At 38.2% G+C, this 115,343-nt stretch carries 98 protein-coding genes (2 of these 98 cut by a window edge); 44 read left to right on the forward strand and 54 right to left on the reverse strand.

What is annotated here, in order from left to right:
• The 3 genes from BMW39_RS12000 to BMW39_RS12010 form a co-directional block, all read left to right on the forward strand.
• A protein-coding gene (locus BMW39_RS12000) for a DUF808 family protein (protein WP_034975714.1) crosses the window boundary here: on the forward strand, nucleotides 1–208 show its 3' end. 695 nt of this gene lie to the left of the window's left edge; 208 of the gene's 903 nt are visible here — the last part of the coding sequence; the start codon falls outside the window, past its left edge; the stop codon is at nucleotides 206–208.
• 93 nt (nucleotides 209–301) lie between these two features.
• Complete coding sequence (locus BMW39_RS12005; protein WP_034975717.1) at nucleotides 302–1,051, forward strand: RsmE family RNA methyltransferase; 750 nt, start codon at nucleotides 302–304, stop codon at nucleotides 1,049–1,051.
• Between the two features lie 86 nt (nucleotides 1,052–1,137).
• The gene (locus tag BMW39_RS12010) at nucleotides 1,138–1,719 is read left to right on the forward strand and encodes a DUF1572 family protein (protein ID WP_034975719.1); all 582 of its coding nucleotides are present in this window, start codon (nucleotides 1,138–1,140) and stop codon (nucleotides 1,717–1,719) included.
• Nucleotides 1,720–1,797: 78 nt separating this feature from the next.
• On the opposite strand, the gene BMW39_RS12015 is transcribed toward BMW39_RS12010, so the two are convergent.
• Complete coding sequence (locus BMW39_RS12015) at nucleotides 1,798–2,457, reverse strand: TrmH family RNA methyltransferase (protein WP_034976185.1); 660 nt, start codon at nucleotides 2,455–2,457, stop codon at nucleotides 1,798–1,800.
• A gap of 713 nt (nucleotides 2,458–3,170) precedes the next feature.
• A complete protein-coding gene (yidC, locus tag BMW39_RS12020; RefSeq protein WP_034975720.1) occupies nucleotides 3,171–4,949 on the reverse strand; it encodes a membrane protein insertase YidC in 1,779 nt (592 codons plus the stop codon).
• A gap of 253 nt (nucleotides 4,950–5,202) precedes the next feature.
• Between yidC and BMW39_RS12025 the strand changes: the two genes are divergently transcribed.
• Nucleotides 5,203–6,657: a tetratricopeptide repeat protein gene (locus BMW39_RS12025; RefSeq protein WP_034975722.1), complete on the forward strand. Its 1,455-nt coding sequence runs from the start codon at nucleotides 5,203–5,205 to the stop codon at nucleotides 6,655–6,657.
• Between the two features lie 70 nt (nucleotides 6,658–6,727).
• Here the strand turns inward: BMW39_RS12025 and BMW39_RS12030 are convergent, their stop codons facing one another.
• Complete coding sequence (locus BMW39_RS12030; protein WP_034975724.1) at nucleotides 6,728–8,338, reverse strand: CTP synthase; 1,611 nt, start codon at nucleotides 8,336–8,338, stop codon at nucleotides 6,728–6,730.
• A 122-nt stretch (nucleotides 8,339–8,460) separates the two neighbouring features.
• Complete coding sequence (locus BMW39_RS12035) at nucleotides 8,461–10,458, reverse strand: GEVED domain-containing protein (protein ID WP_034975727.1); 1,998 nt, start codon at nucleotides 10,456–10,458, stop codon at nucleotides 8,461–8,463.
• Between the two features lie 233 nt (nucleotides 10,459–10,691).
• Here BMW39_RS12035 and BMW39_RS12040 point away from each other — a divergent pair, with 233 nt between their 5' ends.
• The 5 genes from BMW39_RS12040 (at nucleotide 10,692) to namA (ending at nucleotide 15,564) form a co-directional block, all read left to right on the forward strand.
• Entirely contained in the window at nucleotides 10,692–12,254 is a 1,563-nt protein-coding gene (locus BMW39_RS12040) for a helix-turn-helix domain-containing protein (protein WP_051879923.1), read from the forward strand.
• Nucleotides 12,251–13,372, forward strand: coding sequence for a tetratricopeptide repeat protein (locus tag BMW39_RS12045; RefSeq protein ID WP_051879924.1), 1,122 nt, complete (start codon nucleotides 12,251–12,253; stop codon nucleotides 13,370–13,372). Before BMW39_RS12040 ends, BMW39_RS12045 begins: the two co-directional genes overlap by 4 nt.
• Nucleotides 13,373–13,375: 3 nt before the next feature.
• Entirely contained in the window at nucleotides 13,376–13,831 is a 456-nt protein-coding gene (locus tag BMW39_RS12050; RefSeq protein ID WP_034975729.1) for a DUF1569 domain-containing protein, read from the forward strand.
• 177 nt (nucleotides 13,832–14,008) lie between these two features.
• Nucleotides 14,009–14,455 (forward strand): hypothetical protein, encoded by a 447-nt coding sequence (locus tag BMW39_RS12055; protein WP_034975730.1) that lies wholly within the window; start codon nucleotides 14,009–14,011, stop codon nucleotides 14,453–14,455.
• Nucleotides 14,456–14,502: 47 nt separating this feature from the next.
• Nucleotides 14,503–15,564 carry an NADPH dehydrogenase NamA gene (gene namA, locus BMW39_RS12060; RefSeq protein ID WP_034975732.1) on the forward strand — a complete coding sequence of 354 codons (1,062 nt, stop codon included), beginning with the start codon at nucleotides 14,503–14,505 and terminating at the stop codon, nucleotides 15,562–15,564.
• 448 nt (nucleotides 15,565–16,012) lie between these two features.
• On the opposite strand, the gene hemL is transcribed toward namA, so the two are convergent.
• The 8 genes from hemL to BMW39_RS12105 form a co-directional block, all read right to left on the reverse strand.
• Nucleotides 16,013–17,293, reverse strand: coding sequence for a glutamate-1-semialdehyde 2,1-aminomutase (gene hemL / locus BMW39_RS12070; RefSeq protein ID WP_034975736.1), 1,281 nt, complete (start codon nucleotides 17,291–17,293; stop codon nucleotides 16,013–16,015).
• Between the two features lie 69 nt (nucleotides 17,294–17,362).
• On the reverse strand, nucleotides 17,363–18,427 hold the full coding sequence (locus tag BMW39_RS12075; RefSeq protein ID WP_034975738.1) for a glucosaminidase domain-containing protein: 1,065 nt from the start codon (nucleotides 18,425–18,427) through the stop codon (nucleotides 17,363–17,365).
• Nucleotides 18,428–18,697: 270 nt separating this feature from the next.
• Nucleotides 18,698–19,612, reverse strand: a complete 915-nt coding sequence (locus BMW39_RS12080; protein WP_034975740.1) for a 1-aminocyclopropane-1-carboxylate deaminase/D-cysteine desulfhydrase — start codon at nucleotides 19,610–19,612, stop codon at nucleotides 18,698–18,700.
• 308 nt (nucleotides 19,613–19,920) lie between these two features.
• Nucleotides 19,921–20,874 carry a transketolase family protein gene (locus BMW39_RS12085; RefSeq protein WP_034975743.1) on the reverse strand — a complete coding sequence of 318 codons (954 nt, stop codon included), beginning with the start codon at nucleotides 20,872–20,874 and terminating at the stop codon, nucleotides 19,921–19,923.
• 122 nt (nucleotides 20,875–20,996) lie between these two features.
• Entirely contained in the window at nucleotides 20,997–21,848 is an 852-nt protein-coding gene (locus BMW39_RS12090; RefSeq protein WP_034975746.1) for a transketolase, read from the reverse strand.
• A gap of 172 nt (nucleotides 21,849–22,020) precedes the next feature.
• On the reverse strand, nucleotides 22,021–22,593 hold the full coding sequence (locus tag BMW39_RS12095) for a porin family protein (protein ID WP_034975749.1): 573 nt from the start codon (nucleotides 22,591–22,593) through the stop codon (nucleotides 22,021–22,023).
• Between the two features lie 204 nt (nucleotides 22,594–22,797).
• Nucleotides 22,798–23,322, reverse strand: coding sequence for a hypothetical protein (locus BMW39_RS12100; protein WP_034975751.1), 525 nt, complete (start codon nucleotides 23,320–23,322; stop codon nucleotides 22,798–22,800).
• Between the two features lie 57 nt (nucleotides 23,323–23,379).
• A complete protein-coding gene (locus tag BMW39_RS12105) occupies nucleotides 23,380–24,327 on the reverse strand; it encodes a PhoH family protein (protein ID WP_034975753.1) in 948 nt (315 codons plus the stop codon).
• Between the two features lie 102 nt (nucleotides 24,328–24,429).
• Here BMW39_RS12105 and BMW39_RS12110 point away from each other — a divergent pair, with 102 nt between their 5' ends.
• Nucleotides 24,430–25,257, forward strand: a complete 828-nt coding sequence (locus tag BMW39_RS12110) for an SAM hydrolase/SAM-dependent halogenase family protein (RefSeq protein ID WP_034975755.1) — start codon at nucleotides 24,430–24,432, stop codon at nucleotides 25,255–25,257.
• A 52-nt stretch (nucleotides 25,258–25,309) separates the two neighbouring features.
• Here the strand turns inward: BMW39_RS12110 and BMW39_RS12115 are convergent, their stop codons facing one another.
• Both BMW39_RS12115 and BMW39_RS12120 read right to left on the reverse strand, forming a co-directional pair.
• A complete protein-coding gene (locus BMW39_RS12115; protein WP_051879925.1) occupies nucleotides 25,310–27,454 on the reverse strand; it encodes a M12 family metallo-peptidase in 2,145 nt (714 codons plus the stop codon).
• Between the two features lie 225 nt (nucleotides 27,455–27,679).
• Nucleotides 27,680–29,830: a M12 family metallo-peptidase gene (locus BMW39_RS12120; protein ID WP_034975756.1), complete on the reverse strand. Its 2,151-nt coding sequence runs from the start codon at nucleotides 29,828–29,830 to the stop codon at nucleotides 27,680–27,682.
• Nucleotides 29,831–29,983: 153 nt separating this feature from the next.
• Here BMW39_RS12120 and BMW39_RS12125 point away from each other — a divergent pair, with 153 nt between their 5' ends.
• From BMW39_RS12125 to lnt, 5 genes are all read left to right on the forward strand, one after another.
• Complete coding sequence (locus BMW39_RS12125; RefSeq protein WP_034975759.1) at nucleotides 29,984–30,553, forward strand: CopD family protein; 570 nt, start codon at nucleotides 29,984–29,986, stop codon at nucleotides 30,551–30,553.
• Between the two features lie 41 nt (nucleotides 30,554–30,594).
• The gene (locus BMW39_RS12130; RefSeq protein ID WP_034975761.1) at nucleotides 30,595–31,323 is read left to right on the forward strand and encodes an ABC transporter permease subunit; all 729 of its coding nucleotides are present in this window, start codon (nucleotides 30,595–30,597) and stop codon (nucleotides 31,321–31,323) included.
• 196 nt (nucleotides 31,324–31,519) lie between these two features.
• Nucleotides 31,520–33,178: a gliding motility-associated ABC transporter substrate-binding protein GldG gene (gene gldG / locus BMW39_RS12135; RefSeq protein WP_034975763.1), complete on the forward strand. Its 1,659-nt coding sequence runs from the start codon at nucleotides 31,520–31,522 to the stop codon at nucleotides 33,176–33,178.
• A 53-nt stretch (nucleotides 33,179–33,231) separates the two neighbouring features.
• Nucleotides 33,232–33,954 (forward strand): DUF2071 domain-containing protein, encoded by a 723-nt coding sequence (locus tag BMW39_RS12140; protein WP_034975764.1) that lies wholly within the window; start codon nucleotides 33,232–33,234, stop codon nucleotides 33,952–33,954.
• A gap of 68 nt (nucleotides 33,955–34,022) precedes the next feature.
• Entirely contained in the window at nucleotides 34,023–35,696 is a 1,674-nt protein-coding gene (lnt, locus tag BMW39_RS12145; RefSeq protein ID WP_034975765.1) for an apolipoprotein N-acyltransferase, read from the forward strand.
• 12 nt (nucleotides 35,697–35,708) lie between these two features.
• Here the strand turns inward: lnt and BMW39_RS12150 are convergent, their stop codons facing one another.
• The 5 genes from BMW39_RS12150 to BMW39_RS12170 form a co-directional block, all read right to left on the reverse strand.
• The gene (locus BMW39_RS12150; protein WP_034975767.1) at nucleotides 35,709–36,035 is read right to left on the reverse strand and encodes a hypothetical protein; all 327 of its coding nucleotides are present in this window, start codon (nucleotides 36,033–36,035) and stop codon (nucleotides 35,709–35,711) included.
• Complete coding sequence (locus BMW39_RS12155; protein WP_034975769.1) at nucleotides 36,035–36,538, reverse strand: DinB family protein; 504 nt, start codon at nucleotides 36,536–36,538, stop codon at nucleotides 36,035–36,037. Before BMW39_RS12155 ends, BMW39_RS12150 begins: the two co-directional genes overlap by 1 nt.
• An 85-nt stretch (nucleotides 36,539–36,623) precedes the next feature.
• A complete protein-coding gene (locus BMW39_RS12160) occupies nucleotides 36,624–37,076 on the reverse strand; it encodes a GNAT family N-acetyltransferase (RefSeq protein ID WP_034975771.1) in 453 nt (150 codons plus the stop codon).
• Nucleotides 37,066–37,377: a barstar family protein gene (locus tag BMW39_RS12165; RefSeq protein WP_034975773.1), complete on the reverse strand. Its 312-nt coding sequence runs from the start codon at nucleotides 37,375–37,377 to the stop codon at nucleotides 37,066–37,068. The genes BMW39_RS12160 and BMW39_RS12165 overlap by 11 nt, the downstream gene beginning before the upstream one ends.
• Nucleotides 37,378–37,523: 146 nt before the next feature.
• On the reverse strand, nucleotides 37,524–38,036 hold the full coding sequence (locus tag BMW39_RS12170; protein ID WP_034975775.1) for a ribonuclease domain-containing protein: 513 nt from the start codon (nucleotides 38,034–38,036) through the stop codon (nucleotides 37,524–37,526).
• A gap of 119 nt (nucleotides 38,037–38,155) precedes the next feature.
• Here BMW39_RS12170 and BMW39_RS19795 point away from each other — a divergent pair, with 119 nt between their 5' ends.
• From BMW39_RS19795 to BMW39_RS12215, 9 genes are all read left to right on the forward strand, one after another.
• On the forward strand, nucleotides 38,156–39,295 hold the full coding sequence (locus BMW39_RS19795) for an acyl-CoA dehydrogenase family protein (protein ID WP_446184388.1): 1,140 nt from the start codon (nucleotides 38,156–38,158) through the stop codon (nucleotides 39,293–39,295).
• A gap of 78 nt (nucleotides 39,296–39,373) precedes the next feature.
• Nucleotides 39,374–39,871 (forward strand): DinB family protein, encoded by a 498-nt coding sequence (locus BMW39_RS12180; RefSeq protein ID WP_034975778.1) that lies wholly within the window; start codon nucleotides 39,374–39,376, stop codon nucleotides 39,869–39,871.
• Between the two features lie 12 nt (nucleotides 39,872–39,883).
• Nucleotides 39,884–40,276 carry a DUF1801 domain-containing protein gene (locus BMW39_RS12185; RefSeq protein WP_034975781.1) on the forward strand — a complete coding sequence of 131 codons (393 nt, stop codon included), beginning with the start codon at nucleotides 39,884–39,886 and terminating at the stop codon, nucleotides 40,274–40,276.
• Between the two features lie 235 nt (nucleotides 40,277–40,511).
• Nucleotides 40,512–40,979 (forward strand): pyrophosphohydrolase domain-containing protein, encoded by a 468-nt coding sequence (locus BMW39_RS12190; RefSeq protein ID WP_034975784.1) that lies wholly within the window; start codon nucleotides 40,512–40,514, stop codon nucleotides 40,977–40,979.
• 96 nt (nucleotides 40,980–41,075) lie between these two features.
• Nucleotides 41,076–41,621, forward strand: a complete 546-nt coding sequence (locus BMW39_RS12195) for a TlpA family protein disulfide reductase (RefSeq protein WP_034975787.1) — start codon at nucleotides 41,076–41,078, stop codon at nucleotides 41,619–41,621.
• A gap of 48 nt (nucleotides 41,622–41,669) precedes the next feature.
• Entirely contained in the window at nucleotides 41,670–42,281 is a 612-nt protein-coding gene (locus BMW39_RS12200; protein ID WP_034975789.1) for a DUF4230 domain-containing protein, read from the forward strand.
• A gap of 11 nt (nucleotides 42,282–42,292) precedes the next feature.
• Nucleotides 42,293–42,472, forward strand: coding sequence for a hypothetical protein (locus BMW39_RS12205; RefSeq protein ID WP_034975794.1), 180 nt, complete (start codon nucleotides 42,293–42,295; stop codon nucleotides 42,470–42,472).
• Between the two features lie 155 nt (nucleotides 42,473–42,627).
• Nucleotides 42,628–43,125: a hypothetical protein gene (locus tag BMW39_RS12210; protein WP_034975797.1), complete on the forward strand. Its 498-nt coding sequence runs from the start codon at nucleotides 42,628–42,630 to the stop codon at nucleotides 43,123–43,125.
• A gap of 436 nt (nucleotides 43,126–43,561) precedes the next feature.
• A complete protein-coding gene (locus BMW39_RS12215; RefSeq protein ID WP_034975803.1) occupies nucleotides 43,562–44,068 on the forward strand; it encodes a hypothetical protein in 507 nt (168 codons plus the stop codon).
• 65 nt (nucleotides 44,069–44,133) lie between these two features.
• On the opposite strand, the gene leuB is transcribed toward BMW39_RS12215, so the two are convergent.
• The 4 genes from leuB to BMW39_RS12235 are packed head-to-tail and all read right to left on the reverse strand — an operon-like array spanning nucleotide 44,134 to nucleotide 48,453.
• Nucleotides 44,134–45,255 carry a 3-isopropylmalate dehydrogenase gene (gene leuB, locus BMW39_RS12220; RefSeq protein ID WP_034975806.1) on the reverse strand — a complete coding sequence of 374 codons (1,122 nt, stop codon included), beginning with the start codon at nucleotides 45,253–45,255 and terminating at the stop codon, nucleotides 44,134–44,136.
• Entirely contained in the window at nucleotides 45,239–45,844 is a 606-nt protein-coding gene (gene leuD / locus BMW39_RS12225; RefSeq protein ID WP_034975809.1) for a 3-isopropylmalate dehydratase small subunit, read from the reverse strand. Before leuD ends, leuB begins: the two co-directional genes overlap by 17 nt.
• A gap of 56 nt (nucleotides 45,845–45,900) precedes the next feature.
• Nucleotides 45,901–47,286, reverse strand: a complete 1,386-nt coding sequence (leuC, locus tag BMW39_RS12230; protein WP_034975812.1) for a 3-isopropylmalate dehydratase large subunit — start codon at nucleotides 47,284–47,286, stop codon at nucleotides 45,901–45,903.
• A gap of 3 nt (nucleotides 47,287–47,289) precedes the next feature.
• Nucleotides 47,290–48,453 carry a 2-isopropylmalate synthase gene (locus tag BMW39_RS12235; RefSeq protein ID WP_074719338.1) on the reverse strand — a complete coding sequence of 388 codons (1,164 nt, stop codon included), beginning with the start codon at nucleotides 48,451–48,453 and terminating at the stop codon, nucleotides 47,290–47,292.
• 149 nt (nucleotides 48,454–48,602) lie between these two features.
• Here BMW39_RS12235 and BMW39_RS12240 point away from each other — a divergent pair, with 149 nt between their 5' ends.
• The 7 genes from BMW39_RS12240 to BMW39_RS12270 all read left to right on the forward strand — a co-directional run bounded on the left by BMW39_RS12240 (nucleotide 48,603) and on the right by BMW39_RS12270 (nucleotide 56,197).
• Nucleotides 48,603–50,138 carry a hypothetical protein gene (locus BMW39_RS12240; protein ID WP_034975815.1) on the forward strand — a complete coding sequence of 512 codons (1,536 nt, stop codon included), beginning with the start codon at nucleotides 48,603–48,605 and terminating at the stop codon, nucleotides 50,136–50,138.
• Nucleotides 50,139–50,194: 56 nt separating this feature from the next.
• Nucleotides 50,195–52,138, forward strand: a complete 1,944-nt coding sequence (gene thrS / locus BMW39_RS12245) for a threonine--tRNA ligase (protein WP_034975817.1) — start codon at nucleotides 50,195–50,197, stop codon at nucleotides 52,136–52,138.
• 69 nt (nucleotides 52,139–52,207) lie between these two features.
• Complete coding sequence (gene infC / locus BMW39_RS12250; protein WP_051878375.1) at nucleotides 52,208–52,738, forward strand: translation initiation factor IF-3; 531 nt, start codon at nucleotides 52,208–52,210, stop codon at nucleotides 52,736–52,738.
• 195 nt (nucleotides 52,739–52,933) lie between these two features.
• Nucleotides 52,934–53,131, forward strand: coding sequence for a 50S ribosomal protein L35 (gene rpmI, locus BMW39_RS12255; protein ID WP_034965196.1), 198 nt, complete (start codon nucleotides 52,934–52,936; stop codon nucleotides 53,129–53,131).
• Between the two features lie 118 nt (nucleotides 53,132–53,249).
• On the forward strand, nucleotides 53,250–53,594 hold the full coding sequence (gene rplT, locus BMW39_RS12260) for a 50S ribosomal protein L20 (RefSeq protein WP_034965198.1): 345 nt from the start codon (nucleotides 53,250–53,252) through the stop codon (nucleotides 53,592–53,594).
• 79 nt (nucleotides 53,595–53,673) lie between these two features.
• Nucleotides 53,674–54,858 (forward strand): M28 family peptidase, encoded by a 1,185-nt coding sequence (locus tag BMW39_RS12265; RefSeq protein WP_034975819.1) that lies wholly within the window; start codon nucleotides 53,674–53,676, stop codon nucleotides 54,856–54,858.
• A gap of 76 nt (nucleotides 54,859–54,934) precedes the next feature.
• Nucleotides 54,935–56,197: a M20/M25/M40 family metallo-hydrolase gene (locus tag BMW39_RS12270; protein WP_051879926.1), complete on the forward strand. Its 1,263-nt coding sequence runs from the start codon at nucleotides 54,935–54,937 to the stop codon at nucleotides 56,195–56,197.
• A gap of 56 nt (nucleotides 56,198–56,253) precedes the next feature.
• Here the strand turns inward: BMW39_RS12270 and BMW39_RS12275 are convergent, their stop codons facing one another.
• The 3 genes from BMW39_RS12275 to BMW39_RS12285 form a co-directional block, all read right to left on the reverse strand.
• The gene (locus tag BMW39_RS12275; RefSeq protein ID WP_051879927.1) at nucleotides 56,254–58,092 is read right to left on the reverse strand and encodes a T9SS type A sorting domain-containing protein; all 1,839 of its coding nucleotides are present in this window, start codon (nucleotides 58,090–58,092) and stop codon (nucleotides 56,254–56,256) included.
• Nucleotides 58,093–58,238: 146 nt separating this feature from the next.
• The gene (locus BMW39_RS12280) at nucleotides 58,239–58,862 is read right to left on the reverse strand and encodes an alpha-ketoglutarate-dependent dioxygenase AlkB family protein (RefSeq protein ID WP_245750483.1); all 624 of its coding nucleotides are present in this window, start codon (nucleotides 58,860–58,862) and stop codon (nucleotides 58,239–58,241) included.
• A 9-nt stretch (nucleotides 58,863–58,871) separates the two neighbouring features.
• Nucleotides 58,872–59,648, reverse strand: coding sequence for an XRE family transcriptional regulator (locus tag BMW39_RS12285; RefSeq protein ID WP_034975822.1), 777 nt, complete (start codon nucleotides 59,646–59,648; stop codon nucleotides 58,872–58,874).
• A 61-nt stretch (nucleotides 59,649–59,709) separates the two neighbouring features.
• Between BMW39_RS12285 and dinB the strand changes: the two genes are divergently transcribed.
• Together dinB and BMW39_RS12295 are read left to right on the forward strand one after the other, a co-directional pair.
• Nucleotides 59,710–60,858 (forward strand): DNA polymerase IV, encoded by a 1,149-nt coding sequence (dinB, locus tag BMW39_RS12290; RefSeq protein WP_034975823.1) that lies wholly within the window; start codon nucleotides 59,710–59,712, stop codon nucleotides 60,856–60,858.
• A 20-nt stretch (nucleotides 60,859–60,878) separates the two neighbouring features.
• The gene (locus BMW39_RS12295; protein WP_034975825.1) at nucleotides 60,879–63,932 is read left to right on the forward strand and encodes a DNA polymerase III subunit alpha; all 3,054 of its coding nucleotides are present in this window, start codon (nucleotides 60,879–60,881) and stop codon (nucleotides 63,930–63,932) included.
• 153 nt (nucleotides 63,933–64,085) lie between these two features.
• Here BMW39_RS12295 and BMW39_RS12300 read toward each other — a convergent pair whose 3' ends face one another.
• The 12 genes from BMW39_RS12300 to BMW39_RS12355 form a co-directional block, all read right to left on the reverse strand.
• Nucleotides 64,086–64,640: a hypothetical protein gene (locus BMW39_RS12300; protein WP_034975827.1), complete on the reverse strand. Its 555-nt coding sequence runs from the start codon at nucleotides 64,638–64,640 to the stop codon at nucleotides 64,086–64,088.
• Nucleotides 64,625–64,852, reverse strand: coding sequence for a hypothetical protein (locus BMW39_RS12305; RefSeq protein WP_034975829.1), 228 nt, complete (start codon nucleotides 64,850–64,852; stop codon nucleotides 64,625–64,627). The genes BMW39_RS12300 and BMW39_RS12305 overlap by 16 nt, the downstream gene beginning before the upstream one ends.
• Nucleotides 64,853–65,006: 154 nt before the next feature.
• Nucleotides 65,007–65,309, reverse strand: a complete 303-nt coding sequence (locus BMW39_RS12310) for an ATP-dependent Clp protease adaptor ClpS (protein ID WP_034975831.1) — start codon at nucleotides 65,307–65,309, stop codon at nucleotides 65,007–65,009.
• Between the two features lie 13 nt (nucleotides 65,310–65,322).
• Nucleotides 65,323–66,678 carry a hemolysin family protein gene (locus BMW39_RS12315; protein ID WP_034975833.1) on the reverse strand — a complete coding sequence of 452 codons (1,356 nt, stop codon included), beginning with the start codon at nucleotides 66,676–66,678 and terminating at the stop codon, nucleotides 65,323–65,325.
• Between the two features lie 415 nt (nucleotides 66,679–67,093).
• Entirely contained in the window at nucleotides 67,094–67,966 is an 873-nt protein-coding gene (atpG, locus tag BMW39_RS12320) for an ATP synthase F1 subunit gamma (RefSeq protein ID WP_034975835.1), read from the reverse strand.
• Between the two features lie 70 nt (nucleotides 67,967–68,036).
• Nucleotides 68,037–69,614, reverse strand: a complete 1,578-nt coding sequence (gene atpA, locus BMW39_RS12325) for a F0F1 ATP synthase subunit alpha (RefSeq protein ID WP_034965218.1) — start codon at nucleotides 69,612–69,614, stop codon at nucleotides 68,037–68,039.
• Nucleotides 69,615–69,631: 17 nt separating this feature from the next.
• Entirely contained in the window at nucleotides 69,632–70,168 is a 537-nt protein-coding gene (gene atpH, locus BMW39_RS12330; protein WP_034975837.1) for an ATP synthase F1 subunit delta, read from the reverse strand.
• A gap of 5 nt (nucleotides 70,169–70,173) precedes the next feature.
• Nucleotides 70,174–70,674 carry a F0F1 ATP synthase subunit B gene (locus BMW39_RS12335; RefSeq protein WP_221406039.1) on the reverse strand — a complete coding sequence of 167 codons (501 nt, stop codon included), beginning with the start codon at nucleotides 70,672–70,674 and terminating at the stop codon, nucleotides 70,174–70,176.
• A gap of 85 nt (nucleotides 70,675–70,759) precedes the next feature.
• Nucleotides 70,760–70,951, reverse strand: a complete 192-nt coding sequence (atpE, locus tag BMW39_RS12340) for an ATP synthase F0 subunit C (RefSeq protein ID WP_034975839.1) — start codon at nucleotides 70,949–70,951, stop codon at nucleotides 70,760–70,762.
• Between the two features lie 36 nt (nucleotides 70,952–70,987).
• The gene (gene atpB, locus BMW39_RS12345; RefSeq protein ID WP_034975840.1) at nucleotides 70,988–72,103 is read right to left on the reverse strand and encodes a F0F1 ATP synthase subunit A; all 1,116 of its coding nucleotides are present in this window, start codon (nucleotides 72,101–72,103) and stop codon (nucleotides 70,988–70,990) included.
• Nucleotides 72,104–72,163: 60 nt separating this feature from the next.
• The gene (locus BMW39_RS12350; RefSeq protein ID WP_034975841.1) at nucleotides 72,164–72,535 is read right to left on the reverse strand and encodes a hypothetical protein; all 372 of its coding nucleotides are present in this window, start codon (nucleotides 72,533–72,535) and stop codon (nucleotides 72,164–72,166) included.
• Entirely contained in the window at nucleotides 72,519–73,070 is a 552-nt protein-coding gene (locus BMW39_RS12355) for an AtpZ/AtpI family protein (RefSeq protein ID WP_034975842.1), read from the reverse strand. The genes BMW39_RS12350 and BMW39_RS12355 overlap by 17 nt, the downstream gene beginning before the upstream one ends.
• 165 nt (nucleotides 73,071–73,235) lie before the next feature.
• On the opposite strand from BMW39_RS12355, the gene ffh reads away from it, so the two are divergent.
• Nucleotides 73,236–74,600, forward strand: a complete 1,365-nt coding sequence (ffh, locus tag BMW39_RS12360; RefSeq protein ID WP_034975844.1) for a signal recognition particle protein — start codon at nucleotides 73,236–73,238, stop codon at nucleotides 74,598–74,600.
• A gap of 52 nt (nucleotides 74,601–74,652) precedes the next feature.
• Here ffh and BMW39_RS12365 read toward each other — a convergent pair whose 3' ends face one another.
• The 3 genes from BMW39_RS12365 to BMW39_RS12375 form a co-directional block, all read right to left on the reverse strand.
• Nucleotides 74,653–77,148, reverse strand: coding sequence for a T9SS type B sorting domain-containing protein (locus BMW39_RS12365; protein WP_034975846.1), 2,496 nt, complete (start codon nucleotides 77,146–77,148; stop codon nucleotides 74,653–74,655).
• Between the two features lie 65 nt (nucleotides 77,149–77,213).
• Nucleotides 77,214–78,641, reverse strand: coding sequence for a SusD/RagB family nutrient-binding outer membrane lipoprotein (locus BMW39_RS12370; RefSeq protein ID WP_034975848.1), 1,428 nt, complete (start codon nucleotides 78,639–78,641; stop codon nucleotides 77,214–77,216).
• A 10-nt stretch (nucleotides 78,642–78,651) separates the two neighbouring features.
• Nucleotides 78,652–81,642, reverse strand: a complete 2,991-nt coding sequence (locus BMW39_RS12375; protein ID WP_034975850.1) for a SusC/RagA family TonB-linked outer membrane protein — start codon at nucleotides 81,640–81,642, stop codon at nucleotides 78,652–78,654.
• Between the two features lie 130 nt (nucleotides 81,643–81,772).
• Here BMW39_RS12375 and BMW39_RS12380 point away from each other — a divergent pair, with 130 nt between their 5' ends.
• Nucleotides 81,773–82,369, forward strand: coding sequence for a ribonuclease HII (locus BMW39_RS12380; protein ID WP_034975852.1), 597 nt, complete (start codon nucleotides 81,773–81,775; stop codon nucleotides 82,367–82,369).
• A 49-nt stretch (nucleotides 82,370–82,418) separates the two neighbouring features.
• Complete coding sequence (locus tag BMW39_RS12385; protein WP_034975854.1) at nucleotides 82,419–85,577, forward strand: UvrD-helicase domain-containing protein; 3,159 nt, start codon at nucleotides 82,419–82,421, stop codon at nucleotides 85,575–85,577.
• Between the two features lie 101 nt (nucleotides 85,578–85,678).
• Here BMW39_RS12385 and BMW39_RS12390 read toward each other — a convergent pair whose 3' ends face one another.
• The 11 genes from BMW39_RS12390 to folE all read right to left on the reverse strand — a co-directional run bounded on the left by BMW39_RS12390 (nucleotide 85,679) and on the right by folE (nucleotide 100,089).
• On the reverse strand, nucleotides 85,679–87,646 hold the full coding sequence (locus tag BMW39_RS12390; RefSeq protein WP_051879928.1) for a transglutaminase domain-containing protein: 1,968 nt from the start codon (nucleotides 87,644–87,646) through the stop codon (nucleotides 85,679–85,681).
• Between the two features lie 73 nt (nucleotides 87,647–87,719).
• Nucleotides 87,720–89,714 (reverse strand): DUF3857 domain-containing protein, encoded by a 1,995-nt coding sequence (locus BMW39_RS12395; RefSeq protein WP_034976201.1) that lies wholly within the window; start codon nucleotides 89,712–89,714, stop codon nucleotides 87,720–87,722.
• A gap of 8 nt (nucleotides 89,715–89,722) precedes the next feature.
• On the reverse strand, nucleotides 89,723–91,603 hold the full coding sequence (locus BMW39_RS12400; protein ID WP_074719340.1) for a DUF3857 domain-containing protein: 1,881 nt from the start codon (nucleotides 91,601–91,603) through the stop codon (nucleotides 89,723–89,725).
• A 15-nt stretch (nucleotides 91,604–91,618) separates the two neighbouring features.
• Nucleotides 91,619–92,125 carry a ferritin gene (locus tag BMW39_RS12405; RefSeq protein ID WP_034975856.1) on the reverse strand — a complete coding sequence of 169 codons (507 nt, stop codon included), beginning with the start codon at nucleotides 92,123–92,125 and terminating at the stop codon, nucleotides 91,619–91,621.
• Between the two features lie 106 nt (nucleotides 92,126–92,231).
• On the reverse strand, nucleotides 92,232–92,606 hold the full coding sequence (locus tag BMW39_RS12410; RefSeq protein ID WP_034975858.1) for a Spy/CpxP family protein refolding chaperone: 375 nt from the start codon (nucleotides 92,604–92,606) through the stop codon (nucleotides 92,232–92,234).
• Between the two features lie 102 nt (nucleotides 92,607–92,708).
• A complete protein-coding gene (locus BMW39_RS12415; protein ID WP_034975861.1) occupies nucleotides 92,709–93,653 on the reverse strand; it encodes a hypothetical protein in 945 nt (314 codons plus the stop codon).
• A gap of 229 nt (nucleotides 93,654–93,882) precedes the next feature.
• The gene (locus tag BMW39_RS12420; RefSeq protein WP_175459333.1) at nucleotides 93,883–96,534 is read right to left on the reverse strand and encodes a 4-alpha-glucanotransferase; all 2,652 of its coding nucleotides are present in this window, start codon (nucleotides 96,532–96,534) and stop codon (nucleotides 93,883–93,885) included.
• Between the two features lie 70 nt (nucleotides 96,535–96,604).
• Complete coding sequence (locus BMW39_RS12425; RefSeq protein ID WP_131474321.1) at nucleotides 96,605–97,336, reverse strand: hypothetical protein; 732 nt, start codon at nucleotides 97,334–97,336, stop codon at nucleotides 96,605–96,607.
• Nucleotides 97,337–97,444: 108 nt separating this feature from the next.
• Nucleotides 97,445–98,914: a cysteine--tRNA ligase gene (gene cysS, locus BMW39_RS12430; RefSeq protein WP_034975867.1), complete on the reverse strand. Its 1,470-nt coding sequence runs from the start codon at nucleotides 98,912–98,914 to the stop codon at nucleotides 97,445–97,447.
• Between the two features lie 102 nt (nucleotides 98,915–99,016).
• Entirely contained in the window at nucleotides 99,017–99,421 is a 405-nt protein-coding gene (locus BMW39_RS12435) for a hypothetical protein (RefSeq protein WP_034975869.1), read from the reverse strand.
• 2 nt (nucleotides 99,422–99,423) lie between these two features.
• A complete protein-coding gene (gene folE, locus BMW39_RS12440) occupies nucleotides 99,424–100,089 on the reverse strand; it encodes a GTP cyclohydrolase I FolE (protein ID WP_034975871.1) in 666 nt (221 codons plus the stop codon).
• 181 nt (nucleotides 100,090–100,270) lie between these two features.
• Here folE and BMW39_RS12445 point away from each other — a divergent pair, with 181 nt between their 5' ends.
• Genes BMW39_RS12445 through pyk form a run of 5 tightly spaced genes read left to right on the forward strand, consistent with a single transcriptional unit; the run spans nucleotide 100,271 to nucleotide 104,449 of the window.
• The gene (locus BMW39_RS12445) at nucleotides 100,271–100,510 is read left to right on the forward strand and encodes an acyl carrier protein (RefSeq protein WP_002976354.1); all 240 of its coding nucleotides are present in this window, start codon (nucleotides 100,271–100,273) and stop codon (nucleotides 100,508–100,510) included.
• Between the two features lie 25 nt (nucleotides 100,511–100,535).
• Nucleotides 100,536–101,783, forward strand: coding sequence for a beta-ketoacyl-ACP synthase II (fabF, locus tag BMW39_RS12450; RefSeq protein ID WP_034975872.1), 1,248 nt, complete (start codon nucleotides 100,536–100,538; stop codon nucleotides 101,781–101,783).
• A gap of 9 nt (nucleotides 101,784–101,792) precedes the next feature.
• Nucleotides 101,793–102,563, forward strand: coding sequence for a ribonuclease III (gene rnc / locus BMW39_RS12455; RefSeq protein WP_034975874.1), 771 nt, complete (start codon nucleotides 101,793–101,795; stop codon nucleotides 102,561–102,563).
• Complete coding sequence (locus BMW39_RS12460; protein ID WP_034975875.1) at nucleotides 102,538–103,011, forward strand: IPExxxVDY family protein; 474 nt, start codon at nucleotides 102,538–102,540, stop codon at nucleotides 103,009–103,011. The genes rnc and BMW39_RS12460 overlap by 26 nt, the downstream gene beginning before the upstream one ends.
• Nucleotides 103,004–104,449 carry a pyruvate kinase gene (pyk, locus tag BMW39_RS12465; protein WP_034975876.1) on the forward strand — a complete coding sequence of 482 codons (1,446 nt, stop codon included), beginning with the start codon at nucleotides 103,004–103,006 and terminating at the stop codon, nucleotides 104,447–104,449. Before BMW39_RS12460 ends, pyk begins: the two co-directional genes overlap by 8 nt.
• A gap of 72 nt (nucleotides 104,450–104,521) precedes the next feature.
• On the opposite strand, the gene BMW39_RS12470 is transcribed toward pyk, so the two are convergent.
• Together BMW39_RS12470 and BMW39_RS12475 are read right to left on the reverse strand one after the other, a co-directional pair.
• Nucleotides 104,522–106,597 carry a S8/S53 family peptidase gene (locus BMW39_RS12470; protein WP_034975877.1) on the reverse strand — a complete coding sequence of 692 codons (2,076 nt, stop codon included), beginning with the start codon at nucleotides 106,595–106,597 and terminating at the stop codon, nucleotides 104,522–104,524.
• A 66-nt stretch (nucleotides 106,598–106,663) separates the two neighbouring features.
• The gene (locus tag BMW39_RS12475; protein WP_051879931.1) at nucleotides 106,664–107,296 is read right to left on the reverse strand and encodes a hypothetical protein; all 633 of its coding nucleotides are present in this window, start codon (nucleotides 107,294–107,296) and stop codon (nucleotides 106,664–106,666) included.
• A 227-nt stretch (nucleotides 107,297–107,523) separates the two neighbouring features.
• Here BMW39_RS12475 and dnaE point away from each other — a divergent pair, with 227 nt between their 5' ends.
• The 3 genes from dnaE to BMW39_RS12490 all read left to right on the forward strand — a co-directional run.
• Nucleotides 107,524–112,173 (forward strand): DNA polymerase III subunit alpha, encoded by a 4,650-nt coding sequence (dnaE, locus tag BMW39_RS12480; protein ID WP_034975879.1) that lies wholly within the window; start codon nucleotides 107,524–107,526, stop codon nucleotides 112,171–112,173.
• A 243-nt stretch (nucleotides 112,174–112,416) separates the two neighbouring features.
• Complete coding sequence (locus BMW39_RS12485) at nucleotides 112,417–113,955, forward strand: T9SS-dependent choice-of-anchor J family protein (protein WP_051879932.1); 1,539 nt, start codon at nucleotides 112,417–112,419, stop codon at nucleotides 113,953–113,955.
• Nucleotides 113,956–114,114: 159 nt separating this feature from the next.
• A protein-coding gene (locus BMW39_RS12490; RefSeq protein ID WP_034975881.1) for a T9SS type A sorting domain-containing protein crosses the window boundary here: on the forward strand, nucleotides 114,115–115,343 show its 5' portion. 364 nt of this gene lie beyond the right edge of the window; 1,229 of the gene's 1,593 nt are visible here — the first part of the coding sequence; it begins with the start codon at nucleotides 114,115–114,117; the stop codon falls past the right edge of the window.

Genomic DNA, 115,343 nt, shown 5'->3' on the forward strand with positions numbered 1-115,343 from the left:
TGGAACTATCGCTTTGCTTTTGGTTTCTGGCGGGATCTTTCACCATTACATAGATGCTGTTCATCATTGGGTTTCAGAAAAGATTCCAGCCAATATTCCTGAGCAAGTGCCACAATTTGGATTGGGGATTGTGTTTGGATTGATAGCGGTTTTATTGGTGACAATTGGTAAGAAAATATTTTCTGCAATGAAACCTGCTAAGAAATAACATACACTTTTGTCATTCCGTAGGAATCTCAACGCGATTTAAAAGTTTAGATTCCTACGGAATGACAAATAATCTGCAAATAATTAATATAAAATGAAACTTTTCTTTGGACAGATCTTCCCCGAAATTCTAATTGATTCCGATGAACAACAGCACATCGCAAAAGTTCTCAGAATGCGCGAAGGTGAAGAGATCTACTTGACAGATGGAAAAGGAAATCTTGCCAAAGGAACACTAATTTTCGAGGGCAAAAAAGTAACGCTCAACGTTTCCGAGGTCAAAGAAAATCTGCCTGATTTTTCACCAAGACTTCACATCGCCATTGCGCCAACGAAGAACATCGACCGAATAGAATTTTTCCTGGAAAAAGCAGTGGAAATGGGAATTTCTGAAGTTAGTTTTATCCAAACCGAACAAACCGAGCGAAAGAACATCAGCATCGATAAATTGAGAAAACAAGCGATCAGCGCTTCGAAGCAAAGTTTGCGTTCTCACTTTCCAAAGGTGAATGACCTACAAAAGTTTTCTGAGTTTATGAAAAATCTAAATCCTGAAAATACTTTTATCGCACATTGTAATGAGAATTTGGAAAGAATTAATTTGAACGCGCTTCGGCCCTTCGACTCCGCTAAGGATGACCATTCGAGCGATGTCAGTCTGAGGCTCTCGAAGACATCTTCAGAACTAACATTCCTTATCGGTCCGGAAGGTGACTTTTCTGATAAGGAAATTCAGCTATTGGCGGAAAAAGGTGTCAAAGCAGTTTCGCTTGGAAATCAGAGATTGAGAACGGAAACAGCGGGAATTTTTGTAGCCGCCTGGAATTATAATAAGATGTTCTGATATTTAACTTGAATTATTTACAATAAAAATTATTTCCTTTCCAGACCGAAAGGATTTTTTTATATTTATAGGTAAACAAATTCACAATGAAAGACCTTTTTGTAAAACGTTTCCAATATTACAAAAACATCGGAGACAAGACCTTAGCTCAACTTTCCGAGGAACAATTTTTCTGGCAATACAATCAGGAAAGCAATTCGGTAGCAATCATTATAAAGCACGTTGCAGGAAATATGTTGTCGCGCTGGACCAATTTTTTGATAGAAGATGGCGAGAAGAATTGGCGAAACCGGGACCTGGAATTTACAAACACCTTCAAAACAAAAGACGAAGTTTTGGAATATTGGGAAAAAGGCTGGCGTTGCCTTTTCGAAGCGTTGAATCAAATCACGGATGAAAATATCAATGCAACGATCTACATCCGAGGCGAGGCACATTCTGTTCTAGATGCGGTTTTCAGACAACTCGCGCATTATCCTTATCACGTTGGTCAAATCATTTATATTGGAAAAATGATGAAAGATCAAGATTGGCAAACACTTTCTATCGCCAGAAATAAATCTGAAGATTTCAATCAAGAAATCCATTCAAAATTTGATGGACAAGAAAATGCTTCTCCCGTTTGTTTTGCGAAGAGTGATGAAGTACGAGATGATTTTAAGGTTTAGGATATTTGAATTTTACATTAAAACTCAGTATCAAAAAGTGAAGTGCTGAGAAAATGATTTCTAATCAATTTTTTTAATTTAATAATTTTCCTGTAAATACCTTGCTAAAATTTGTTCCCCACTTTGAATAGAATTCACTGCCCAGCGGATTTTCATTTGAAGCAATTTTTCTTCGGACAATTTGTAATCGATGTTGGATTTGAGGAGTTTTTGCTTGAGTTCGTACATACAAATGGCTGCCGCTACAGAAACGTTGAAACTTCTCGTGAATCCGAACATTGGGATTGCTAAAGTTTCATCAGCAAAATCCAGCAGTTCGTCCGTTGTACCTTCCCATTCTGTTCCGAAGACCAAAGCCAATGGTTCATCAACTTTGTAATCCGGGAGCATTTTTGCGTTGTTCTCGGCAGAAACGGCGACAATCTTGTAACCTCGGTTTTTGATCAGTTTTAATGACTCTATCGTTCTGGGCATTTTCTCGACCTCGACCCACGTGTCTGCGCCTTTGGTGACTTTGAGGTTGGGTTCGAAGAAGTTTTCTTTTTCCATTGCCACAACTTTATGAAATCCGCAAGCTTCCACGCTTCTGACAATTGCAGCAGCGTTTCGGAATTGGTAAATATCTTCCATTACCGGCAAAACGAAATCTGAACTTTCTTGAGAGTAATGTTCAATCTTAGCGAGGCGCTCTGGTGTTAGAAAAGTTTGAAGATATTCGTAGGTGGAATTTGGGTTCAAGGTTTTGGGTTTAAAGTTGGTGGGTGCAAATTTCGTGATTTTTATTTTTATAAAATGCAGATTTTGAACGCAAAGTCCGCAAAGTTTTCCTTGGACATTATCGAAATATTTTAAGGTTGGCAAAGGCGCTGATGCTCAGCATAGAAGTAATTATTTCTCGCAGATTGGGCGGTTTTTGCAGATTCAGAGCCTGTTTAAAAATGATTAAAAAATAAAATTTTGAAAGCATTTTTCTTTTCCCCAACCCTAAAGGGTGAAAAAACGCCTTGAAAATTTCATCAAAATTACTCCCTTTAGGGTCGGGGAAATAATTTTGATGAAATTTAAACAGCCTCTCAAAAAAAACAATTTTGTCATTCTTTATAAATCAAAACAATTTGGATTGACTTCTTTAATACTGAATTGGGCTTTCTGCGGAACGACAAACTTTATATTTTAATCTGCAAATACCAATTGGATAACTAAATCCCTAGCCCTGATGGGAACGGCATCCTTTTTTGTTTTTCTGTGGCCCACGTTGTTTGGAATGACAAACGTTCTGAAAAACAAAAAAGATATAGTGGACAGCAGGATCAAGCTCCTAAAAATTACTTCAAATGGGGAAAAACCTCTTCTGAGTTGGAAACTTCAAAAGAAAAACCCCTTCAAAGTTTGAAACTCTGAAGAGGCTGAGGAACAAAAAAGCGGTAAAAAAAAATTACCGCTTTCTATATTTATTTCTTTTTGTTTTGTTGCTGTGCCTGCTGTTGTTGTGCCTGCTCCATCATCTCTCTCATTCGCTTTTGGAACTTACCTTCTTTCTTCGGTTCCTTTTGCTTGTTGGCCTGAATCTGCGCGTGGATCTTTTTCTCATCCAAGATGAAATATTTGATGACCAAGATGATCACAATGTTGATCGCATTGGATACGAAGTAGTACCAAGATAGACCAGAAGCTGAACTGTTCAGGAAGAATAGGAATGTGATCGGGAAGATGTACATCAACACTTTCATATTTGGCATTCCTTCTTGCTGAGGCTGTTGGATGTTTCCGGAAGTCATCACGGTGTAGATCAAGATCACAACCGTACAAGCCAAAGCGAAAATACTCAAATGCTCACCTAATAATGGCACTTTGAATCCGAATTTGATCACATCATCGTAAGCCGTCAAATCCGGTGCGAACCAGAAGCTCTTGCCTCGAAGGTCGATCATATTCGGGAAGAATCGGAAGAGTGCATAGAACAACGGGATCTGAACCAAGGCTGGCAAACAACCCGCCATCTGATTCACACCGGCTTTCCTGTAGACCGCCATCGTTTCCTGTTGTTTTTTCATTGGATCCGCGTCCTTGAATTTGGCATTCACCTCATCGATCTCTGGACGAATGACCTTCATCATTGCACTGAGTTTGTGCTGTTTGAACATGACCGGAGACAAGATCAACTTCACAATGATCGTCATCCAGAAAATGGCCCAACCTGCTGCAACGCCCCAAGATGAGATCAAATTGTACAACGGCATGAAGACATATCTGTTCAATGATCCGATGAATGACCAACCTAATGGCAAGATCTCGTCGAAGTTTTTGTCGAATGACTTCAGCAACTCCATATCCAATGGCATGAAGTACCAAGTGAAGTCTTGATTCAATTCGTTTCCAGCCAAGTTGACCTGACCATTGTAATTGAATTTCTTCAAGAACTCACCTTCTTCGATGATCTCTTGATTTCCTTTTGATTTTGTGAATCCGTTCTTAGCCTCGATTACGGCAGAGAAAAACTGTTGTTTCACACCGATCCAGTTAAGCGTTTCATCTGGCTCATTCATATCGGTACGAGCGTCGTAATCGTAGTCTTTATAATTGTTGAAAGAGTAGGCAAACTCTGTGTGAGTTTCCTCCTGCGATCTTCCTTTTTCTGCACCTTTTACTGTGTAATCCCAGATAAATTCAGCTTTGCCATCGTTTACCAATGTTGCCAAACCTTGTGTTTTTACTTGGAAGTCTACCGTATATTTTGCTTTAAGCGTGTAAACGAATTGAATTACAGCAGTTCCGATCTTCGAGGTCAAGGTAACGGAGTTTCCTGCAACAGTTGGCACAAAGACGAGATCCTTGGTATTGAAAACCTTGTTGGTTTTGTCTTTGAACTGGAAGCCATAGCTTGCGTTGTTGTTGCTGAAAAGATAAAGTGGTTTTCCACCGAAAGCTTCATATTTATTCAGTTTTACGGAGCTCAATTGTCCACCAATGCTAGAGAACTCAAGTGCTAGTTCGTCATTCTGAAGATTGACCTTCTGCACAGAAGCTGGCGTCACAGTTGCGGCATTCAGGTTGGTAGCAAGCGGTTTTGCTTTGGTCGTCTGCTCTGTTTTTTTGGCATCAATGGCCAGTTGTTCCTGCTCGGCTTTCGCGTTTCGGTTTTGGAAATAAAACATAAAACCGATAAGAATCATAGAAAAAATACCGAAGCTGATCAGCTGGCTTTTATCTAATCCGTTGTTTTGCTGCATTATAGAATATAATTTAAAGTTTAAGATTTGAAATTTGACTTGACCCTTCGACTCCGCTCAGGATGACAATTCATTAATTCAAAATCTACATCATTTTGGTCTGCAAAAATAGGATTTATTTTTCAGATTCTGTTATAAAGACGATTAAGGAAAGGAATTACTTTTTAGAAATTAAAAGTGGAAAATATTTCCCAGAAGATTTCAAGCATTCTCATTTGATATTTTACTAATTTAGTAATCAAAACACAACTGAATGAAAAAAAACAACCTGCTAAATAAGGTGGCCGAATTTTTCACATCGCCGTCATCAAAAAAAACCTCCAGCAAGAAGATTACTGGATTCCAATTAGCAAAATCATTAGTCATTCTAATGTTCATTTTCAATTGTTTTTCTTTCTCCAACGCACAATCGAAGCCGTTTTCTGCTTATGAAAAAACCCTGGATACAATCGTTAAAAAATATGATCCCAAACATCCCAATTATAAATTCCTCAAACTTTTTGTTGATAACTTCAAAAATGCCAAAAAAACCGATGCCGAAAATCTTACAAAAATTGTGACTGGGATTGGATTTTATTTGGATTATGACAATACAGATCTGGACATCTATCCTGCCATCTTCAGTCATAGAAATGGGAAAGTAGATATCTCCGGACTCCGCTCTCCCACTACAAAAAAACCGAGCGAAGAAATGAAAGAATATGCTAACATTTATCTAAATAATTGGAAAGAAATTGGACAAACAAAAACTTTCAAATGGTTGATCACGCATGTTCCCGCTGCAAATAGTTTGCTGACGGAAATGACCTACGAACACAAGGTCAATAGCTATGATGATGTTTCCTTCATCCGTGGCGACAACGATTGGATGTATGCCGTCAGCTTCGGGAATTATGGAATTGGAATGTACGCTTTCAAACTAAGTATGGCAGATGAAGAAATATCTGGATCTGCAGTGATTGAAAAAATCAAGGAAGAAAAAGATGCAGAATTTCGGATCTTCTTAGACGAATATCCATTTGCCCATTATTCAAATAGCGTGGATATCTTGGTCAATCATCTTCGCGAGCGCAGTTCGTTGAGTAAAGATCAATCATTTTTGAGAAATACAGAAAGCATAAAGAAAGAATTAGATCGAGAAAAACTGGCAAATTACGCTCCAATGCTTAATTATCTTTTAGAATATAAATTCCCATCTGAAATGTTGGTTGATGGTAATGTAAATATAGATAAATACGGTCTAAAACATTTCTCCGCTCACACTTTGGGCGACTACTATTTTTCCCAGAAAAACTACAGCAATGCCATTGATCTTTACAAAAAATCAGTGTTGAATTTTCCGCCTGATAATGACGATGATGAGATCCGAAGTGATACCAATAATGCGCTTCTTTCGATTGCCAAAGCCTATCATCATCAAAACAAACGCAATGAATCTTATGCTTCATTCCTAGGTATTCTTTTTTCTGAAAATGAACTGACTCGGGTTCAAAGTCAAATATTAACTCAATACCTGACGGACAGTAAGGAAGATAAAAAACTTTTCAAAGCTGATCTGGAAAAAGCGATAATGAGTATCAAAAAGATGAAGGGAAACTATTATTCTTTCAACTTTAGAAAATCAGAAAGTTTCTTCTACACTGAGAGATCTGTTGAAAACAAGAACGATGAAATTAAAAAAAGTAATTTTTACAGATCGTTGAATTAACATTAATATTAAAACAAAAAAAACAGCTGTGAAAATCAATTCACAGCTGTTTTTTTAATTTAAGTAAGTTTTATTTTCCTTTGACCGCAGCGCTGATAAACGCTTTGAATAATGGATGCGGCGTTGCCACCGTACTTTTATATTCTGGGTGATATTGAACACCAACGTAGAAAGGATGATCTTTCAATTCCAAGGTTTCCACCAATTCTGTTTCTGGATTGAATCCTGTTGGTACCAAACCTTTTTCCTCGAAATCTTTTTTGTAATCACTGTTGAACTCGTATCTGTGGCGGTGACGTTCTGAGATGGTTTTTGCACCGTAGACCTCTGCTAATTTGGAACCAGCTTTCAATGCACATTTCCAAGCACCAAGACGCATCGTTCCGCCTTTGTCCACTACGTTTTTCTGTTCTTCCATCAAAGAGATCACTGGATCTGGCGTAGACGTATCGAATTCCATACTGTTGGCTTTGCTCAGTTGCAAAACGTTTCTAGCAAACTCGATCGTCATGATCTGCATTCCAAGACAAATTCCCAACAATGGTACTTTGTTCTCCCTTGCATATTTGGCCGCCTGGATCTTACCTTCGATCCCGCGATCTCCAAAACCAGGTGCGACCAAAATCCCGTCTACATCTTTGAGTAATTTTTCAGCACCTTCTGCCTCGATGTCACCACTGTAAACCCATCTTACCTTCACTTCGGTCTCCATATCGGAACCTGCGTGGATAAATGCTTCTGCAATCGATTTGTAAGAATCCTGAAGAGAAACATATTTACCGACCAAGGCAATCTCGACAGTTTTCTTTGGATTTTTATATTTCTTAAGGAAAGTTTTCCAATCCTTTAAGTTTGCATCTTTTCCTACCGGAAGATTGAGTTCATTCAACACAACCTCGTCGAAATTTTGTTTTTGTAGGTATAATGGCACTTCGTAGATCGTATCCATATCGATACATTCGATGACGTTTCCTAAACCTACGTTACAGAATTGCGCCAGTTTCGCCTTTTGCTCTTTTGGAATCGTGTGTTCTGTTCTGCAAACCAAAACATCTGCCTGGATCCCGCTTTCCATCAATTGACGAACGGAATGTTGGGAAGGTTTTGTTTTCAGTTCTCCACTTGAAGCTAAATATGGCAACAAGGTCAAATGGATCACCATTGAATTGTTTTTGCCCAATTCCCATTGCAATTGACGAACACTTTCGATATAAGGAAGCGACTCGATATCACCAACCGTTCCACCAATCTCTGTGATGATGATGTCATAATCCTTTTTGGAAAGCATCTTGATCCTGCGTTTGATCTCGTTGGTAATATGTGGAATGACCTGAACGGTTTTCCCTAGGAAATCACCTTTACGTTCCTTTTCGATAACGGTTTGGTAGATCTTACCTGTGGTAACGTTGTTGTTTTGGGAAGTTGGACTGTCTAGGAATCTCTCGTAATGTCCAAGGTCAAGGTCTGTTTCTGCACCATCTTCGGTCACATAACATTCGCCGTGTTCGTAAGGATTGAGGGTTCCCGGATCGATATTGATATAAGGGTCAAGTTTTTGGATAGTCACTTTAAAACCTCTCGATTTTAATAGAAGTCCCAAAGAAGCGGAGACTATTCCTTTACCCAGTGACGATGTCACACCTCCTGTCACAAAGATGTATTTCGTTTCTTTTTTACTCATTAGATTAGGTTTGTGCAAAGTTAAAGCATCTGGAGTTAACCTGCAATTCTCAGCGGAAAAATAAAAAGAGCGGATAGAAATCTACCCGCTCTTTTCGATTAAAATTATAAAAACACAAATGATTATTCTTTGATGAATTTGAAGGACTTCACCAAACCATCCACGTTGGCTCTGATGATGTAAGTTCCTTTGGTCAAATTAGATAATTCGATCTTGCTGTCTGACAAATTCTCTACGGATCTCACCTTTTGTCCAGCAACATTGTAAACCTCAACTTTCGAAATATCTTTTGCGCCGTTGAAATTAAGAACATTCTTCACCGGATTTGGATAGATGGAAACTCTGTTTTTGCTGATATCAGAAGTTGCCAAAGATTCTTTCACATCTAGCATATAATCTTCTGACTGTCCGTACAATGCTGTTTCATTATTACAAGAATCGGTAGAAGAAACATCCCAGTTGAGGACCACTCTCATTCTAGTTTTACCAGTAAGAGCCACAGCTGGCACAGCGATATCGCCTGTGATTTGAGCGCCATCTTCTCCGTCAGACGTCATTGCACCCACTTCATAAACTTCACCTGCATCTGTGAAAGTTCCATTTTGATTCCAGTCGATGAAAACAGAAGCATAGTCATAACCAAAATTGGTATTGGCCTCTAGAACAAACGGATACTGGCTACCTTGGTAAACCTCGCCCACTTTGTCTAGGAAATATTCGTTTGCGCTGGCAGAATAAGGGTCAGAACTATTATCGATTCCTGCAAACTGAACTTTTGTGATAGAATCAACACCCCACTGTGGTGAAGCTGAACAGTACAAATCTTTTACAGTCACCTGGAAAGAACATACATAGACTACTTTCCCATCTGCATCTACCAGATTATGAACAACATTGGTCGTTCCAATCGGGAATTGTGCACCTGATTCGAATCCTGAGACCAAAACCGTTGTCAAACCTGCCGAAGGAGATGAGCCACAGACAATTGGCAAAGTATAATTCACAACCGCAGAAGTCTGAGTCACGTTGGCAATAGTTACTTCTGTATTCTCTGGGCAAGTGATTGCACAATCATTGGTTCCAAGCAATAAATTATTTAAATTAACAATCCAGCCGCCAGCAAAGAAAGGTGGAATCGTATTATCAAATCCACAAACGAAATTACCGTTCGGAGAGATATTCATCCCTGTTCCCAATTTACCATCTAATGTGGTGATAGTTACGCCATTTCTAATTAGAACGTCTTTAAGGAAAATAGGACCAGAACCTAATGAAGGATGGTAGATGATAACCTCTCTGTTACCTGCATCGCCTGCATATCCCAATGCAATCCCATTCTCTGAAACAGAAGTGAAAACCGCTCTGTTAAATCCAGCTGGTGGACTGAAAGATTTGTAAATCCCAGTCATAATATCATAGATGAAAGGCTTTGTACCTTTGTAACCTACAATCAAACCTGCATTGTTGATATCTGCAGCCTCACCATTTTCAAGTGTTCCCATATCGATGTAATGAATCGTTCCATTGGGCTCGAAATAAGCAGGAAGCCACAAAGTCCCCGTGGTAACAAGGTCTTCTCTGTCCGCAAAACCAGCGACGATTCCGCTGTTGTTTACCGCTTCTCCTCTACCATTGACGTAAGTATTATCACCGGAAAGTTTGGTAAGCGTATTGGTTTCTGTATCGTAGATGAAAGGCCAGCTTGTAAATCCTGATGCTCCAATCTGTCCGGTCACATACTTGCTGTTCTGTGAGATGTCGTTGGCGTTAGAAAATGAACTGCTGCTAGGCGTTTCTCCTGCGAAATAATCGATGTTGTACCAAGTTCCATTTTTTCTGTAAGCGGACATCGCAATACTTTCTTCTTCAGAAATGACGATTGCAGTTGCTCCAGCAATATCACCTGCATTGTTCATACGGTTGGTAGCCTGCCCACCTTCTGTAGGTGTGGTTTCATTGGTCGTATAATTGTAATATGCACCAGAATGGATGGCGTTTCCGCTGTCGTTGACATCATAAAAACGAGCACCCATCTCGTCTATTAATCTGAATTCCATTTGTTGTGCCTTCAAACCTGTCATCGCAGTGATAGCAAGTAAAAGTAGATAGACTTTTTTCATAATTATTCTTAAATATTAAAATGTGAAATTTTCATTAAACTTATTTGTACAATTTTAAGTCTTAATCATCCCAAATCCTAAATTTTATCTTTTCGAATTCGTGAATTTAGAAAGTATCAATTATTTAAAATATTAATAATCAAATCATTAAAAACAAAGCTTTATTGATTCTATATTATCAATGAAATCGTAAAAATCGTGTATTTCACAAATAAAAAAGCTATTTTTGTGCTATGCGACGATTGCTTTTTCTATGGTTGATTTTTTTTTCCGGCGTCATTCTGACCTCGGCACAAAGCAACCCAGAAACTTTGCAACTTTTGGACAAGGCTTACAAAAGTCTTTACGAAAATCCCGACAACGCATTTCAAATCCTTCAAAACATTGATGAGAATAAGGAATCAGAACTCATCAGACAGCGCGTCCAAATCCTGTCGTCTCGAGCCTACAATTTCAAAGGTGATTATGCCAAATCCATCGAGCAATCCATTAATAAAAATCTGAAGGAAAATAGAAACGACAACGCTTCTTTCTACGCCGATTATGCCTTGGCGCAACAATATCAGTCATTAAGGCTTTACAAACAATCCATCAGAATTTCGCAAAATCTGGTAGACAATGCTTCGAAGATAAAATCCCAGCGTTACCCCGAAAACTTGTTGGCTTACATTTATCAGTTGAATGCTTCCAATCTGATGGTTCAGAAAAAATGGAAAGAAGCACAGGAAAACCTGAAGCAAAGCAATGCGTTACTGAAAGATTCGGATGAGGATTTTATCATTTCGATAGAAAATCAGATTTATGAGACCTTCCTTTATATTTCTCAAAATCAAATTGATAAAGCGGAAAAAACAGCGAACGAAATTCAGACGAAACTTAATAAAACACCGCAATATATTTTCTTGAGAGCTTTCAATCTGGATAATTTGGGAAGGATTCATTTCCTTAAAAAAGAGTATCAAAAATCGACAGAAAATCTGAATCAAGGTTTGGAATTGATTCAAAATAAATCTTACGATGCGCTCAAAAACAGAATCTACGATGATTTGTCTAAGAATTATCTGGCATTGAAAAATGAAGCATTGTATCAAAAATATTACTCCATTTACAAAGAGCAAACCGATAAACTCGACAAAAATAAAAAAGAAGCTATCAGGAATCTCGTCAAACTGAATGACCAATACGAAAATCAACGCATTGAAGATTCTCACAAAAACTTCACAACGAATATTCTAATCATTTCCATCATTTGTTTGATTGGAATCGCAGCGATTATTTTCTTCAGCATTTCTGAAAAGAGAAAGACAAAATCCATCCAAAAACAAATCGATTTCGACTTGAAACAACAGGAATTCAGCAAGAAAATCGAAGAGAAAGAAATCATCAAAACCGAAAAAACCGAAACTGAAATCTCCAAAAAACCAGTCGTCATCTCCAAGGAAAAAGAAGCGGATATCTTGGCAAGACTTGAGGAATTCGAGAAATCTGAAAACTTCCTGAGCAAGGAAATGTCACTCGCCGTACTCGCCGGACAACTGGAAACGAACACCAAATATCTCTCGGAAGTCATTAACAAATACAAAGAAAAAAATTACAACAACTACATCAACGAACTCAGAATCAACTACATCGCTTATCTTTTGAAAACCGATTCGGCTTACCTTAATTATAAAGTAAGCTATCTGGCAGAGAAAGCCGGATTCTCTTCCCACAGCGCTTTTACGACCGTTTTCAAATCCGTAACTGGCATTTCGCCAAACACTTACATTCAGCAATTGACACAGAACAAAAAATGAAACGCTTCCTTTTCATATTCATCCTTTTCTCATTTACCGGAATTTTCAAATCCCAGTACAACGAGGCATTGTACAAAAAAGCGTTTTCCTATGTCTACGAAAATCCCGACAACGCCATCCAGCTTGTAGAGAAAATGCTAAAAGGTGAAAAAGATACAGACAACACCATCAAGCTCTATCAGCTGCTTTCCAGAGTTTATATGTCCAAGCGGGATTTCGACAAATCTTTGGATTGCGTCCTGAAAATGAAGGAGCTCAGCAAATCTATTTCCAATCCGGAACAAAAAATCAAAATCCTAAACTCCATCGCTTTGCAGTACCAAAATATGGGACTTTACAGCAAAACGATGGAATCTCTGGACGAATATTACAAGCTTTGCCAAACCTTGCCAGATGGGAAATTCAAAACCTTGTATCTTGGATTAAATTCCGCAGTTCGAGGTTTGGTTTATAAAAATCAGGACAACAATGAGTTGGCTTTGGAGAAATTCTTCACCGCTTTAGATTACATCAAAAAAGTCGGCAATTACGAGAATTCCATCGCCAACAGCAGCGTCATTCTGTACAATGTCGGCTACAGCTATTTTTATCTCAAAAAATATAATGAGGCGGAAAAATACTTCAGACAATCCGCAGAGGTCGCCAAAGCCGTTCACGCAGAGAGTTTGGAAGCTTTTGCCTACAAAGGTTTGTCGGAGAATTACACCGTCTTGGGAAAACACCAGGAAGCGATTGAACTTTTGAAAAAATCTGTCAATCTGTCCAAAAAAGTCGGCGACCTTGTCTTGAGTGAAGGAATTTATAAAGGTTTTTCGGACAATTATCTCGCACTTCAAGATTGGAACAATTATGAAGTGTACAACAAACTGTACATCGAGACGAAATTTGCAAGGGAACAAAGCGAACTCGCCTCTCTCAACAAAAGCATCGATGTGCTGAATCAGGAAAACAACAAAAAAATCGAGGAGCAAAAAGGCAGACTGAGAATCATAAGTTCCGTCATCATCGCCATTTCTGCCGCCGTATTTATTTGGTTTCTTCTTAATTTTATCAAACACAAGCGACGCAACAAATTATTAATTGAAAAGCTGAATCAAATCAACAAAATCACCAACTAAAGAATGAAGAATATTTTCGACCAAAACGATACGAGCCATTTCATCAAGAGAATCAATGCGCTTACGGAAGATTCTTTCCCAAAATGGGGCGTGATGTCCGTAGACAAAATGCTGGCACACTGCAACATCACCTACGAACTCATCTACGAATCCGAAAAACACAAGAAACCAGGCCTTATCACCAAATGGATTCTGAAACGCTTCGTCAAATCAACGGTCGTGAGCGAAACGCCGTACAAACACAACTCGCCAACTTCCGCAATGTTCGTCATCACAGACAACAAAAGTTTCGAGGACGAGAGAAAACGCATCATCGGATTCATCCAGAAAACCCAGCAGTTGGGCGCAGACGCGTTCGAAGGGAAAGAAAGTTTCAACTTCGGAAAACTCACTTCTACCGAGTGGAACAATATGATGGCCAAACACCTCGACCACCATTTGCAGCAATTTGGGGTTTAGAATTTGAGCAGCTTTTGACTACGTCGAATAGCAATTTGTCATTATTTTTATGGCAGCTATTTCCGCCTTCCACTCCCGCTATTTTTTGCCTTCGCTCTTCCAGCCACAAAAAAATGAGCTCCGTTCAAGTCGGGCTGCGAGTGATTCGCCGTTCCAATCACCATTAAATCAAACCATATGAAAAAACTCGTCTTTGTTTTAGTACTAATTTTTGGCTTCACATTTTTCAACGCTCAGAACATTGAAAAAGAACTCCAAAACAACAGTGAACTTTTCACCGGAAAAATCGACGATTCTGCCACTCTGAAAGTTCTTTTCGAAACCGTTTCTTCCGAAAATCCAAAATTAGGCAGTTACAAAGTCACAGGATATTCCGACGTCGAAGGAACAAAAGCCGACTTCGAAGGGACAATCACTTTCAATCCCACAAAAAGTAAAAACTCAAAAGAAAGGGTCAAAATCTACGATTTGAAACTCTCGGAAAAAGGAACCGGAAAACACAACGGCATTTTCACAGGAGAACTCACCACCAAAAAATCATCAGAAAAAAACCAATTGAAATTCGAAGGAACTTGGCAAAATTATGGAAACACTTTAAAATTCCCTTTCTATTTCAATAATTAATTGTCAGGCTGAGTCTCTCGAAGCCATTTTATCATAAAAATTCAAAAATGAAACTTTTCACACCTATAAAATTCAGAAACATAGAACTGAAAAACCGAATCGTGATGTCGCCAATGTGTATGTACTCTGCAGTAGAAGGCGTTGCGAATGATTTCCATTTCGTGCATTACGGCAGTCGTGCACAAGGCGGCGCCGGACTTATCATTGTGGAGGCAACCGCCGTAGAACCGCGCGGGAGAATCACTAACAAATGTCTTGGAATCTGGAATGATGAACAAGCTTTGGCTTTGAAAAAAATAGTCAATTTCGTTCACGAAAACTCGGAAAGCAAAATCGGAATCCAGCTGGCTCACGCCGGCAGAAAAGGTTCTATCTCCACAGAAACCAACCGTCAATTGGATTTGGAAGAAGGTTGGGAAACCATCGCACCAAGCCCGATTCCGTTCCATCATTCAGAAAGAACGCCACACAAATTGACTGTTGAAGAAATCAAAGAATTGGTAGAAGATTTCCGAAAAGCTGCAAAAAGAGCCGTTGACGCAGGTTTTGATGTCATAGAAATCCACGGTGCGCACGGATACTTGATTCACCAATTCTTGTCACCACTTTCCAATGCAAGAACCGACGAATACGGTGGAAATTCAGAAAACCGCTCAAGATTCTTAATGGAAATTGTGGACACAGTGAATGCTGAAATCACAAACGACATTGCACTTTTCGTAAGAATCTCCGGAACAGAATACGCAGAAAACGGTTGGAATGTGAATGACAGCGCAGAACTCGCCAAAGTTTTAAAAACCAAAAATGTAGATTTGATAGACGTTTCCAGCGGTGGAAACATCAATGGTGTAACGATTCCATTGAGTCCAGGTTACCAAGTTCCACTGGCAGAAGATGTGAAGAAAATCGCAGAAATAGATACAGCCGCAGTTGGACTCATCACCACAGCTGAACAAGCCGAAGAAATCCTGAAAAGTGGTCAAGCAGATTTGATTTTCCTGGCAAGAGAGATTCTGAGAAATCCATATTTTGCAGTGCAGGCAGCTTGGAAAAATAATGAGGAGAATTTCTATCCGCACCAGTATTTAAGAGCGAAACCAGCGAAGTAATGATACTTGCACAAATCTTACATTCTCTGTTTTTTATTTTTGTGAGCTATGTTCTTTATTTGAAGTATAATAATGGAGTTGTAAAACCAAGTTATATCTACTCAATTGTTTTCTGTGGTTTACTCCTTTTTGTCTTTAATTATTTTTTCAAAGGATTATCAAACAGATTGTTTCTGTTTTTATTAATGTTTTCGCTTTCGTTTGTAATACTTCAGTTTATGAAGAAGTTTGTGAATGTCTTCGGAAATAATGAAGAGTTAGCAAAACGAAAACAATTGAAAGTAAATGTTTTATCTGTTCAAGATTTCGTATTCAAAAAATTATTTATCGGACTAATATGTTTTTATCAACTATTGCTCATTTGGGTTCCCGGAATTTTTGAGAAAATGATGGAAAATCAATAATAAAAAAGACTTAACGAATTCTCGCTAAGTCTTTTTTATTTTATCTAATACTGAAAATTCCTAAAAGCTTCCAGCGTCTTATCAATCTCCGTATCGCCAATTGCAGACGAAATAAACCAGGTTTCATAACCACTCGGCGGAAGGTAGATTCCCTGTTTCAAAACCTGATGAAACAGATTGTTGAACAAGCCAATATTTGAATTATTCACCTCATTAAAATTACTCGCAGAGGTCACATCAAAGAAAATCGACATCATACTTCCCTTTCGATTGATTCTGTGTTTTATGCCCTTCTCATTCAGGATTTTTCCAATCTCGAAATCTAAGGTTTCTGTCGTTTTTGCTAATTTATTATAGAATTCTGGGTCTTGTTTTATTAGTTGCAAAGTTTTTAGTCCAGCCCGCATCGCCAAAGGATTTCCGCTCAAAGTTCCGGCTTGGTAAACGTTTCCTCTTGGCGAAAGGTAATTCATAATTTCGTTGCGTCCAGCAAATGCACCAACTGGCAATCCGCCACCAATCACTTTTCCGTAAGTCACCAAATCGGCTTTCACATTCAAAGCTTCCTGTGCGCCACCAAATGCCAATCGGAAACCGGTCATCACCTCATCAAAAATCAAAAGTGCACCATTCTCATCACAGATTTTTCTAAGGTTTTGAAGGAAATTATTCTCCGGCAAAATACAACCCATATTCCCAGCAATCGGTTCTACGATGATGCAGGCAATCTGTTCCGGATTCGCTTTGAAAAGGTCTTCAACTTGCTCAAAATTATTATATTCTGCCAACAAAGTATCTTTCGCAGTTCCTTGCGTTACGCCTGGCGAATTGGGGCTTCCAAACGTTGCCATTCCACTTCCCGCCTGAATCAAAAACGAATCCGAATGCCCGTGGTAACAGCCTTCAAACTTGATGATTTTCTCTCTTCCAGTAAATCCTCTTGCCAAACGAATCGCGCTCATACAAGCCTCAGTTCCGGAAGAAACCATTCTGATTTGGTCAACATTCGGTACATTTTCTACGATGTACTTTGCAATTTCGGTTTCCAATTCTGTTGGCGCTCCGAAAGAAAATCCTTTCTCCGCCTGCAATTTCAAAGCTTCCAAAACTTCTGGATGCGTGTGTCCCAAGATGGCTGGTCCCCAAGAATTGATGTAATCGATGTAGTTTCTGTCGTCCTCATCGGTCAGGTAAGCACCTTTGGCAGACTTCATAAAAAGTGGAACGCCACCCACAGATTTGAATGCACGAACTGGCGAATTCACACCGCCAGGAATATATTTGTACGCCTCTTCAAAAAGCGCTGAACTTCTTTGGTATAACATTGTTGTTGATAGTTGTTGGTTGATAGTTGTTAGTTTTAATTCTAATTTCTAACATCTGGTTTCTAAATTCTAAGACCTCGGTTTCTTATTCTGAAGATAAATCAATTGTCCGGATTTCGGCTGTTCACCTTGGTTCATCCTGTTTTTGCTATAAAGTTTTTTCTCCTTGATGGCAAATTTCTGAGCAATATCGTGCATCGTTTCGCCCGTTCCAGCTTTGTAAGTCGCCTTGTTTCCTGATGAATTTTTACCTTCCAGGAAGATGATGTCGTTCTTCGCCAGTTTAGAACTTTCCAATTCGTTGTACTTCATCAGACGTTTTTCGCTGATTCCAAACTTCTTAGAAATCTCAGAAATATCCGCATCCACAGGCATTATGAAAAACTTAAGACCATCATTCGGATGATTCTTGACTAAGATATTTTTCAGAAGCGCCGTTCTCGTTTTAGAATCTACGATTTCCGACACTTTATTCTGTTGTTTGGCGTAGGAACCTTGCGTGTAATCCACTTTGATGGTTGGCGGAGCAACTTTGTCATTTTGTTTTTCCTGACCCAATTGCGCCATAAAAACCGCATCGTTGTTCAGCGCAGGATACAATTTCAAGATGGCATAATAAACCTCATCTTTGCTCGTCTTATCAAATTCATACAATTTGTACCGCTCGATTTTATCAATCAAAATATGCGCATATCTAGGATTCGTCGCATAGCCCGCCTTTTTCAGTCCGTGCGCCCAAGCCTTGTAATCCTTCGCATCCAGCTTGAACAATCCGACATAATATTTTCGCGTCGCCAAAAAAATCGAATGGTCTTCATAAGACTGCTTCGGGTCGTCATACACGCGGAAACACTCGTTGGGAGCGTCGTCCGTGTGTTTCATTGTTTTTCCCGTCCAGTCTTCTTTGCATTTGATTCCGAAGTGGTTTTTCCCTTGTTGCGCCAGTCGGCTTTGTCCGCCTCCGGTTTCCAAAAGTCCCTGAGCCAAAGTGATGCTCGCTGGAATCTTATATTTCTCCATTTCTTCCACCGCGTACGGCGCAAATTTTTGGATATATTGGTCTTCCGTTTTCCAGGTTTGCGCTTTCACCAAGCCTAAAACACCCAAAAAACCAATCACTAATAACTTTCTCATATTTATTTTTTACAAAATACTTTTATTTTTCAGGAGCTTGTTGACCAACGTCGAATAGCAACTTGACAGTTCTTATTTGGAGCTATTTCCCGCTATCCACTATTACTCCTCGCGCCAAAGCTTTACCCAGCTCTTGCTGTGGGGTAACCGTTACTATCGGGGCTATGGGTTTCCTAATTCTTTTCAAGATTTGTCTTTAAAAATTTCCCCATCCAAAACTCCACCAACCCCTTCAGAGTTTGAAACTCTGAAGGGGTTTTCGTCCTGCTATTACAGATTCAAACTTATCAATTCTCTTCCTTTATTCTTCAAAAACAAATTCGCTCCTTTGATGCCTTGCAATCCGCCGGTATGAAAAGCCAAAACCTTTGAACCTTTCGGGAAAAATCCTTTTTGTGCCAATTCAAAAATGGTTTGCATTAGCTTTCCAGTATAAATCGGGTCCAGCGGAATCTGATATTCGTCAAAGAACCAATTTATAAAACGGACATTCTCTTCTGATATTTTGCCATAGCGGTTTTCATCCGCATTTACCAATTCGAAGTTTCCCTTTCCGCTCCATTCCAGAATTGTCTTTTCCAGCGAATCATCTCTTACAACCTTGATGCCTAAAACCTTTTGACCAGCTTCCGCAAATTTGGAAATCCCGGCAATTGTTCCGCCGGTTCCAACTGCGGTGCAAAGATAATCAAAATCTTTGGTGTCGTTTCCCAGCATATATTGCACCCCTTCCACAGCCGATTCATTGCTTCCACCTTCCGGAATAATTAATGAATTCGGATATTGATTTGAAAAATTTTCAGTTAGCTTTTCTTTGTTCTGATAATCTTCTCTTGACACAAAATGAAAATCCATTCCGTTTTTTGAGGCTTCGGAAAGTGTGGGATTTTCTTGCCAATTATTTTCCAATTCATTTCCGCGGATGATTCCAACGGTCTTGATTCCAAACTCTTTTCCAAAAGCAGAAACCGATGCAATGTGATTTGAAAATGCGCCACCAAAAGTAATCAACAATGGATTTTGAGGTTTTGATTCCAGATATTGGTTGACGTTTAGGAAGAGTTTCCAGAATTTGTTTCCAGAAATTTTTTGATGAATGAGGTCTTCTCTTTTGACGAAAATCTGGACATCAAAATTGGTTTCGATTTCTGTGATGGGGATTTTATGTTCAGGGATTTGAAGCATCTTCAAAATTACTGATTTTGATTTAGAATTGCGTTTTATTTGTCAGATAAACCACCCCGTCTTCCAAATTTTACAATTTGGAATCCACCCCTCCAAAGGAGGGGAATGTTGGAATGTTCAATTAATCTGAAAACTTGGTTTGGATGTCAAAATCCATAGCCCCGATAGTAACGGTTACCCCACAGCAAACCTTGGGTAAAGATTGGCGCGAGGAGTAATAGTGGATAGCGGGATTAAGCTCCTAAAAAATTCAGAAAACAAAAAATCCACCGAAAATGGTGGATTTTGTGTGGTGTGATTTCTGAGAATTATTTTGTTCTCTCGATGATTTTTTTGACTGCTTTTACGACAGCTTCTGCATCGATTTCGTACTTTTTCATCAACTGTGCCGGCGTTCCAGATTCCCCGAAGGTATCGTGAACGGCTACAAATTCTTGAGGTGTTGGTCTTCTTCTGGACAACATTCCAGCGATGGATTCGCCCAAACCGCCAAGGAAATTGTGCTCTTCTGCTGAAACTAATTTTCCTGTTTTCTCTACAGACTTAAGGATGATTTCTTCATCCAACGGTTTGATCGTGTGGATGTTGATAACCTCGCAAGAGATTCCTTCCTTCTCCAACTCTTCCACCGCCAACAAAGATTCCCAAACCAAATGTCCGGTTGCAACGATGGTAACGTCTGTTCCTTCTTGCAAAAGAATTCCTTTTCCGATCTCGAAAGGCATATCTTCTGGAATGAAAACTGGAACCACAGGACGACCAAATCTCAGATAAACTGGGCCTTCGTGCTCTGCTGCGGCCAAAGTTGCGGCTTTGGTCTGGTTGTAATCGCAAGGATTGATAACCGTCATCCCGGGAAGCATTTTCATCATTCCGATGTCTTCCAAAACCTGGTGTGTTGCGCCATCTTCGCCCAAAGTAACTCCAGCGTGGGAAGCTGCGATTTTCACATTTTTGTTTGAATAAGCAATCGACTGACGGATCTGGTCATAAACTCTGGACGTTGCAAAATTGGCGAAAGTACCAGCGAAAGGAATCTTCCCATTGATCGTAAGACCTGCTGCCAAGCCCATCATATTGGCCTCAGCAATCCCGGTCTGGAAAAATCTTTCCGGTGCTTTTTCTATGAATTTTTCCATCTTCAGAGAGCCTATCAAATCTGCGCAAAGTGCGACAACATTTGGGTTGGTGTCAGCCAATTCTGCCAAACCAGCTCCGAAGCCTGAACGTGTATCTTTTTTTTCTGTGTATGTATATTTCATTTTTTCTTTAATTGATGGTTGAATATTATAATTGATAAATGATGGTTGATAAATGATTTTTACCGTGATTTAATTTACGTGATTAAAAAAATCATTCATCACTTATATTTTATCATTGATAATTAATAATCAGTTGGAGCTTCGAGGTACAATTGTTTGAACGCTGTGTCCAACTGCTCATCATTTGGTGCTTTTCCGTGCCAAGAGTGGCTTCCCATCATATAATCTACGCCGCTTCCCATCTCTGTGTGAAGTATGATCGCTACTGGTTTTCCGTTTCCTGTTTCTGCTTTTGCTCGGTTCAAGATTCCAATCACAGCTTCCAGATCGTTACCGTTTTTCTCTTCTAAAACCAACCATCCGAATGCTTCCAGCTTGGCGTGCAGATCTCCCAATGGCAGGACCGTATCCGTATCTCCATCAATTTGTCTTCCGTTGTAATCTATGGTAGAGATGATGTTGTCCACCTTTTTACCAGCAGCATACATAAAAGCTTCCCAATTCTGACCTTCCTGCAATTCGCCATCACCTTGAAGTGTGTAAACCAAAGAATCATCACCAGCCAATTTTTTCCCTTGCGCAGCGCCTAAAGCCACTGAGAGACCTTGACCTAACGATCCTGATGCTACTCTTACACCTGGCAGACCTTCGTGTGTGGTCGGGTGACCTTGCAATCTTGAATCCAGCTTTCTGAAAGTAGCCAATTCTGCAACCGGAAAGAATCCAGATCTTGCCAAAGTGCTATAGAATACTGGTGAAATATGACCATTGGAGAGGAAAAACAGATCCTCGCCCTTACCTTCCATCGTGAAAGGTAGTTTGTAGTTCATAATTTCCCCATAAAGTGCTACGAAATATTCTGTACAACCAAGAGAACCTCCTGGATGTCCGCTGTTAACATCGTGAACCATTCTAAGAATGTCCCTTCTGATCTGCGTTGAAAGGCTTTTCAACTCTTCAATAGATTTGCTCATTATTTAAGATTTACTTTAATGCGAAATTACTGATTTTTTATGTGTCCTTCCAAGCTGAACTCAACATAATAAAGATGACTTTTTAACAATTAACAATTTTTAATAATAAAAAATGTGAAAACAAAAAACTCCAGCGTTTCCACTGGAGTTTGATTTAATTTTAAAATAATAATTAATTCCCAAATGTGTAGGTAAGACCCAATTGGAAAACACCGTTTCTATAAGATTCATCATTTTCAAAGCCTTCAACATCCTTCACAATATCCGTAACACCAGCAACATATCTGATGTTTGCTCCGAAGTTGGGTGTGAAGTTGTATCCTGCTCCTAAGCCAATACCAAAGTCAAATCCACTGATGTAATCTTTTACATCTTCAGATTCTCCATCATATTTAGCTTTCCCACTGATTAAAAAACTGAATTCAGGACCAGCCTCCAAGTAGAACTGCGGTGTTGCTTTGTACTGGAAAAAGACAGGTATCGATATGTAATCCAAACTCATTCTCGCATCTCCAGGTCCGTCGTAAGCCACACCTTTGCCATTATAAAGTACTTCTGGCTGAAGACTGAAAGTTTCAGCAATTGGAATATTAGCAAAAGCTCCAGCATAAAACCCAAATTTGGCCTTGCTATCTTCTTCATTTGAAATACTGGAAAGATTTGCTCCAGCTTTTAGACCAAATCTTGTCTGAGCGTTCATAGCTCCAAATAGTGCTACAGCGCCGATTAAAATGATTTTTTTCATAGTTTGATTTTTTAAAATGTTATTAAATGTTAAATTAACTTAAAACGTTACTAAATTAATATTTTTTACCAAACTACAAAACAAAATAGATAAAACTTAATCTATGACATTAAAATTATATTCAAACTATTTTTAATGTAGATTATCAGACAAAAAAAAAGCTCCAGCGTTTCTACTGGAGCTTATATTATTTTTAAAAGAAATTTATTTAAGATTTAAATTGAAACCTACAATTACAGCTCCAACTGATTCTTTTCCTGCGATCGGACGGTCATCATAGTATCTTCTGTCATATTTCCCTGAGATACTTTGGTAACCTACGTACAATTCACCAACTGGCATATTATACATAAACTTTGGCAATGCATAAAGACCTCCGTTTACATTTTCGTTGGTTGAAATTCCATAACCCAGGTCTAGACCAACTGCTATCGGCGCACCTGAGAATGAATATTTACCAGAAACTGCTACCGGAATGAATCCGAAGTCATCACCTTTCACTCTTCCTCCAGGATAATCATAGCTTTTACCAATAAAATGGGAATATCCAGTTGCAACACCTAGATCAAAACCTTTTGCAAGATTCCATCTGTAAGCAGCATCAATCCCTAATGTAAAATCTGAATTACCAGTTGTGGGAGCACCAATGTGAGCACCTAATTTAAAACCTTCCTGAGCTTGCGTGAAGCCAAATACTGCAATAGCTGCAGCTAAAAATATCTTTTTCATAGTTTATAAAATTAAATTTCACACAAAACGCACCAAGATTTGTACCAAAATCAAATTCTACTTTCTCTCTATGCTGTTATAGGCCATGATGATCTTTTTGACCACAGGATGCCTTACCACATCCTCTTCCGTAAGATGCACAAAGCCAATCTCTTCTACATCTTTCAAGATGGTCATGGATTCTTTTAACCCAGATTGCTGATTTTTTGGCAGATCGATCTGACTTGGATCTCCCGTGATGATGAACTTTGCATTCATTCCCATTCTGGTGAGGAACATTTTCATTTGGGAATGGGTCGTGTTTTGAGCCTCATCCAGAATCACAAACGCTTCATCCAGCGTTCTTCCTCTCATAAAAGCCAAAGGTGCCACTTCGATGATCCTTTTTTCCATGTAGCCTTCTAGCTTCTCGTGTGGGATCATATCTCTCAAAGCGTCATATAAAGGTTGCATGTAGGGATCTAATTTTTCCTTGAGATCTCCGGGAAGAAAACCAAGACTTTCGCCAGCTTCTACGGCAGGTCTGGTCAAGATGATCCTTTTTACCTCTTTGTCACGTAGTGCTCTTACAGCTAATGCAACACTGGTGTAGGTCTTTCCCGTTCCCGCAGGACCAATTGCGAAGACCATATCTTTCTTCTCAGAAACCTTTACCAGTTTTTTCAGATTGGTCGTCTTAGCCTTGATGACTTTTCCATTGACGCCTTTTACAATGATGTCTTGATCGAAGACCAATTGCTTTTCGGAATCGTCTTTTAGCTTGAGTAGAGATTCCAATTGTTTTACTTCTAAGGAATTGTGCTTGGAAATATAATCGGAGACATCATCCAATTTTTTCTTCAGCAGGTCCAAGGTTTCCCTGTTTCCCATTGCGAATACGAAGTTGTCTCTGCCTGTGATCTTGAGTGTCGGAAAGCTGGATTTTATCAGATTGAAATTTTGATTCTGAACACCATAAAACGTTTTGGTGTTTATGCCCTCGAGTTCATAATTTATTTCGAACATATATAATAATAGTGGTTAGTCTAACAAATATATGAATAGATTTGATACGATATTAGTCTTTAAAAATTGATTTATATTAAATTTGCAACAAATACAAAAAATATGTCAGTCATTACACTCACTTCAGATTACGGACTTGTGGACCATCGCGTCGCAAGTATGAAAGGTAAAATCCTAAGCTGGAGTGAAGAAGTAAAAGTGATCGACATCACGCACAACATCACGTCTTACAATCTTTTACAGACCGCGTACATCGTCAGAAATGCCTACAAATTTTTCCCGGAAGGCAGCGTTCACATCATTGCGGTTGATAGTTTTTATCACAAATCGAGAAAGAATATTCTGGCGAAGATCGATGGACATTATTTCATCTCTGCAGACAACGGCATTACAAATTTGATGTTCTTTGATATTAAACCAGAGGCCATCTATGAGATCACACTGAACAATCGTTTTGATGACAAAGTGATCTTTCCGGCCACAGAAATATTTGTTCCTGCAGCCATGCACCTTTACAAAGGCGGCTTGCCTGAAGTGATCGGAAGAAAGATCAAAACTATCAAAGATGTTTCTTTCCCAAGAGCCATTTACAATGAGAATGAAAGAATGATCATCGGGGAAGTGATGTATGTTGACAATTTTGGGAATGTGGTTTCCAATATTAGCCGAAAGTTTTTTGAAAAATACGCTTCCATCTCTGGTAATTTCACTGTGAAGTTCAGAAATATTGTTTTGTCCAAGATCATGGACCAATATACCGATGTGGTGACCGATTGGGAAAGAGAGCAGGAATTCCATGGGAAATCGTCTGTTATCTTCAATGATGCCGATCTGCTGGAGATCACGATTTATAAAGGCAGTGTTCTAAATGGCGCCTCTTCCCTATTCGGAATGAGTACGGGCGAGAAAATATATGTAGAATTTGAATAAAAAAAAACCGACATCGCTGTCGGTTTTTTTATGGCTTGAAATATTATTTCTTTTATTGTTTGATCAATTTCTTACTGAAACTGTCAGTTGCTGTTTTGATTTTCACAACGTAGTTTCCAGTTTTCAGTCTCGAAACATCGAATGTATTTTTTGATAGACTTTCAGTATCAAACTGTTTTACCAATTTCCCTGAGTTGTCATAAACCTCAACAGAAGCTATTTTATTAATTCCATTCAGAGTGAATTGGTTTTTAACCGGATTTGGAGACAGTGAGATATCTTTGGAATTCACTACATCATTTACCGCCAGTGCTGTACAACTGAAGTTAGCTTTGAAACCAGGTCTCGTTTGTCCAGTTGAGGATCTGAAAGTAATTGTAATTGCTCCAGATTCATGAGTCGATTCATAGTCACTCGGAATTGTGGTACCTGTCAATCTTGCTGCACCAGCGAACACAGGTGACGCTGCAGTTCCATTTCTAATTGTGATATAGTCGTTCTGATTAAAATCAAAATCTGTAAAAGAGATTTTCAATTTTTGATCAGGCTGATTTGGATAAAAAGTTTTTGTCCAGTTTTCATTATTTGAGTAATTGGCATTTTCTCCACCCGTATCAGTAACGGTCTTTCCACACCAGTTATCCCCTGTCAAAACCACCAAAGATCTTTGGTATAAAGGTGAACAATCTGTCCCGACTTCCACTTTGTAAAAAATATTTGGCGACAGACCTGTGATATTAATGACCTTTTCAGAAGAAATGCCTGATTTTACGATTGTTCCATCCGTTGTTGAAACTCTGTATTTCCAAGAGGTTGATGTATTATCTGCAATTGTAACCGTGATGGCAGTTTCTGTAGCATTGGTCAAAGTCATATTGGTCAAAGTGACTTCACAAGATCTGGAACAGTCACCACTCATACAAGCTTTGGAATCAATCGTTTGTCTGATCAGATCTCCAGGTTGCTCTCCAAATCCATTAGCGAAACTGATCCCTACAGAGTTGACCAAATGGCAATAACTCATAATGGTACCTTTGGTAGTCGTAGGAAGTGGTCCATCACAACCTTCGTCATTTCCAGATGCTGGTCCGCAACCATCGATGGCCGTATTATTACCATTCCAGGCACAAGCGTGAGTATGAGGCGAACCCAGATTGTGACCCAGCTCATGCGTCATGGCTTCGATATTCCAAGAATAAGTTGGTACGGCAACATTTTGGGAGTTGACACCACAATAAGAATATTTATTAACTGTACACAGAGCATTGACCCAAGCTACACTAGTTGTAGCAGGATTTCTCAAAAGCTGACCAAGATCGCCGTTGAAAGTTGGTCTTGCCGCTTTGAATTGATTTAGAATTCCGCTTGGCGTCCCAGAATATGGATCGGTAGTGGTCCAAACAAAAACTTCGCTCATTGCCACATTTACATTTTCGTTATCATACAATGTTTTCACATTGTTGAACAACGCTGTCACCCAATTCGTTGTTGCAGGGACAGTAGATCCGTTTTGAGTATAAGGTCCAAAACCAACTTCAAAGTAAATTCTCACACAGTTGGCAGTTAACCTAGACGCTTGTTTTCTAGGGTCAAAAGAAATCTTAGTTGCCGCATTCTCCGGAAGTTCTTCAGCGCTGCAAGAGAATGGGTTTTTAGCTTTCAATTTATAATCGCTGTATGACACAAAATCCTGCGAACTTTTAGTTTTTCCCAAAACGATGTTTCCAAATTGATCTCCGGAGGCAACACCTACAACATCATTATCAAAAAAGCTGAAAGCCACGACAGACTTATTATCGCCTTTGATAATTCCTTGATAATAAACACCTGGTGTGTAAGCCTTATCACCTTTATCTGTACTTACTTTGAAATCATTGGTGAAAATATTATTCTTAACCAATTCTACTGTAATATCAGCACCTTCGAATGGAAAGGTAAGTTCCAGTGCTTCCGGTTTTTCATCCACAATCGTCTGCAACTCGGAAGGTTTCAGTTGCATCACCGTAACATCTGTGGCTTCATTTTTATAGATGTTAGCATTTCTGGAGTTCACATCTCTCGTGAAAGGACTTAGCTTTACAAAGCTTCTGTTTTTTGATTTTTGATCTGCTACTTTTTGTGCTATTGGTTTCAGATTTTGAGAAAATCCAAAAATAACCATAGACACAGAAAATAACAGCTGTAAAATTCTCTTCATAATTATATCATTAAATTTATGATACAAAAAAAGTGTTTTTTTTCTTTAATTCATTTCGAAATTGGAACTTTAACTATTATACTTTAATTAAAATAATTTAAATATCTCACATAATATTCTATTATTAAATAAAACCACTTCAATTAAATTGCTAATAATCTATTTATGATTCAAAAAAAATAGCCGAAATAAACATTCCGGCTATTTTTAATTAATAATGAATTTTTATTCCTTGATGATTTTCTTGGTCAAGGTTTCTTTATCTGTTTTTATCATGATGACATAGTTGCCCGTTTTTAATTTAGAAACGTCGTAATCATTTTTAGATACAGAATTGGCATCAAATGTTTTGATCAATTTGCCAGAATTATCAAAAACCTTCACCACTTCTATCTTATCATTTCCCTGAATCTTGAAGTTCGACTTAACCGGATTTGGAGAAACAGACATTTCTTTCGAATTGGACAGATCGTCTATGGCCAAAACAGCACAACTCAAATTAGCTTTGAAGCCTTTCGCGGTAACACCTCCGTCTGAACGGAATGTGATTGTAATTGCTCCTGTCGCATGCGTAGATTCGTAAGAACCTGGCAAAGTCGTACCTGACAAATTGTTAGCGCCAGAAAAGACTGGAGAAGTCGCAAGTCCATTTCTAATCGTTAAGAAGTCATAACCTTCTTCCAGATCAAATTCCTGAAAAGTCATCTTCAGTTTTTGATTTCCATTGTTTGGGTAAAAGGTTTTGGTCCAGGTCTCATTATCTGTGTAATTAGCAGTTTCCCCGCCAGAATCTGTCACAGTTTTCCCACACCAGTCATCCTCAGTTAAGAAAATCTGACTTCTTTGAAAAGCTCCTGAACAATCTGTCCCAACCTCAAATTTATAGAAAGTATTTGGAGAAAGGCCTGTTACAGTAACTACTTTTGTGTTCGTAGATCCTGATTTGACAACAGAACCATCCATTTTGATCACTCTATATTTCCATTGTGTCGACGCTGCATCTGTAATTGTAGCCGTGACATCTGTTTTGGTGATATTACTGACTGCCAAAGTGCTAACGGTAATAGCACAAGCTGTCGTACAATCCACACCCAGACAAGCTTTGGAATCTACTGTCTGTCTGATCAGCTCACCTGGCTGTTCTCCAAATCCTGAAGATAGATTGATCCCGACAGAGGTCAGGTGGCAGTAACTCATGATCGTTCCGCCAGCACTTGGGATCGGACCTACAAGATCACAACCTGTTTCAGGATATCCTGCTACTGCTCCACAGCCGTCAATAGGTGTATTATCACCATTCCATGCGCAAGCGTGCGTGTGAGGAGAACCTAAGGAATGTCCCATCTCATGAGTCATTGCCATGATGGTCCAGGAATAAGTCGGAACATTATTGTAAGTCATATTGATCCCGGAATATGCATATTTGTAAGTACCACACAAAGAGTTAAGGTAGGCAACACTTGTTGTAGATGGATAGTTTACCAAATGGGCAAGATCACCATCGAAGGTAGGTCTGTTCGTTCTGAATGCTGCAAGATTCTGACTGTACGTTCCGGTGTAAGGATCTGCAGTTTCCCATACAAAAATGGTTTTGAGAGACATTTTCACACCATCATTGACGTATAAAGTATTAATGTTGTTGTGAACGGCAGAAATCCAGTTGATCGTTGCCGTAACATTAGAATTATTTTGCTGGAAAGGCTTGTTACAAACTTCATAATAAACCCTTACACAAGAATTTGTAGCCTGCGGCGCTTTCGAAGTTGGTTTATAGTTTATCTTTTGTTTTTCATTTTCCATCATCTCATCTGCCGCACAGATGAATGGATTTTTCCCGGTCAGTTTCTGGTCATTGTAAACGACAAAATCTTCGGAAGCTACAGCTTTACCCAAAGTGACATTTCCAATATTAGGAGCAGACGCCACACCGATAACATCATTATCAAAGAAACTGAATGCTGCCACAGATCTATTATCACCTTTGATGATCCCACGGTAGAAGACACCTTTTTTGTAATCTGTCACCACTTTCTTATTGGTTTCCGCTTTGAAATCGTTGGAATAGATATCGACTTTCACCAGTTCTACGGTAATTTCTCTATCCTCGAAAGGAAATGTCATTTCTATAGCTTCGGGTCTTTCGGACAAGATCGCCGACAGCTTTTTGTTGTCAAGTTTCAAAACCTTCGCGTCTCTTGCAGCCTGCTGATAAATCGCTTGCTTCCCACTGTTATCCAAACTGAAAGGCACTACAGATTTGAAAGTAATCCGCTGAGCGTGATAATCATTGACTTCTTTTGCGATAGGTCTTAGTGATTGTGCAAATCCCAATACACCGAAAACCAAAAACACAAACAATTGTAATCTTCTGTTCATACTTTAATTTTTATTTATTTGATACAAAATAAACGATTATAATTTATATTCGGTAATGATATTTTTATTTTAACACAAATAACTCAAAACCGAATCACCACATTCCTGTTTTATCTTCTATCAATAAAAAGTATCTTTGCAAAAAATTTTCCGATGCTTTATTCTGTTATCAAAGCGATTCACATTATTTTTATGGTAAGTTACTTTGCTGGGATCTTCTACTTGGTCAGGCTTTTTGTTTACTATAAGGACACGGATGATTTTGATGAGGTGAAACAGGAAATCCTTAGAAATCAATACATCTTTATGGCCGTCAGACTTTGGAATATCATCACGCTTCCAGCCGGAATATTGATGTTACTTTCTGGATTGACCATGATCTTGCTGAATTCTGGATTGATGAAAACGCCTTGGTTCCATTTGAAACTAACATTTTTAGTCGGCTTGGGAATTTACCATTTCTGGTGTTGGAAAAAGGTGAAAGAACTTAAAAAACTGAATGGTAATATTTTACCGACCAGCAATATCAAACTTCGGCAGTTCAATGAGATTGCAACGTTTATTTTATTTGCAGTGGTTTTTACAGTAATCCTTAAATATTACGTTCTAGAATATTGGTGGCAATTGATCTTAGGATTCTTCGGCATTATATTCTTAATTACTTCCATTGTAAAACTGGTCAATCGAAATAAGACAAAAGAATTAAAGGAAAAGAATCAATAATAAAACCCATCAACTATAAACCATCACCTTACAACTTAATTATGATCGCAATATTCAAAAAAGAACTTTGGAATTTTTTCGGAAACTGGAGCGCGTGGATCATCATCGCTGCCTTCAGTGTCATCTCTGCACTTTTCCTTTTCTTCTTCGAGAATGATTTTAATATTTTCGATATCGGAAGCGCAACGCTGCAAAGTTTTTTCGTGCTTTCACCTTGGCTTTTTATGTTCATCATTCCCGCAATCAGTATGAGAACTTTGGCTGAAGAACAACAATCTGGAACCTTGTTTTGGCTTTTTTCTCAACCTGTGAAGATCACGGAAATCGTTGGTGGAAAATTCCTTTCTGTTTGGTTGGTTGGGGTTTTATGTTTGCTACCAAGTTTGATTTATTATTACACCGTTTACGTTTTGGGCGTTCCGGAAGGCAATATTGATGGAAGTATGACCTTCGGAAGTTATATTGGCTTGATCATTTTGATTGCTGCTTTTTCCGCAGTCGGGATCTTGGCTTCATCGCTTTCACCTAATCAAATCACGGCTTATCTTTTGGGCGTTTTCATTTGTTTTATTTCGTACTTCGGGATCGAGCAATTGGCGAGTTACAAATTATTGGGAAGCGCAGATTACATTCTACAAAATATTGGATTCTACCAACACTTTTTAGCGTTCACCAGAGGACAGATTGATACGAGAGATGTTTTTTACTTTCTATTCGTGATATTCCTGGGATTGGGATTGGCGAGTTGGTTTGTCTGGAAAAAGAAGTAAGGAAAGAAACAAGAATAACGAGTTAAGACTTTATACGTTGAATCTGCAGCCTACTTCGACAAGCTCAGCATAAAATCTTTGAATGAACTCTTCGAGAGCCTCAGAGTGAAAGTTTGGGAACGGAAGACGGATAAAGCTGCCCAAATAATTAAAAAAAATCCATCAACAGACAACTAACAACTGTCAACTAATTAAGATGAATAAAAAAAATAAAATCACCCTTATCATTATCACTGTTCTTCTCATCATCGGGATGAGCGGATTGGTTTACAAACGTTTCGATCTGACGGCGGAAAAACGATACACGCTTTCGGATTCCACCATCAAAGTTTTGGAAAGCGTGAACAAACCGATGACGATAGAAGTCTATTTGGATGGCGATTTCCCAGCTTCCTTCAAGCAGCTTCAGAATGAGACCAGATTTATGTTGGACGAATTCCGAAAGATCAATCCGAAAATCGATTACAAATTCCGTGATCCGATTGCAGAGAAAATTCCGCAAGATACTTTGGCCGGAATGGGAATGCAACCTTCGATCCTTCCGGATATGAAAGATGGAAAGATCTCGGAAATCGTGATGTTTCCTTACGCCGCGATCAAATACAATGGTTACGGGACTTCGGTGCCGCTCATCATTCAGCAATCTGGAATTGATGCATCGACTCAACTCAACAAATCGATTGAAAATCTAGAATACAATTTTGCCTCGACCATCAAAGGAATGACGGAAGAAACAGCTAAGAATATTGGATTTTTGGTGAATCAGCAGGAACTAAGTCCAGATGAATTCCGAGGATTTTTGGACGTGGCGATGGAAAATTACAATGTTGGCCCCGTGATTCCGGAAAACAAAACCGAACTTTCCCTTGCCGATGTTCCAAAGCTTAAACAAATGGATGCGCTCGTCATCGCAAAGCCAAGAAAAGCTTTTACCGATGGAGAGAAAGTCATTCTTGACCAATACATTATGAATGGCGGAAAAACCCTTTGGATGTTGGATGCTGTGAATGCCGAAATGGACACACTTTTCCAAGCGAAGAAGATTATGGCTTATCCGCTTGACCTCAACCTGACGGATTTTATGTTCAATTATGGACTAAGGATCAATCCTGCTTTGACGAAGGATATGAAGAAGTCGGCTTTGATCAGGATTGTTTCGGGCGAAGTGGCTGGTAATCCGCAATACAGCAGTTTTCTATGGCCTTATTTTCCGTTGGGAATATCAGAAACAAAAAACCCGATTACGAAAAACATCAATCCTGTAAAATTCGAGTTTCCAACTTCTATTGATACATTGGGAAGACCAAATATTAAGACCAAAGTTCTGTTCGAATCGAGCGAAAGAACTATCAGCAAAACGGTTCCGAATTATGTAGCTTTGTCCGAGATTGTGCGCGCAGACAGCATCGGTGAGATGGAACGTCCTACGCCACCGAAGATTTTCGCTGTGGCTTTGGAAGGGAAATTCAGTTCAGCCTACGCGACGAGAAGTGAGAAAAATGCTTATCCAGGTTTCAAAGCTCAAAGCGCAGAAAACAAAATGCTCGTGATTGCCGATGGCGACATTGCAAGAAACCAGATATGGAAAGGAAAACCGCTTCCTTTGGGTGAAGATCTGCTTACCAAAGAACATTATGGGAATGCGCAGTTCCTCAGAAATGCCTTGGATTATCTTTTGGACGACAGCAATATGATGGAACTCCGCAACAGAACCATCGAAATCCGTTTGCTGGACAGAGAACGCGTGGACGAAGAACGCTCGAAATGGCAATGGATCAATTTGCTTTTACCATTGGGGATTTTGGGAGTTTTGGGCGCTGGATTTTATTTTATGCGGAAGAAGAGATTTTCGTAAGAATTAATTTCATTTCCTAATGTTCCTCACAACATTGTAAATACCTTCATAAAATGAAAATCCCAACAATTCACGGATACATTGACAGAAGAATTTTAATCAACTTCACAGCTGACCCAAAAGTAGTTGAGAAAATCATCCCATTTCCATTCAGACCAAAACTTTATAAGGAAAAAGCAATCGTTGGAATTTGTTTAATAAGATTAAAACACATTAAACCAAAAGGACTTCCTGACTTTCTTGGAGTGAACTCAGAAAATGGCGCTCACAGAATTGCCGTAGAATGGGACGAAAATGGAGAGACCAAATCTGGAGTTTACATTCCACGGCGAGACACTTCACTTAAACTAAATACTCTTGTTGGCGGACGAATATTCCCTGGGAAACATTACCACGCAAAATTCAATGTCAATGAAAATAACGGAAATTATCATATTGACTTTAAAAGTTCTGATGAGACCGAAATTTTAATTGACGCTTCCGAAACAAATGTATTTAATGATAATTCAATTTTTCAAACATTAAATAATGTTTCCGATTTTTTTGAAAAGGGAGATCTTGGTTATTCTCCAAACCACAACAAATTCGAAGGACTGAGATTGAAAGCTTATCACTGGGAAGTTCGACCACTTGATGTAAAAAATGTAAGATCATCTTTTTTTGAGAATGAAGAACTTTTCCCAGAAGGTTCAGTGACTTTTGACAACGCTTTGCTGATGACAAATATTGAGCACGAATGGAAAAGCGAAACAGACAAATATAAAGAACCAATGTAAAATGTCTGTCCTGCGCACATTTATTAACTTCAATATGAGTATTTTTGTTAAATCATATTTTGATAATAATGAAAAACCTTCTATTAGCTTTAATATCCGGAGTTTTGCTCGCCATTTCCTGGCCGACTTACGGAATTCCGTTTTTTATATTTTTCGCATTCGTTCCACTTTTGATGATGGAACACAACATTGCGAAATTCAGTGATATCAAACGGAAAAGTTTGGCGATATTTGGTTTGTCCTATCTTACGTTTGTCATTTGGAATGCGGTTACGACGGGTTGGCTCTACAATTCCAAACTTCCGGACGGGAGCAATTCTCTTTTGGCCGTTTTGTTTCCGGTTTTGACGAACGCCTTTTTTATGTCGATCATTTTCCACTTCTATCGACTTTACAAAAGAAGTCAGGGCACTTATTTCGGGTTGGTATTTTTTGTGGTGATCTGGATGGCTTTTGAGAAATTGCACTTGGTTTGGGAATTCACCTGGCCTTGGCTGAATCTTGGAAATGTCTTCGCAGATTATCACCAATTCATCCAATGGTACGACACTTTGGGCGCAACTGGCGGCAGTTTTTGGATTTTGATTTGTAATGTCCTGGCATTTTATACTTTTAGAATTTGGGAAGCTGGACGCAAGAGAAAACCACTCATCAAAAATGTATCGATGTTGGCAGGCTTCATTGTTGTGCCGATGTTAATTTCTTTAATTAAATATTACAATTACTCACCAAAAACGGTCGGCACTTTAAATGTGACAATGCTTCAACCTGCTTTGGACCCTTACAATGAAAAATATCAAAAAGACAGTTTGACCATTGAAAGCGACCTTTTAAAAATAGCTACCGAAAATTCAAAATTTGTGGACCCAAATCCACCAGAAGATGCGAAAATAGCACCGCAAGACATTGACCTTTACCTTGCTCCAGAAACTTCTTTGCCTGGACCAGGTTCTATCAGTGAGCGCGGATTTAAAAATAGTTTGCTTATTAATAACATAATGACATTCCTTACGCAACATCCAAAATCTGTTTTTGCTGGCGGAATTTCCAGCCATTACGTTTATAAGGATGATGAGGAAAAACCTGTCACAGCAAGTTATCTTGAAAGACAAGGAATCTGGGTGGATGAATATAATTCGGCGATACAAATCATCCCGAATCAGCAACCAGAAGTTTATCACAAAGCAATGTTGGTTCCTGGTGTTGAGATTTTCCCTTACATCAATTTCTTCAAACCAATTTTGGGTGATGTGATGCTGGATTTAGGTGGAACGACTCGTTCTCTCGGCATTTCTAAAGAAAGAAAAGTGTTTGCCAATCCTTATAACAAATCCGTCATCGCGCCTATCATTTGCTACGAAAGTGTCTATGGCGAATACGTGACTGATTATGTAAAAAAAGGAGCCAATCTCCTAACGATTGTGACGAATGATTCCTGGTGGGGCTATTCTCAGGGACACAAACAATTATTGGATTACGCAAAACTAAGAGCAATAGAAACCAGACGAGAAATTGCCAGAGCTGCGAACAGCGGAACCAGCGCGCACATCAATTCCCGAGGCGACATTATAGACGATTTACCTTATGGCGCAAAAGGCGCTTTGGTGGCAAAAGTGAATCTCATTGACCACGAAACTTTCTATACCAAAAGTGGCGATTTTCTTTCCAGATTGTCGATGTTTGTGATTGGAGCGTTGCTGTTATTTATTCCTGGGAGGAAGTATTTAACTAGAAAGAAATAGAAATATTTAAAATCATTTCATTGCATAATAACAGCTTTGATTATATAAGCGATTCAAATTATTTTTCGATATCCAACTATACTTTAATAAAATATCATCTTTGAATATATTGAAATCTACAAAACTGATTTCTTGATTAATAACTGAACCACTTTCGTAAACATAGTCATTTGCAAATTTGTTCACTTCTTTACAGATTGAATTAATTTTTTCTAAATTTTCAGAAGAGATTTCCGGATACTTTTTATTAAGTCTTTCGTGAATTGGTTTCAACCAGTTTTCACCGAATTCCATTGACATATTTAATGCAACGTTGAGTATTTCTTTAGAAAAGTCCATTATAAATTCGGCAAATACCTTTCCTTAATAACATTCAAATGATGAAGGTTATGACCAACTGTCAATTTCCCAATCGTCTCCACTTTTATCTCATTCCCATTCGCAATTCCAATCAATTGTAAAGCTTCTGCCGGAAGCGTTTTAAAGAATTTGATTGATAATTTTCTGGTCAGTTTAAATTCCTTAATCAAGCTTTTCAAAGTTCGTGAATCAGCGTAGGAATTATCCGCCCAAGTTTCTTCATCAAAACCGGAAACCAAAGACTGGTCATTTCTGGAAAATCTCAAACCACGATAAGCAAAGACTTTTTCGGTATCAATCAAATGTTGCAAAAGTGTTTTCAAACTCCATTTTCCTTCAGCATACGCAAAGTTTGCTTGTTCTTCGGAAAATGTTTCATAAATATCCAAAGTCTGATTCCCTGAATTTTTCAATTCCTCAATCCAATTTTCAGACGGAACAAGGTCAAGATAACGCTGGATATATTTCTCGAAATCAGTCATTTTTTAATTTAAAGTTTAAAATTCAAGATTTACAATTTTTTGGCACGCAATGAAATCATTTATCAATTATCATTTATCGTTTATCTTATGATTCCACTTCCCACTCATAGAAATTCACCTCATCGTATTTTTTGAAACCTGCACTTGGATATAATTGATTTCCAATCATATTTTCTTTGCTGGTTTCAAGGTACATTCCGCAAGAATTGGATGTTCTGCAAAGCTTTTTTGCTTCTTCAATCAACGCTTTGGAATAAGCTTTTCCCCGAAATTCAGGATTCACGTAAAGGTCATTCAACAACCAATAACGCTTCATTCTCGTCGATGAAAACAAAGGATAAAGCTGTACAAAACCGCCCAACTTTCCTTCTTCATCAACTACAAAAATCTCAGAATCTTCACTTTCCAATCTTTCGGAAATGAACTGTTCTGCGCCGGAAATATCAGAGGTTTTGTGATAGAACATTCTGTATTCGTCAAACAACTGAGCCAATTGCGAAAGGTCGTCGATGGTTGCTTTTCTTGTATTATTCTTCATCGCTTTCCAAATTTTCATCGTCATCTTCGTACTGCTCAAGGTAATAGCTGAACGTGAAATCTTCCACTTCCTCCTCCACATCTTCCAAAGTTGTCAAAAGGTCTTCAAAAGTTTCCAATTGGTCCACGCTCATATTCACAAATTCGATATGAATTGGAAGTTCCAGACCGCCAGAAATCACATCTGAAAGCGCATCCAAATTATCTCCGAAATGTTCCGGCAATTCTACCTTTGATTTCAATTGCTCATAGAAATCTTCGTAGTCTCCTATATTTAAAAAATCGATTAGTATTTCTTTCATTTTATTATTATGGATTATTATTTTGTATATCCTTCGAGAGCCTCAGGATGACAACCTATCTTGCTCAAGCCGTCAATTGATGACAACACTTTCAGGCGGAGGCTCTCGAAGCCTTCCCAATTAGAAAACTTCCATTTTCCAGCTTTTTATTTCTTCTCAAAACTTTTATAATGATTCTTTGTCAGCCACACATCGCCATTTTCAGTAAAAACAATTCGGTCTGCGCCACGGTTTCCGCAGTTGTAATTCACATCTGCTTCATAATATTGTTCGCCTCTTGGAAGTTGCTTTTCACGGTTGCTGAATTTGTCGCCACCAATCGCTTTTCCTGGCAAAACATCGCAGAGATTTCCTTTTGATGCAATCCAGCCTCGATTTTTAGCTTCAGATTTTGTGAGGTAATAATCTGGCAATTTGTGATTGGATTTAACGTAGGAAATAACTTTACTTTCATTCGTCAATTCTTCGATGGAATTTTCTGAATTTGATTCTCTGTGAGTTTGACTTTCAGATTTGGCAACTTCTGATTTCCGACTTCCACCTTCCGCCAGATATTTATTTCGCTTCTCGATTTTGTAATTTGTGATGAGGAACATTACCGAGATTCCGGCAAAAGCACCGACGAGAAAGAATAAAAGGGTTTTTAATTTCGGATTCATTGTGAAAAAATTCTAGGCTAAAATAATGAAAACCTCGATTCTTAAAGCATAAAAAACAAATTTTAAAAATAATTTATCCTTATCCTAATTTTTCTATATTTGGCGACAAAGATAAAAGTATGGATACTGCCACTATGGACAACCTAAAAATGATAGCTGAAACGGCAAAAGATTTTGCTGAAAAAAATATTCGCCCCAACATTATGAATTGGGACGAGAGCCAAACTTTCCCTGTAGAATTGTTTCACCAACTGGGTGAATTGGGATTTATGGGAATCGTAATTCCTGAAGAATATGGCGGTTCTGGTCTTGGTTATCAGGAATATGTGACGATTTTAGACGAAATCTCACAAGTTGACCCGTCGATTGGATTATCCGTTGCGGCGCACAATTCACTTTGTACCAACCACATCTACGAATTCGGAAATGAGGAACAAAGAAGAAAATGGTTGCCAGATTTGGCTTCCGGAAAAGTCATCGGTGCTTGGGGACTGACGGAACATAACACAGGTTCAGATTCCGGAGGAATGTCCACAACAGCGGTTAAAGACGGCGACGATTGGATTATCAACGGTGCAAAAAACTTCATCACGCACGCTATTTCTGGCGATGTCGCGGTAGTGATGACAAGAACTGGAGAAATTGGTGCAAAAAATAATTCCACAGCTTTTGTTTTGGAAAAAGGAATGGCAGGTTTCACATCCGGTAAAAAAGAAAATAAACTGGGAATGCGCGCCTCGGAAACAGCAGAATTGATTTTCGACAACGTTCGTGTTCCAGATTCTCACAGATTGGGCGAAGTTGGAAGCGGTTTCAAACAAGCGATGAAAATCTTGGACGGCGGTCGTATTTCTATCGCCGCGTTGAGTTTAGGAATTGCAAGAGGTGCTTATAAAGCGGCTTTGAAATATGCTCAGGAAAGACACCAGTTCGGAAAATCGATTTCAAGTTTTCAGGCGGTAAACTTTATGTTGGCCGATATGGCGACAGAAATTGACGCTTCAGAATTGCTAATAAGAAGAGCTTCTGACCTCAAAAATGCAAAAGCAAAAATGACCCGTGAAGGTGCAATGGCAAAATTATACGCTTCTGAAGCTTGCGTAAGAATTTCCAATAATGCGGTTCAGATTTTCGGTGGTTATGGCTACACAAAAGATTTCCCTGTTGAGAAATTCTACAGAGATTCTAAATTGTGTACGATTGGCGAAGGAACTTCTGAAATCCAAAGATTGGTGATTGGACGAGACATTACGTCTTAAGAATCAAAATTTTACATTTTAAAATATCAAACCCTTTCAAAAATTTTTAACTTTGAAAGGGTTTTTAAATTTAATGCTATGATTAAAGAATTGTTAATCTCAGAATTTCTGCAGGAAGCCGAAAACACACGCAAAGTCCTGGAAGCGATTCCAGATTCTGCGCTTGGCTGGAAATCTTCAGAAAAAACTTGGTCCACTGCAAAGCTGGCTTCGCACGTTGCAACGATTTATGCTTGGTATCCCGAAGTCCTTTTGTCTGATGCGTTCGAGTTGTCAGATTTCAAATATGAAAGGGAAAATCATTCAGCTTCGAAAAATATTCTGCAAAAGTTTGAAGAGAATTTTTCTCTGGCCAAAGAAGCTTTCGAAAAGCTCGACGAAAATAAACTGAGCACACCTTGGACAATGACGATGAAGGAAAAAGTCCTGATTCCACCGACGCCAAAGTACAACATTATCAGAACAACGCTCTTCAATCATCTATATCATCATCGTGGCGAATTGATTGTTTATCTTCGTGCGACAGGCAACAAAGTTCCAGGTTTTTACGGTCCGACTGCGGATGATAAGTTTTAAATATTTTAATTAATGAATCCAGACATCACTTCCTACAATCAGAAATTAGAATCTGAAGACGAGAAAATCGCAAACCTTCTTTCCGAAGAAATTGGCAAATATCTTCCTGAAACCGAAAACAAAATCTGGCATTCGCATCCAGTTTGGTTTCTAGATGGAAATCCAATTGTGGGCTACAGCAAACAGAAACTAGGAATTAGAATAATGTTCTGGAGCGGAAAATCTTTCAATGAAGAAAAACTGAATGTGGAAGGCGAAAAATTTCAGGATGCTTCTATTTTTTATAATGATGTGAATGAAATTGATAAGGATGACTTGAAACGTTGGCTGGAAAAATCCAGAGAAATCCAATGGGATTATAAGAATATTGTGAAGCGGAAAGGTGTTTTGGAACGGTTGAAATAAGTTAGAAAATCAAAAAAAAATTTAAAACTAATATCCAGTTTGTCATTCCGTAGGAATCTAACCATACTTTTACGAATTCTAGTGGAGATTCCTACGGAATGACAAAATTCTGTCTATTGTTTAAAATTCTTTTGTGACTTTTGACTTCGTCGAATCTTCGATTTGTGGTTAATAAAAAATAAATGCTGTCTTTAAGGATGGCATTTTTTATATTTGTTAAAATTTTAGAAAAAATATGGAAAAGATAGACAGCCTGAACCAAGTTGCCGAATTTCACAAAACTTTCAACGCCCCAATTCTTGACACACCTCAAATCCCTTCAAAAGAACGTGCTGAGCTGAGAGTTAGCCTTTTACAGGAAGAATTGGACGAGCTGAAAAAAGCGATTGAGGACAACGATTTGGTAGAAGTTGCTGATGCACTTTGCGACCTTCAATACGTTTTGAGTGGCGCTGTTTTGGAGTTTGGACTAGGCGATAAATTCGTGGAATTGTTCAATGAAGTTCAGCGTTCCAATATGTCCAAAGCTTGTGATAACGAAATTCAGGCGCAGGAAACGGTAGAATTTTATAAAGACAAAGGAACGGATGCTTATTATGAAAAATCTGGCGACAAATACAATGTTCACCGCGTTGCAGACAACAAGGTTTTGAAGAACAAGTACTACTCCGCTGCTGATTTATCAGATATAATCAATAAATAATATTTACCACAACGGACACTAAGATTTTTCACAATGACCACAATTTGTGAACCTCGTGAAAAACTTTGTTGACCTTGTGGTTAAAAATAAAACATAATGAAAAAAATATCAATATTATTTGGGTTGCTTGCTTTGATGTTCATCAGTTCTTGCGCAGAACGCGTCATTGTGAACCGTGAAGTAGAATCCAAGAACGATGGCAAAATGCTTTTGGGAACGCAGTCGCTTGACCAATTCCGAAAAGAACCTTACAAAACCTGGTTCGATGAAGAATACAACCGCTATCAAATCGACCAGCCAAGTTTGGCAGAATTGAAGAAAGAAAAACTGAACAGTTATTCTTTGGTCGTATTTGTAGGAAGTTGGTGCGAGGACAGCCACAGAGAATTTCCGAGATTGATAAAGATTCTGGAAACTTTGAAATACAATACGGACAAAATGCAAATCATCGCCGTGAACCGCAAAAAGGAATCTCCAGCTGGCGAAGAAGGTCTTTACAACATCACGAGAGTTCCGACAATCATTGTCAAAAAGTACGGAAAAGAAATCGGTAGAATCACAGAAATGCCCGAAACTGGATTTTTGGAGAAAGATTTGCTTAATATTTTGAAAAAAGATAATAATTCAGGCTTATTTAAGTAGGAGAAATTATTTCAAAACTTAATTGGCTGACAAATCGCAATCATTCAAATGACAAAATACACAGGCATCCTTTCTTTTATTTTCGGAATCATTCTTACGGTTTTCCTATTTCTATCGTGGAGAAGTTGCAATAAGAAAGAAGATGCGGCACTTATCAATCAAGATTATTACCTCATCACGAATCAGATTCAGAAGATGAACAAAATGGTGGTTTTGGAACAGGATTTTTCCAGCTTCCAAACGCACAAAAGTTCGGCGGCAAATATCGCAGGATTTGATATTCTTCCACGTGAAATGGTACTTTATACCACTGCGAAAGCACAGGTTTCCTACGATTTGAAACAAATGAAAATCGATGTGGACACGGTAAATAAAAAATTGATTCTGCAAGAAATTCCCCAGCCCGAAATCAAGATTTTTCCAGATGTGAAAATTCATTTTATGGATGACTACGCGATTAACAGATTCACGCAGAAAGATATCAACGGCGTGATGGAATCTGCTAAGAAAAATATGGCAAAAAGCGTGAACCAGAACAATCTGAAAGAGCAAAGCAAAAAACAATTGAAAGATAATCTGAACGATATATTCGTTTTGGCAAAGGCATTGCATTATTCCATCGAGGATAAGACCAATACTTTTCCCGCCACCGAATTATAAAATCAATCGTTATGGAACCAGATAAAAAACAAGAAAGCAACAACTCGTCCGAGCAGAAAAAACAGACCGAGGATTTCCGAGATATTCCAGCGTCATCTGACAAGCAAAACCCGCCTGACATTGATAAAGAAGATGTCGAAAAAGGTTCCAAGGTCAACAAGGACGGAAAAACAGACAACACAGAAAAATAGTTTTCCTTGCGAAAAATTCAACAAGCCTTTCAAATTTATTTTGAAAGGCTTGTTTATTTGATAAAATTAACATATATTTAATATTAGAAATCAGATGACAGAAAATCTGGTTCAGAAGTGTTCTTTTTATTTCGTCTCATCAAAACATTACAGCTATGTCTTATATTGTTGTAGGGCTTTTTCCCACTCAGCTAGAGGCTGATAAGGTCCTTTTAAAATTGGAAAACGCTGGTTACAATGACTACAATCTTTCTCATTCTCATCACGAGACTGTGCAAAATGTGGACATTGAGAAGAAAAATGGTTTTTGGAATTGGTTATTTGATGACAATCACATCGACAAAGCCCGTTTCGAATACGCAAGTATCGACCACAACACGATTACCGTCCATCTGCAGACCGAGCAGGACGCGCACATCGTGAAGGACATCCTGGACAACAATGGCGCCGTGAATGTAGAGGAGAAAGCTCAGGACCATATGACTGAAAATTTTCCGAATCACGAATATGTGATTTCCGAAAGCCGAAATGCGAAAATCATCGCAAAAGCCCGAAACAATCTATTCTTTACCAATGACCGAAAACCACACCACCACCACGAGAAAAGAATTGCGGATGAGATTGATGGTCTGGGAATCACTAAATTCAAATAGTTAGCAGTTAGTTAGTTAGTTAGTTAGTAACTTTTTGGGCAGCTATTCCGTCCTCCACTCCCACTCTTTTTTGCACGACGATTGGTCTGCGAGATTAACGTTTCGGCAAGCAAAAAAGGAGTTCCGTTCAGGCCGGGCTGCGTAACCTCGGTGGTATAGCAACTTTTTTTTTTAAATAAATCAAACTATGGAAACCTTTCGGATGAACTGGAAGGTTTTTTTCTATGCCCAAACGTTCTACCTGGCGAAGCGCGCCCCGACTTGAGCGGAAATCCTTTTTTTGTGGGTGGAAAAGCCAAGGCAAAAAGATTGGGAGCGGAAGGCGGATAAAGGCGCCCAAATCTTAAATACTGTTAAAATTTTGTCCGACAGTAGATTGTGTCATCATTTTTGTTTGGGTAAGGGAAATAAGTTTAACCACCAAAAAAATATTATTATGTCTTACACGATTATCGGGATTTTCCCAAACGAAGCAGAAAGCAGAGATGTCATCACCAAACTGGAAGAAGCAGGCTTGTACGAATATTCCCTAGCGAACGCAGAAATTGAAGCTCTGGACAAAGTTGAAACCATAGATACGGACAGAAAAGCAAGTTTTTTTGACTGGCTGTTCGACAGAGATGTTGTAGAGACGGACCGCTACGAATATGCGAGTATCGATAGCAACAGAATCACGGTTTACGCTGAAACAGAGGACGATGCAAACGCTGCCAAAAAAATTCTGGACGAAAACGGCGCGATAGATGTGGAAGAAAAAACCAGAGGATATCTTGCAGAAAAATATCCGGACAGACACAACGAATATCCAATCCCGGAATCTACAAGAGCAAGAATCATCGCAAAAGCGAAAAACGATTTGTACTTCACAGATGACCGCGGAACAGCCTACAGACCGGAAAAAGGAATGTCAGACGAGATGGATTCTCAGGGCAGAAAAGACTAACTGAATGAATTTTAATTTTATATTTTACTGAATGAGAGCCGAATTAACTTCGGCTCTCATTTTTTTTAGACAATCGTGGATTTTCCTAACTGGACATTCTCGTGGTTGTAGTACGACCTTTCCGAAAAACGAATGTAATCCGCAATGAAATCTCCTACTTCACTGGTCGAGTAATTGATATCTGGATTCAGGTCAATCGTCACATATCTGCTTTCGATGGCATTTTCCACGCTTTCTCTTAATTTATTCGCTGCTTGGGTCAATTCCAAATGGTCGAGCATCATTGCTGCACTCAAGATAGAGGCGATTGGATTTGCAATTCCTTTTCCTTTGGCCTGCGGATAAGAACCGTGGATTGGTTCGAAAAGGGCGTTGTCGTTCCCTATTGATGCGGAAGGCAATAAACCGATGGAACCGCCAATCACGCTGGCTTCGTCGGAAATGATATCGCCGAACATATTTTCTGTAAGGATGACATCGAATTGTTTTGGGTTTAGAATCATCTGCATTGCGGCATTATCTACGAACATAAAATCCACTTTGACATCTGGATATTCCAAAGCAATCTCTTTCACGATTTTTCTCCAAAGTCTGGATGTGTCGAGAACGTTGGCTTTGTCAATCAAGGTTAGTTTTTTCTTTCTTTTCTGAGCATCCTGAAAAGCTAAGTGAGCAATTCCTGTAATTTCTTCTTTGGAATATTTGCAAACATCGTAAGCGTAATCACCATTTTCCTCAGTGAATTTTTCTCCAAAATAGATGCCGCTAATCAACTCACGATAGATTTGAATATCCGTTCCTTCAACGATTTCTCTTTTTAAAGGACTTTTTTTGATTAATGAAGCGTAAGTTTTGATTGGTCTGATGTTGGCGAATAATCCCAATCCTTTTCTCAATTTCAACAAACCTTGTTCTGGACGTACTTTCGCGTCAGGATTGTTATCAAAAGCTGGGTCGCCGATTGCGCCGAACAAAACAGCATCAGAATTTTTGCATAATTCCAAAGTTTCGTCTGGCAAAGGATTTCCTGTTTGATAAATCGCTTCCGCGCCCATCACGCCATAATCAAATTGAAAATTATATTGATAAGCTTCGCCAATCACTTTCAAGACTTTCACACTTTCGTTGGTCACTTCCGGACCGATGCCATCGCCTGGCAAAACTGCTATTTTATAATTCTTGCTCATATACTTTCTGTGTTTTTTGTTCAAATTTCTGAATCGCTTCTTTTTTGCTCGTTAAAAAATCAATATCGTCGTAGCCATTGATGAGGCATATTTTTTTGTAAGAATCTAACTCGAAACTTTCTGTCATATCATTGAATGAAATTGTCTGTTTTTCCACATCTACAGTAATTTGAGTTGAAGGATTTTGCGTGATGGTTTCCATTAAATCTTTAAGATAATCCTCAGAAACTTTCACTGGAAGCAATCCATTATTTAGCGCATTGCCTTTAAAAATATCCGCAAAATAACTTGACACAACCACCTTAAAACCATAATCCGTTAACGACCAAGCGGCGTGTTCTCTACTGCTTCCGCATCCGAAGTTATTTCCTGCAACCAGAATTTCGCCGGAATATTTAGGATTATTGAGAACGAAGTCAGGATTTGGTTCATTGGAGTGAACATTATACCGCCAATCTCTGAAAAGATTTTCCCCGAAACCTTCTTTGCTGATGCTTTTGAGGAAACGTGCCGGAATAATCTGGTCTGTATCTATATTTTCGCTCGGCAACGGAACGGCCTGAGAGTTTATTAAAACTAATTTTTGCATACGTTTAATTCGATGTTCAAGATTTAAAATTCAATGTTTTAAATTCCAGTTTGTCATTAATTCAAATTTTCAAAAGCCGGAATTCTACCTTCCACCGCCACTTTTGCGGCAGTTAGCGGACTTGCCAACAGTGTTCTTGCGCCTTGACCTTGTCGGCCTTCGAAGTTTCTGTTGGATGTTGATACACAATATTCACCTTCTGGGATTTTATCGTCATTCATTGCCAGACAAGCGGAGCATCCAGGCTGACGGATTTGGAAACCTGCATCATTGAAGACTTTATCCAAACCTTCATCATAAATTTGTTTCGCTACTTTCTGTGAACCAGGAACCAGCCAGGCGACAATATTTTCAGCTTTTTGTTTTCCTTTGACATAAGTTGCAGCAGAACGGAAATCCTCAATCCTTGCGTTGGTACAACTTCCGATGAACACATAATTCACTTTGATATCTGACGTTGATTGGCCTGCATCAAGTCCCATATATTTCAAAGCTTTTTCCTCGGATTCGTTTTGAGCAATGGGAATTTTAGAATCGATGGAAATTCCCATTCCTGGATTGGTTCCGTAAGTTATCATTGGACGAATATCTTCTGCTGAGAATTCAAATTCTTTATCAAAAATAGCATCAGAATCGGATTTTAAGGTTTTCCAATATTCGACTTTTTCATTCCATTTTTCTCCTTTTGGCGCAAATGTTTTATCTTTTACATAATTGAAAGTAGTTTCGTCCGGCGCAATCATTCCGCCTCGCGCTCCCATTTCGATGCTCATATTGCAAACGGTCATTCGGCCTTCCATCGACATTTCCTCGAAGACATTTCCCGCATATTCGCAGAAATATCCGGTTCCCGAATCCGTGCCGACTTTCGAAATAATGTAAAGAATCACGTCCTTCGGCTGAACATCTTTATTCAGTTTTCCATTCACGGAAACCCGCATTGATTTTGGTTTGTTCATCAATAGACATTGACTCGCAAAAACCTGCGCGACTTGACTTGTCCCAATTCCAAAAGCAATTGCTCCAAAAGCGCCGTGCGTGGAAGTATGACTGTCGCCACAAACAATGCTCATTCCAGGTTGTGTGATTCCCAATTCCGGTGCGATGATGTGAACGATGCCTTGATATTGATGACCAAGTCCGTACAACTCGATGTTATTTTTTTTGCAATTCTCTGTCAGTTGCTGAACTTGCGTTCTCGATAATTCGTCTCTGATGGGTAATTCCTGTCCCAAAGTCGGAACGTTGTGGTCGGCAGTCGCCACAATCTGATTCGGACGAAAAACTTCCAAACCTCTTGCTTCCAATTCCGCAAAAGCCTGTGGACTCGTCACTTCGTGAATCAAATGCTTGTCGATATAAATCACCTGAGGTCCATCTGGAACGGTTTCTACAACGTGTGCATCCCAAACTTTATCAAATAGTGTTTTTCTTTGGCTCATTTTCTATCCAATTTTTTGATTAAATGATTTCATCATAAAGCTTAAATCATCATTATTAACTTCTTTTTTGGTATCAGCGATTTTCAAAAACTCTTGATACAAAAAGTCCAATTCCACTTTTGTCACATCAAAACCGATATTTTTGAATCGATAAGCCAAAGCAGAACGTCCGCTTCTTGCGGTCAAAACGATGGAAGATTCATTGATTCCGACTTCTCTCGGGTCGATGATTTCGTAGGTTTCTCTGTTTTTGATAACGCCATCCTGATGAATTCCCGAACTGTGCGCAAATGCGTTTGCACCAACAATTGCTTTGTTTGGCTGAACCGGCATTCCCATCATTTCTGAAACCAGATAACTCATTTCGTTCAGCATTTTGGAATTGATATCGGTGAAGAAATTAAGGTCAGAATGTTGTTTTATAATCATCACGACTTCTTCCAAAGCTGTATTTCCCGCACGTTCGCCAAGTCCGTTAATCGTACATTCGATTTGTCTGGCGCCGTTGATGATTCCTGAAATTGAATTTGCGGTTGCCATTCCAAGGTCGTTGTGACAGTGGCAAGACAAGATTGCTTTGTCAATATCTTTTACATTTTCTCTCAGATATTTTATTTTTCGTCCGTATTCTTCCGGCAGACAATATCCAGTTGTATCAGGAATATTAAGAACCGTTGCGCCGGCTTTGATGACTTCTTCACAGACTTTAGCAAGGAAATCATTATCCGTTCTGCCTGCATCTTCCGCATAAAACTCGACATCATCAACAAAATTCTTTGCATATTTCACCGCTTCAATCGCGCGTTCCAAAACCTGCTCTCTAGTAGAATTGAATTTGAATCTTATGTGAGAATCAGATGTTCCGATTCCGGTGTGGATTCTTGGTCTTTTCGCATATTTTAGAGCTTCTGCAGCGACTTCAATATCTTTTTTGTTGGCTCTCGTCAATCCGCAAACTTTCGCATATTTTACGATTTTGCAAATCTCCTGAACGGATTGGAAATCGCCTGGACTGGAAATGGGGAAGCCAGCTTCGATAATATCAACGCCAAGAAAATCGAGTTTCTCGGCGATGATTATTTTTTGTTCTGTATTGAGTTTACATCCGGGAACCTGCTCACCATCTCTCAACGTCGTATCAAAAATTTCAATTTTTTCCGGATTCATAATAAAGTTTTTTACCTAATTTTGATATTCAAAAGTAGAATTTGATTTATGATATCTGATTGAGACTTTCCAAAAAATACAATATTCAATTCCTTTAAAATAATTGACAACAAATTAATTATCAATTATTTATATATTTTAAATTTACAATGTCAGAATTACAGAAAGATTTTTTATTTGTTCTAATAAAGTCACTTTCGACGTCGGAAAAGCGTCAATTCAAGTTGTACGTGAACCGACTTGGAATTAACGTCGATGCAAAATTTCTTTTACTTTTTTCTGAATTGGACAAAATGAAAGAATATAATGAGGAGATTATTATTGATAAAAAAATATCATCGAAACAGCAACTTTCCAATCTGAAAGCACATCTGTATAAACAAATCCTGGTAAGTCTGAGGCTGAATCCAAGTCTTCAAAACAGCAGAATCCAATTGCGGGAACAGCTTGATTTTGCGACTATTCTTTATCAAAAAGGTCTTTACAAACAAGCTTTAAAAATCCTTGACAAAGCCAAACAATCCGCATTGGATTTAGATGAAAAAAGTATTGCTTCCGAAATCATCGAACTTGAAAAAGTGATTGAATCTCAATTCATTACAAGAAGTATCGATGGACGTGCGGACGAATTGATTTTGCAATCGACCGAAATCAATAAGCAAAACAGTTATGCTACTCAACTTTCCAATCTTTCTTTGAAATTGTACAGCGAAATGCTCACGCACGGTTACATCAAAAATGATGAAGACCGTGATAAAATCTTGGATTTATTCGATAAGAAAGTCAAAAAAATTGACCTTAATAAACTTAATTTCACGGAGAAACTTTGGTATTTCAAAGCGCACGTTTGGAAAAATCAGCTTTTGCAGGATTACAAATACACTTTGAAATACGCCTATCAATGGGTAGAATTGTTCCACGACAATCCAGAAATGATAAAAAATCATCCGGTTTGGTACATCAAAGGAAATACTTATCTGTTCAAAATTTTGTTTCTGTATGGCAACATTAAAAGGATTGAAGAAAGTTTTGATAAGTTCAGTCGAATTGTAAAATCGGACACTTTCATTCATAATGAGAATTCGCAGTCTTTAATTTTCCTTAATTACTACAATACCAAAATGAATCTTTATTTCATAAAAGGTGATTTTTTTGGTGGCACAAAGATGATTCCCGAACTGGAATTAAAAATGGAAAAACACCGCGACAAGATAGATGAACACCATTTTCTCATTCTTTTTTTGAAAATCGCATCGATGTATTTTGGCAGTAAACAATATCAAAACACTATTAAATACGGTTTGAAAATAATTAATTCAAAAGGAAATATTCAGGAGGATTTGCTTTTCCACACGCGGATTTTGATTTTGATGGCGAAGTTTGAAGCTGGTTTTGATGACGATTACGATGACTTCGTGAAGAGCACAATCAAGTTTGTGAAGAAGATGAAAAATCCGGGCGATTTACATTTCAAAATCGTCGATTTCTTTAAGAAAATCAATGACCAAAATTCCAATGCGCAGCTTTCAACTTTCAAGGAATTCGAAAAACATCTTCAGGAATCAGAAAAAAATCGATACGACAAAAGAACACTCGTCTATATCGACATTCACGGCTGGGTAAAATCGAAAGTGAGAAATGTGGACGTCATCGAGATTATAAAAGAGAAAGTTAAGCTAAAATAAATCCGGTTTTTTCTTTAAAAAATCACTATTTTTGCATCCTAAAAATTTCAGTCATAATGCTAAAAATTACTCTTCCTGATGGCAGCATCAGAGAATATGAAGGAGCAGTTACTCCACTACAAGTTGCACAAAGTATCAGTGACGGTTTGGCAAGAAACACCATTTCTGCCGTCGTAAACGGAAAACAGACAGAAGTAGACACCACGATAACGGAGGATTCTACAGTGCAACTACTGACGTGGAATGACGATATGGGTAAAAAAGCATTCTGGCATTCTTCTGCCCACTTGCTGGCTCAGGCTATTATGGAATTTTATCCGGAAGCTAAGCTGACAATCGGGCCTGCAATTGCTAATGGATTCTACTATGATGTAGATTTTGGCGGAGAACCTTTGTCTGAAAAAGACTTCGAAAAACTGGAAAAGAAAATCTTAGAAAATGCTAAGAAAAATTCGACTTTCAACCTACGTGAAGTTTCCAAAGCTGATGCATTAAAGGAATATGCAGACAATCCTTTCAAAACAGAATTGATTGAAAATCTGCCTGATGGCGAAATCACTTTCGTAACGCACGACGACTTCACAGACCTTTGTAGAGGTGGACACATCCCATCAACAGGAATTGTGAAAGCTGTAAAAATTCTTAATGCAGCCGGAGCTTATTGGAGAGGTGACGAGAAAAATCCACAGCTGACCAGAGTTTACGGAATCTCTTTCCCTAAACAAAAGGAGCTGACAGAATATCTTGAAAGACTGGAAGAAGCAAAGAGAAGAGACCACAGAAAACTCGGGAAAGAACTTGGGATTTTTGCATTCTCAGAAAAAGTTGGTGCCGGACTTCCACTTTGGTTGCCAAAAGGAGCCGCTTTAAGAAAAAAATTAGAAGAATTCCTTTCCAAAGCTCAGAAAAAACAAGGTTATGAATTCGTAATTTCTCCGCACATCGGAGCTAAGGAATTATATATCACTTCAGGACACTGGGAAAAATATGGCGAGGACAGTTTCCAGCCCATCAAAACACCAAATGAAGGGGAAGAATTTTTATTAAAACCAATGAACTGTCCGCACCACTGCGAAATTTATAAGGCTCAACAATGGTCTTATAAAGATTTGCCGAAGCGTTATGCGGAATTCGGGACAGTTTACAGATATGAGCAGTCCGGAGAATTACACGGCTTGACGAGAGTTCGTGGATTTACTCAGGATGATGCGCACCTTTTCTGTACGCCAGACCAATTGTTACAGGAATTTGAAAAAGTGATTGACCTTGTACTTTATGTTTTCGGTTCACTTGGATTTGCTGATTTTACGGCTCAAATTTCATTAAGAGACAAAGAAAACAGAGACAAATATATCGGTTCCGATGAGAATTGGGAGAAGGCAGAAAACGCCATCGTAACCGCTGCAAAAGCAAAAGGCTTGAAAACTGTAACCGAATATGGCGAAGCCGCTTTCTACGGTCCGAAGCTTGACTTTATGGTAAAAGATGCGTTGGGAAGAAGCTGGCAATTGGGAACAATCCAGGTAGATTACAATTTACCGGAAAGATTTGACCTTTGGTACAACGGAAGCGACAACGAGAAGCACAGACCTGTGATGATTCACAGAGCGCCGTTTGGTTCTATGGAACGTTTCATTGCGATATTGATTGAAAATACAGCGGGAGATTTCCCACTTTGGTTGAGTCCGGAGCAGTTTACTATTTTGCCAATCAGCGAAAAATATTCAGATTATGCAAAAAAAGTTTCAGAATCATTGGAAATTCACGATATTTGCGGATTGATAGACGACAGAAACGAAAAAACGGGTAAGAAAATCCGTGATGCCGAATTGAAAAAGTTACCATTTATGCTTATTGTAGGTGAGAACGAAGAAAACAACGGCACAATTTCTGTAAGAAGAAGAGGCGAAGGCGATTTGGGAGAAATGAAAGTAGAAGACTTCATCTCTTATTTCAAAGAGCAGTCAAAACCGGCATTTGAATTGGGAGCAAACCAATAAGCTGACAACAAATTATTAATTTTAAAATTTAAAACCATAGCACTAAAAAGAAACAACAGCAGAGGCCCGATGAGACGTCCAGTCCAAGAAGACCTCCATCAAATCAACGGAAAAATTCGTGCAAACGAAGTACGTCTTGTTGGTGACAACGTAGAACCAGGCGTTTATCCGTTATCAAAAGCTTTAGAAATTGCAAGAGAGCAAGAGCTTGACCTTGTCGTAATTTCTGACAAAGCTGAGCCTTACATTTCTCGTATCCTTGATTATAAAAAATTCTTGTACGAGCAAAAGAAAAAAACCAAAGAGCTAAAAGCGAAGCAGATAAAAGTAGTTGTAAAAGAAATCAGATTTGGTCCTCAGACCGATGACCACGATTATGACTTCAAGAAAAAGCACGCTGAGAAATTCTTGGAAGAAGGTTCGAAACTGAAAACCTATGTTTTCTTCAAAGGCCGTTCTATCATCTTCAAAGACCAAGGAGAAATCCTTCTTTTGAAACTTGCCCAGGATTTGGAGCACGTTGGAAAAGTAGACCAACTTCCTAAACTTGAAGGAAAAAGAATGATCATGATGATGAGTCCTAAGAAGCCTGCTAAATAATATTGATACCATTCGATTGATATATAAAAACCTCAAATTAATTTGAGGTTTTTTGCATTTTGAATTAATAAAATCAAACACAGATTTTACCGTCACAGTTTCAGAATTTTTTTGTAATTTTGCAAACTATTATTCGTGGAGATGTTCATTAATAATAAAAATAGATATTGATAACAAAACATAAAAAGCAAAACAATGCCAAAATTAAAAACGAAATCAGGTGCTAAAAAGCGTTTTGCTCTTACCGGAACCGGAAAGATCAAAAGAAAAGGTGCTTTCAAAAGCCACATCTTGACAAAGAAAGAAACTAAGCAAAAGAGAAATCTAACGCAAACTTCTTACGTTGCAGAAGTGGACAAGAAAAGTGTTCTACGTCAATTAGCGTTAAAGTAGTTTTTATAAATCATTTCGGTTTATAAGAATTAAAACAATTCAAAAATTAACCCTGAAACGGTGCCCCTAAGAGTTCTATTCAATTAGTTCCGCCCTTTTCAAAAAAACAATTTAAATTATGCCAAGATCAGTAAATTCTGTAGCGTCTAGAGCGCGTAGAAAAAAAGTTTTAAAAAAGGCTAAAGGTTTTTTCGGTAGAAGAAAGAACGTTTGGACTGTAGCAAAAAATGCGGTAGAGAAAGCAATGTCTTACGCTTACCGTGGTAGAAAAGAGAAAAAAAGAAGTTTCAGAAGCCTTTGGGTAATGCGTATCAACGCAGGAGCTAGAGAGCACGGATTGACTTACTCTCAGTTCATGGGAGCTCTTAAGAAAAACAACATCGAGCTAAACAGAAAAGTGCTTGCAGACCTTGCAATGAACTATCCAGAAGCTTTCAAAGCTGTTGTAGATCAAGTAAAATAATTACAAATCTTTGTTATCAATATAAAATCCTGAGAATTATCTCAGGATTTTTCTATTTTTGCTGAAAATTATCTTAATAATGTTCAGAAAATATATTAGTTCATTAGTTTTATTAGCAACTATACATTTCGCAGAAGCGCAAACTTTCATTCAAGCTTATCAGAATAGAGCAAATCAGGTTTCTCAAAGCAACGTAAACACCTATCTGCAGGAGTTTGAAGCATTAGGCGTGAAGAGAACTGGAACGACACAGAACACCAATGCTTTCAATTGGATCAAAAACAAATACACTTCTTTCGGTTACAACACTGCGCATTTCCAAGAGCATTCTTGGACAGCCAACGGATTGTCGTCCAAAAACTTTATTGTAACCAAAACTGGAACGCTGTATCCAAATAAGTTTGTGATCGTTTGCGGACATTTCGATTCCATCAATGGACCTGGAACAAATGACAACGGAAGCGGAACATCCATCATTTTGGAAATCGCTAGGATTTTGAAAGATATTCCCACAGAATATTCTATCAAGTTCATTCATTTTTCTGGTGAGGAGCAAGGACTTTTGGGAAGCTCCAGATATGTTTCCGAGATTGTGAACGGAACCAGTCCGAAAATGGATATCAAAGTAGTGGTGAACCTAGATCAAGTTGGTGGATTGGCAACAAAAGCGAACACAAAACTTTATCACGACAAGGACCAAAGTGCGCCAAACAGCAACAATGCTGCAGCTGCAATAGCCGTTCAGGAGTTGGCAAACTGCACCACATTATATTCCCCGCTAGGTGTAGATTTTGATCCGGCAGAAAGCACAGACTACGTTCCTTTTCAACAAAATGGCGAGATCATCACAGGTTATTGGGAATTCGAAGGCGGTTACAGCAACCCTTATGTCCACACAGCAAATGACCTTTATGTCAATATGGATCCTGTTTATGTTTTCAATGTTGGCAAAGCTGCGGTTGGTGCAATCCAGCATTTCGCTGTAGCTTCTACCTCCATTTTGGCTGTGGAAGATATTTCGCTTTCCAAAATATTGGAGTCTGTGGAATTCTATCCAAATCCTGCTAAGAATACTTTGAATCTGAAAATGGATAATCCTTCAAAAGCTTTTACATTTGAACTGACCGATATGAGCGGAAGTCAGATTTTAATTAATAAAAAGAATGCGCATCAAATTGATATTTCGCATTTGAAAGCTGGCGTTTATCTTGGAACAATCACCATTGACAGTGAAAAAGTGACCAAGAAGATTATTATAGAATAATTAAAAAATTCCCATAACAAAAATCATAAGGCTTATTTTTTATGCTTAGATTTGTTCTTAATAAAAATTAGAACAAATGTTTTTATCAAAAACTTATTTCAAAAAACTAACTACACTTTCCCTGCTCGGAATTTCTGTTTTATATTTTGCTCAAGAAAAAGCACAAGTTGAACAAGCCAATGAAAGTAATCTAAGAAAACATATTACTTACCTAGCTTCTGACGAATTGCAAGGAAGACTAACTGGTTCTGAAGGCGAAACAAAAGCCGCAAACTATTTTTCCGCCGAGTTCAAAAAGTTAGGATTGAAACCTTACGAAGGAAAAGAATTCATTCAAAATTTTGAATACAGTGTGAAATTAAATCCACACGACGACCAAACTTCAACACCCATAAAAGGTAAAAATGTGATTGCAGTTCTGGACAACAAGGCTGATAGAACCATTGTCATCGGTGCACATTACGACCATCTCGGCCTTAATGAACATCACAATTCTACCTTAGCAAATTCTGCCGGACAAATCCACAACGGTGCGGATGATAACGCTTCTGGAACAGCCGCTGTTTTGGAATTAGCAAGAATGTTTTCTCAAAATAAAACGAAGGAAAATGCAAATTACGTTTTCGCATTATTCTCAGGTGAAGAAGATGGATTGATGGGTTCTAAGAAATTAGCAGAAACCATCAAAACCACATATCCAAATACCATTTTTATGATCAATATGGATATGGTTGGAAGACTTAATGATAAAAAAGATTTAACCGTTGGTGGCGTTGGAACCTCTCCTATCCTACCCGAATTGGTGAAAAAACACAAGCCAGAAGGTTTCAATCTAGCTTTAGATGAATCCGGCGTTGGTCCAAGTGACCATACTTCTTTTTATTTGAAGGACATTCCGGTTCTTTTCCTTTTCACAGGAACACACAACGACTATCATAAACCGACAGATGATTCAGATAAAATCAATTATTCAGGCGGAACGGTAATCGCAAATTATGTTTTTGATTTGGCGAATGCTTTGGGAAATGAAAAAGAAATTCCGTTTGTGAAAACCAAAGTTGTAGCCAGCAAATCGGTTCCGAAATATAAAGTAAGTTTGGGAATTATGCCAAATTACGCCGACAGCAAAGACGGAATGGGCATCGATGGCGTCATCGACAACAGACCAGCTGCCAATGCGGGAATCCTGCAAGGTGATGTCCTGACAAAAATTGGAAAATGTGAGGTGAAAGAAGTCTATTCTTATATGGATTGTCTCTCAAAAGTGAATGCCGGCGAGGAACATCCCGTGACAGTCAAAAGAAATGGCGAAGAAAAAATCTTCAATGTGAAATTCTAAATAAAAAAACCGATTGCAAATTACAATCGGTTTTTTTTATTTTGATATTTAAACTTTTAATTCTTAATAAATTTCTGAACCACATCAGTTCCTTTGATCTTCAACAGATAAACGCCTTTGTTGAGTTTGGAAACATTGATCATATTATTATTTGAATTGATATTGGATTCAGAAACCTTCCTACCTTCCAGGCTGTAGATCTCTGCAGTTTCTGTCTTTTTGAAATCCATAACAACCGTCAGGTTCTCATTTGCAGGGTTTGGATAAACTGCCACCGAATTTTTATTGATATCAGACACAGCCAGGGTGATACATTCGTATGCCGGCATTGTGTAACCAGTCGTCGTCATCTCTTGAGAAATGATTGCGACATCATCACAAGTGAAGCCATAAGTTCCAACCATATCTATAGCCGCTTGTCTTACTGCAATCGCTGCTGTCTGTTGGTTTGCAGAGGAATTGGTCATAGCAAGACCCTCCAGAAAGATGCGATCTGTTTTATCTTTACCTATTTTATCATAGATCTTCATCAGCGTTGTAGCCCATATCTGTCCGTCTCTATGGATATTCGCAGTATTGCTAATACTTGAGGTATATTTTGTGGGATAGTTAGTAATACGTCCAGCCCAACATTCATTATGACCGTCCCAGCCGAACACCCAATTGTAATGAGCTTCAGTTGGCGCCCATTGATTTAGACTTCTGCTGTAAGACATGGCCCAGTAATCGCCAGATCCTTCACCCAATCCTTGTGAAGAAGAAGATTTAAGCCCCGTGACCCAATAGTGAATGGCGTGACCGAACTCGTGCAAAACAACATCTGTATCTTCTGCATCATCTACACAGCCTTCTCCAAAAGCCAGTCGCTGTGAACTGGGAATAAAATGCGAATTGTCATCGCCACCCACTCCATGCGGGTCGAAAAGCAAAATCCCGTTGTTCAAAGTGGATTTACAAACAATGCCTAAAGTTTCATTGATGTAAGCCATACTTTTATCCAAATGATAAAAGGCATTCACAGCTTCAAAACCTTGTTCATTCCTATTAAAAAGGAAATTGGGAGTAGCTTGAGAAAAAAGACCGGTGGCCGGCGATTCGAAATCGGCAACTTGTACATACTTACTTTTCAAGCTATACGTTCCATTAGTTAAGGTAATATCGGACAGCGTCACCAGACTTCTGGCTGCATCCAAACTGGCATTGGTCGCATCATTATTATCCACATAATCTCCACCATAGGCTACATGCGCCACAGATAAAGGATTAGGATTGAAGATATACGCTGTTCCCGCAGCTTTAACTTCGGCAGGTTTATTTATTGTTTTTTTCTTTGGTTTATCTTTATGATAATTGGCAATATCCAAAACTCTGATGACCTCTCCGGAATGTGCATCTACCATTATTTCCCAGTCTCCAGGTGTATCAAAAGAATTGATGATCACCCTATGAACTAACTTGGTTTCTCCTTCTTCTGTGACGAATACATACAGGTCATTTTCCTGGTGGGTAATCTCACCTTTAATTTCAGCCGCAATTTTTGCTTTATCAAAAGCATCGGTCTTACTATAGGTAGGATGGGTATCTAATTGTTTTAATTTTTTTGAAACAGACACTTCTGTCCCGAATGTAACTTCTCCTCGGTTATTAAAATGGACAGCAATATCGCCTTCGTATACAGGAACTCCATTGATATCTTGTTGAAATCTCAACGTTTCTCCAGACAAACTTTTTCGGGAGGATTTAAACTCAAAATGATCTTTTGAAGCAGTTCCAATTTTGTTAGAATTTGCAGAGATCCAATCTCTCGCTTTCGATTCAAGTGTTGTCGTTTGAGCATACATTGTAGAAAAGGTCAATGCAAAGCTCGCAACAAAAAAGTTGATTTTTAAATTCATAAGTATTTCTTTTAATTCCTTTGCAAATTAATATTTTTTTATCAAATTATTAATTTTAAAATTAAAAAAAAATAACATTTTAAATGATTATCATAAAATGATTATCATGAAATAATTAATTTAAAATTATAATGTTTTTAGAAGATTTACAACTCCCGAATATTCCGAAAGGTCAGATTAATCCGAGGTTTCATTGGTCTGGCAGATTTGGGAATCCGATGCTCCCAATTGGTTTGCAAATCACCTTTCATAATGAGCAATGAGCCGTGCTGAAGTGGCAACGTATATTTGTTCTGATGATTGTCCTTCTTTCGAAAATCAAAATTCCGCACTTGCCCGAAGCTCACTGACGCAATCACAGGGCGATTTCCCAATTCACTTTCCTTGTCGCGATGCCAGGCCACAGAATCGTTTCCGTCTCTGTAAAAATTAAGCAAGACAGAATTGAATTGATGACCAGTCAATTTCTGAATTTTATATTTCAAGCCTAAAAGCTCTGGCGTCCAGGCATTCACACTGAATTCATTGCCTCCCAAATGATACGATTTTTCATCGTCGCCGTACCAAGCAGTCAGGCGTGGCGTCAAAACTTCTCTGTCAAACATTTTCTGCGTTCGCTGTTTCCACGGAACCGTTTCTATGAGTATCTTTTCAATTTCCGTTGCTCTTTCTTCAGACAAAAAATGTTCGGTATAATCCAATAACTCGGTCGGAAATTGGTAATATTCGCCTGCATCAAACAAACTGAGCTGCATATCTGTACTGTACATTTTTAAAATTTATTTGGAATTCGAAACCTTGTTGTCCAACGCTTTGATATCTTTTCGGATTTCCAAAAACATATCTTTCAAATTATAATTATCAAAATTATCGGGCTCAAAATCCTCAGGAAAAATCCCCGACGCATATTGCCAGATTTCCACAATCTCACTCAACGGAATCTCATAGGGCTTGTAAAAAGAATTGTCCGCCGAAACCTCGATGGCTCTTTTCTTTTGACCTTTGAATCGTTTGTAGGAAATCCCGTCGTTCAAAGTCACGAAAATGTAACTTTTATTGATTTTCAAATCCTCAATATCTTCCACATACTTTCCAATGATGAACGAACCATCTTTGAAAGGAGGCATAGAATCGCCTTGCGCAGCGAAAGCCCGATATTTCCCATTCGTCAAAAAAGGCAATGAAATCCGCTGAAGACTTTCGATATATTCCGGGTCGCTGTAACCTGACAAATATCCCATCGACGCCTTTTGAGGAATGATTTCGATGCTGTTGTTTCCCAAATTATCTACGATGATTGGCAGTACGATTCTGTTGTCCGGCAGATTCATCATTTCTTCCAAAGGATATTTTCTGATGTCCACCGTCAAAAGCAAATCGATGCTAATATGGAAGAATTTCGACATCGTGATAAGCACGTCATACGGCGGTTCGGAACGGCCATCTTCGTAAGAAACGTACCGCGACCTTGTGATAATTAAGGTGTCTGCCAACTCTTGCTGAGTCGTCATTTTCTTTGCTCTTAAAAACCTGATGTTATCTGAAAAAATTGACATTGTTATAATTTGTAACAACAAATATAATCATTTTGTTTTAAAATGTAACTAATTTTGTCACGTGAATCGAGCAATTGTACATATGGATTTGGATACATTTTTTGTATCCTGCGAAAGACTGAACCACTCAGAACTCAACGGAATCCCTCTGATAATCGGTGGTGGCGACCGTGGCGTGGTGGCTTCTTGCTCGTATGAAGCGCGAAAATTTGGGGTGCGTTCTGCGATGCCGATTAGAATGGCACTTAGACTTTGCCCAGATGCAAAAGTAGTCAAAGGCGATTATGAGAATTTCTCTAAAATGTCTCATTTGGTAACCGAAGTGATTCAGGATAAAGTGCCGTTGATGGAAAAAGCGAGCATTGATGAATTTTATCTCGACCTTACCGGAATGGATAAATTTTTTGGCTGTTATCAATGGACCAAAGAAATTGCATCAGCTGTAAAAAATGAAACTGGATTGCCTATAAGTTTTGCGTTGTCGAATAACAAAACCGTTTCAAAAATCGGAACGGGAGAATCTAAACCTGAAGGTAAATTTCAAATCAGAGAAACAGAAATTCAGCCTTTTTTAAATCCGCTTTCTGTCAAAAAAATTCCGATGGTTGGGGATAAAACATTTCAACTTCTTTCGAGGATTGGTGTACGAACGATTCACACACTTTCCGAAATGCCCGTTTTGGTGCTTCAACAAATGATTGGCGCGAACGGAAAAGAACTTTGGAAAAAAGCAAACGGCATTGATGAAAATCCCGTCGTTCCCTACTCAGAGAAAAAATCGATTTCTTCAGAACGAACTTTTGCAACGGATTCCATTGATGTTTTGGAAATAAAAAGATTGATTTCGGGAATGGCAGAGAAATTAGCCTATCAATTAAGGCAGGAAAAATGGCTGACTTCCACGGTTGTCATCAAAATCCGATATTCCAATTTCGATACGGAAACCAAGCAACACAAAATCGCTTACACATCTGCCGACCACACGTTGTCCAGAGTGGCGCTGGAACTTTTCAACAAAGTTTATACGAGGAGAATGCGAATCAGACTCGTTGGTTTGCGCTTCACAGATTTGGTTCACGGCAATCACCAGATGAATCTTTTTGAAGACACCGAGGAGCAAATGAGCCTTTATCAAACGATGGATTATCTTAAAAACCGATTCGGAAAAGACGCGCTTGGACGAGCGTCTGGATATGATTTCGGTAAATAATTTTTTAAAATTTTAATTAAATGTATCTCAACTGTCATTCTTATCACAGTCTTCGTTACGGCACTTTATCGGTTCAAAATCTGGTAGAGCAAGCTTCAGAACTTGGAATCAAAACATTGGTTTTGAGCGATATTAATACGGTGACCGCCATTTATGATTTCAAAAAAGAATGTGAAAAAAAAGGAATCAAACCGATTGCAGGCATTGAAGTGAGAAAAGAAAATCGACTACTTTACATTGCAATTGCAAAAGAATTCAGCGGAATTGGAGAAGTGAATAAGATTTTAACTGAACATAATTGCGACGGCGTTGAACTTTCTGAAACGGCACCAAATTACAATCAAGTATTTGTCATTTATCCAATTCAAAATATTCCTGAAACTCTGAAAGAAAATGAATTCATCGGAATCCGAGAAGAGGAATTGAATCTGTTGATTCGGCCGGAATTTAAAGATAAAATAAACAAAATGGTTGTCCTTCAACCTATCACCTTCAGCACAAAAAAGGAATATAATCTTCATCGAATCCTGAGAGCGATTGACGGCAATACTTTGATTTCTAAACTTTCTGAAGATGAGATTTGCAGAAAATCGGAACATTTCAAACCGGAAATTAATTTAATAAAATCATTCGAGCAATATCTTGCAATCATTAATAACACAAAAAAAATTCTCGCCGAATGTAGTTTTGAATTTGATTTTAAAAAAGTAAGAAACAAACAGTCCTACACAAAATCAAAGAAAACAGATGTAAAAATGCTCAGCAGATTAGCGTATTTGGGATTAAAAAAAAGGTACGGTTCGAATCACGAAGAAGCCAAGAAAAGAGTTGAGAAAGAACTTAAAGTTATTGATGACCTTAATTTTTGTTCTTATTTCCTAATTACTTGGGATATTGTTCGCTACAGCAATCGGATGGGTTTTATGCACGTTGGAAGAGGTAGTGGAGCTAACTCCATTGTGAGTTATTGTCTTGGAATCACAGACATCTGTCCAATAGAACTCGACCTTTATTTTGAAAGGTTTCTTAACCTTAACAGAAAATCACCACCTGATTTTGACATCGATTGGAGCTGGCAAAACAGAGATGACATCTTAATGTATATTTTTAAACGATACGGAAAAGATTATGTGGCTTTTTGCGGAACTAATGTAGAATTTAAATATAAATCAATTTTTCGTGAAGTAGGAAAAGCATTTGGTTTGCCCAAAGAAGAGTTAGACGATTTGGCTGAGAAACCTATGGAAAACCACGACAGAAATTCCATTGTAAAACTTGTTCATCAATATGGAAAATTGATGGAAAAATTTCCAAATCAGCGGAGTATGCACGCTTGTGGGATTTTAATTTCTGAAGAACCAATCACCAATTTCACTGCTCTAGAAATGCCACCGAAAGGATTTCCTATTGCTCAATTTGATATGGATGTTGCAGAAGATATGAGACTCGAAAAACTCGACATTCTCTCTCAACGAGGTTTAGGAACAATCAATGACACCGTAGAATTAATCAAAAAAAACAGAGGAATTGAGATTGACATTCGGGACACTTCTATTTCTAAGGACGAATCTGTTTGCAATGAATATTTAGCGATTGGCAAAACAATCGGCTGTTTTTACATCGAAAGTCCTGCAATGCGTGGACTGCTGAGAAGATTGAAATGTGACAATTACAGAACTTTGGTGGCCGCTTCCTCCATCATTCGACCCGGCGTGGCGCAAAGTGGAATGATGCGGGAATATATTTTCCGGCACAATCATCCCAACCAATTTGAATATTTTCATCCTGTTTTTGAGGAAAACCTGAAGGAAACTTACGGCATTATGGTCTATCAGGAAGATGTGATTAAGATTGCCCAATATTTTGGGGGACTTTCTCACGCGGATGGTGACATTTTGAGACGGGCGATGAGTGGAAAGGAACGTTCAATTCAGAAATTGAATGAGGTTAAAGTCAACTTTTTTGAATCCTGCAAAAAAGAAGGACATTCGGAGCAAATGACGACGGAAGCTTTCCGGCAAATTCAATCTTTTGCAGGCTATTCTTTTTGTAAGGCGCATTCGGCTTCTTATGCGGTGGAAAGTTACCAGAGTTTGTATTTGAAGGTCTATTATCCGTTGGAATTTATGGTTTCGGTTATCAATAATCAAGGTGGTTTTTATCGGACAGAAGTTTACATCCACGAAGCGAGAATGTCAGGCGCTGATGTCCAAAATCCTTGCGTGAACAACAGCGAATATCAGACGATTTTGAAAGGAAAAGAAATCTATCTGGGTTTTATGGTTTTGCAATCGCTGGAAACTAAAATCGCTCAAATCATTTCTGAAGAACGGGAGAAAAATGGCGATTACAAATCTTTGGAAAACTTCATCAAACGCATTCCGATTGGGATTGAAACCATTCAAACCTTGATTTTCATCGGTGCTTTCAGATTTACGGGAAAACCTAAAAATGAACTTTTAGTGGAAGCGAGATTGTTATTAATCAATTATAAAATCGAAAACAGAAGTATCGCTCTTTTCGATGAACCGGCCAATGACTTTAAACTTCCTGAACTGAAACGAGAACAGTTTGAAGATGCTTTTGATGAAGTTGAGATTATTGGATTTCCTGTTTCGTGCAGTCCATTTGATTTGTTACAAACCAAATTCAGAGGGAATGTTTTTGTAAAAGACTTACTGAAGTTTCATAAAAGCCAAGTGAAAATGCTGGCTTATCTGATTTCCAGGAAACACGTTCCTACGAAAAAGGGTGCGATGTTTTTCGGAACTTGGGTTGATGTGAATGGTGATTATTTTGATACCGCTCATTTTCCGGATAGTTTGGAAAAATATCAATTTCAGGGTGGCGGTTGTTATCTTTTGCTGGGAACGGTGGAAGTGGATTATCATTTCCCGACCATCACGATTCATAAAATGGCGAAGATGCCGATGATTCCTGACCCGCGTTATGCTTATGACAAAGAAAAGCAGTACGATGTCCACAAGCAAATCAGAGAAGATGTCAGTATGACGTCCCGAAAACCCTATCCACAGGCACACGAGATTAATTTACCGAGGCAGAAGTTTAATTAGTAATTTAATATTTCTACATACCTGTTATCATTGATTATCAAACGATTCTATCACATAACGGATGGGCATTTTGAAAGGTGCAGAAAAATAAGACCGAAGACGCAACTAAAAAATAAACCACGACTTTTGGCAATACAATGTTATGAACTTTTTTTATTCAATATTTTTACCAAAAGCAATAAATGTCAATTTTGCATCCTTAACAAAGTCTTGCCAAGTCATATTTTCAGCATAATTTTCGTTTTGCAATTCAAAATAATATTCAGAAGGTTTTTTGTTTCTATAAAATTCATTCTCAAGAGTTTCATACAATGTCTCATTATATGGAAACACCCAAATTCTGAATCTTCTTGTTGCTTTGTTCGGATTTAATAGTAATAATTCTTCAATGCAACAAATCGATATTCTGCTATCACCACTGATTTCTTTTGGATTCAATAATCCTCTTTCAATTATTGATAATCCCTTAAAATCAATTCCTTTGAATTTGATAGTTTCTGAATTGTTTAGAATGACCTTATTATTTTTGGATTTTACATTTGAGATTTTATAGTTGATATTTTGAATTTGTTGATGATCAGCATTTTCAAAGATGATTTTGGCCGTTTTATATTTTTCATCATTTAATGATTCTGTTTGAGCAAAAAGATTTAGCGGACATAATATTATAAAAACTGTAAAAATACTTATTTTCAAAAAATATCCCATAGCTCATATTTTTCACGAAGTTTATTCAAGGCTTCTTTAGCTGGGACAAAATCTTTTTTATCAGATTTCAATCTTTCATCCAAGACTTTTTTCTGCTCTTCTGAGAGTTTAAAATCATCTTGTTTTTTATCATAATTGGCTCCAATACTTTCTAAAAACTTTTGAAAAAAATACTTTTTCTCATCTGAAATAGACACGTTATAAGAAATCATATTATAAAATTTTTAGATTAAAAATTGTTCTTGGTTTCATTTTGTATAACGAAATTAAATATAATATTTTTAGCTGACAAGTATTGAATTTTGAAAATGGTGATTGACAAATTACAGAAAACAAAAAAACGACCGCCAAAGCAATCGTTTTAATTTATACTATTTCGGAACTGAGTCCTTTATCTAATAATGCCTGATGCATTGGTTTTAATTTTTCCAAAGCACCTGTTTTTACGGTGCATTTTCCTTTGTAATGAACGAGCATTGTACATTGCTCTGCTTGTTCCAAAGTGTGTTCACAGATCTCGATCAAACATTCGATCACGAAATCAAAGGTGTTGACGTCGTCGTTGTGGAGGACAATTTTATAGACTTCGTCTTCCATCTCCAAAACCGCTACTTCATCTTCGGACTGGCGTTTTGGTTCGTCATAAGATCTGTTATTATAGATTTTCATAACGTTGATTTTTTTATTCAGTGATCTCGTCTGTTATATCTTCCAAAAATGGTTTCTCGTATAAAAGCTCGACCAACTCTACACTTTTGTTTTGCATTTTCAAGATCTTGAAATGGTAATTACCATAATCGAATTCCTGATTTTCTTCCGGTATATCCTGTAATTCGTTCAAGATAAAGCCTGCAAGCGTGTTGTATTCACCTTCTTCAGATGGCGGAATATTCTTCGGAAGCTGCTCATTGATCTCGTCCAATGGTTGCGTTGCTTTTACCCAATAGATATTTTCGCCCACCTTGTCTACGATCTTTTCTTCCTCGTCTTCCTCATCTTGGATCTCTCCAACCAATTCTTCCAGAATATCTTCAAGTGTAATGATCCCTTCCGTTCCACCAAACTCATCGATGACGATTGCCAAATGCTGTTTCTTCAATTGGAAAACTTTCAGAAGATCTGATATTTTTTTGCTGCCGACCACAAAGAATGCTTCTCTCATAAAGCCTCTCAGACTTTCGTGGGAAACTTGTCCTTTGCTTTTGATATATTCTCTAATGATCTCCTTCGTGTAGAAAATCCCGATAATATTATCAATCGAACCTTCGTAAACAGGAATACGGGAATAACCGCTTTCCATAATTTGGTTGATGATATCTTCCGGATCATCATTGATATCGATGGATGAGATATTCTGTCTGGTGATCATGATCTGCTTTGCATTGTGATCTGTAAAATCGAATGCATTTTTAATGATCTCGTAGTTTTCTTCTTCAATTTCGCCACTGTCTGCCGATTGTTTTACCAACAATTGCAATTCCTCTGTTGAGTGAATATCGTGTTCCGAAGCTGGAAATATTTTGATTAATTTCAAGAACGCGTTGGACAATGAATTCATCAACCAAATAAATGGTCGGAAGACATTATAAAAAACGTGCAATGGATAAGCGATGAAAAGCGTTGTCGCTTCTGACTTTCTGATGGCAATTGATTTAGGGACCAATTCTCCGAAGACGATGTGCATGATCGTGATCAGCAAGAAACTACAAACTACAGAGATGGTGGTTACCGTTGCCGCTGCCAATTCTATGTTCAAAGAATGGAAAGTTGCTTCGATGATGTGATGCAAGGCACTCTCTCCTACCCAACCTAAGGCAAGGGAAGCGAGTGTGATCCCCAGCTGTGTTGCTGAGAGATAGGCATCAAGATTCTTGATGATGTTTTCGGCTTGTTTGGCCACTGCATTCCCTTCAGCCGCTTTGATCTGGATTTGGGAATAACGTACTTTTACTATCGAAAATTCGGCGGCTACAAAGAAGCCATTCAGAAGAACTAGAAATAATGCTATAAGAAGTTTGACTAAACTATCAGAATCCATTTAATGTTGTATATACAATCTGTGCAAAGATAGATATTTTTTTTAACTTCGAAATGAGATGTTAGAATGAGATAAACCACCCCGTCAAAAAATCTTCGAATTTTTGAATCCCCTCCAAGGGAGGGGAATTTTTAAGAACAACAATGTGTTTTTATGTTGAAGTGTGTTTTATGTTGAAGCTGCAGCCCGACTTGAGTGGAGCTCTTTTTTGGAGTGGGAAAAGCGTGGGCAAAAAAAGCGGGAACGGAAGGCGGAAAAGCTGCCATAAAAACAATAAATAGGTTTCGACGAATGTCTAAATAGCTGCCCAAATAAAATACTTCAATTGGTACAAACTGCCCTAAATAATAAAAAGCACTGAAGTTTGACCCTCAATGCTTTTTATAACTAACTACTAACTTTAACTTTATCTTTATTAACTGTTCTTGAGCGCTTCTGCTCCGGAAACAATTTCTAATATTTCGTTGGTGATGGCTGCCTGTCTTGCTTTGTTGTAGAAGATTTTTAAATCACTTCTAAGCGCGTCTGCATTGTCGGTCGCCTTGTGCATTGCTGTCATCCTTGCACCGTGCTCTGATGCTACGGAATCTAGAATGGCTTTGAAGATCTGAGTCTTGATGGATTTTGGGATCAAAACGTCCAGGATCTCTTTTCTGCCCGGTTCGAAGATATAATCTACATTGATATCTGCTGAACCAGCTTTCTCTTCTGTTGCTGATGAAATTGGCAAAACCTGCTCTGTCACTACCTCCTGCGTTGCTGCGTTGATAAACTTGTTGTAAACAACATAGACTTTATCAAATTTGCCGGCTTTGAAGTCTGACATTACTTTCTCCGTCATATTGGAAACGTGATCGAAAGAAAGATTGTCGAAAAGTGAACTGTGGTTTTCGTAAACGGTTTTGTTTCTTCTCACCGCATCGAAGGCTTTTTTACCAACTGTCAAAACTTCTATCTCCGTGTTTTCGTTTGCAGAAAACTGGATGTTAAGTTCTTTGATCACAGATGAGTTGAAAGCTCCAGCCAAACCTCTGTTGGAAGTCACGGTGATGAAAAGTACTTTTTTCACTTCTCTTTCCAATGCAAATTCCGAGATGTTCTCTGCATCAGACGCCGCACTTACATTCTGTATGATCTCCTGAAGTTTTTCAGAATAAGGTCTTAGCATTACGATCGCATCTTGCGCTTTCTTCAGTTTCGCAGCGGAAACCATCTTCATAGCGCTTGTGATCTGCATCGTAGAAGATATAGATGTAATCCTGCCTCGTATTTCTTTTAAGTTTGCCATTCTAAGGATTCAAAATTTAATATTCCGAATTCAAAATCTTGAACTTTGAATTCGGAATTTTGAATTAATTTTAGTTGTATTTCGCAGAAAGTTCTGTCGCTACTTGCTTCAAAACGCCAGTCAATTGATCATCAATTTTTCCGGATTTAAGAGCAGCCATTACTTCTGGATGTTTGTTTTTCAAGAAGTCCACATATTCAACCTGGAATTCTTTCACCTTTTTGATAGGGATGTTTCTCAATAGATTCTCAGTTCCTGCGTAGATCATCGCTACTTGGTTTTCTACCGGAAGTGGAGAGTTAACCGGTTGCTTCAAAAGCTCCACGTTTCTTTCTCCTTTTGAGATCACTGCCATTGTAGCAGCATCCAAGTCAGAACCGAATTTTGCAAACGCTTCCAATTCTTTATATTGAGCCTGGTCAAGTTTTAATGTACCAGAAACTTTTTTCATTGATTTGATCTGTGCATTACCACCAACTCTGGATACAGAGATACCAACGTTGATCGCCGGACGAACTCCTGAGTTGAAAAGGTCTGTCTCCAAGAAGATCTGACCATCTGTAATAGAGATTACGTTTGTTGGGATATAAGCAGAAACGTCACCAGCCTGAGTTTCGATAATTGGAAGTGCTGTCAAAGATCCACCACCTTTTACGATCGGTCTTAGAGATTCTGGCAAATCGTTCATTTGAGAAGCGATTGTGTCATCAGCAATTACTTTTGCCGCTCTTTCCAATAGTCTGGAATGAAGGTAGAAAACGTCACCTGGATAAGCCTCACGTCCCGGTGGTCTTCTCAATAGTAGAGAAAGCTCACGGTAAGCAACCGCTTGTTTTGAAAGATCATCATAAACGATCAAAGCTGCACGACCAGTATCTCTGAAATACTCACCGATAGATGCACCTGCCATTGCAGAATAAACCTGCATTGGAACCGGGTCAGAAGCGTTAGCCGCAACGATCACCGTGTAAGCCAGCGCCCCTTTGTCTTCTAATGTCTTAACGATCTGTGCTACAGTTGAAGCTTTTTGCCCAATTGCAACATATATACAATATACTGGTTGCCCAGCATCATAAAATTCTTTTTGATTGATAATGGTATCGATAGCCACAACTGTTTTACCAGTTTGTCTATCACCAATGATCAACTCTCTTTGTCCTCTTCCTACAGGGATCATAGAGTCGATAGCAACGATACCAGTTTGAAGTGGCTCTGTTACCGGCTGACGGAAGATAACTCCCGGCGCTTTTCTTTCCAATGGCATCTCGTAAAGTTCACCTTGGATAGGTCCTTTACCGTCGATAGGATTACCTAGAGTATCTACAACTCTACCAAGCATTCCTTCACCAACTTTGATAGAAGAGATTCTGTTTGTTCTTTTTACAGTATCACCTTCTTTTACCAATTTGGACTCACCAAGAAGTGCAACACCAACGTTATCTTCTTCAAGGTTAAGTACGATACCTTCTACACCAGCTTGGAATCTTACCAATTCTCCGTATTGCACATTTTCCAAACCGTAAACACGGGCAATACCATCACCGATGGTTAATACAGTTCCAACTTCTTCTACGTTAGATTGAGTATCGAAATTTGCTAATTGCTGCTTCAGTATCGCTGATACTTCTGCCGGATTTATTTCTGCCATTATATGGTTGTTTTTTCTTAATTAAGTTGAAATTCTTTTTTGATATTGCCCAGTTTTGTTCTTACTGATGCATCGATCTGCTGATCTCCCACTCTCAGGATATAACCTCCCAAGATCTCTGGTTTTACAATCGTTTCCAAGTCATAGTTGGAAACATTTACCATTTTGGAATCAGTAATAATCTTCTGAATATTTTCTTGCGACAAAGGAGAAGCTGTTACCAAAGAGATACGTTGTGTACCTTTGATGTCTTCTACTTTATTGATGAATTCCTGAGCGATATTTCTAAGCTGAGATTCTCTGCCTTGTTTGATGACCAATCTAATGATGTTCTTCGAAACTGGAGAGAAATCTTTGAAGATCTCCAAAGCGATCGCTTCTTTCTTTTTTGCATCAATGATCGGCGTATTCACAAATTGATTCAGTTCTTTTGAAGAAGACATGATTTTCACAATATCCTTCATCTCACCGAAAACAGCATCTGTGTTACCAGACTCCTGCGTGAAGTCCAATAGACCTTGAGCGTATCTTTTAGCTACTTTAGATGTTAACATCCTGATTAGTTAAGGTTAGATTTGTTAAGAATATTTTCTACCAAAGCGTTTTGAGCGCCATCGTTGTCCAATTTCTCTTTAAGGATATTTTCAGCGATGCTTACAGACAAAGTTCCGATCTGAGTTTTGATATCTGCCATTGCAGCATTTTTTTCAGTTTGGATAGATTGTCTTGCTGCTTCGATCATTTTTTCGCCTTCAACTTTAGCGCTGTCTTTAGCTTGATTTACGATCTTATCTTTCATATCTCTAGCTTCTTTCAAGATACCATCTCTTTCAGCTCTAGCCTCACGAAGGATTCTTTCGTTATCTTCTTTCAACTGTGCCATTTCTTGTTTAGCCAATTTAGCTTGATTAAGAGCATCGATGATAGATGTTTCTCTCTCGTCTATTGATTTAAGAATTGGTTTCCAGGCAAACTTTCCCAATACAAAAAGTAAGAACAAGAAAATGATCGTCTGAATGATAAATAATCCTGATGAAAACTGATGAAGTAATTCCATTATATAGTTAGATTAAGTTTTTTAAATTTTTAAATTAAACATTGTTGCAACCAACCGTTGCAACAATGTTTTAGTTTTGTTTGGGGGCTTAAGATGCGAACAACGCAGCAAAAGCAACACCTTCTACCAATGCAGCAGCAATAAGCATAGCAGTTTGGATCTTTCCAGATTGTTCTGGTTGTCTAGCGATTGCTTCAAGAGCAGCCGCACCGATTTTTCCAAGACCGATACCTACACCAATAACGATAAGTCCGCTACCAATAATTTTAGGAATTTCCATAATATATAATTTAAAAAATTGTTTTTATAATTTTAATTAATGAGCGTGATCGTGCTCATGTTCTTCTACTGCCATTCCGATGAACAAAGCTGAAAGCATTGTAAATACATAAGCCTGTAAGAATGCAACCAATACCTCTAGCAAATAAATTACGAAAGTCAAGAAAGGAAACGCTACTCCTGCAATCCAGTTTTCGAAGATATAAATAGACCCGATCAATGTCATTACAACGATGTGACCTGCTGTCATATTTGCGAAAAGACGAATCATTAAGGCAAATGGCTTGGTCAAAGTTCCCAATATCTCAATCGGCATCATAATAAACTTCATTGGCACAGGAACGCCTGGCATCCAGAAGATATGCTTCCAGTAATCTTTAGACCCTGAGAAAGTGGTGATCAAATAAGTAATGATCGCCAAAGAAAAAGTAATTGCAATATTACCCGTTACGTTAATTCCGAAAGGCATCAAACCTAAAACATTTAACAACAAGATAAAGAAAAATACTGTTAACAGGTAACCCATAAATCTCTTGTACTTATGCCCAATGTTTGGAATCGCAATATCATCTCTAATGAAAATAATAAGTGGCTCAAGAAATTTTGCAGCACCAGTAGGCACCAAAGATTTTTTGTACGATCTAGCCATTCCACCGAAAACTACTATCAACAAAACCGTCACCAATAAAAGAGTCAAAACACTTTTAGTAATGGACAGATCCAATACTCTCTTTTCAGTTGGATGATGATCTTTATCTAAAGTCAAAGTTCCTTTAGAGTCTGTTCTGTAGATCTTTTCGTGGTTGAGCGTATAGAATTTACCATCACTTTCTACTGGAGAACCGTGGATAAACTCGTGGCCATCTACCCCTTTCGTATTACTCATAAAAGTATGGAAACCTTCATCGTAAATGATAATTGGTAAAGGAAAACCAATATGATGACCGTCTTTAACCATCAAGGCAACATCGTGAGCATCCAAAATATGATGATCTACGAATTCTTTAACCTCTTGAGTTCTCTCTTCTTTTCCAGAAAGTTCAGAAGTTTCAGCTACAGGTTTACCGTGTTGATTTTCAGCGGTTTCGTGTTGTGCGAAAGCTGTTGTAAACATGAATAAACTGTAAAATAAAATTGCCGTTTTCTTTAACATCGGTACATTTTTTTTTCGTTTTGCAAAAATAGACTATTTTTTTGCTTTTGAAGAATTAATTTACTGTTTTTTATCATAATTAATTAACTGTATTGCATAATAGGTAAGCAACGCAGTTAGAATAAAATATGGGATGATAAAATGGAATTTGAAATTCGGGATTTCATCGAAATGAAGCTTGTTTTTAATAAGATACATCAATCCAAACTTCACTGTAATGAGTCCTAGGACAGACATTCCCAAGAATTGCGGAACTGTTCTGTTGATGATCAAAAGCAACGTTATCATCATCATAAAAATGACGCTTAAGAAGAGATAAAACTTGATGATCGTGACTTCATCCAGATGGAAAACGAACTTCCATATGGCGAAATGAATAATGAATGTCAGGAAAAATACAACACTGATAACAATATTACTTTTGTTCTTCATTTTCTTCTTTATTTAAAATTTCGAGACGTTTAAGCGTTGTGTACAGTGCAAGACAAAGTCCGCTGAGTCCAATGACCAAAACCAAAACATTGGAGCCAGTTTCGAAATACAGATCCAACTGATGTCCGCCCCAAAATGAGATCCCGATGATGAACAACATCTGGAAAACCACGGAAGAATATTTCCCATATTTCCGCAATGCACTTGAAGGATTGTTTTGCTTGTCTTCCAAAATTTGATTTTTGCAAAAGTAAGGAAAGTATTTGTATTTGAGTTTTGAACGCAAAGTCTGCAAAGATTTTTTTTTCATTACTGAAAATATGTTCAAGTTCACAAAAGGTGCTTCGCTATGCAGTGGATAAACCATCAACTTTGTCATTCCGTAGGAATCTCTACCATTTAGATTGATTTCGTCGAACCACTTCGTTTGGTTTCCTACGGAATGACAATACTGGGTTAATGGTGATTTTTTAATTGGTAATGAAAATCGCAGCCCGGCTTGAGCGGAAATCCTTTTTTGCGGCTGGAAAAGCATAGGCAAAAAGATTGGGAGCGGAAGACGGATAAAGCTGCCCAAACCTTCAGGTTCGACGGAGTCAAATAAAAGAAATGATAAATGATGATCGATAAGTGATGGATGAGTCTATTTCCTTTGTTTAAATTTTCTTATTTTTGCAACCTTAATATATTACACAAAGTTATGTTCAACAGTTTACAAGATAAGCTAGATAAGGCGCTTCATAATATTTCCGGTCGCGGAAAGATCTCTGAGATCAACGTTGCAGAAACTGTAAAAGAAATCCGACGTGCACTCGTAGATGCCGATGTGAACTACAAAGTTGCAAAGGACCTGACGAAACGCGTGCAAGATAAAGCGCTGGGACAAAACGTTCTGACGTCTCTTACGCCGGGACAATTGATGACGAAGATCGTTCACGACGAGTTGGTGGATCTGATGGGTGGAAGCCAAGAAGGCATCAACCTTTCCGGGAAACCTAGCGTTATTCTAATTGCTGGACTTCAAGGTTCCGGTAAAACGACGTTCTCTGGAAAATTGGCGAATTACCTGAAACAAAAACGAAGCAAAAAACCACTTTTAGTAGCTTGTGACGTTTACAGACCTGCCGCAATCGACCAGTTGAAAGTCCTTGGTGGACAGATCAATGTTGAAGTTTACACAGAACTTGAAAATAAAAATCCAACTTCTATCGCATCCAACGCCATCAACTATGCAAAATCGAATGGTTTTGATACGGTGATCGTGGATACGGCGGGACGTTTGGCAATTGACGAGCAGATGATGATCGAGATCAAGTCTGTTCATAGCACGATCCAGCCGAATGAAACTTTGTTTGTTGTAGATTCTATGACAGGTCAGGATGCGGTGAATACGGCGAAAGCTTTTAATGATACGCTAAACTTTGACGGTGTTGTCCTTACGAAATTAGATGGTGATACACGAGGTGGAGCTGCTTTGACAATCCGTTCTGTTGTAGAGAAGCCAATCAAATTTATCTCAACTGGAGAAAAAATGGAAGCCTTGGATCTTTTCTATCCGGAAAGGATGGCGGACAGAATCCTGGGAATGGGAGATGTTGTCTCCTTGGTGGAAAGAGCTCAAGAGCAATTTGATGAAGAGGAAGCGAAAAAACTTCATAAGAAGATTGCCAAGAATGAATTTGGTTTTGATGATTTCTTGAAGCAGATCAATCAGATCAAGAAGATGGGTAATATGAAGGACCTAATGGGCATGATCCCAGGTGTTGGGAAAGCGATCAAAGATGTGGATATCAATGACGATGCTTTCAAACACATCGAAGCGATCATCCACTCTATGACGCCGGATGAGAGAAGAAGACCTTCTATCATTAATGTTTCAAGAAAACAGAGAATTGCGAAAGGTGCTGGAAGAAAATTGGAAGATGTGAACGCCTTGATGAAGCAATTTGACCAAATGGGAAAAATGATGAAAATGATGCAAGGTCCACAAGGTAAACAAATGATGCAAATGATGAGCAAAATGCCGAATATGCCAGGAATGGGCGGTGGATTGTTTGGGAAATAGGAATCTCACTTAAATATAACAAAACCTCAGAATATTTTTCTGAGGTTTTATTTTATCTGTTTTTCAAAAGTAGCCACATTGTTTTATTGGACACCCTGGTCCCTTTGCTTGTGTAGGAATAAACGACCCAATACGAGTCTGAAGGCATCAATATATTATTGACCTTGCCATTCCAAAAATAATCTTTTGTGTGGGTGAAAAGCAATTTACCATATCTGTCATATATCTTGAGATCGATATCCTGATATACATTGAGCAAGGAATAATTCCAAACATCATTGAAACCATCGTTATTTGGTGAAAAGGCATTTGGCAATGTCACTGACTCCGGCACGACGGCAGGTCTTACAAGAACAACTTTTTTGATGATGTAACAACCTTGTTGATTTGTAACTCTTATATAAATCTCATTAAGTGGTTCTGAGAAATTGGACAAAAGATCTTTTAACTGATTTAATTCTTTCTCAGCATCTGGCAATGTAGGATAGAAATCGAAGGTTTCACCATTTTCATTATTGATTGCAGTGTACAGATCAAAATAATAAGTGTCTTCCAAATAGGATTTTGGCTGAAGTTCGGATTTAACGTCTGCGATTGGATTGGGAAGCACATTGAAAGTGGCTTTATAAACCTCATAATATCCATCAGTCGCTGTTAACTTGTAGATCAATCTATCTGCACCTGCAAAAGTATCATTTATTTTTACGACTACTTTTCTGTCCTTAATTTCTGAACTACCGTTGTTTGGTTGTGTCAGAATTTCTAATTTAGAAAAAACATAGCCAGGCATTGTAAATTTGGGCTCAATCTCGAAAGTATGACAAACATTTCCAATGTTAACTTCATAAACATTATAGGGGCAATTTGGAATAAAAACAGGTGTTGTGGTAAAGCTGAATCCAAGATATGTGACCACGCATTGGTAATTCCCTTCTAAAGTTGGTTGATATTCAAAATTTGTAGCGCCTGAAATATCAACACCATTAAGTTGCCATTGAAAACTTACAAAAGAGGTATTGCTCAATTTCAGAAAAACACCTTCTTGGATGCAATTTCCATTAACTAAAATATAAGGATCATTAGAAAATCCTGTGTAACTGCTAGCGTAGCCAGTGTATTGGAATCCGCCTACAAGATCAACATTCAAATCCTTATCCGACTGTATTTCTACATCTCCAGAAATTGGCACTACCGTGTAATATCCCCAACCAGCTTTTCCAATAATGGGCGATGGATTGGAAAGTAATGCACCATTAACTTTAACATTGGCATCAATTCGTGTTTTCACAGATAATTTTGACTGGCCAGTGTATGTCCCAATTTTTTGTACTGAGGGTACTACAATTGTATTACTAAGTTTTTGTTGCGGTTTTGGGAAGTATTCTTTATCCAATGGGTACGAAAAAGTCATTCCACTGGAATCATACGTGACGTCTCTAGCCCCTCTCACAACTCTAAAGTCATATCCACCAATCATTTGATATAGATAGATTGGTTCAGATGATCTAATATACATTCCTTTTGTAGGAATATCTCGAGGCTCTTCGTTTGTAAAAATTGGTTGAGTGCCGCCTAAGAAGCGGTAATTATTGTAAGGTCCGATATAATGTTCGCCTTCATTCAAAGTCACTGCAGGTATGCTCTCATCATTGAAGTAAATCTTAGTATTATTTTTTGTGGCGACAATCAAAGACTTCTCCATACCTTTTTCTGAAATGGTCATTCCATTTACAAGGAAATATTCTTTTCCAATTTTGTCAGTAGGGACATTCTGATCGATATTAATATTACCACTGATCTCACCAATATCTTGGCTAATGAAATTACCATTGTTGACAACAATTGGTTTATCTGAAGTGATCTTAGCTCCAATAAAATTGGGATCCCAGTCGTCAAGAATGACTGGAGGATTTGGATTGTCTTCTTTGCGTGCGACAACAATGTATGATTGATCTTTGTCGAGTGTGATATTCAGTTCATCACTTTTGTCGCCATTGATGAACACAAGATTGGAATTGTAACCAGAAAGTTTTATGTGTGTATTGTCTTCAGTTGCCATAATGGAGGTCTGGTAATTCATTCCTTTAGGATCATTACCATACAAAATAATCTGATCCATGACAACGAAGAACTCTTTGCCTAATGCGCTTTTTCCCTTCGAAGCGATTATTTCACTTTTACATCCAGATCTACATCCAGCAAATCTGAAACTCGCATAGAAGCTTTTTTCTCCAGAAAGGTGCAATCCCATGGAAGAAGGCTTCATTGTTCGCAGAACCGTTGATGCTTCCAACATTCCAGATATTGCATATGAATAGGTTGCAGGCTTGGTTCTGGAAATATTTACAACAGCAATCTCTACATTATTGTTATAAATTTTTACAGGAAACTCTTCCTCTTTGTCTGTCGAAAGATAAAGGCTGAGAGAAGAAATATCATTAGGGGATGTTCTGAAGTAAGGAGGAAACCAATGCTCTAGATCCAACTGTCCGAATAATGGCACTGTTCCTGACAGTAAAAGTAGTATTGTAAGTAACCTGTAAAGCATTACCAAAAATACAAAAAAAAGAGACTGCTTTCGCAGTCTCTTTAATTATATTAATGTTTTGGATATTAATTTACATCCCAGAACAATTTAGTGGTAGCTTCGTCACCTCCAATTTTGGAAGCAGCAGCATTTACATTATCCTTATTAAGAAGATATTCTTGATCAGAATATGGCATTCTTACCGGAAGACCTTCCAATTGGTTGTTTGGAGGCAAGATCAAAGTTGGAGAATCAAGTCTTCTTGTAAATAACCAAGAAGCAAAACCTCTGTTGAAAAGAGCAATCCATGCTTCTTCTCCAATTGATTTTTTCCAAGTAGCCGCGTTGTATGGATTTGCAGCTAAGTAAGCTGCAGTATCTGCTGCAGACACATTACTCTCTGCCATAGATGCTGTAATTGCCTGATTGTAGAAACTTTCCGCTGTACCACCTACTGAATAACCTCTTTGAGCTGCTTCAGCTCTTAAGAATAGAACCTCTGTATAGCTTAATAGATTTGCAGGTGCATTATTTGCTAAGAAGAAATCACTCAACTGAGAGAAGTTAGCAAATGAATTAAGAGTTCCAAAAACACCACCGTTAAAGCCACCGTCTACTTTTGTAAACCATACCTCTCTTCTTGGATCATTTTTAGAGTTCATCAAATTTGTAACCAAATTCGTAGGCAAGAAATCTTGTCTTCCAGATGCTACCAAGTCATCATAAACAGGATTGTTGAATGTACCTCCTGCGAATTTCAAACTGAAAGATTCTGACTCAGAAGAAATAACGCCACTTGTAATAGCAGACTCAGCAGCCGCTTTAGCAGCAGCACCGTCAGTATCAGCAAGATTCAACGCCAATCTTAATTTGATAGAGTTAGCCAAATGTTTCCATTTTGTCATATCACCACCGTAAACAAGATCTCCTGATGTGTAACCTGCTTCAGATGCATTAATTGAAGCAACAGCTGCATCAATTCTGCTAAGCAAACTAGTATAGATAGACTTTGCATCATCATATTTTGGAGAGAACTGTTGCTCTGAAGATTTTAAAGCTTCAGTGTAAGGAATATCTCCATAAGTATCAACCAAAGTTTCCCAAACTGCAATTTGAGAAATCTCAAGAGTAGCTAGTTTATTTTGCTTAGAAACGGCAGTACCTCCTTCTTCTACTAAGTTTTTCTTAGCTGTTTCGAAGTTATTTAGAGAGTAAACATACATTCTATTCCAATTATTACGAGGCTGCACTCTAGTAACCAGGTTATAGTTTGTTTCGTCTGTATAAGTAGTCTCTGTCCACTGCTGTGTGAAAAATCTAAAATTATTAAAGTTTACACTTCCTGTAAATGTATAATAGAAGAACTGCTGTTGTCCCATTGCCAATAGATTCTGCGATGGCAAAGCCTCGGGCTGTTTTGGGTTATCGTTAAGAGAAGTGAACTCTCTTTCACAAGATGTTAAGCTGATAGCAGCGAGAACACCAATTGTTAATATATTAAATATCTTTTTCATTTTTTTTAATTTAGAATTTTAATGTAACATTTACACCGATGTCTCTAGTTGTTGGAAGCGAACCAATGGAATATCCATAAGCACGATTTCCGCCACCAACCATCGCTTCTGGGTCAGCATAAGGAAGATTTTTGTGAATGATCCACAAGTTTCTACCTACGATTGAGAATTTAGCATCCGTAAGGAAAGTACCTGCCAATAATGATTTTGGAAGAGAATATCCTACACTTGCCTCTCTTAATTTTACATAAGATCCGTCATAAACAAATCTCTTGTTTGGCATAAAGTTATATCCATCCAAAGATCCAGAATTTCCAGCTGCATTTACAGTTGTGTTAACTTGTCCGTTTGGATTAACACCTTCCCATACGATTCCGCTTTCTCTGTAATCTCCAGTCTCTTTAAACAAACCTGTAGAAAGACCGTACGACATATCTGTAGAGAATATATCTCCACCTTTTCTTACATCAATCAAGAAGCTAAGTGAAAAGCCTTTGTAATTGAAACTGTTTCTTACACCTCCGATCCAGTCTGGTGTTGCGTTACCAATAATCTGGTTACTTTGTCTTAGGTATCTACCTGTAGTCGGATTGATCACTTTTTCACCGTTTAGGTAAACATAATCAGTACCAACTAAAGTACCCCAAGCTTCTCCAACTCTAGCGTTCATAGAAACACCACCTTGGAAAGATGAGATAAGTAGATTACTAACTGTCGGGTGAAGAGAAACAACTTTATTTCTGTTCTGAGACCAGTTAGCATTAACAGTCCATGTGAAGTTATTATTCTTAACAGGAGTCAAGCCCAATTGAGCCTCCCATCCCCAGTTATCAATTTGTCCTGCATTCAAAGCTGCATTTAAAACACCTGATGCTGAAGAAACTGCTAAAGTAGGTAGGATCTGATCAATTGTTTTAGTTTTGTAATAAGCAACGTCAGCTGTAATTCTTCCTTTTAAGAAATGAACTTCTGTACCTACCTCAAATTCTTTTGATCTTTGTGGTTTCAAGTTAGCATTTGGCTGAGTTGTTTGTGAACCATACATTCCTGTATTTCCAAAAAAACCTGCCGGTGTGTAATAATATGCTGTAGAGTATGGGTCAGCAGTTCCTCCAACTTCCGCGTAGTTCGCTCTTAATTTCCAGAAGCTCAACCAATTTGTTTTGATAAGTTCTGAAGCAATGAATGAACCAGTTACTGATGGATAAGAATAGCTGTTATTTTCTGCTGGTAGCGTAGAACTTTTATCAGCTCTAAATGTACCATCTAAATAGAAAATCTTGTAGAAATCAATGGATGCAGTAGCATATCCACTGTTTGTTTGAGTTGTCCACTCAGATTCTGCAGGCGCCAATGCTGGATCAGCAGAGTTACCTAATGAATATAGACCAGGAACTACCAATCCTCCTTCTGTACTAGCAAAGATAGAGTTGTAGTAGTTTCTTCTGATGTTACCCCCCACGATACCACTAACATTAATGTTATCTGTGATATCAAATTTGTAGTTTGCAAAAACATCATAGTTGGTTTCAGTTCTTAAGATATCCTGTCTAGAGTATCCTGAGTCAACATTGTTTCTAGCAGCACCAAAAACCTGAGATACAGACCCTTTCGCTACTCTATTTTCAATAGACAAATTAGATCTATCGTAAGATACTTTACCTGTTAGAGTAATGTTCTTTGTGAAATCATAAGTTAAACTAGCAATGTTGAAACTTCTGTTTCTTTTATCAGAAGAGTAATTTTCAAATACTTGGAAATATGGGTTATTCCAGTATCCTAGGTGATTATCATTAGAATAATATCTGTTCCATCCAACGTTTCCGTAGTTATTAGCTTCTGATGGGTTTTTTACGTTGTTAAAGTATGCACTTTGAAGCGCTTTCAAATCAACGTTTGTTTGCCACCATTGTCTGAAACCAGACATCAAGTTATCAGAATAACCAGTCACGTTTCTTCCTCTAGTGTCTTGCAAAGTCAAAGTGGAATAGAAAGATGCATGTAACTTTTCAGTAAGGTCGTAGTTTACTTTTAATGACAAAGTGTTTTTACCGATGTGTGAATTTGGTACGATACCATCAGCTGTCATATTGTCGTATGTGAACAAAATATTCTTTCCTTTTACACCTTTTTCTAATGAAACTGTATTTGTATAAGTTACAGGTGTTTGGAAGAATTCAATAGGTCCGTTCTTAGCAGCTACCCATGGTGTTGCTTTTCCAAAATTTGGAGATGTTGGATCGAAAGAATCCCACTGATAAACCAATTGATTTGGGTTGAACGCTGGTCCCCATGATGCATCCTCATAGAAATTGGCATATGGAGTTCCATCTGGTGCATTATCTTCTCTGTAAAATGAAGCCTCATAACCAGCACCATATTTATTCTGGTATTCTGGGAACGTGCTCTTATCTACAAAACCTGCCTGAACAGTTGATGAATAAGTTACACCCCAAGAGCCATCATCTTTACCTTTACCATTTTTTGTAACGATAACAATTACCCCATTCAAACCTCTTTCTCCATAAAGTGCAGATGCCGCAGCACCTTTCAACACGTTGATAGATTCGATGTCTTCTTGGTTGATGTCTGACAATGCATTACCATAATCCACAGCACTACCATAAGTAGAAGTGTTATTAACAGGTGAACCATCGATCACAATCAATGGGTTACCACCTTGTACAGTCTTCACCCCTCTTATCAAAAGGTTTGAAGATCCACCAAAGTTGTTTGTAGTGGTTACATTAAGACCAGCAACCTTACCAGATAATTGAGCTGCAATGTTTCCGGTATTTGTTGTACCATCAGACAATGCATCCGCCTTAATTTCCTGAGAAGCATATCCTAAAGATTTTTTTTCTCTCTTGATACCCAAAGCCGTCACTACAACGCCTTCGATATCTTGAGTCTTAGCTGTATCCTGTACCGTTTGCGCCGAAACCATTGCAAAAGACGACGAAAGAACCACTGCTAAAACGCTTGTTGTTAATTTTTTCATATCAAATCAAATTTTTCAATAAACAAAAATGCAAAACTTTATTAATATACACAACACAAATTGTTAAAAATTTGTTAATTTCATTACCTAAAGTTTACTATTTATATAACTTTGACACAGAATATTTATTATGTCATTGTTAAAAAACTTTTCAGAATCACTTTTAGAAGCGGGCTGCGACGAGGTAGGGCGTGGTTGCCTATCTGGTCCCGTCGTGGCTGCAGCGGTTATTATCGACAAAAATTTTAAGCAAAATTTAGTTAATGATTCTAAAACGTTAAATTTTAAAACAAGACAGAATCTCGACTTATATATAAGAGAGAACGCCGTGGATTTTGCAATCGCAGAACTTTCTCCGGAATTTATTGACCAACATAATATTCTCAATGCAAGCATCCACGCGATGCATCTGGCTCTAGACCAACTGAAAAGCAGACCGGAATTGATTTTGGTGGATGGCAATCGTTTCCATCCTTATAATTACACACCGCACCATTGCATCATCAAAGGTGATAGCAAATTTCTGTCAATCGCCGCCGCTTCTATCATCGCAAAAAATTACCGCGACAACCTAATGATAAAACTCCACGATGAGTTCCCACATTACGGCTGGAATACAAATTTTGGCTATTGTACAAAAACGCATCAGAAAGGACTTAAAAAATTTGGTCCGACGATTCACCACAGGAAATCTTTCCGATTGGACTACGATGTCGAGATTGATTAAACTTTTTTAAAACTATTTTGTAAATTGCTTCCTTAACCTATATATAAGGATGCAAAACTCATACACCGTCATCAACGCCTCTGCCGGTTCTGGCAAAACTTACCGTCTGGTTCAGAGTTTGTTAATGATTTGCCTTCGATTTCCTAATCAGTCTGATTCCATAAGAACGATTTTGGCATTGACTTTCACCAACAAGGCGGCCAAAGAAATGAAGGAGAGAATCCTCTTCTATCTCGGCGAATTTGTAAAAGATAATTACACTGAAAATCAGGATTTGAAGAATGTTCAGGAAGCATTGGCAAGTCAAGGTTACAGGATTACGTTGGATGATTTGCATCATCGTTCGCAGAAAGTGCTTGATTATATTTTGCACCACTACTCGACTTTGAACATTGGGACGATTGACAAGTTCAATTCCAGATTGGTAAAGAGTTTTTCTTACGAATTGGGATTGGCTCAGAACTTCAATTTGGAAATCCAGCCAGAACCTTATTTGATTGAAGCGGTTGACAAAATGCTGGATGAAATTGGCGAAGACGAAACAGTTTCCGACGCTTTTATGGATTATGTCAATTATAATTTAGACAATAACGAGCGTGTGAACCTCAACCAAACGCTTTACAATTCGGCGAAGAAATTTGTGAGCGATGTGCACTACAAACCTTTGCAGGACAACAAAGATTTCGAATGGGAAGCTTATGAAAACAAGAAAAATGAACTTAGAGAAACCATTAAAAATCTAAAATCTGAATCGCTCGAAATTGCAAAACGAGCTTTGGAATTAATTAAAAGTAAAGATATTGAGATTGAGGATTTTGCGAGTGGAAAAAGTGGAATCGGTGGATTTTTTGTCAACATTCTCGAGTTTCATAAAACCAAGGATAAAAAATTTCCGTTCCCAACAACTTCCGAAGATTCGAAAATTGAAACGTTTCTGAAAGGCGCTTCCACAAAAGGAAAACACAAGCAAGCAGAGATTCAGGATATTTTACCTCAACTAATTTCTTGGCGAAGAGAAATTATTGATTTGTACATTAATTCTCAAAAAAAAGAAAAAGTTCTTCAAGCGATTTTACCATTGAAAGTAAACGCCGATATTCAGAAAAAACTACTGGAAATTGAGGAAGAGAACGATTTGGTTTTGCTTTCGAAGTTCAATATTTTGATTAATGAAAATCTTCGGAATGAACCTTCGGCATTTATTTATGAGAAAGTTGGGACGCAATTTCAGCATTATTTCTTTGATGAATTTCAGGATACTTCTACGATGCAATGGCAGAATTTTCTTCCGCTTCGGGACAACAGCATCACGTCGGACGACACGAGTTTCACCATCGTTGGCGACCCGAAACAAAGCATCTACAGATTTCGTGGTGGCGAAAGTGAGTTGATGCTCAACATCATTAATAAAAAAGAAATCACACCCAAATTTGCAACGGCTGAGAATCTTGGTTTCAACTGGCGAAGCGCGAAGAATATTGTCGATTTTAATAATAAACTGTACGATTTTATGTCCGGCGATTTGAATGATGAGCATCAGAAAATCTTCGGCGAAAACGCTTTGCAGGAATCAAAATCCAAATTGGAAGGTCGAGTGAAAATCCATCTTTTGGAAAACTCGACCAAGAACGTTTTTTACGATGAAACGGTGGCGAAAATGCAGAATGACATTCAGGAAAGTTTGGACAATGGTTTTGATTTTTCGGATATCACGATTCTTTGTAGGGGAAATTCGGATATTTTTAATTATTCTCAGCTTTTGGGAAATTTGAAAGTCAATTACAAAGGAAAGGAAACTTACATCAAAACGATTTCCGAGAAAGGTTTGACACTCGATTTGGCCTTTACCCTCAAAGCTTTGATTGAATTTTTGAAATGGAATCTGGTTCCGAAAAACCGTCAATTCTTGGTTAAAATGATGTACTTTCTGAATGTTTCGGGAAGAATTACAATGACAGATTTTACTTCGGAAATTAAAGAAATTTTGAAGTTTGATAATAAGAAAGACATTGAAGATTTCATTAATGAAAAATATAAGGTAACGCTGATTCAGAAAGACATTCCGCAACTTAATCTTTATAATTTCATTGAATATTACGTTCACGAATTTTCGATTGAAAATAAGGAAACTGATTTCCTGTTGAATTTCCTTGAAATGCTTCACAATTACACGCAAAATACGGGTGCAACGCTGAAAGAATTCCTGAAATATTGGGATGATGAAGCTTCAAAAATCAGTATTCAGGCGAGTGAAAATGTGGATGCGATTCAGATTATGACGATTCACAAAGCGAAAGGCCTGGAATTCCCCATCGTTTTCATTCCTATGGAAAATAAAAATAACGACGGCAAATTCTCGGAATGGTTTGATTTGGGAAGCGAAGATGAACTGAAAACAGTGATTTTAAACCAATTTTCGCCCGAACTAGAACGATATGATGAGGAATTGGCGGGTTTTAATTTGATTAATTCTTACCGAAACAAAATCGACCGTTTTTGCATTCAATATGTGGCGACGACAAGACCTGTGGAACAACTTTTTTTCTATCTGGAAAAGCCGAATAAATCTGCTAATCATCTGGAATTATTTGATTTTGCAAGTCAATTTCAGCCTGTGGAAAATGGTGAATTATTAGATTCATTTGATGTTTATGGAGTCTCAACGGAATCATTAAAAAAACAAAAACGCAAGGAGAAAAAAGAGTATCAATCCGAAAATATCAATTCGATTTCTCAGAAAACCGAGAAAGCTTCGAATATTGAAATTGCGACCTCATCCAAAAGTTATCAAAACCGGGTGGAACACGTTCGAATGGGAATTTTCACCCACGAAATCCTATCAAAAATCAAAACAAAAAAAGATGTGCTGAAAGTTCTAAATTCTTACGTTTTGGAAGGCACCATCACGAACGATGAGAAAACTTCGATTTTGGAACGTATTGAGAATATCATTAATGATAACAATTACGCTTCCTATTTCGAAGAAAATCTGACCATCATCAATGAACGAGATATGCTTTCTGTGGAAGATGGAACGTCGAAAACTTATCGTCCGGACAGATTGATTAAGACAAAAGATGGTTTCATCATTGTGGATTTCAAAACGGGAAGCGAGAAGGAGAAAGACCAAAAACAAGTGGCACTTTATCAGGAAAAATTAGAGCAGTTTGGGGAAAAGGTTATGAAGACGGATGTGATTTATATTTAGATTTGGAGATGGGAGACTTGGAGATGAGAGACTTGGAGACGAGAGACTAAGAGATTATAGACAAAAAAAACCCCGAGAAATGATTCTCGGGATTTGCATTTTTATTTCTTAACAGCGGTTACAACCTGGCCTTCCATTTTTGTGATATTATCAAAAATCTGTTTGAATGCTGGATAATATTCTTTCGGATAAACTGGGTCTTCAACTGTTGTTGTGGTTTCTACAGTCAGTTTATTTCCTTCTTGAGTCACTTTGTAAACGTATTGAATTGCATTGTCCTCTGTTCTGAATTTTTTGGATTTCGGAACGTTTTCGAAAGCGTATCCATCAGGCAGAGTAATCGTCACTTTTTTGATTTTGTCGTAACCTGTGTACAGTTCGATTGGGGAACGCCTCTCATCTGTCTGATCGAACTCATGCGATTTGTTGTACAAAAACAACAATGGATTGAAGACCAATTTATTACCAATTCCATCAACAAAAGAGTCAGAATCGAAATCGAAACTGGTCTGAAAGGCATTATCCTCCAGCAATTCGGTTTTGATGTTGGTGAAGGGAAAAGCATAGCGGTCTTTGTAAGATTCTTTTTGATAGGCCGCTTTGTCCTCTTCATATTTTTCATTGTTCATCATCGCATACAACATTGTGTCTTTGTCTGAAAATGAACCGACTACAGTTCCGTCGGGATTTAAATGAGCATTCACATTGAGATATGTTGTGCTTTTGCCAGGGCATAAGACATTTAATTTCTGGGCACCTTTCTCTGTCATAAGATAGCCGTTGTAATTGAAAGCTGTTGGACGGATCAGATTGGGAATAGAAAGCTTTGAACTGGCGTCATACAAAATGGTTTTTTTATCGATTTCCAAAAATGCTACCGTATAGTTCAATTGGTTAAGCGATGGTGAATGATCCATCAAGAGACCTCTTCCAATCGTAGCTAGCACGACAGGCTGAGCATCCAGACCTGCACTTCTCATGAGCATGATCAGCAACAAATTGATCTCTCCAGACGTCCCAACTTTAGTTTCTACCAGATCTTTGATACCTTTCCCATCTTCCGTTCCAACGGTATAATAGCCGTTCCAATTATAATTCTTCTGAACGAATTTGAGAACTGCAGCCGCTTTTGCCTCCGGAGATTCTATATTTTTGATATCGACCGGAAGAAGTTCTTTCACGAGAGATCTTCTCTTAAGTTGTTCTCCGAAATAATCTGATTCATAGAGTTGTTTGGAGATATCTTTCCAAGTGACTGCATAAGATTTAAAACCACCCTTATTGGATTCGTATGGATTTCCCACCATTGTTATGTCCGAAGAATTGAGTTCTGCTCTGATGGATGTTCTGTAGTTATCTATGTTATGAACATACTTCTCATCTCTATAAGGTGCAATATCATCATAACCAAAGCGGTACGTAAAGTACTCGCCTCCATAGATGTTTTTATCTTTATCATCTTTGTTCTTTGGCTTAAGGCTACCCTTGTAGTCTATATTAAATCCTAAGTATTTGGGGAAATCCAGAACGTACTCGAAGCGGCGTATTGGTACGACATCCTCGACCGTAACTTTATCTACGGCCCAAAAATAGGGTGAATGCACGGAATATCTATATTCTACAACAGAACCGTCTTTCACATTTTCGAAGGCAAACTTGGTGACGGTGTAATTTTTAGACTCTTTGGATTTGTACTTGGAATTTTTCTCTACAGATGTCGTTTCTACTTTATCATTCACAAGATTATAAGTTACCACTTTGAGAGAAGAGACTTTTTCTGATTTGTTATTTTTGCCATCATACGTGTAGATTTCCTGATTCAGAAATTTTTCGGCGTGGTCTTTTATATAGATCTTCACGCGGCTCACAACATCCAATTTGAGCTCTCCATCAACAATATAATAATGATAGGACTTGTAAAGGACCTCAGCGGCTTCCGTTGGATTTTTTTCGTATTTACTCGTTTTCAGATCTGCATTATCGAGCTTTGGAATATCCAGAAACTTGTACTGCCCGAAAATTGGTAAAAAAACGACAGCTAGCAATAATTGTAGAATTTTTGTTTTCATTGGTTTTTATAGTTAATCTGTTGCATCTTATTTTTTGAAGAAAAAAAATCCAGGAAGTGTTCCTGGGATTTTTCTATTTCTTAACGGCCGTTACAACTTGGCCTTCCATCTTCGTAATATTATCAAAGATCTGCTTGAAAGCTGGATAATATTCTTTCGGGTAAACTGGGTCTTCAACGGTTGTGGTGGTTTCTACCGTCAGTTTATTTCCTTCCTGAGTTACTTTGTAAACGTACTGTATCGCATTGTCCTCGGTTCGGAACTTTTTGGACTTCGGCACATTTTCGAAAGTGTAGCCATCTGGTAAAGTGATTGTGACTTTTTTAAGCTTGTCATAACCGGTGTAAAGTTCGATTGGGGAACGTCTCTCGTCTGTCTGATCGAACTCATGCGATTTGTTGTACAAGAACAACAATGGATTGAACACCAATTTATTACCAATCCCATCTGCGAACGTATCCGAATCAAAGTCGAAACTGGTTTCAAAATCACCTTTTTCTGTAACTCCAGATTTCATATTGCTGTAGGGGAATTTGTATCGTTCTTTATAATTTTCCTTTTGGTATTCGGTTTTATCTTTATCGTAGCTTTCATTGTTCATCATCGCATAGAGCATCGTATCTCTATCAGAAAAATTACCGGCAAAGGTTCCATCTGGATTCAGTTTTGCATCTACAGTGAGGTAGGTCACACTTTTCTCCGGGCACAAAATATTGATCTGTTTAGCTTCGGTCTTGGTCATCACAAATCCATAATAATTAAGCGCCGCAGGACGAATGATATTTGGTGATGTCATCTTGGAAGTTGCATCATAAAGCGTAAACTTCCCGTTGAAATCTATTGATGCCAAAACGTAATTCAGCATCCCGAGACTTGGGGAATATCCTGTCAAAATACCTCTACCAACAGTGGAAAGTAGCACAGGCTCCGCATTGAGGTCTGCATTTCTCATCAATAAAATCAATAACAAATTGATCTCTGCCGAGTTTCCGGATCTTGTACTGATTAGATTTCTAAGTCCTTTATCTGTAAATGCAGCATATTCTCCATTCCAGCTGTATTTGCTTTGTGCAAATTTCAAGACAGCGGCCGCTCTTTGCTCATCGTTTTTGATTGATCTGATTTCTTCCGGAAGTAGATCTTTTACGAGACTTGATCTTTTCAGCTCATCACCAAAATTTTCATCTTCATAAATTTGTTTTCTGATATCTTGCCATGTAACGCCATAAGACTTGAAACCGCCCTGCATTCTGGTATCATTGATCGCTCCGGTTCTGCTGTCATAAGCCTGACCTCCGCCAGTGATAGGAAAATTGGTAGAGTTGAGCTCAAACCTAAGTGAAGTTCTGTAATTGTCTATGTTATTCACATATTTCTCATCTTTATATGCAGCAATATCTTTGTAAGCAAATCGGTACGTTTTATAGTCTGCACCGTAGAGCATCTTCTCTGCCACTTCTTGTTTGAAAGGCTTGAGCTCTCCTTTGTAGTTGACATTATATCCAAAATATTTTGGTACATCAAAAACATACTCGAAATGTCTGATCGGAACCTCATCCTCTATCATGACTTTGGGAATGACGTACAAGAATGGAGATAAAACAGAATACTTGTACTCTACTATAGAACCATCTTTGACGTTTTCGAAAGCAAACTTGGTTACCGAATAGTTGTTGTTTTCTTTGGATTTATATTTGGAATTCTTATCAACTGATGTAGCTGCTATCTTTCCGTTTTCAAGATTATAGGTATTGACCTTCAGAGACGTGATTTTTTCTTCATTCCTGTTTTTACTTTGATAGGTATAGATCTCCTCTTCCAGGAACTTTTTTGCATCATCTTTCTTGTAGATCTTTACTCTGCTGATGACATCCAAATGCAATTCTCCATCTGTGATATAATAATGGAATGTCTTGTAAAGGACCTCTGCAGGTTCGGAAGGATTTTTGGAATATGATGTAAGCTTTAGATCTTCGACATCCAGCTTTGGAAGTTCTAGAAACTTGTATTGCCCAAATATTGGCAAGACAATACAAGTCAGTATCAATTGTAAAATTTTTGTTTTCATTGTTTGCATTATAGTTTGGTTATTAGAATTTTGGTATGGTCGATCTTATTGGTTTTTTTTCTGAAGTTGATGTAATCCGAAATTTTATCTGCCGAGAAAATTCCTTTTTTCAGCATGAATTTTCTTCTCACCAATAATTTTTTGTCTTGAGGAATGAACTCCATAGAGAAACTTCCAAACTCCGAGTCAATTTTCACAGGCGCGATGGTCTCGGAGAACTTGTGTGTATCAGGAATTGTATATTCGATCTCATAATCATCTGTAAAACCGAAAGGAATCTCGATTGGCATCTTTCTATCAGCATTTTCCAGATAAAAATCCGAATCGATGAAAGGAATAGCTCTGAAGTAGATATCCGAACCCAGTGACTTGGAATAATTGGAAGCCTTAAAGTTCAGATCAAAATTAATATTCCCTTGATCTCTGTCATTGTTCATATTCTGAATATCGATGCTCGAGAGTTGCAAATTGTCATAACGGTGCTTCAAAGCATCCTTTTGCTCTACAGGCGTCAGCGACAACAGCGACATAGACATATCGTACAAACCTCCTGAGTAGGAAAATTTAGACGTCACATCCAAATTATGATCTGCAGAGATATTGGCTTTTACCCTAAGGATCTCCTTATTGTTCTCTGTGATGGATTTTGGTGTGTCTACAATTTCTGCAGTACCATCTTTGATCATGAGAACGTTTCTATCCGTGGTACGATAACTCAAATGGTTGTATGCCATTCTCTGAGAGGTATTCTCCAGCCATATATTTCCGGTCTCTGTCGGCACGCATAAGATCACATGGTTGCCATCCATTCTTGGGAAATCCTTATCGAAAAGTTTCGGCGTATCATCCATGTAGATCACGGAATAGTAAGATGGGATTCCAGCGGCTTTCAATAGCACTCTCATGTAATTTGTAAGCGCTTTGCAATCGCCGTAGCTCTTTTTCCTAACATCTTCTGCCAACATCGGCTGCCAGCCACCAATTCCCAATGCAACGAAAACATATCTCGTTTTGTTTTGCATATATTGGTAAATGGTCTTCACTTTTTCTTCTGTAGTTCCTTTCAGATTGAGCGCATTCACTTCCTGCTGTAGTTCTGGCGTGATCACAGAAACAGGTTCCAAGATATCGTTGTACCATTTTCCAAAATTTTGCCAATTGGACATATCGCCTCGTTTGCCCTTGAGTGTAAAATTATCCAAAGCAAATTCTGCCTTTGGCATCAATGTAACAGGATTTGGCGCATACTTTTCCTCTACGAATGCAGGAACATTATTATAAGAGAGGGAAAAATTATTCTCATCACCTTCTAACTGGATCTGACCAAAATCTGTGTTTTTGATCTTACGTCTTAGTTTGATCCCAGACGTGTTTGTAAAACTGTAGGAAGAATTTTGAATCGCCACATTGTAACCGTAGAAGGTAAAAAATGGATTCAAAAATGCTGTGTCAGAAGAATCTCCATCATAAGTAAGCTCAATGGTGTAAGGATAACTGGTAGAAATGATCTTCAAGTACAACATCCTGGACTCTGTGTACAGCTCGAAACCTTCTGAGGAAGAAAAATCCGAAAAATCTTTCTTCGAATAGGTCTTTGATAATTTCCCCAATGCATCAAAGGTTCTCACCTTGATATCACTCACCTTATTGGTCTTGTCGTAAGGGATTTTCAAAACGCCGTAGTCATCGCCAGCTTTGGTCATGATCGTCATAGCTCTTGTAAAATGAGTCTCGACCTGGCTTACGGAGCTCACAACCGTTTTCTGGTCATAATTTCTGATGACAACATTTGCGTCTGTTAAAAGTTCTTTTGGTATCTCTGTGACACTATAGTTTTGTGAAAGCATCTTGACAGACACCAACACAAAGAGGGTTATTAGTTTTTTCATCGATTCAAAAAGAGATTAGTTCGCTGCCGGAACAAAAACCCTTTGGGCCAACTCCTGGTCAAAGAGATATAGTGCGGACGGATTGTCCTTCACCATTCTGATCTTGGAAACTAACAATGATGCACTGGACTCTTCTTCCACTTGCTCATTGATGAACCATTGCAAGAAACTTGTCGTCGCAAAATCGCTTTCGTCATTCGCAGCCTTCACGATGTTGAAGATGCTTTTTGTCACCAATCTCTCATGATCCAATGCTTTTTCGAAAATCTCCTGCGCATTGGCAAATTCGTGTGGTGGTTTTGGAACCTCATTCAAAATGATCTTTCCTCCAATATCATTCACATAATCGAACATCTTATCCGCGTGCATCAATTCTTCCTTGGATTGCACTCGGAAATAATTGCCGATACCTTCCAGATCTTGTGCATAAAACCATGCGCTCATCGATAGATATAATTGTGCTGCGTATTGCTCTTTTGTTATTTGCTCGTTGACAAGTGTAACAATTTTCTCTGAAACCATAACTTTATTTATTTTTTTATGAAATTTTAACTTTAGGAGCCAAATATAAAAAAAAGAGCCGTTACAAAATAACGACTCTCTCTGAAATTAATCACTAACTAAAAACTTATTTCACTGTTACTCCATCAGCCTTTTTTCTGGCTTGGAAATTTTCCTTTCTCTCAGCCATTTTCTTAGCTTTCAACTCTTGGTATTTTTTATACTGCTCAGGTGTCAAGATCTTTTGCATCTCTGCTTCATTCTGTTTCATCTTCTGCATTCTATCACCTTTTTTAGCATCAAAGTCAGCTTTTCTATCTGCCGCTTTTGCTTCGTGTAAGGCGGTCAATTGCGCTACTTGAGCATCAGTTAGATTTAGCTCCGCTTTCATTTTTTGCAAATGTTCCGCTTTCTTTTGAGAATGATCTGCTTTAGTGGTCTGTTGAGCAAATCCAAAAACTCCTAATCCAAGAAATGCTGCGCTTAAAATTAATTTTTTCATATTGATTTAATATTTGATAATGTATTGATTTTTATCAATCTATTAGTTTGATGTCAATTTTTAATCCAGGTTAAAAATTCAAATGATAAAGTTTGTTAAAATTTATCTTGAAGTAAATCTCATTCCAGAATTTCTACCGCCACTTTCAGATCTCGGAGAAGCATTTTTCTGATTTCCTCTGCTTTCTATCTTTCTCTCCGTTTTCTGATTTTGTCTGATTCCGTTATTCTGACCTCTCGTTCCTTCATTTCTAGTCGCTGGAGCAGATTGCGTTCTGATGTTTTCACTTTTTATTCCGCCCGTGCTATATCCTCTAATGTTACCTTGGTTTCGGACACCATTATTCTCATTGTTTCGCACGACGCCATTTTGTGAATTTCTGATTCCACCGATGTTATTTCCATTCGCTCCACTTCTTATGCTTTCGTTACGTATTCCTTCATTTCTGTTTGGCTTGATCATATTTTGATTTCTTCCATCATTTCTGAAGCCTTCCTTGAAATTCCCTCTGTTGACCTTGTAAACATTAATATTCACATTTCTGTAAACTGGTCTTACTGGATATCTTCTCGCATAGAAATTCACGTTTCTATTTCTGTAGAACACAAATGGACTTGCGCCTCGGAAGTAAACATTTTGATAAACTACGAAAATCCTTGGTCCCAAGATATTTTGCAAAGCATAGAATCTGTCGTAGTACCATCTGTCCGGATTCCATCTATAGTAGGAGTTCCAGGCGTTGTAAGAAGCAAATCTGTTATTCAACATCATAATTTGCTGTATTTGGAACGGACTCAAACGGTTTTGAAAAAAGAACTGGTCCCAATTCACATTGACAACCGATTGTCTATAGTCATTGTAATAACCTTGGTAATATTGGTCTGGATAGTAATCTGTTGGATAATTGTAATAATAGTCCTCATGATAATCATAAGAGTTATCGTAATACTCGTATCCGTTGTATTCGTTTGGATAAGTATCGTAATAATCTTGGGCAGAGATCAATCCTCCAAAAATTATAGCTAGGGTAAAAAATATCTTTTTCATTTCTTTAAATTTTATTTATTGTGAAAATTCATTTTCTCTAATGAAACTTTCTATCTTTTGGATATTGGATAGGAATAAAAGTTAAAGTCTGCCGAATTAATATTTCTAAAAACGATGATAAATTTTAGATTAATGATTGATAATCAATGATATTATTTTTTATCAGAAAATGAAAAGCCCTTCAAAGTTTGAAACCATGAAGGGCTTTTAATAATTTATTTTAATGATTTTAATCTCGTCCGCTTGCTTCTATCCAGCCAGCAATTTTCTGATTGAAGTCTGTTTGCTCTTTCAAATCTTCCAATTTCAAATGCATTCTGTAACGCCAGTAATGTGGGAAAACAGCAGGATTGTTGATTCTTTCTTCGTCCATATTTGGATTCATCAAGTCATCATCTGTCGCCAAAAATTCCTGAATTGGGAAAATCGCCAACATCGCTTCTGTGAAAAGATGTTGTTTCATAATCATCTCTGACAAGTCCGGCGTCAAATCCCAAGGCGCAGTTCCATATTGTCCCAATTGTTGGTTGAAATATTTCTGAGTCAGGTTTCTGTCCTCGTGCCACCATTGTCTCAAGGTAGAACTGTCGTGGGAAGAAGCTGTTACTACATTCAAATAACTTGCATTTTTCGGGTCGTAGAACGGAATATTATCGGATGGCATTCTTTGCACTTTCAAAGCGGTGATTGCCAACTTATCCATCACCACAGGTACAGAATCTGGAACCAAACCAAGATCTTCACCACAGATCAACATCGTAGTCGAATTGAGTAAAGCTGGCAATTTTTCCATCGCTTTCTGGTACCAAAGACCGTCCTGACGTTTGAAGAAGTAATCATTGTAAACATCGCTCAACTTCGCTTTTTCCCAATCTGGCAAATACTTGTAAGATGTCGTTTTAGCGATATTGAATCTTGGATGATAAACAATTCCGTTCTCAGTTTCTTCGGTCAAGAATAAAACATTTCCGGCCAAAGAGATCAATTTTTCTTCTGCCCAATCCCACGATTCTTTTTTGAAGTAATCGGTTAATTTTCTTTGTGTATCAAATTCTGGTTTGAAGGTGAAATTTCCATTCTGATGATCAAAGAAATGATTTTGAATTTTCTCTTTCGATTCGCCAAATGTCTCCCAAAGAATTGGTTCATTCACAAATGGTTTGATGTAACGATCATAATTGAAAGGAATCTGTCTGTCAGAAAACTCTCTCTCTGTTACAGGAACAGCTGGATAAAAATATCCTAACAAACCTTGTGTCGCAGAGATCGGCATTCTCCAAATTCTAAAGAATCCAAGAATATGGTCGATTCTCATCGCATCAAAATATTGTTCCAAAACTTTGAAACGTTTCTTCCACCATTGATAATCATCAGCTTTCATCACTTCCCAATTATAGGTCGGGAATTCCCAGTTTTGACCTAGATCGGAGAACTGATCTGGCGGTGCTCCAGCTTGGAAATCCATCCCGAAAAGTTCTGGTTCTGTCCAAGCTTCTACGGAATATCTGTAAATCCCAATTGGAAGATCACCCTTCACCGAAAGTCCTAGTTGATGCAAATATTCCACTGCGTCCTGCAATTGCAAATGCAACTGATATTGAACCCAAGCATGAAGCATAATGGTTGCATAGTCCTTATGTTTAGGCGCATAAAGCGTCGCCACTTTTCCCGCAACAAATTTCTTATGGGTTTTCCAATCGTTGAAATTTGGTGTTTTGTATTTGTCTCTCAAAACACAAAATGCGGAATAAGGCATCAGCCATTCTTCGTTATCCTTAATGAATTTCTTGAAGTTTCTATCCTTCAAAATCGCTTCTTGATTTTCCTCGAAAATAGCATTTGCAAACTTCCATTTTCCGAAGATCATTTGCTCGTAATCGATTAAACTCAAAGCATTTAATTCAGCTTTTTTATCTTGATATTCTTTTACTAACTTTTTCGGTAAAGCATATTCCAACTTCTCAACCGAAAGATATTGCGGGTGAAGTGCGTAAACCGAGATCGCCGCGTACGGATAAGAATCGGTCCAAGTATAATTCGCCGTCGTATCATTGATCGGCAAGATCTGAATCACGGAAAGCTTTGCATCATTGGCCCAATCGCCTAATTTTTTGATATCAGAAAACTCACCAACTCCGAAACCATCTTCTGTTCTCAAAGCGAAGACAGGAACTGCAACACCTGCAGAATGCCAAAGCGTTTCATTATTAAATTTGAAATAATGGTCCGCTTTCACGTACAAAATATCCTTGGTCGGATTTCCGAAAACCCAGCGGTTCTCGCCTGGTTCTATATAAATTAATTGTCCCGTATTCTTGTTTTTGATCGCGTATTTGTAGAGAACAGTTTGGTGCGTCGGAATTTCAACGCCAACTTCCCAAATCCCATAATCGGTTTGTTTAAGCTCTACTGATCTTTCACCGTTCCAATTTCCCAAGACATCCACATTTCCGATCAACACCAATGTCCAGTTCGGATGATAAAGTGGCGCTTCTATTCGGAAAAGATGGGTTTGTTTTTTGACGACCGACAGTTTCTCAGGTTTGAAACCTTGCAAACGGTTGTGAAGAATTTTGTTGGTCAAATAATTTTCTGGGAAATTTTTAAGATTCCATTGGTCAAAGATCACAAATTCTTTGAAGCTGTTTGGTAAATTGAGATTGTGAGTCGGGATTTCTTCATCCAAAATATCACCTTGTTCGCTCACCAAAAGATATTTGTACTGAATTGTTTTAGAAAAATAGTCAATTTCTGTGGTCCAGTTGTTATTTTCGGAGTAGTTCAGTTGGTGGTCGCGATGTTCATTTTTCTCGTCGTACAGGCGCAAAACGAGTCGCTCGCCAACTTTTGTTCCGAAGTTAACACTAAAGTATAGTTTCATTATTAAGGTCTATTAATATGGATGCAATTTAATGATTTATTGAATTATAAATAATATTCCATCAAAAAAATCATTTTTCCGCAATTCTTTCCAAATAAGCCTTAATATTATTGTCTAGTGAAATCGTGATTCCGCCTACATTTTTCGCTTTCATGTACATCAAAACCTTTTCGTCTCGCAGTGCGAACATCAAAAAATCAGTGAGTTTTTCGGGTGGTATTCCTGCTTGTGCAAAATATTCTGGGTCGATATTATTCTGCGTCCAAGCCAGACCTTCCTGTAGATCTTCATATTTATAGAGCCTTTTCAATCGTCTGGATTTTCCACTGAGGACATCATAGATCGCCTGAATTTTGATAGCTGGTGGAATTCTGAGCAATGGCATCAAAATATCATCTACGGCTTCGGCTGGCTTTTCTCTTGGCTTGTCTGGACCTTTGGGAAGTCCTATCGAGTTTCTGAGTTCTTCCTCCTTAGATTTGGCGAGATTCTTATTAATGATTTTCACTTCCTCTATTTCCTGAGGCATTCTTTCCAGCTTAATGGTCCGAAAATCATTGGAACTGACGGTCATCTTTCCCAATTTAAAATTTTCCTTGGCAAACCGGATCTCATCGCCCACTTTTCCATTGATGACGAAATTGCCATAAGCATCGCTGTAGGTTTTCTCGTCGGTGGTCATATTCACGATTAAAACTCTTGGAATCAAAATATCGTCTTCTGACATTACGTTTCCTGAAATGTTCTGCGAGAATATAAATCCTGACAAAGTGATAAAAATAAGTTGTAAAAGTATTTTCAAAAGCTATTGTTTGTCCAAAAGTAAAGCACTCTGGTAAAATAAAAATACGGTTTAACTTTCGTTAACCGTATTTCTAAATATTTAAGAATTTATGTTTTGATTCTTATTTTATAATAATTGATAAGTGGTTCCTTCTCTTCCATCTTTCAACTCGATTCCTTTTTCCAGAAGCTGATCGCGGATCTGGTCAGACAAATCCCAATTTTTAGATTTTCTTGCTTGATTTCTCAAATCGATCAAAACTTGCAAAGTCTGATCAAGCTTATCATTGTTTGATTCTTCAATCATTTGTAATCCTAAAACATCAAAAACAATCGCGTTTAAAAATTGTTTCAAATCTTCATAATCATTGGTCGAAATGCTTTCTTTTCCAAGCTTCGAAGCTGAAATAAACTTCACCGCCTCGAACAAATGGGAAATCAAAATCGGACTGTTGAAATCGTCTGACAAAGCTTCCAACACTTTCTCTTTCCAAGCTTTATAATCGAAAGAAGATACTTCTACACCTTCTGTCGGAACTTGTGTATTAAGGATTTTAACAGCTTCCATCAATCTGTTGAAACCTTTTTCACTCGCCAACATTGCGTCATTGGAAATATCCAAAACACTTCTGTAATGCGCCTGCAAGAAACAGAATCTCAATACACTTGGATGAAACGCTTTCTCGAAGAAATCATTATTCCCAGTGATCAATTCCATTGGAAGAATGTAATTTCCTGTGGACTTGCTCATTCTCTGTCCATTCATTGTCAGCATATTGGCGTGCATCCAATATTTCACAGGTTCTACGCCGTTGCAAGCTTTTCCTTGAGCGATTTCACATTCGTGGTGCGGGAATTTCAAGTCCATTCCACCACCGTGAATATCGAATTGGTCGCCCAAATATTTAGTGCTCATCGCCGTACATTCCAAGTGCCAGCCAGGGAAACCTTCTCCCCAAGGCGATGGCCATTTCATAATATGTTCCGGCGAAGCTTTTTTCCAAAGGGCGAAATCTTGTGGATTTTTCTTTTCAAATTGCCCATCCAAATCTCTTGTGTTGGCGAATAATTCTTCGATGTTTCTTCTGGAAAGTTCGCCGTAATTAAGTCCTCTTGCATTATACTCCAAAACATCGAAGTAAACGGAACCATTGCTTTCGTACGCAAAACCTTTTTCAATCAGATCTTTCGCAAGTTCCAATTGTTCGATGATGTGACCCGTTGCAGTCGGTTCAATCGTTGGCGGAAGCAAGTTGAATTTCTTCAAAACCTCGTGAAAATCGACCGTATATTTTTGTACGATTTCCATAGGCTCCAATTTTTCCAATCTGGATTGCTTGATGAATCTGTCGTTATTGATATCGCCATCGTCCGTCAAATGTCCGGCATCCGTGATATTTCTGACATATCGAACCTTATAACCCAGAAACTGAAGGCTTCTGTAAATAAAATCGAATGACAAAAAAGTTCTCACATTCCCCAAATGCACATTGCTGTAAACCGTCGGTCCACAAACGTACATCCCGATATTACCTTCTAATATGGGTTTGAAAACTTCTTTTTCGCCTGAAAGCGAGTTGTATATTTTTAGTTGCATTGTATTATGAATGATAAATTATAATTGATAAATGATTTAAATATTGACACAAAACTTCAACAACAAATAATTGTTGTGATGAAAATTTGATGCGTCAGTTTTTTATATTTTATCATTTCTCAAATGTTTTCTCTTAAAATAAGTGTCATAAATTAAGATTGCTAAAAGTAGAATTAATATAATTTTCTCGAGTGGCGATTTATTAACCCATTCTACAATTAAAAAAATTGTAATCAAAACAGGAGAAACCAAAATCAATTTTTGATAGATAGTATCTACGGATTTAACAAATTTCTCTGGTAAGCTATTTTTAATACTGCATATAATTAATTGGAAAAGCACACTAATAATCGCAATAATAAAAAATATTAGAAACAACAAAGACAGCCCTTCTCCAATTTGTGATAATTGAGTGAAATTGAAAACAAAGAAAACAAGAAAAACCAAAATTAAGAATGGTTTTAAAAATCTAGCCCAACATTCAATCAAAAATCTTTTCCTGTCCATTATCAATCAAATTTCGCGTGACTTCCTACATAATGTAGAAATTCCTGTCTCGTAATTGGATTCGTTCTGAAAATCCCACTCAATTCTGCTGTGATCGTAGAACTTGCGGTGTCTTTTATCCCACGACAATTCACGCAAAGATGTTTTGCATCGATGATACACGCGACATTATTGGTTCCTAAAGCTTCTTTCAAGGCGTCAACGATCTGCATCGTCAATCGTTCCTGAACTTGCGGGCGTTTGGCATAATAATCTACAATCCTATTGATTTTAGACAAACCGATCACTTCACCACTTGAAATATAAGCAACGTGTGCTTTTCCAATGATGGGCAAGAAATGATGCTCGCAGAAAGAATAGACTGTGATATCTTTCTCCACCAACATCTGTCTGTACTTATATTGATTTTTGAATGTAGAAATCCCAGGTTTATTTTCCGGAAGCAAACCTCCAAAGATCTCATTCACGTACATTTTCGCCACACGCTTTGGAGAATCTTTCAGGGAATCATCGGTCATATCGAGACCTAATGTTTCCATGATCTCGCCAAATAAGCCTTCTATCTTCTTTATTTTTTCTTCCGGTTTCAGATCAAAAGCGTCTGGTCTGAGAGGCGTGTGATCTTTTCCTGTAAACAGATCATCATCATTGTCAGGAATGTGTTCCATAATATCATTAGTAATAAGAAGCAAAAATAAACAAAATTTATCTACTCCATCGAGAGTAAATCTAAAGATTTGATTATAAAAAGAATAGATTTAGAAAGCATCTAAAAAACTAAAAAAAAATTGAAATGATTTGATTTTTTATATATTTGCACCAAATTAACATAATTAAAAATAAAATACTATGTCAGACATTGCATCAAGAGTAAAAGCTATCATCGCTGATAAGCTTGACGTTGAAGAAACAGAAGTGACTCCAGAAGCTAGCTTCACAAACGATTTGGGAGCTGATTCTTTGGATACTGTTGAACTTATCATGGAATTCGAAAAAGAATTCAACATTCAGATTCCAGATGATCAAGCAGAGAAAATTACAACTGTTGGTCACGCTATCGCTTACATCGAGGAAGTTGTAAATAAATAATATTTATTCAAGACAAAAAAAATTTATGGAATTAAAGAGAGTAGTTGTAACCGGCTTCGGCGCTATTACACCAATCGGAAATAACGCTAAAGAATACTGGGAAAGCCTTAAAATAGGAGCAAGTGGCGCTGCCTCGATTACTCTTTTTGATTCCACTAATTTTAAAACCAAGTTCGCCAGTGAGGTGAAAAACTTTGACCCGCTTAATTATTTCGATAAAAAAGAGGCGAAAAAGATGGATAGAAATTCTCAGTTTGGGCAGATTGCGGCAAGAGAAGCTATCGCTCACGGAAGACTTATTGAAGACAATGTCGATAAAAATCGCGTTGGTGTGATCTGGGGATCAGGAATCGGCGGACTGGAGACTTTTGAACAAGAAGTTTTAGGGTTTGCAGAATCCAAAGGCATTCCGAGATTCAATCCTTTCTTCATTCCAAAAATGATTGCGGACATTACGCCAGGAAATATTTCTATCGAATATGGTTTCCACGGGCCTAATTACACAACCGTTTCTGCTTGTGCTTCATCTGCCAATGCTTTGATCGATGCCAAAATGCTTATCAACTTAGGCAAAGCGGACGTCATTGTTTGTGGAGGATCCGAAGCGGCTGTTACAGCGAGCGGAATGGGAGGTTTCAACGCAATGCACGCACTTTCTACAAGAAACGATGATCCAAAAACGGCTTCCAGACCATTTGACAAAGACAGAGATGGATTTGTATTGGGCGAAGGTGCAGGCTGTATCATCCTTGAAGAATACGAACACGCAAAAAAACGAGGTGCAACAATCTATGCAGAATTAGCTGGTGGCGGAATGAGTGCTGATGCACATCACATGACAGCTCCACACCCTGAAGGACTTGGCGCTTATCTGGTAATGAAAAATTGCTTGGAAGATGCCGGTGTAACTGCCGATGAAGTAGATCATATCAACATGCATGGTACATCTACTCCACTGGGAGACATCGCAGAATCTAATGCGATCGCAAAATTATTTGGAGAACACGCTTTCAACATTCAGATCAATTCTACAAAATCTATGACTGGTCACCTTTTGGGTGCTGCCGGTGTCATTGAGGCCATTGCTGCATTACACGCAATTATCCACGGTATTGTTCCACCAACGATCAACCACTTTACTGATGATGAAAACATCGACCCAAGATTGAATTTCACATTCAACACAGCGGTTGAGAAAGAAGTTAACATCGCTATGAGTAACACTTTTGGTTTCGGAGGTCACAACGCTTGCGTTCTTTTCAAAAAAATATAAAATGTTTTTATGGAGTTGAAAAGTTATTTTTCTAAATTCCTTCCTAGAAACAGAGCACAAAAACTTTCGGAAAAAGATATTCTTTTTCGCAAAAACATTTCAAACATCGTAGGTTACAACATCCACGATATTGAGATCTTTAAAGAAGCATTCTCTTTGAAATCTTCTTCAAAAAGTACGAATAAAAAAAATTACGAACGTCTTGAGTTTTTAGGGGATTCTGTTTTAGGAACCATTATTTCTTGTCATCTTTTTCAAACCTACCCGAATGAAAACGAAGGATTTCTCACGCAGATGAAATCCAAAATTGTGAACAGGAAAAACCTTAACAAACTGGGCGAAGACCTAAAATTAAGTTCTCTTTTACAAGCTGATACTAGCCAGACAATTCTCAGTGAAAATATTTCAGGAAACCTGTTGGAGGCACTAATTGGTGCGCTATATCTGGACATTGATTATGAATTTTGTAAGAAGATCGTTTTAGACAGAATTCTTACGCCTTCTACAATCAATAAACTGGAAAATAAAATCATCAGCTACAAAGGTCTTCTGTTGGAATGGAGTCAAAAGAAAAAGATCCCGATCAAGTACGAAACCTGCGAAGAGATCCAACCCAACAAAGTCACGGTTTTCCGTTGTCACGTGTGGCTTCACAACGAAAGAATCGCCAATGCGGTGGAAACATCCAAAAAGAAAGCAGAGGAGAAAGCAGCTCAGAGAGCATTTTACGTTTTAAGTAAGAAAGAAAACATTATTGAACATCAAAAAACAATATCTTAAACTAGAAGAAGATCTATCAGAGATCAACGTCGGATTGATTAGACTTGCAAAACCAATCCTAGAGCACGAATTGTTTTTTACCATCAATAATATAAACACTTTTAAGTTCAAAAGGGTTGATGACATTCTCATCAAAGGCGAATATTTTGACCACTCGTTTTCACGTTATCAGGCCTACGACCAATCATCCAAAAACTGTTATAGCTTCATTTCGAATCGTTCGGTGTCATCCGTTCAGAAGAAATTGCAGAATCAGCTTTTTTCAGATGAATCAAATATTAAATTTTTACTAAATCTGCACCAAGATGTGGATTACATTTTAACTAATTCGGATATGTTTGCGGAATTTTCGTTAATTTTGCTCCCGGAAAATTTTGTCTTCCAAATTCAAGAATATCCATTGAGCTCTGAAGAAGAGCTTTATCAATTAATTCAATATTATGAATAAAAACCTTAAGAAAACAAAGATCATTGCAACACTAGGACCAGCATCTTCCAGCAAGGAAACGATGATCCAAATGATCCAAGCCGGTGTTGATGTATTTAGAATAAACTTCTCACATGCCGATTACGAATTGGTGTTGAAGAATGTGAATATCATCCGCGAGATCAACAAAGAATATGGCTACTCTGTATCTATTCTGGGAGATCTGCAAGGACCAAAACTAAGAGTTGGTGTTGTGAAAGAAGGATCTTTCCTTAATCCTGGAGATATCTTAACTTTCACCAATGAAAAAATCGAAGGCGATGCTACACGAGTGTACATGACCTATCAGCAGTTTCCTCAGGACGTAAAAGTTGGAGAGAGAATTTTGATCGACGATGGTAAATTGGTCTTCGAAGTGATCGAAACAAATAACCTGGACACTGTAAGAGCAAAAACGATCCAAGGTGGACCTTTGAGTTCTAAAAAAGGTGTGAATCTTCCTAACACAAACGTTTCTTTGCCTGCATTGACAGAAAAAGATATCGAGGATGCCAACTTCATGTTGGACCACGAGTTTGACTGGATCGCATTGTCATTTGTACGTCATGCTCAGGATATCATCGACCTGAAAGATCTGATGGCAAAACATCCAACCAACAAAACCAAAACTCCGATCATCGCTAAGATCGAGAAACCAGAAGGTGTAAAAAACATCGATGAGATCTTGCTAGAGTGTGACTGTCTAATGGTTGCGAGAGGCGATCTAGGTGTGGAAGTTCCTATGGAGCAAGTGCCCGTGATCCAAAAGAATTTGGTAAACAAAGCAAGACTTTACGCAAAACCAGTGATCATCGCTACTCAGATGATGGAAACCATGATCAACATCCTGACGCCTACAAGAGCGGAGGTGAATGACGTTGCAAACTCTGTACTGGATGGTGCTGATGCAGTAATGCTTTCTGGAGAAACTTCTGTAGGAAAATATCCGGTAGAAGTGGTTACCAACATGGCAAAAATTGTTAAGAATATCGAGAAAACTGCCCTTTACTCAAAACTAAATCACGTCATCGAGGAAAAAATCAACTGTGTAGACGAGCGTTTCATCACTGATAAAGTTTGTCGTTCTGCAGTAGATATCGCCAAATCTACAGGTGCTGAAGCTATCGTAACGTTGACCTCATCTGGCTACACAGCTTTCCAGATCTCTGCGCACAGACCATCTTCTCACATCATCGTTTTTAGTAACAGCAAACGTGTGATCACGATGCTGAACCTACTTTGGGGTGTAAGAGCTTTCTATTACGACATGGAAAAATCTACAGATGAAACAGTAATCCAAGTGAACATGTTAACGCACAATTACGGATTCGTAGAGCAAGGTGATTATGTCATCAACCTGAACGCTATGCCGGTTCACAACGGAGGAAAAACCAATACATTGAGATTATCTACAATATAATTTCAATTTTTATAAAAAAGAAAGACACCAATAATTGTTGGTGTCTTTTTTATTTGATTAAGTTTTAAAACCTTATTCTTTAATAATTTTCTTCGAGATCGTTCCAGTTTTTGTTTTAACATTAATGATATAAACTGAATTTGGAAATCTGTTCAGATCGATTGTTTGAGATTTAGAAATTTTAGAATTTTCAAGAATCAATTTCCCGTTCATATCAAAAACGACAATTCTCTCAATATCAATTGGAGCAGAAATAGTCACCATATCTTTTGTCTTGGTTGGATAGATCTTGATGTCCTCCTTCGTCAAATTATCAGAAGCCAAGGTGATCTTCTTAGTTCCCGTTGCGACCCAGGAAAAATCTTGCGTAGCGGCGTTCCCTTCTTGATTTACCAACGTATTTTTGTTTGTCACCTCTATTCTGTACATTCCATCTGATATAGGATTTTCTATGACAATTTGCTCTACATTGTCGACTGTATTATCGCCGGTGGTTGCATTGGCATTTGGTTCCGCAATGTCCAGCTTCCAGGGCTCATAGACATTTCCTGTTCCAATTTCTACAACTCTCAGGTCGAGGTCATTTACAATCCTTGAAGCATGATTTTGCTGAAGGTCAACATCCGTAACAAAAGCTGTGATAGCAGGATCGACCCAAGAGATACTTACTTTCAAAGGTTCGTTTCCAGTTGCCTTAATTTCTTTCTTGAAGCTTACACCAGACGTCAAATTATCTTTTTCGAAATAAGCATCTTCTGTCAATCTATTGACCAAAACCTGAGCAGCCTTCTTACCATCGACCAATCCCCAGCCATACCAAACATCTGGACCTGGCCTACCCGCTTCGTTTGCCGTGTGTGTCAGAAGAACTTTCATTTCGTCTGCATTGAAGATAAAATTACTATTACCAGACATATTTCTTTGGATCTGTGTCAAAGCACCAGCAATTCCAGAGACAATAGGTGTTGCAAAGGAGGTTCCGAAGGTAGATGTATAGACGACGTTCGTATTATTCCCAGTATAACTTGCCATCACCATATTAACACCAACTGCCGTCAGGTCTGGTTTCACAGCGCCATCCTTTCTTGGTCCGGCACTACTGAAGCTTCCCTTTACCACGTCACTGGCCTGCGTGTATTTATTGTTTGGCGTTGTCAATTGATTCACAGCACCTACAGTGATGATATTCTTCGCCAAAGAACCAAAACCAATGCAGTTGTAGCCTAAACTACAATTGGCCGCAGGAATCACATCACCATCTTCAAAAGGGACGTAAGCGCCATTTTTTAATTTGTATTTTGCTTCAGCTCCAGTCGGTCCTCCGCCATAATAATTTCCAGTGGATTTGAAAATGATCTGCTGCGGATTGGCATAGACGATCTTATCAAAATTATAATCGTTCTCATGATAAGCACCAGAATAAGTATCCAAAGTATTCAGGTCGTAATTAGCATACCAATACCATCCACTTGTAGGATAAAAAGGCGGACTAGCAGTTCCCACAAAGGTCCAGCCGACGTTTGTTCCATAAGAATGATTTGAAATATTGATATTGGGAATGGACACCAATTTCTCAAAATTAGTTCCAAGTGCTGTTGCCGAAAAACTGTAATTCTCGGTCGTTCCTAATGGTAAAACGCCTTTTGCATCTGCTTTTGAATAAGTTTGACCGCCAGAATTAAAAGTACCTGTCGCGAGACCATTGCCTATCAAAACGCTTGTAACATTGGTTGAGTGTGCGTATCTAGTGGTTGTAGGCGCCTCTTTATAAACGGCACGTCCGCCAATTTGCTCGTGGCTATCCTGAGGTCTTCCGGTATCAAAAACGGTGATATTGATTCCGTTACCCGTGACCGCAGCGGCACCAGCGATAGAACCATTTTGCAATTCATCAACATTGGAAGTTGCATTGGCTCTTGTTTCTTCTGTTGTAAAAAAAATAGGCATTCCACCTGCAAAACCTGCAAGATTACTTCTCAAGCTGTCTTTTTCTGCAATGGAATATCTTGAATGCTTGCTGAAAAAAGCATCCAATTTTTTCTCATTTTCTACTTGTTGATTGGCGAACTCATTTTTCAGTTTAAGATTCTGAGCATTAGAAAAATAAAAAGAAAATAACATTCCAACACTTAGTACAACTTTTTTCATCTTTATAACTTTTTGCAAAGATAAAAAATACTTATTTCATATTAGTTTCTAAAAAAACACCTATTTCTATCCGAATTTTTTGAATGAAGTCTCAAAATGAAGCTTCAAATTTCCAACATCTTCCTCAGTGCAATAGCCGTATTTTAAGATGGTCATCGTATTGAAGCTTTGAAGCGAATAATAAATGAAAGAATTGATTTCGGGTAAGCCAATTCCAAATGAGATGAAGTAATCATCCGTGAGATTTTCTCGAAGCCATTCTACGAGATCTGGCAGTTTCCATTTGTTTTTGATCTCTCCAAAAGTAATACCTGAACTCTCTGGTTGGACAAATTCTCCAGGTTTTGGTTTCATTAATTCGCCACTGGATTTCGTTTTGAAGTAAACTTTTATATCATTGTTCAAAGCAATTTTTTTCTTGTTTTCATTGAAAAGTTTAGAATCCTCATCAAGATTCCCAGACAACTTTTTCTTGACTTCCACTTCCTCGATTTCCGTGACTAATTTTATCAAATTAATGACAACTTCATCAGTATTAATGATTTTTAAAATCTTCCTTTCGTAACCTTCTTTCACAAACCGTAGCTCATCACCGAGATTTGCATTAATGATAAACTGACCTTGGGAATTGGAATAAGTTTTTTCCTGAGAATTGATATTGACAATCAAAACTTGATTCACCAAAACAGAATCTGACACAATTTTCCCTCTAATATTTTGTGAATAAAAGGTTTGAAAAAGCAGTAAAAAACAAGAGAATAGAAGTAATTTCAAAGACTATTTTTCATCAAAAATAAATTTAATTCCGGCTTGCAAATGACATTTAACCAGGATTAACTTTTTTGTGAACATTTAACAAAATCGGATTTCCAAAGCATTTTATTTCTCTGTTTAAAACCTTAACTTTACGCAAAATTACAATGTAGATGTACTTAGTTTTCGATACAGAAACCACTGGTTTACCCAAAAATTTCAACGCACCGCTCTCAGATTCAGACAACTGGCCAAGGATGGTCCAGATTGCTTGGCAAATCCACGATGACAATGGAAACCTGATAGAAAACCAAGATTACATCATCAAACCAGAAGGTTATGACATCCCGTTCAACGCCGCGAGAATCCACGGGATCACGACTAAAATCGCTAATGAAGAAGGTCGAGATCTGGAAGAGATCTTAGTAGAATTTTCTAAAGCTTTGGAAAATGTGAGAGTCGTTTCCGGACACAATGTGGAGTTCGATTACAATATCGTCGGGGCAGAATTTTTCAGGAAAAACATTAAAGATAATCTTCAGGAAAAACCCAGAGCTGACACGATGATCCTGGGAACAGATTATTGTCAGTTGGCTGGTGGACGAGGCGGGAAATTCAAATCGCCAAAACTGGAGGAACTTTACGAGAAACTTTACGGCCATAAATTCGATGAAGCGCACAACGCCGCAGCCGATGTGAATGCAACGGCTCAGGTTTTCTTCGAAATGATGAGAATCGGCGTGATCCCGACGGATGTTTTGAAGATTAATGAAACTCAATTAAAAGAATTCCAAACACACAATCCAGATCCGATAAAACCTTTCGGAATCGTCATCAGAAGACAGGTTGCGAGTTTTAACAACAAGAAAAAACAAGCCGATGTTGGCAGCATTGATGATATCGATCTTGGAAAATACTTCAATTTCGACAACCACAGCGTTTTCTCCACTTTGACGGCGACGACCAATATCAACGACCTTATCAAAAAAGCGACAGATGAGAATTATGCTGCCGTTGGAATGGTGGATATTGGCAATATGATGGGCGCGTTCAAGTTCGTTTCTGCAGTTGAAGACACCAATTCCGGTAGAAATAAAAAGCACAAAGAATATTTGGCTAAAAAACAGGAAGCCGAAGAAAAAGGAGAAGCTTTCAATGAAGAAGAACCAATTACAGATCAATTGGTCCCAATTGTTGGTTGCGAATTTTTCATTTCGAATCGATACGAACAAAAGCAATTTACCAAAGACGATCCGGACAGACGGACGCAAATGGTTTTGCTGGCAAAGGATTTCAATGGTTATAAAAATTTGATCAAACTTTCCAGCATTGGTTTTCAGAAAGGATTTTACTTTGGCGTTCCGAGGATCAGCAGAGAATTGATCTCTCAATATAAAGAAGGATTGATCGCGTTGACTTCCGGAATCAACGGCGATATTCCGAACACGATCTTAAATATCGGAGAACAAAAAGGGGAAGAATTGTTCCAATGGTGGAAAGAGGAATTTGGTGATGATTTCTATGTTCAGATCCAGAATCACAATCTGCCCGAGGAAGAGCATTTGAATGAAGTTCTACTTCAATTTGCAGATAAATATAATGTCAAGATCTTAGCTCAAAACGAAACGTATTACACCAACAAAGACGATGCGAATATCCAAGACATTTTGGGTTGCATCAAAGATGGTGAAAAGCAATCAACGCCGATTGGTAAAGGTTTCGGCAAGAGAAAAGGTTTGACGACCAACGAATATTACATCAAAAGTCAGGATGAATTAAAACAAGCTTTTATAAATTATCCAGACGCTTTCGAAGCTTATGAAGAGTTTTTGGCTAAGTTCAAACCTTACACTTTGAAACGTGATGTTTTGCTTCCGAAGTTTGATATTCCAGAAGAATTCATCGATCCAGAAGATGAAACTGATGGCGGAAAACGTGGTGAGATGGCCTATCTCAGACATTTGACCTACGAAGGTGCGAATAAACGTTACCCAGTTATTACGCCTGAAATCCAGGAACGATTGGATTTTGAACTGGAAGTTATCGCCAACACCGGTTATCCTGGTTATTTCTTGATCGTTCAGGATTTCTGTAATGAAGCTCGAAATATGGGCGTTTCGGTTGGTCCAGGTCGTGGATCGGCGGCAGGATCGGCAGTTGCCTATTGTATTAAGATCACGAATGTTGATCCGATCAAATATGATCTCCTTTTTGAGAGATTCCTGAATCCGGAAAGGGTTTCGATGCCGGATATCGATATCGATTTTGATGATGAAGGACGTGATAAGGTCATCAAATGGGTGGTTGAAAAATATGGCCAGGAACAAGTGGCGCAGATCATCACTTATTCGGTTTTGGGAGGAAAATCGGCGATAAAAGATGCTGGTAGAGTTCTCGACCTGTCAATTCCAGAAACGAATATGATCGCAAAACTGATTCCGCCAAGTCCAGGAATGAATATTGCGAAAGCGCTTTCAAAATATGACAAGCTGAAGCCGGAAGACCAACAATTGGTGGATGAGATGAAGTTCATTCTTTCAAACTCCGATGATTCCAGATTCTCGGTTCTCGAAAGTGCGAAGAAAATGGAAGGCTGTATCCGAAATACGGGAATTCACGCTTGTGGTGTGATCATTACGCCAGAACCTGTGAGCAATTTGGTTCCGATCACGATTGCGGCAAAAGATGCGGACATTTTGGTTTCTCAGTTCGATAACTCGGTAGCGGAAAATGCGGGTCTCTTGAAAATGGATTTCCTTGGACTAAGGACTTTGACTATTATCAAAGATGCGGTAAAACTTGTGAAAGAACGTCACGGCGTTGATATCGACCCAGATGAAATTCCGTTGGATGACGCCAAAACCTATCAATTATTTAAAGAAGGAAGAACGATCGGGATCTTCCAATACGAGAGTCCCGGAATGCAGAAGTATATGCGTGAACTGAAACCAACGGTTTTCGCCGATCTGATTGCGATGAATGCCTTGTATCGTCCAGGTCCTATTAAATATATCCCAAATTTCATTAACAGAAAACACGGAACCGAGGAAATCATCTATGACCTCGAAGAAACGAAAGAATATCTTGAAGAAACTTACGGAATCACCGTTTATCAGGAACAGGTAATGCTTCTGTCTCAGAAGTTGGCCAACTTTACGAAAGGTGAAGCCGATACTCTGAGAAAAGCGATGGGTAAAAAGCAGATCGAAGTCCTTAATAAAATGTACCCAAAATTCATTGAAGGTGGAAGAAAAAACAACCTCGATGAAGAAAGACTGGAAAAAATCTGGAATGACTGGAAAGCCTTTGCAGAGTATGCTTTCAACAAATCCCACTCGACTTGTTACGCCTGGATCGCTTATCAAACCGCTTATCTGAAAGCCAATTATCCAGCTGAATATATGGCGAGCGTAATGAGTAATAACATTAATAACACGGCTTCCATCACCATGTTTATGGAGGATTGTAAAGCTATTGGTGTCGATGTTTTGGGACCTGATGTGAATGAATCTCAATATAAATTCTCCGTTAATGAAAAAGGACAAATTCGTTTTGGATTGGGCGCTATCAAAGGAATTGGCGAAGGTCCGAGTGAGGCCATCGCAACATTGAGGCAAAACGGAAGATATAAAAACGTCTATGATTTCTTTGAGCGAATTCCGCCTTCGCAAGTGAACAAAAGGGTTGCGGAAAGTTTGGTGACTGCTGGAGCGTTTGACGAATTGGACACGTATCACCGCGGACAATACTTCGACATCGACGCTTCCGGGAAAACGAATATCGAAAGACTTTCGCGTTACGGACAGAGTTTCCAGGACAGCAAAAATGAAATGGACAATTCTCTATTTGCAGATTTTGCCGAGGAAGTTCAGATCGAGCAACCAAAACTTTTGCCTTGCGCAGAATGGCCGAATATGCATAAACTTAATAAAGAGAAGGAAATCATTGGATTCTATTTGTCGGCGCATCCTCTGGACGAGTTCAAATATCAATTTAAATTTATGCAAGGTGTGCTTTCCAAAAAAGCAATTCTTGATGAGAAGAAAGATGAGATTCCTGTTTTAGATGAAGTGATTCCAATTTTGGAAACCGATAATACGCCTGATGAGGAAGTTCCTGATATTTTGGTTTCTGATGAAGTCGGATTGGAAGATGAGATTATTGAAGAATCTGGCAAAAAAGCAGAACCAAAAGGGAATTTCAATTTCCTGAATCTGGACGAAGTTGAAGCTTTCAAAGATCTGGCCTTTCCGCCAAAAGCGCCCGAACTATTTGAAGAAAAGAAAAGTTGGAAGGACAAGATGAATGAAAAAGACAACACAAAGGAATATACCGTTGCTGGCCTGATTACGGAATATCGTGTGGCGGATGGTTTCCGAAGTGGGGAAAAAGTGGCTTTTGTCCTGTTGGAGGACTACACAGGCTCCTACTCTTTCCGATTGGGTGACAGAGATTATATGCGATTGAAGGACAAATTGGAAGTTCAGCGTTTTGTCATTATGAAACTCAAATTCTCTCAAGGAAAAGACGGACGTGTTTTCGTCAACGTGAATGATGTTTTGGAATTGAAAGAGGCCTTTGACCGATTTGCACGTAGCTTATCCATTGTAGTGCCACTGGATTCCTTGCGTAAAACTGATATTGAATTCTTTAAAGAGAAGATCATTGAGAATCACGGCGAGCAGAAATTGAATTTCTTCATCAAAAATCCGGAAGATGAATCTGTTTTGGAAGTGGTAAGCATGAAACATCATATTAATATTAATGAAGATCTTTTGGAGGTGATTCATTCTATAAATAATTATGAAGTATTTTTGAATTGATGACATGTTAACAGTTTTTATAAAATTATACAAGCAAATGTCGAATAAAACTAAAAAAATACACAAAGACAATAAAAAAAATCTGCATTATTCATATAATGCAGATTTTTTTTTACAACCAGACAAATACAATTAATGATATATTCATTTATTTAAGAAATTAAATTAAAATTTATTAATAAAACATCTCTTTCATTAAACATTATTTACTATATTTGGCTGATTAAAATATATCAAATAATTATGAAGAAACTTTTACTATCGTGTTCTTTAGCAATCGGATTTTTTGCTAGTGCACAAACAACAGTTATTTTTGAAGACAGCTTTGAGAGCTATACAGATTTCGCCATCGCTGATGTTGGAAGCTGGACTCTAAGAGACATCGACCTTAAGACAACATACGGCATAACTTCTGGCGGAGCGCCTGTTGTATTTGCAAACTCAGGAGTTGCAAAATCATTTCAGGTCTTTAATTCTACAACTACTGTCCCTGCGTCTGGAGCTGGATTTTCCGCTAGAACTGGAGTAAAGAATATGGTTTGTTTTAATGCAGACTCAGCTCCTTGGAATGATGACTGGTTGATTTCACCACAAATTTCAATAACATCAACTGGATCGTCAGCTGTTAGTTTTTGGGTAAAACCAGCAAACGCAGCTTATGGACTTGAAAAATTTCAAGTATTCGTATCTACAACAGGAACGGAGATCGCAGATTTCACTGCAATCTCACCAGTTGTAACTACACCAGCAGATGTAGTTTGGAAGGAGCATGCTTATGACCTAACGGCATATGCGGGGCAAGCAATCCATATTGCAATCAGATGTACGTCAGATGATCAATTTGCACTATCACTTGATGATTTCAAAGTGACCAATACGGCGCCAGCAACAGCAGCTCCAGATTGTGCAACATTAACAACTCCATCAAACAACAATACATCCGTTAATCCAGGTTCTGTAACGTTATCATGGACAGCACCTACCACAGGAGGAGCTCCTTCTAGTTATGATGTATATTTCGGAACCACTGCAAACCCAACAACTCTTTTAGGAAGTGTAGTAGGAACTTCAATTGCAGCAACCACAGTTGCTAATACAACATACTACTGGAGAGTTGTACCAAAGAACACAGTTGGCAGCGCTACAGGGTGTAGTACATTTAGCTTTAAAACAATAACACCGATTGCTGGTTGTACAACAATTGCAAATAATTCTCCTTACGGAGCTCTTGTTCCTAGCAACTGTAACGGAACTACTGCAGTAAGCAGAACTTTTGCATACGCAGGAGAATACTCGACTGTTAGTTTAGTGGCAGGCAGAAGCTACAAATTTGATATTCTACTCAAATCAGGATACTATATTACAATTGCAACTGACGCTGCGACTCCAGTTGTTTTAGCATCTGGTGCAAACAGCGTGACTTACACTGCAGCAACAACCGGACTTGTTAGATTTTACAGTCACGCTAATTCAACTTGTATTGGAGCGACAGACTCGACATCATCCCACACGAGAAGTGTTACATGTTTAGGTACATTGGCCGTATCAGATCTAGACAAATCTAATGTATCCATCTATCCAAACCCATTCACAGATGTACTTAAAATCTCTGATGTGAAAGGCGTGAAATCTGTTTCTGTAAATGATATCTCTGGAAGAGAAGTTAAATCTCTTGCTCCATCTGCAGAACTTAACCTTTCTAGTCTACAAGCAGGTTTATATATCGTAAATCTAAAAATGGAAGACGGAAGCGTTAAATCTTTCAAAGCAATCAAAAAATAATTTCAAATAAATTATTAATTATACTGAAGTTGCCTCGTTTCTTAGCGAGGCAACTTCTTTTTGTTATTGACAAGGTTTTTCACTTTTAAGTGTTAATACTCTTTGCCAAAAAGAAAATTAATTCTATATTCGTATCAGTTTTAATAAAATTATAATATTATGAAAAAAATTCTATTCTCTTGCCTTTTGGCACTAGGTGTTGGGGTTAATGCTCAACTAGATTTCAGCGAAGATTTTGAAGGCGATGCTACCGGTATGATCCAATTTGGTGGCGGTGGTTTCAACACAGTGAACTACTGTAGTGCTACAACTTCAGGATCTTTGACCTACAGTGCAACAGTTACACAAACAGGATGGCTGGCAAATCTTTTGGAAAAAGGGGACGTAACAGGACAAAGTAACAATGGCCAAAAACTTGACATTACTTTTAGTTATAAAAAAGCAGCTAACCTTACAGGAACACTTTATGCAGCTTACGCTGTGTTAGATGATGTATCCAACCTATGGTCAATTGTGACATTAGGAACTGGTGTTCCATTGACTGCTACAGCTGTTACAACTTGCGGCACTGTGACAGGCTCAATTCCTGCTGGAACATTTGACCCTAACAAAACTTACGCAGTGGGAACTTGGATGGCTAAAACCGGAACCGGTGTAGGAGCACTTTACGTGGATGACCTTATCATTAAACAAGCGCCTGCAACTGCAGTACCAGCTTGTGCTACATTTACTTCTCCAACAAGCGGAGCTAGTGTACCAGGAGGTACTTATGGACTTGCGTGGACAACTTCTCCTACCGCGAGCTCTTACAAGATCACCATTGGAACTACACCTGGAGCTTCAGATGTAGTGAATGCAACTGTTTACGGAAATACCTTGAACGTAGCACTTCCAACAAATTCAACTTATTATGCTAAAGTAACAGCTACAAATACTGTAGGTGATGCTACAGGATGTCAAGAGATCACATTCACAACAAACAGCAACGTTGGACACTGTGGCCCTATCACTTCTACTGCACCGTCAGTAATTGCACCAATCAGATCAGTTACTTTTGCTGGTGTTACAAATACTTCTGATCCTACACCTGCAGGACTTGGCGCTTTCCCTGTACATCAGGATTTCAAAAATATTGAGTTCCCAGTGAAAAACGATGTTACTACATTACCATTATCTATCATTGGTAGTAATAACGCAACTGCAGCAAATGGATGGGGTATGTCTGTATTCATTGACTGGAATAACGATGGTGATTTCAATGATGCTGGAGAGGCTTACTTCAATACTTTTGAAACAAAAGTTAGCACATCTGGAATTCCAACTACAGTTCCACTTACAGGAAACATCACGATTCCAGCAGGTACTGCTCTAGGTAAGAGAACAATGAG

The organism is Epilithonimonas lactis (assembly GCF_900110605.1).
In the GTDB taxonomy this organism is placed as follows: Bacteria; Bacteroidota; Bacteroidia; order Flavobacteriales; family Weeksellaceae; genus Epilithonimonas; species Epilithonimonas lactis.

Excerpts from the sequence above, each read along its gene's own strand:
- BMW39_RS12170 (WP_034975775.1), bottom strand. The coding sequence starts at position 38,036 with ATGAATCCGAAATTAAAAACCCTTTTATTCTTTCTCGTCGGTGCTTTT.
- leuC (WP_034975812.1), bottom strand. The coding sequence starts at position 47,286 with ATGAGCCAAAGAAAAACACTATTTGATAAAGTTTGGGATGCACACGTT.
- BMW39_RS12200 (WP_034975789.1), top strand. The coding sequence starts at position 41,670 with ATGACAAAATACACAGGCATCCTTTCTTTTATTTTCGGAATCATTCTT.
- BMW39_RS12370 (WP_034975848.1), bottom strand. The coding sequence starts at position 78,641 with ATGAAAAAGATATTTAATATATTAACAATTGGTGTTCTCGCTGCTATC.
- BMW39_RS12275 (WP_051879927.1), bottom strand. The coding sequence starts at position 58,092 with ATGAATTTAAAAATCAACTTTTTTGTTGCGAGCTTTGCATTGACCTTT.
- cysS (WP_034975867.1), bottom strand. The coding sequence starts at position 98,914 with ATGCAACTAAAAATATACAACTCGCTTTCAGGCGAAAAAGAAGTTTTC.
- BMW39_RS12040 (WP_051879923.1), top strand. The coding sequence starts at position 10,692 with ATGCGACGATTGCTTTTTCTATGGTTGATTTTTTTTTCCGGCGTCATT.
- BMW39_RS12415 (WP_034975861.1), bottom strand. The coding sequence starts at position 93,653 with ATGAAAAAGATATTTTTTACCCTAGCTATAATTTTTGGAGGATTGATC.
- BMW39_RS12385 (WP_034975854.1), top strand. The coding sequence starts at position 82,419 with ATGCAAAACTCATACACCGTCATCAACGCCTCTGCCGGTTCTGGCAAA.
- BMW39_RS12310 (WP_034975831.1), bottom strand. The coding sequence starts at position 65,309 with ATGAAAATCTATAATAACAGATCTTATGACGAACCAAAACGCCAGTCC.
- BMW39_RS12105 (WP_034975753.1), bottom strand. The coding sequence starts at position 24,327 with ATGTTCGAAATAAATTATGAACTCGAGGGCATAAACACCAAAACGTTT.
- lnt (WP_034975765.1), top strand. The coding sequence starts at position 34,023 with ATGAAAAACCTTCTATTAGCTTTAATATCCGGAGTTTTGCTCGCCATT.
- BMW39_RS12185 (WP_034975781.1), top strand. The coding sequence starts at position 39,884 with ATGAATCCAGACATCACTTCCTACAATCAGAAATTAGAATCTGAAGAC.
- BMW39_RS12155 (WP_034975769.1), bottom strand. The coding sequence starts at position 36,538 with ATGACTGATTTCGAGAAATATATCCAGCGTTATCTTGACCTTGTTCCG.
- rplT (WP_034965198.1), top strand. The coding sequence starts at position 53,250 with ATGCCAAGATCAGTAAATTCTGTAGCGTCTAGAGCGCGTAGAAAAAAA.
- BMW39_RS12125 (WP_034975759.1), top strand. The coding sequence starts at position 29,984 with ATGCTTTATTCTGTTATCAAAGCGATTCACATTATTTTTATGGTAAGT.
- BMW39_RS12295 (WP_034975825.1), top strand. The coding sequence starts at position 60,879 with ATGTATCTCAACTGTCATTCTTATCACAGTCTTCGTTACGGCACTTTA.
- BMW39_RS12180 (WP_034975778.1), top strand. The coding sequence starts at position 39,374 with ATGATTAAAGAATTGTTAATCTCAGAATTTCTGCAGGAAGCCGAAAAC.
- BMW39_RS12055 (WP_034975730.1), top strand. The coding sequence starts at position 14,009 with ATGAAAAAACTCGTCTTTGTTTTAGTACTAATTTTTGGCTTCACATTT.
- BMW39_RS12090 (WP_034975746.1), bottom strand. The coding sequence starts at position 21,848 with ATGAGCAAATCTATTGAAGAGTTGAAAAGCCTTTCAACGCAGATCAGA.
- BMW39_RS12165 (WP_034975773.1), bottom strand. The coding sequence starts at position 37,377 with ATGAAAGAAATACTAATCGATTTTTTAAATATAGGAGACTACGAAGAT.
- BMW39_RS12215 (WP_034975803.1), top strand. The coding sequence starts at position 43,562 with ATGTCTTACACGATTATCGGGATTTTCCCAAACGAAGCAGAAAGCAGA.
- BMW39_RS12410 (WP_034975858.1), bottom strand. The coding sequence starts at position 92,606 with ATGAAAAAATTAATTTTAAGCGCAGCATTTCTTGGATTAGGAGTTTTT.
- BMW39_RS12420 (WP_175459333.1), bottom strand. The coding sequence starts at position 96,534 with ATGAAACTATACTTTAGTGTTAACTTCGGAACAAAAGTTGGCGAGCGA.
- folE (WP_034975871.1), bottom strand. The coding sequence starts at position 100,089 with ATGGAACACATTCCTGACAATGATGATGATCTGTTTACAGGAAAAGAT.
- BMW39_RS12080 (WP_034975740.1), bottom strand. The coding sequence starts at position 19,612 with ATGCTTCAAATCCCTGAACATAAAATCCCCATCACAGAAATCGAAACC.
- BMW39_RS12485 (WP_051879932.1), top strand. The coding sequence starts at position 112,417 with ATGAAGAAACTTTTACTATCGTGTTCTTTAGCAATCGGATTTTTTGCT.
- BMW39_RS12280 (WP_245750483.1), bottom strand. The coding sequence starts at position 58,862 with ATGTACAGTACAGATATGCAGCTCAGTTTGTTTGATGCAGGCGAATAT.
- BMW39_RS12305 (WP_034975829.1), bottom strand. The coding sequence starts at position 64,852 with ATGATTTCTTATAACGTGTCTATTTCAGATGAGAAAAAGTATTTTTTT.
- BMW39_RS19795 (WP_446184388.1), top strand. The coding sequence starts at position 38,156 with ATGGATACTGCCACTATGGACAACCTAAAAATGATAGCTGAAACGGCA.
- BMW39_RS12005 (WP_034975717.1), top strand. The coding sequence starts at position 302 with ATGAAACTTTTCTTTGGACAGATCTTCCCCGAAATTCTAATTGATTCC.
- BMW39_RS12270 (WP_051879926.1), top strand. The coding sequence starts at position 54,935 with ATGTTTTTATCAAAAACTTATTTCAAAAAACTAACTACACTTTCCCTG.
- atpE (WP_034975839.1), bottom strand. The coding sequence starts at position 70,951 with ATGGAAATTCCTAAAATTATTGGTAGCGGACTTATCGTTATTGGTGTA.
- BMW39_RS12445 (WP_002976354.1), top strand. The coding sequence starts at position 100,271 with ATGTCAGACATTGCATCAAGAGTAAAAGCTATCATCGCTGATAAGCTT.
- leuD (WP_034975809.1), bottom strand. The coding sequence starts at position 45,844 with ATGCAAAAATTAGTTTTAATAAACTCTCAGGCCGTTCCGTTGCCGAGC.
- ffh (WP_034975844.1), top strand. The coding sequence starts at position 73,236 with ATGTTCAACAGTTTACAAGATAAGCTAGATAAGGCGCTTCATAATATT.
- atpH (WP_034975837.1), bottom strand. The coding sequence starts at position 70,168 with ATGTTAACATCTAAAGTAGCTAAAAGATACGCTCAAGGTCTATTGGAC.
- BMW39_RS12095 (WP_034975749.1), bottom strand. The coding sequence starts at position 22,593 with ATGAAAAAAATCATTTTAATCGGCGCTGTAGCACTATTTGGAGCTATG.
- BMW39_RS12375 (WP_034975850.1), bottom strand. The coding sequence starts at position 81,642 with ATGAAAAAATTAACAACAAGCGTTTTAGCAGTGGTTCTTTCGTCGTCT.
- BMW39_RS12205 (WP_034975794.1), top strand. The coding sequence starts at position 42,293 with ATGGAACCAGATAAAAAACAAGAAAGCAACAACTCGTCCGAGCAGAAA.
- leuB (WP_034975806.1), bottom strand. The coding sequence starts at position 45,255 with ATGAGCAAGAATTATAAAATAGCAGTTTTGCCAGGCGATGGCATCGGT.
- BMW39_RS12030 (WP_034975724.1), bottom strand. The coding sequence starts at position 8,338 with ATGAGTAAAAAAGAAACGAAATACATCTTTGTGACAGGAGGTGTGACA.
- BMW39_RS12405 (WP_034975856.1), bottom strand. The coding sequence starts at position 92,125 with ATGGTTTCAGAGAAAATTGTTACACTTGTCAACGAGCAAATAACAAAA.
- BMW39_RS12085 (WP_034975743.1), bottom strand. The coding sequence starts at position 20,874 with ATGAAATATACATACACAGAAAAAAAAGATACACGTTCAGGCTTCGGA.
- BMW39_RS12365 (WP_034975846.1), bottom strand. The coding sequence starts at position 77,148 with ATGCTTTACAGGTTACTTACAATACTACTTTTACTGTCAGGAACAGTG.
- BMW39_RS12355 (WP_034975842.1), bottom strand. The coding sequence starts at position 73,070 with ATGCTTTTCCAGCCGCAAAAAAGGATTTCCGCTCAAGCCGGGCTGCGA.
- namA (WP_034975732.1), top strand. The coding sequence starts at position 14,503 with ATGAAACTTTTCACACCTATAAAATTCAGAAACATAGAACTGAAAAAC.
- BMW39_RS12160 (WP_034975771.1), bottom strand. The coding sequence starts at position 37,076 with ATGAAGAATAATACAAGAAAAGCAACCATCGACGACCTTTCGCAATTG.
- BMW39_RS12100 (WP_034975751.1), bottom strand. The coding sequence starts at position 23,322 with ATGAAAAAGATATTTTTAGCTGCAGCTATTGCAGTATTTGGCTTCACG.
- atpA (WP_034965218.1), bottom strand. The coding sequence starts at position 69,614 with ATGGCAGAAATAAATCCGGCAGAAGTATCAGCGATACTGAAGCAGCAA.
- BMW39_RS12470 (WP_034975877.1), bottom strand. The coding sequence starts at position 106,597 with ATGAAAAAAGTTGTACTAAGTGTTGGAATGTTATTTTCTTTTTATTTT.
- BMW39_RS12350 (WP_034975841.1), bottom strand. The coding sequence starts at position 72,535 with ATGAAGAACAAAAGTAATATTGTTATCAGTGTTGTATTTTTCCTGACA.
- pyk (WP_034975876.1), top strand. The coding sequence starts at position 103,004 with ATGAATAAAAACCTTAAGAAAACAAAGATCATTGCAACACTAGGACCA.
- rpmI (WP_034965196.1), top strand. The coding sequence starts at position 52,934 with ATGCCAAAATTAAAAACGAAATCAGGTGCTAAAAAGCGTTTTGCTCTT.
- BMW39_RS12300 (WP_034975827.1), bottom strand. The coding sequence starts at position 64,640 with ATGGGATATTTTTTGAAAATAAGTATTTTTACAGTTTTTATAATATTA.
- BMW39_RS12150 (WP_034975767.1), bottom strand. The coding sequence starts at position 36,035 with ATGGACTTTTCTAAAGAAATACTCAACGTTGCATTAAATATGTCAATG.
- gldG (WP_034975763.1), top strand. The coding sequence starts at position 31,520 with ATGAATAAAAAAAATAAAATCACCCTTATCATTATCACTGTTCTTCTC.
- BMW39_RS12025 (WP_034975722.1), top strand. The coding sequence starts at position 5,203 with ATGAAAAAAAACAACCTGCTAAATAAGGTGGCCGAATTTTTCACATCG.
- BMW39_RS12110 (WP_034975755.1), top strand. The coding sequence starts at position 24,430 with ATGTCAGTCATTACACTCACTTCAGATTACGGACTTGTGGACCATCGC.
- BMW39_RS12400 (WP_074719340.1), bottom strand. The coding sequence starts at position 91,603 with ATGAAAAAACTAATAACCCTCTTTGTGTTGGTGTCTGTCAAGATGCTT.
- BMW39_RS12390 (WP_051879928.1), bottom strand. The coding sequence starts at position 87,646 with ATGAAAACAAAAATTCTACAATTATTGCTAGCTGTCGTTTTTTTACCA.
- BMW39_RS12190 (WP_034975784.1), top strand. The coding sequence starts at position 40,512 with ATGGAAAAGATAGACAGCCTGAACCAAGTTGCCGAATTTCACAAAACT.
- BMW39_RS12120 (WP_034975756.1), bottom strand. The coding sequence starts at position 29,830 with ATGAACAGAAGATTACAATTGTTTGTGTTTTTGGTTTTCGGTGTATTG.
- yidC (WP_034975720.1), bottom strand. The coding sequence starts at position 4,949 with ATGCAGCAAAACAACGGATTAGATAAAAGCCAGCTGATCAGCTTCGGT.
- BMW39_RS12035 (WP_034975727.1), bottom strand. The coding sequence starts at position 10,458 with ATGAAAAAAGTCTATCTACTTTTACTTGCTATCACTGCGATGACAGGT.
- BMW39_RS12010 (WP_034975719.1), top strand. The coding sequence starts at position 1,138 with ATGAAAGACCTTTTTGTAAAACGTTTCCAATATTACAAAAACATCGGA.
- BMW39_RS12075 (WP_034975738.1), bottom strand. The coding sequence starts at position 18,427 with ATGAGAAAGTTATTAGTGATTGGTTTTTTGGGTGTTTTAGGCTTGGTG.
- BMW39_RS12115 (WP_051879925.1), bottom strand. The coding sequence starts at position 27,454 with ATGAAGAGAATTTTACAGCTGTTATTTTCTGTGTCTATGGTTATTTTT.
- BMW39_RS12435 (WP_034975869.1), bottom strand. The coding sequence starts at position 99,421 with ATGGACAGGAAAAGATTTTTGATTGAATGTTGGGCTAGATTTTTAAAA.
- BMW39_RS12140 (WP_034975764.1), top strand. The coding sequence starts at position 33,232 with ATGAAAATCCCAACAATTCACGGATACATTGACAGAAGAATTTTAATC.
- hemL (WP_034975736.1), bottom strand. The coding sequence starts at position 17,293 with ATGTTATACCAAAGAAGTTCAGCGCTTTTTGAAGAGGCGTACAAATAT.
- BMW39_RS12235 (WP_074719338.1), bottom strand. The coding sequence starts at position 48,453 with ATGAATCCGGAAAAAATTGAAATTTTTGATACGACGTTGAGAGATGGT.
- BMW39_RS12285 (WP_034975822.1), bottom strand. The coding sequence starts at position 59,648 with ATGTCAATTTTTTCAGATAACATCAGGTTTTTAAGAGCAAAGAAAATG.
- BMW39_RS12130 (WP_034975761.1), top strand. The coding sequence starts at position 30,595 with ATGATCGCAATATTCAAAAAAGAACTTTGGAATTTTTTCGGAAACTGG.
- atpB (WP_034975840.1), bottom strand. The coding sequence starts at position 72,103 with ATGTTAAAGAAAACGGCAATTTTATTTTACAGTTTATTCATGTTTACA.
- BMW39_RS12265 (WP_034975819.1), top strand. The coding sequence starts at position 53,674 with ATGTTCAGAAAATATATTAGTTCATTAGTTTTATTAGCAACTATACAT.
- BMW39_RS12240 (WP_034975815.1), top strand. The coding sequence starts at position 48,603 with ATGTCAGAATTACAGAAAGATTTTTTATTTGTTCTAATAAAGTCACTT.
- BMW39_RS12380 (WP_034975852.1), top strand. The coding sequence starts at position 81,773 with ATGTCATTGTTAAAAAACTTTTCAGAATCACTTTTAGAAGCGGGCTGC.
- BMW39_RS12315 (WP_034975833.1), bottom strand. The coding sequence starts at position 66,678 with ATGGATTCTGATAGTTTAGTCAAACTTCTTATAGCATTATTTCTAGTT.
- BMW39_RS12050 (WP_034975729.1), top strand. The coding sequence starts at position 13,376 with ATGAAGAATATTTTCGACCAAAACGATACGAGCCATTTCATCAAGAGA.
- fabF (WP_034975872.1), top strand. The coding sequence starts at position 100,536 with ATGGAATTAAAGAGAGTAGTTGTAACCGGCTTCGGCGCTATTACACCA.
- dnaE (WP_034975879.1), top strand. The coding sequence starts at position 107,524 with ATGTACTTAGTTTTCGATACAGAAACCACTGGTTTACCCAAAAATTTC.
- atpG (WP_034975835.1), bottom strand. The coding sequence starts at position 67,966 with ATGGCAAACTTAAAAGAAATACGAGGCAGGATTACATCTATATCTTCT.
- BMW39_RS12395 (WP_034976201.1), bottom strand. The coding sequence starts at position 89,714 with ATGAAAACAAAAATTTTACAATTGATACTGACTTGTATTGTCTTGCCA.
- BMW39_RS12045 (WP_051879924.1), top strand. The coding sequence starts at position 12,251 with ATGAAACGCTTCCTTTTCATATTCATCCTTTTCTCATTTACCGGAATT.
- rnc (WP_034975874.1), top strand. The coding sequence starts at position 101,793 with ATGGAGTTGAAAAGTTATTTTTCTAAATTCCTTCCTAGAAACAGAGCA.
- infC (WP_051878375.1), top strand. The coding sequence starts at position 52,208 with ATGAGACGTCCAGTCCAAGAAGACCTCCATCAAATCAACGGAAAAATT.
- BMW39_RS12195 (WP_034975787.1), top strand. The coding sequence starts at position 41,076 with ATGAAAAAAATATCAATATTATTTGGGTTGCTTGCTTTGATGTTCATC.
- BMW39_RS12210 (WP_034975797.1), top strand. The coding sequence starts at position 42,628 with ATGTCTTATATTGTTGTAGGGCTTTTTCCCACTCAGCTAGAGGCTGAT.
- thrS (WP_034975817.1), top strand. The coding sequence starts at position 50,195 with ATGCTAAAAATTACTCTTCCTGATGGCAGCATCAGAGAATATGAAGGA.